At 36.6% G+C, this 115,343-nt stretch carries 111 protein-coding genes and 2 riboswitches (1 of these 113 only partly in view); of the genes, 15 read left to right on the top strand and 96 right to left on the bottom strand.

The window, feature by feature from the left end; all coding sequences use genetic code 11:
* The 16 genes from MT489_RS09395 to MT489_RS09320 form a co-directional block, all read right to left on the bottom strand.
* Positions 1-300 carry the 5' portion of a phage holin family protein gene (locus MT489_RS09395; protein ID WP_244681285.1) on the bottom strand. Its footprint begins 57 nt before the window's first position, so the window shows 300 of its 357 coding nt (coding positions 1-300); it begins with the start codon at positions 298-300; its stop codon lies off the left edge, out of view.
* A gap of 20 nt (positions 301-320) precedes the next feature.
* The gene (locus MT489_RS09390; RefSeq protein WP_244681284.1) at positions 321-1,487 is read right to left on the bottom strand and encodes a DUF4097 family beta strand repeat-containing protein; all 1,167 of its coding nucleotides are present in this window, start codon (positions 1,485-1,487) and stop codon (positions 321-323) included.
* Positions 1,488-1,731: 244 nt separating this feature from the next.
* Positions 1,732-4,617: an excinuclease ABC subunit UvrA gene (gene uvrA, locus MT489_RS09385; protein WP_244681283.1), complete on the bottom strand. Its 2,886-nt coding sequence runs from the start codon at positions 4,615-4,617 to the stop codon at positions 1,732-1,734.
* Between the two features lie 7 nt (positions 4,618-4,624).
* On the bottom strand, positions 4,625-6,604 hold the full coding sequence (gene uvrB / locus MT489_RS09380) for an excinuclease ABC subunit UvrB (RefSeq protein WP_244681282.1): 1,980 nt from the start codon (positions 6,602-6,604) through the stop codon (positions 4,625-4,627).
* Between the two features lie 297 nt (positions 6,605-6,901).
* Positions 6,902-7,138, bottom strand: a complete 237-nt coding sequence (locus MT489_RS09375; protein WP_244681318.1) for a DUF2164 family protein — start codon at positions 7,136-7,138, stop codon at positions 6,902-6,904.
* 141 nt (positions 7,139-7,279) lie between these two features.
* Complete coding sequence (locus MT489_RS09370; protein ID WP_244681281.1) at positions 7,280-7,519, bottom strand: CsbA family protein; 240 nt, start codon at positions 7,517-7,519, stop codon at positions 7,280-7,282.
* 587 nt (positions 7,520-8,106) lie between these two features.
* Positions 8,107-9,312, bottom strand: coding sequence for an MFS transporter (locus MT489_RS09365; RefSeq protein ID WP_244681280.1), 1,206 nt, complete (start codon positions 9,310-9,312; stop codon positions 8,107-8,109).
* Positions 9,309-9,710 carry a MarR family winged helix-turn-helix transcriptional regulator gene (locus MT489_RS09360; RefSeq protein WP_244681279.1) on the bottom strand — a complete coding sequence of 134 codons (402 nt, stop codon included), beginning with the start codon at positions 9,708-9,710 and terminating at the stop codon, positions 9,309-9,311. The genes MT489_RS09365 and MT489_RS09360 overlap by 4 nt, the downstream gene beginning before the upstream one ends.
* A 237-nt stretch (positions 9,711-9,947) precedes the next feature.
* Positions 9,948-10,604, bottom strand: a complete 657-nt coding sequence (phoU, locus tag MT489_RS09355) for a phosphate signaling complex protein PhoU (RefSeq protein WP_244681278.1) — start codon at positions 10,602-10,604, stop codon at positions 9,948-9,950.
* Between the two features lie 30 nt (positions 10,605-10,634).
* Positions 10,635-11,420: a phosphate ABC transporter ATP-binding protein PstB gene (gene pstB, locus MT489_RS09350; RefSeq protein ID WP_244681277.1), complete on the bottom strand. Its 786-nt coding sequence runs from the start codon at positions 11,418-11,420 to the stop codon at positions 10,635-10,637.
* A 14-nt stretch (positions 11,421-11,434) separates the two neighbouring features.
* A complete protein-coding gene (gene pstB / locus MT489_RS09345) occupies positions 11,435-12,223 on the bottom strand; it encodes a phosphate ABC transporter ATP-binding protein PstB (RefSeq protein WP_244681317.1) in 789 nt (262 codons plus the stop codon).
* A 102-nt stretch (positions 12,224-12,325) separates the two neighbouring features.
* The gene (gene pstA, locus MT489_RS09340) at positions 12,326-13,210 is read right to left on the bottom strand and encodes a phosphate ABC transporter permease PstA (protein WP_244681276.1); all 885 of its coding nucleotides are present in this window, start codon (positions 13,208-13,210) and stop codon (positions 12,326-12,328) included.
* Entirely contained in the window at positions 13,207-14,139 is a 933-nt protein-coding gene (pstC, locus tag MT489_RS09335; protein ID WP_280518560.1) for a phosphate ABC transporter permease subunit PstC, read from the bottom strand. The genes pstA and pstC overlap by 4 nt, the downstream gene beginning before the upstream one ends.
* A 144-nt stretch (positions 14,140-14,283) precedes the next feature.
* A complete protein-coding gene (locus tag MT489_RS09330; protein WP_244681275.1) occupies positions 14,284-15,213 on the bottom strand; it encodes a phosphate ABC transporter substrate-binding protein in 930 nt (309 codons plus the stop codon).
* 161 nt (positions 15,214-15,374) lie between these two features.
* Positions 15,375-17,156 (bottom strand): two-component system histidine kinase PnpS, encoded by a 1,782-nt coding sequence (pnpS, locus tag MT489_RS09325; RefSeq protein WP_244681274.1) that lies wholly within the window; start codon positions 17,154-17,156, stop codon positions 15,375-15,377.
* Between the two features lies 1 nt (position 17,157).
* On the bottom strand, positions 17,158-17,856 hold the full coding sequence (locus MT489_RS09320) for a response regulator transcription factor (protein ID WP_244681273.1): 699 nt from the start codon (positions 17,854-17,856) through the stop codon (positions 17,158-17,160).
* A 493-nt stretch (positions 17,857-18,349) separates the two neighbouring features.
* On the opposite strand from MT489_RS09320, the gene MT489_RS09315 reads away from it, so the two are divergent.
* On the top strand, positions 18,350-18,592 hold the full coding sequence (locus tag MT489_RS09315) for a ferredoxin family protein (RefSeq protein WP_244681272.1): 243 nt from the start codon (positions 18,350-18,352) through the stop codon (positions 18,590-18,592).
* Between the two features lie 188 nt (positions 18,593-18,780).
* Here the strand turns inward: MT489_RS09315 and MT489_RS09310 are convergent, their stop codons facing one another.
* The 3 genes from MT489_RS09310 to MT489_RS09300 form a co-directional block, all read right to left on the bottom strand.
* Complete coding sequence (locus MT489_RS09310; RefSeq protein ID WP_244681271.1) at positions 18,781-21,198, bottom strand: heavy metal translocating P-type ATPase; 2,418 nt, start codon at positions 21,196-21,198, stop codon at positions 18,781-18,783.
* 72 nt (positions 21,199-21,270) lie between these two features.
* The gene (gene copZ / locus MT489_RS09305; RefSeq protein ID WP_244681270.1) at positions 21,271-21,480 is read right to left on the bottom strand and encodes a copper chaperone CopZ; all 210 of its coding nucleotides are present in this window, start codon (positions 21,478-21,480) and stop codon (positions 21,271-21,273) included.
* Between the two features lie 15 nt (positions 21,481-21,495).
* Positions 21,496-21,837, bottom strand: coding sequence for a metal-sensitive transcriptional regulator (locus MT489_RS09300; protein ID WP_244681269.1), 342 nt, complete (start codon positions 21,835-21,837; stop codon positions 21,496-21,498).
* A gap of 153 nt (positions 21,838-21,990) precedes the next feature.
* Here MT489_RS09300 and MT489_RS09295 point away from each other — a divergent pair, with 153 nt between their 5' ends.
* Positions 21,991-22,209, top strand: coding sequence for a hypothetical protein (locus tag MT489_RS09295; protein WP_244681268.1), 219 nt, complete (start codon positions 21,991-21,993; stop codon positions 22,207-22,209).
* A gap of 58 nt (positions 22,210-22,267) precedes the next feature.
* On the opposite strand, the gene MT489_RS09290 is transcribed toward MT489_RS09295, so the two are convergent.
* Entirely contained in the window at positions 22,268-22,711 is a 444-nt protein-coding gene (locus MT489_RS09290; protein ID WP_244681267.1) for a disulfide oxidoreductase, read from the bottom strand.
* Position 22,712: 1 nt separating this feature from the next.
* On the bottom strand, positions 22,713-23,375 hold the full coding sequence (locus MT489_RS09285) for a DsbA family protein (RefSeq protein WP_244681266.1): 663 nt from the start codon (positions 23,373-23,375) through the stop codon (positions 22,713-22,715).
* Positions 23,376-23,596: 221 nt separating this feature from the next.
* Here MT489_RS09285 and MT489_RS09280 point away from each other — a divergent pair, with 221 nt between their 5' ends.
* The 3 genes from MT489_RS09280 to MT489_RS09270 are packed head-to-tail and all read left to right on the top strand — an operon-like array spanning position 23,597 to position 27,316.
* Positions 23,597-25,111, top strand: a complete 1,515-nt coding sequence (locus MT489_RS09280) for a spore germination protein (protein WP_244681265.1) — start codon at positions 23,597-23,599, stop codon at positions 25,109-25,111.
* Entirely contained in the window at positions 25,101-26,195 is a 1,095-nt protein-coding gene (locus MT489_RS09275) for a GerAB/ArcD/ProY family transporter (RefSeq protein ID WP_244681264.1), read from the top strand. Before MT489_RS09280 ends, MT489_RS09275 begins: the two co-directional genes overlap by 11 nt.
* Complete coding sequence (locus tag MT489_RS09270) at positions 26,192-27,316, top strand: Ger(x)C family spore germination protein (protein ID WP_244681263.1); 1,125 nt, start codon at positions 26,192-26,194, stop codon at positions 27,314-27,316. The genes MT489_RS09275 and MT489_RS09270 overlap by 4 nt, the downstream gene beginning before the upstream one ends.
* A 569-nt stretch (positions 27,317-27,885) precedes the next feature.
* On the opposite strand, the gene MT489_RS09265 is transcribed toward MT489_RS09270, so the two are convergent.
* Both MT489_RS09265 and MT489_RS09260 read right to left on the bottom strand, forming a co-directional pair.
* Positions 27,886-28,395, bottom strand: a complete 510-nt coding sequence (locus MT489_RS09265) for a hypothetical protein (protein WP_244681262.1) — start codon at positions 28,393-28,395, stop codon at positions 27,886-27,888.
* A 23-nt stretch (positions 28,396-28,418) separates the two neighbouring features.
* Positions 28,419-28,919 (bottom strand): hypothetical protein, encoded by a 501-nt coding sequence (locus MT489_RS09260; RefSeq protein WP_244681261.1) that lies wholly within the window; start codon positions 28,917-28,919, stop codon positions 28,419-28,421.
* 347 nt (positions 28,920-29,266) lie between these two features.
* Here MT489_RS09260 and MT489_RS09255 point away from each other — a divergent pair, with 347 nt between their 5' ends.
* On the top strand, positions 29,267-30,697 hold the full coding sequence (locus MT489_RS09255) for a PQQ-dependent sugar dehydrogenase (RefSeq protein WP_244681260.1): 1,431 nt from the start codon (positions 29,267-29,269) through the stop codon (positions 30,695-30,697).
* 381 nt (positions 30,698-31,078) lie between these two features.
* Here MT489_RS09255 and MT489_RS09250 read toward each other — a convergent pair whose 3' ends face one another.
* Positions 31,079-31,792, bottom strand: a complete 714-nt coding sequence (locus tag MT489_RS09250) for an ankyrin repeat domain-containing protein (protein WP_244681259.1) — start codon at positions 31,790-31,792, stop codon at positions 31,079-31,081.
* A 61-nt stretch (positions 31,793-31,853) separates the two neighbouring features.
* Positions 31,854-32,738: a cation diffusion facilitator family transporter gene (locus MT489_RS09245; RefSeq protein WP_244681258.1), complete on the bottom strand. Its 885-nt coding sequence runs from the start codon at positions 32,736-32,738 to the stop codon at positions 31,854-31,856.
* 439 nt (positions 32,739-33,177) lie between these two features.
* Between MT489_RS09245 and MT489_RS09240 the strand changes: the two genes are divergently transcribed.
* Positions 33,178-33,360: a YjcZ family sporulation protein gene (locus tag MT489_RS09240; RefSeq protein ID WP_280518568.1), complete on the top strand. Its 183-nt coding sequence runs from the start codon at positions 33,178-33,180 to the stop codon at positions 33,358-33,360.
* Between the two features lie 20 nt (positions 33,361-33,380).
* On the opposite strand, the gene MT489_RS09235 is transcribed toward MT489_RS09240, so the two are convergent.
* Positions 33,381-34,574 (bottom strand): PDZ domain-containing protein, encoded by a 1,194-nt coding sequence (locus tag MT489_RS09235; protein WP_244681257.1) that lies wholly within the window; start codon positions 34,572-34,574, stop codon positions 33,381-33,383.
* 146 nt (positions 34,575-34,720) lie between these two features.
* Positions 34,721-36,172: a S41 family peptidase gene (locus MT489_RS09230; RefSeq protein ID WP_244681256.1), complete on the bottom strand. Its 1,452-nt coding sequence runs from the start codon at positions 36,170-36,172 to the stop codon at positions 34,721-34,723.
* A 376-nt stretch (positions 36,173-36,548) separates the two neighbouring features.
* On the opposite strand from MT489_RS09230, the gene MT489_RS09225 reads away from it, so the two are divergent.
* Positions 36,549-38,789 (top strand): outer membrane protein assembly factor BamB family protein, encoded by a 2,241-nt coding sequence (locus MT489_RS09225; protein WP_244681255.1) that lies wholly within the window; start codon positions 36,549-36,551, stop codon positions 38,787-38,789.
* Between the two features lie 471 nt (positions 38,790-39,260).
* Here MT489_RS09225 and MT489_RS09220 read toward each other — a convergent pair whose 3' ends face one another.
* The 9 genes from MT489_RS09220 to MT489_RS09180 all read right to left on the bottom strand — a co-directional run bounded on the left by MT489_RS09220 (position 39,261) and on the right by MT489_RS09180 (position 49,194).
* Positions 39,261-40,559: an O-acetylhomoserine aminocarboxypropyltransferase/cysteine synthase family protein gene (locus MT489_RS09220; protein ID WP_244681254.1), complete on the bottom strand. Its 1,299-nt coding sequence runs from the start codon at positions 40,557-40,559 to the stop codon at positions 39,261-39,263.
* A gap of 227 nt (positions 40,560-40,786) precedes the next feature.
* A riboswitch (SAM riboswitch) is annotated at positions 40,787-40,900 on the bottom strand.
* A 100-nt stretch (positions 40,901-41,000) separates the two neighbouring features.
* A complete protein-coding gene (locus MT489_RS09215; protein WP_244681253.1) occupies positions 41,001-41,606 on the bottom strand; it encodes a redoxin domain-containing protein in 606 nt (201 codons plus the stop codon).
* Complete coding sequence (locus tag MT489_RS09210; protein ID WP_244681252.1) at positions 41,599-42,213, bottom strand: hypothetical protein; 615 nt, start codon at positions 42,211-42,213, stop codon at positions 41,599-41,601. Before MT489_RS09210 ends, MT489_RS09215 begins: the two co-directional genes overlap by 8 nt.
* A gap of 182 nt (positions 42,214-42,395) precedes the next feature.
* Complete coding sequence (gene cls, locus MT489_RS09205; RefSeq protein ID WP_244681251.1) at positions 42,396-43,850, bottom strand: cardiolipin synthase; 1,455 nt, start codon at positions 43,848-43,850, stop codon at positions 42,396-42,398.
* A gap of 518 nt (positions 43,851-44,368) precedes the next feature.
* Complete coding sequence (locus MT489_RS09200) at positions 44,369-45,712, bottom strand: murein hydrolase activator EnvC family protein (protein ID WP_244681250.1); 1,344 nt, start codon at positions 45,710-45,712, stop codon at positions 44,369-44,371.
* A gap of 70 nt (positions 45,713-45,782) precedes the next feature.
* Positions 45,783-46,670: a permease-like cell division protein FtsX gene (gene ftsX, locus MT489_RS09195; protein ID WP_244681249.1), complete on the bottom strand. Its 888-nt coding sequence runs from the start codon at positions 46,668-46,670 to the stop codon at positions 45,783-45,785.
* Positions 46,660-47,346 (bottom strand): cell division ATP-binding protein FtsE, encoded by a 687-nt coding sequence (gene ftsE, locus MT489_RS09190; protein ID WP_244681248.1) that lies wholly within the window; start codon positions 47,344-47,346, stop codon positions 46,660-46,662. The genes ftsX and ftsE overlap by 11 nt, the downstream gene beginning before the upstream one ends.
* Before the next feature lie 388 nt (positions 47,347-47,734).
* Positions 47,735-48,517 (bottom strand): hypothetical protein, encoded by a 783-nt coding sequence (locus MT489_RS09185; protein WP_244681247.1) that lies wholly within the window; start codon positions 48,515-48,517, stop codon positions 47,735-47,737.
* A 197-nt stretch (positions 48,518-48,714) separates the two neighbouring features.
* Entirely contained in the window at positions 48,715-49,194 is a 480-nt protein-coding gene (locus MT489_RS09180; protein ID WP_244681246.1) for an Hsp20/alpha crystallin family protein, read from the bottom strand.
* Positions 49,195-49,266: 72 nt separating this feature from the next.
* On the opposite strand from MT489_RS09180, the gene MT489_RS09175 reads away from it, so the two are divergent.
* Positions 49,267-49,527 carry a hypothetical protein gene (locus MT489_RS09175; protein ID WP_244681245.1) on the top strand — a complete coding sequence of 87 codons (261 nt, stop codon included), beginning with the start codon at positions 49,267-49,269 and terminating at the stop codon, positions 49,525-49,527.
* Positions 49,528-49,742: 215 nt separating this feature from the next.
* Here MT489_RS09175 and cccB read toward each other — a convergent pair whose 3' ends face one another.
* The 14 genes from cccB to MT489_RS09105 all read right to left on the bottom strand — a co-directional run bounded on the left by cccB (position 49,743) and on the right by MT489_RS09105 (position 65,349).
* Positions 49,743-50,084 (bottom strand): cytochrome c551, encoded by a 342-nt coding sequence (cccB, locus tag MT489_RS09170; RefSeq protein ID WP_244681244.1) that lies wholly within the window; start codon positions 50,082-50,084, stop codon positions 49,743-49,745.
* A gap of 619 nt (positions 50,085-50,703) precedes the next feature.
* The gene (locus tag MT489_RS09165) at positions 50,704-51,573 is read right to left on the bottom strand and encodes a nuclease-related domain-containing protein (RefSeq protein ID WP_244681243.1); all 870 of its coding nucleotides are present in this window, start codon (positions 51,571-51,573) and stop codon (positions 50,704-50,706) included.
* 336 nt (positions 51,574-51,909) lie between these two features.
* Positions 51,910-53,008 (bottom strand): peptide chain release factor 2 gene (gene prfB, locus MT489_RS09160; RefSeq protein WP_370876416.1). Its coding sequence is split into 2 segments (ribosomal slippage): positions 51,910-52,935 and positions 52,937-53,008, totalling 1,098 coding nucleotides; the frame shifts between segments, so codons are not numbered across the junction.
* 151 nt (positions 53,009-53,159) lie between these two features.
* A complete protein-coding gene (gene secA, locus MT489_RS09155; protein WP_244681241.1) occupies positions 53,160-55,673 on the bottom strand; it encodes a preprotein translocase subunit SecA in 2,514 nt (837 codons plus the stop codon).
* A gap of 171 nt (positions 55,674-55,844) precedes the next feature.
* Positions 55,845-56,378: a chromate transporter gene (locus MT489_RS09150; protein ID WP_244681240.1), complete on the bottom strand. Its 534-nt coding sequence runs from the start codon at positions 56,376-56,378 to the stop codon at positions 55,845-55,847.
* Positions 56,375-56,941 (bottom strand): chromate transporter, encoded by a 567-nt coding sequence (locus MT489_RS09145; RefSeq protein WP_244681239.1) that lies wholly within the window; start codon positions 56,939-56,941, stop codon positions 56,375-56,377. The genes MT489_RS09150 and MT489_RS09145 overlap by 4 nt, the downstream gene beginning before the upstream one ends.
* Before the next feature lie 179 nt (positions 56,942-57,120).
* Positions 57,121-58,734 carry a gamma-glutamyltransferase gene (gene ggt, locus MT489_RS09140; RefSeq protein WP_244681238.1) on the bottom strand — a complete coding sequence of 538 codons (1,614 nt, stop codon included), beginning with the start codon at positions 58,732-58,734 and terminating at the stop codon, positions 57,121-57,123.
* Between the two features lie 123 nt (positions 58,735-58,857).
* A complete protein-coding gene (gene ggt, locus MT489_RS09135) occupies positions 58,858-60,468 on the bottom strand; it encodes a gamma-glutamyltransferase (protein WP_244681237.1) in 1,611 nt (536 codons plus the stop codon).
* Between the two features lie 181 nt (positions 60,469-60,649).
* Complete coding sequence (gene hpf, locus MT489_RS09130; protein WP_244681236.1) at positions 60,650-61,204, bottom strand: ribosome hibernation-promoting factor, HPF/YfiA family; 555 nt, start codon at positions 61,202-61,204, stop codon at positions 60,650-60,652.
* A 111-nt stretch (positions 61,205-61,315) separates the two neighbouring features.
* Positions 61,316-61,663, bottom strand: coding sequence for a flagellar protein FliT (fliT, locus tag MT489_RS09125; protein WP_244681235.1), 348 nt, complete (start codon positions 61,661-61,663; stop codon positions 61,316-61,318).
* A complete protein-coding gene (fliS, locus tag MT489_RS09120) occupies positions 61,663-62,067 on the bottom strand; it encodes a flagellar export chaperone FliS (RefSeq protein WP_244681234.1) in 405 nt (134 codons plus the stop codon). Before fliS (MT489_RS09120) ends, fliT begins: the two co-directional genes overlap by 1 nt.
* Positions 62,068-62,126: 59 nt before the next feature.
* Positions 62,127-64,214: a flagellar filament capping protein FliD gene (gene fliD, locus MT489_RS09115; RefSeq protein ID WP_244681233.1), complete on the bottom strand. Its 2,088-nt coding sequence runs from the start codon at positions 64,212-64,214 to the stop codon at positions 62,127-62,129.
* A 78-nt stretch (positions 64,215-64,292) separates the two neighbouring features.
* Positions 64,293-64,658 carry a flagellar protein FlaG gene (gene flaG / locus MT489_RS09110; RefSeq protein ID WP_244681232.1) on the bottom strand — a complete coding sequence of 122 codons (366 nt, stop codon included), beginning with the start codon at positions 64,656-64,658 and terminating at the stop codon, positions 64,293-64,295.
* 67 nt (positions 64,659-64,725) lie between these two features.
* Positions 64,726-65,349, bottom strand: a complete 624-nt coding sequence (locus tag MT489_RS09105; protein ID WP_244681231.1) for a hypothetical protein — start codon at positions 65,347-65,349, stop codon at positions 64,726-64,728.
* Between the two features lie 299 nt (positions 65,350-65,648).
* Between MT489_RS09105 and MT489_RS09100 the strand changes: the two genes are divergently transcribed.
* Positions 65,649-65,819, top strand: a complete 171-nt coding sequence (locus MT489_RS09100; RefSeq protein WP_244681230.1) for a hypothetical protein — start codon at positions 65,649-65,651, stop codon at positions 65,817-65,819.
* 331 nt (positions 65,820-66,150) lie between these two features.
* On the opposite strand, the gene MT489_RS09095 is transcribed toward MT489_RS09100, so the two are convergent.
* Both MT489_RS09095 and MT489_RS09090 read right to left on the bottom strand, forming a co-directional pair.
* A complete protein-coding gene (locus tag MT489_RS09095) occupies positions 66,151-68,268 on the bottom strand; it encodes a sensor domain-containing phosphodiesterase (RefSeq protein ID WP_244681229.1) in 2,118 nt (705 codons plus the stop codon).
* 138 nt (positions 68,269-68,406) lie between these two features.
* The gene (locus MT489_RS09090) at positions 68,407-68,931 is read right to left on the bottom strand and encodes a DoxX family protein (protein ID WP_244681228.1); all 525 of its coding nucleotides are present in this window, start codon (positions 68,929-68,931) and stop codon (positions 68,407-68,409) included.
* Positions 68,932-69,327: 396 nt separating this feature from the next.
* Between MT489_RS09090 and MT489_RS09085 the strand changes: the two genes are divergently transcribed.
* Both MT489_RS09085 and MT489_RS09080 read left to right on the top strand, forming a co-directional pair.
* Positions 69,328-70,320, top strand: a complete 993-nt coding sequence (locus MT489_RS09085; protein ID WP_244681227.1) for a Gfo/Idh/MocA family protein — start codon at positions 69,328-69,330, stop codon at positions 70,318-70,320.
* A 15-nt stretch (positions 70,321-70,335) separates the two neighbouring features.
* The gene (locus MT489_RS09080) at positions 70,336-71,268 is read left to right on the top strand and encodes an aldo/keto reductase (RefSeq protein WP_244681226.1); all 933 of its coding nucleotides are present in this window, start codon (positions 70,336-70,338) and stop codon (positions 71,266-71,268) included.
* A gap of 173 nt (positions 71,269-71,441) precedes the next feature.
* Here the strand turns inward: MT489_RS09080 and MT489_RS09075 are convergent, their stop codons facing one another.
* Positions 71,442-72,194 (bottom strand): hypothetical protein, encoded by a 753-nt coding sequence (locus MT489_RS09075; protein ID WP_244681225.1) that lies wholly within the window; start codon positions 72,192-72,194, stop codon positions 71,442-71,444.
* A 168-nt stretch (positions 72,195-72,362) separates the two neighbouring features.
* Positions 72,363-72,464: riboswitch (cyclic di-GMP riboswitch) on the top strand.
* A gap of 100 nt (positions 72,465-72,564) precedes the next feature.
* Between MT489_RS09075 and MT489_RS09070 the strand changes: the two genes are divergently transcribed.
* Both MT489_RS09070 and MT489_RS09065 read left to right on the top strand, forming a co-directional pair.
* The gene (locus MT489_RS09070) at positions 72,565-73,026 is read left to right on the top strand and encodes a chemotaxis protein CheX (protein ID WP_244681224.1); all 462 of its coding nucleotides are present in this window, start codon (positions 72,565-72,567) and stop codon (positions 73,024-73,026) included.
* 125 nt (positions 73,027-73,151) lie between these two features.
* The gene (locus MT489_RS09065; protein WP_244681223.1) at positions 73,152-73,628 is read left to right on the top strand and encodes an NUDIX hydrolase; all 477 of its coding nucleotides are present in this window, start codon (positions 73,152-73,154) and stop codon (positions 73,626-73,628) included.
* Positions 73,629-73,929: 301 nt separating this feature from the next.
* Here the strand turns inward: MT489_RS09065 and MT489_RS09060 are convergent, their stop codons facing one another.
* The 38 genes from MT489_RS09060 to MT489_RS08875 all read right to left on the bottom strand — a co-directional run bounded on the left by MT489_RS09060 (position 73,930) and on the right by MT489_RS08875 (position 108,207).
* Positions 73,930-74,385 (bottom strand): DUF2269 family protein, encoded by a 456-nt coding sequence (locus MT489_RS09060; protein ID WP_244681222.1) that lies wholly within the window; start codon positions 74,383-74,385, stop codon positions 73,930-73,932.
* Between the two features lie 38 nt (positions 74,386-74,423).
* Complete coding sequence (locus MT489_RS09055) at positions 74,424-74,816, bottom strand: globin domain-containing protein (protein WP_370876417.1); 393 nt, start codon at positions 74,814-74,816, stop codon at positions 74,424-74,426.
* A 355-nt stretch (positions 74,817-75,171) separates the two neighbouring features.
* Positions 75,172-76,269, bottom strand: a complete 1,098-nt coding sequence (locus MT489_RS09050; protein ID WP_244681220.1) for a DUF2920 family protein — start codon at positions 76,267-76,269, stop codon at positions 75,172-75,174.
* 119 nt (positions 76,270-76,388) lie between these two features.
* Positions 76,389-77,213 (bottom strand): SDR family oxidoreductase, encoded by an 825-nt coding sequence (locus tag MT489_RS09045; RefSeq protein ID WP_244681219.1) that lies wholly within the window; start codon positions 77,211-77,213, stop codon positions 76,389-76,391.
* Positions 77,210-77,914 (bottom strand): acylneuraminate cytidylyltransferase family protein, encoded by a 705-nt coding sequence (locus MT489_RS09040; protein WP_244681218.1) that lies wholly within the window; start codon positions 77,912-77,914, stop codon positions 77,210-77,212. The genes MT489_RS09045 and MT489_RS09040 overlap by 4 nt, the downstream gene beginning before the upstream one ends.
* Positions 77,907-78,827 (bottom strand): Gfo/Idh/MocA family protein, encoded by a 921-nt coding sequence (locus tag MT489_RS09035; RefSeq protein WP_244681217.1) that lies wholly within the window; start codon positions 78,825-78,827, stop codon positions 77,907-77,909. The genes MT489_RS09040 and MT489_RS09035 overlap by 8 nt, the downstream gene beginning before the upstream one ends.
* Complete coding sequence (locus MT489_RS09030) at positions 78,824-79,888, bottom strand: nucleotidyltransferase family protein (protein ID WP_244681314.1); 1,065 nt, start codon at positions 79,886-79,888, stop codon at positions 78,824-78,826. The genes MT489_RS09035 and MT489_RS09030 overlap by 4 nt, the downstream gene beginning before the upstream one ends.
* Before the next feature lie 8 nt (positions 79,889-79,896).
* Entirely contained in the window at positions 79,897-81,006 is a 1,110-nt protein-coding gene (locus MT489_RS09025) for an N-acetyl sugar amidotransferase (RefSeq protein WP_244681216.1), read from the bottom strand.
* A 27-nt stretch (positions 81,007-81,033) separates the two neighbouring features.
* Complete coding sequence (locus MT489_RS09020) at positions 81,034-81,636, bottom strand: acetyltransferase (RefSeq protein ID WP_244681215.1); 603 nt, start codon at positions 81,634-81,636, stop codon at positions 81,034-81,036.
* On the bottom strand, positions 81,626-82,702 hold the full coding sequence (gene neuB / locus MT489_RS09015) for an N-acetylneuraminate synthase (protein WP_244681214.1): 1,077 nt from the start codon (positions 82,700-82,702) through the stop codon (positions 81,626-81,628). The genes MT489_RS09020 and neuB overlap by 11 nt, the downstream gene beginning before the upstream one ends.
* The gene (gene neuC, locus MT489_RS09010; RefSeq protein ID WP_244681213.1) at positions 82,699-83,829 is read right to left on the bottom strand and encodes a UDP-N-acetylglucosamine 2-epimerase; all 1,131 of its coding nucleotides are present in this window, start codon (positions 83,827-83,829) and stop codon (positions 82,699-82,701) included. The genes neuB and neuC overlap by 4 nt, the downstream gene beginning before the upstream one ends.
* A 6-nt stretch (positions 83,830-83,835) precedes the next feature.
* Positions 83,836-84,996 carry a LegC family aminotransferase gene (locus MT489_RS09005; protein WP_244681212.1) on the bottom strand — a complete coding sequence of 387 codons (1,161 nt, stop codon included), beginning with the start codon at positions 84,994-84,996 and terminating at the stop codon, positions 83,836-83,838.
* Entirely contained in the window at positions 84,993-85,991 is a 999-nt protein-coding gene (locus MT489_RS09000; RefSeq protein ID WP_244681211.1) for an NAD-dependent 4,6-dehydratase LegB, read from the bottom strand. The genes MT489_RS09005 and MT489_RS09000 overlap by 4 nt, the downstream gene beginning before the upstream one ends.
* Positions 85,984-87,867, bottom strand: coding sequence for a motility associated factor glycosyltransferase family protein (locus tag MT489_RS08995; RefSeq protein WP_244681210.1), 1,884 nt, complete (start codon positions 87,865-87,867; stop codon positions 85,984-85,986). Before MT489_RS08995 ends, MT489_RS09000 begins: the two co-directional genes overlap by 8 nt.
* On the bottom strand, positions 87,854-88,456 hold the full coding sequence (locus MT489_RS08990) for a hypothetical protein (protein WP_244681209.1): 603 nt from the start codon (positions 88,454-88,456) through the stop codon (positions 87,854-87,856). The genes MT489_RS08995 and MT489_RS08990 overlap by 14 nt, the downstream gene beginning before the upstream one ends.
* 614 nt (positions 88,457-89,070) lie before the next feature.
* Positions 89,071-89,976 carry a flagellin Hag gene (gene hag, locus MT489_RS08985; RefSeq protein ID WP_244681208.1) on the bottom strand — a complete coding sequence of 302 codons (906 nt, stop codon included), beginning with the start codon at positions 89,974-89,976 and terminating at the stop codon, positions 89,071-89,073.
* Positions 89,977-90,093: 117 nt separating this feature from the next.
* On the bottom strand, positions 90,094-90,228 hold the full coding sequence (locus tag MT489_RS08980) for a flagellin (protein ID WP_370876418.1): 135 nt from the start codon (positions 90,226-90,228) through the stop codon (positions 90,094-90,096).
* Positions 90,229-90,550: 322 nt separating this feature from the next.
* The gene (locus MT489_RS08975) at positions 90,551-91,339 is read right to left on the bottom strand and encodes a flagellin N-terminal helical domain-containing protein (RefSeq protein WP_244681207.1); all 789 of its coding nucleotides are present in this window, start codon (positions 91,337-91,339) and stop codon (positions 90,551-90,553) included.
* Positions 91,340-91,451: 112 nt separating this feature from the next.
* Positions 91,452-92,288, bottom strand: a complete 837-nt coding sequence (locus MT489_RS08970; protein ID WP_244681206.1) for a flagellin N-terminal helical domain-containing protein — start codon at positions 92,286-92,288, stop codon at positions 91,452-91,454.
* A 199-nt stretch (positions 92,289-92,487) separates the two neighbouring features.
* Positions 92,488-92,727 (bottom strand): carbon storage regulator CsrA, encoded by a 240-nt coding sequence (csrA, locus tag MT489_RS08965; RefSeq protein ID WP_244681205.1) that lies wholly within the window; start codon positions 92,725-92,727, stop codon positions 92,488-92,490.
* 4 nt (positions 92,728-92,731) lie between these two features.
* Positions 92,732-93,169, bottom strand: coding sequence for a flagellar assembly protein FliW (fliW, locus tag MT489_RS08960; protein ID WP_244681204.1), 438 nt, complete (start codon positions 93,167-93,169; stop codon positions 92,732-92,734).
* A gap of 19 nt (positions 93,170-93,188) precedes the next feature.
* On the bottom strand, positions 93,189-93,749 hold the full coding sequence (locus tag MT489_RS08955; RefSeq protein WP_244681203.1) for a DUF6470 family protein: 561 nt from the start codon (positions 93,747-93,749) through the stop codon (positions 93,189-93,191).
* A 235-nt stretch (positions 93,750-93,984) separates the two neighbouring features.
* A complete protein-coding gene (gene flgL, locus MT489_RS08950; RefSeq protein WP_244681202.1) occupies positions 93,985-94,869 on the bottom strand; it encodes a flagellar hook-associated protein FlgL in 885 nt (294 codons plus the stop codon).
* Positions 94,870-94,880: 11 nt separating this feature from the next.
* Positions 94,881-96,356 carry a flagellar hook-associated protein FlgK gene (flgK, locus tag MT489_RS08945; protein WP_244681201.1) on the bottom strand — a complete coding sequence of 492 codons (1,476 nt, stop codon included), beginning with the start codon at positions 96,354-96,356 and terminating at the stop codon, positions 94,881-94,883.
* A gap of 17 nt (positions 96,357-96,373) precedes the next feature.
* The gene (locus MT489_RS08940; protein WP_244681200.1) at positions 96,374-96,859 is read right to left on the bottom strand and encodes a flagellar protein FlgN; all 486 of its coding nucleotides are present in this window, start codon (positions 96,857-96,859) and stop codon (positions 96,374-96,376) included.
* A 19-nt stretch (positions 96,860-96,878) separates the two neighbouring features.
* Positions 96,879-97,316, bottom strand: a complete 438-nt coding sequence (locus tag MT489_RS08935; RefSeq protein ID WP_244681199.1) for a YaaR family protein — start codon at positions 97,314-97,316, stop codon at positions 96,879-96,881.
* Between the two features lie 268 nt (positions 97,317-97,584).
* Positions 97,585-98,400, bottom strand: coding sequence for a flagellin N-terminal helical domain-containing protein (locus tag MT489_RS08930; RefSeq protein WP_244681198.1), 816 nt, complete (start codon positions 98,398-98,400; stop codon positions 97,585-97,587).
* Positions 98,401-98,421: 21 nt separating this feature from the next.
* Complete coding sequence (gene fliS, locus MT489_RS08925) at positions 98,422-98,850, bottom strand: flagellar export chaperone FliS (protein WP_244681197.1); 429 nt, start codon at positions 98,848-98,850, stop codon at positions 98,422-98,424.
* A gap of 46 nt (positions 98,851-98,896) precedes the next feature.
* Positions 98,897-99,193 carry an EscU/YscU/HrcU family type III secretion system export apparatus switch protein gene (locus tag MT489_RS08920; protein ID WP_244681196.1) on the bottom strand — a complete coding sequence of 99 codons (297 nt, stop codon included), beginning with the start codon at positions 99,191-99,193 and terminating at the stop codon, positions 98,897-98,899.
* A complete protein-coding gene (locus tag MT489_RS08915; RefSeq protein ID WP_244681195.1) occupies positions 99,190-101,193 on the bottom strand; it encodes a hypothetical protein in 2,004 nt (667 codons plus the stop codon). The genes MT489_RS08920 and MT489_RS08915 overlap by 4 nt, the downstream gene beginning before the upstream one ends.
* A 253-nt stretch (positions 101,194-101,446) precedes the next feature.
* Positions 101,447-101,704 carry a flagellar biosynthesis anti-sigma factor FlgM gene (flgM, locus tag MT489_RS08910; protein WP_244681194.1) on the bottom strand — a complete coding sequence of 86 codons (258 nt, stop codon included), beginning with the start codon at positions 101,702-101,704 and terminating at the stop codon, positions 101,447-101,449.
* 125 nt (positions 101,705-101,829) lie between these two features.
* Complete coding sequence (locus MT489_RS08905; protein WP_244681193.1) at positions 101,830-102,234, bottom strand: TIGR03826 family flagellar region protein; 405 nt, start codon at positions 102,232-102,234, stop codon at positions 101,830-101,832.
* Positions 102,235-102,294: 60 nt separating this feature from the next.
* Positions 102,295-103,005: a ComFC family protein gene (locus MT489_RS08900; protein ID WP_244681192.1), complete on the bottom strand. Its 711-nt coding sequence runs from the start codon at positions 103,003-103,005 to the stop codon at positions 102,295-102,297.
* Positions 103,002-104,156: an ATP-dependent helicase ComFA gene (locus MT489_RS08895; RefSeq protein WP_307416135.1), complete on the bottom strand. Its 1,155-nt coding sequence runs from the start codon at positions 104,154-104,156 to the stop codon at positions 103,002-103,004. Before MT489_RS08895 ends, MT489_RS08900 begins: the two co-directional genes overlap by 4 nt.
* 372 nt (positions 104,157-104,528) lie before the next feature.
* The gene (locus MT489_RS08890; protein ID WP_244681190.1) at positions 104,529-105,371 is read right to left on the bottom strand and encodes a DegV family protein; all 843 of its coding nucleotides are present in this window, start codon (positions 105,369-105,371) and stop codon (positions 104,529-104,531) included.
* Between the two features lie 193 nt (positions 105,372-105,564).
* Positions 105,565-106,107, bottom strand: a complete 543-nt coding sequence (locus MT489_RS08885; protein ID WP_244681189.1) for a transposase — start codon at positions 106,105-106,107, stop codon at positions 105,565-105,567.
* A 212-nt stretch (positions 106,108-106,319) separates the two neighbouring features.
* A complete protein-coding gene (locus MT489_RS08880; RefSeq protein WP_244681188.1) occupies positions 106,320-107,000 on the bottom strand; it encodes a response regulator in 681 nt (226 codons plus the stop codon).
* A 64-nt stretch (positions 107,001-107,064) separates the two neighbouring features.
* The gene (locus MT489_RS08875) at positions 107,065-108,207 is read right to left on the bottom strand and encodes a sensor histidine kinase (protein WP_244681187.1); all 1,143 of its coding nucleotides are present in this window, start codon (positions 108,205-108,207) and stop codon (positions 107,065-107,067) included.
* A 287-nt stretch (positions 108,208-108,494) separates the two neighbouring features.
* On the opposite strand from MT489_RS08875, the gene MT489_RS08870 reads away from it, so the two are divergent.
* Entirely contained in the window at positions 108,495-109,136 is a 642-nt protein-coding gene (locus tag MT489_RS08870) for a YigZ family protein (RefSeq protein WP_244681186.1), read from the top strand.
* Between the two features lie 87 nt (positions 109,137-109,223).
* Here the strand turns inward: MT489_RS08870 and MT489_RS08865 are convergent, their stop codons facing one another.
* The 5 genes from MT489_RS08865 to MT489_RS08845 all read right to left on the bottom strand — a co-directional run bounded on the left by MT489_RS08865 (position 109,224) and on the right by MT489_RS08845 (position 115,293).
* Entirely contained in the window at positions 109,224-110,042 is an 819-nt protein-coding gene (locus MT489_RS08865) for a carbohydrate ABC transporter permease (protein ID WP_244681185.1), read from the bottom strand.
* A gap of 21 nt (positions 110,043-110,063) precedes the next feature.
* The gene (locus MT489_RS08860; protein ID WP_244681184.1) at positions 110,064-111,011 is read right to left on the bottom strand and encodes a carbohydrate ABC transporter permease; all 948 of its coding nucleotides are present in this window, start codon (positions 111,009-111,011) and stop codon (positions 110,064-110,066) included.
* 373 nt (positions 111,012-111,384) lie between these two features.
* Positions 111,385-112,641 carry an ABC transporter substrate-binding protein gene (locus MT489_RS08855; protein ID WP_244681183.1) on the bottom strand — a complete coding sequence of 419 codons (1,257 nt, stop codon included), beginning with the start codon at positions 112,639-112,641 and terminating at the stop codon, positions 111,385-111,387.
* 277 nt (positions 112,642-112,918) lie between these two features.
* Positions 112,919-114,340: a glycoside hydrolase family 32 protein gene (locus MT489_RS08850; protein ID WP_244681182.1), complete on the bottom strand. Its 1,422-nt coding sequence runs from the start codon at positions 114,338-114,340 to the stop codon at positions 112,919-112,921.
* 77 nt (positions 114,341-114,417) lie between these two features.
* Positions 114,418-115,293, bottom strand: a complete 876-nt coding sequence (locus tag MT489_RS08845; RefSeq protein ID WP_244681181.1) for an ROK family protein — start codon at positions 115,291-115,293, stop codon at positions 114,418-114,420.
* Between the last annotated feature and the right edge of the window lie 50 nt (positions 115,294-115,343).

Genomic DNA, 115,343 nt, shown 5'->3' with positions numbered 1-115,343 from the left:
CATAATGATCGCAATCAGTAATGCTAGCCCGAAACCTGATATATCAAATTTACTTCCCATGATGGCATCTGTTATTAACAACGTGCATGCATTAATGACAAACAAAAATAATCCAAGAGAAAGAATGGTAACAGGTAAAGTAAGGATGACAAGAAGCGGTCTTACAAGCATATTAATAAAATACAGAACGATACTAGCCCCTACAGCCGCTCCAAAACTTGATACTTGAAAGCCCTCAAAATATCCAGCAAATGCAATAAATAATAGGGCATTAATCAGTATACCAATAATCCATTTCATCTATATCCCCACTCTCTCAATCAGACGACCGTTGTTTTCGCCTCTCCTATATTGACAGACCCAGTTTTCGTATCTGCAAGCACATGAATAACATGATCGTCTGTACCAGTCCTTTTAAATTTCACTTGTTTCTGTATGATTTCTTTCTTTTCATGCATAACATCGATGCCATCTAAATCAAGCTTATAGTTTCCTAAATTTGAACGAACATCGCCATCTACAGTTGAATTGCCAGGCACAATCAACTTAATATTGCCTGTAACTGCCTTAGCTTCAAATTTATTAGTATTATTTTCTGTAAGTGTACATGCAATATTACCATTAAAGGATTGGAGATCGACATTTTCAAATTGACCTATCGCTTCGATTGCTCCATTTACAGTTTCAGCTTCCAATTGTAAAGCGTTTGAATTTGAAAGTTTGATCTGTCCGTTTACCGTATCAATATCAAGCTTTTCTCCTTCAATATTAGTAAGTTCGATCTTGCCATTCGTTGTTTTTACTGTTAAGTATTTGGCTTCTAACTCTTCACTTGTCAGTCCACCATTAAAAATTCGAACGGAAATCTTTTTATAATGTTTTTTCGGAATGTATACCACTGTTTCTACTCTCATCCATTTCGATTGAGTAGCAAAAATAAGCATTTCGTTTTCAACTGTAAATACTGTGTTTTCAATGAAATAATTTCTTGCATCTTCTCTGTCTTCAGACCGATAAACTTTGGCTTGACATTCGATACGAATCTCAGATTGATCCCAGCTTACAAGTCTAACTGGCCCATTCGCTACATCTACTTCAATTCTTTCAATTCCCGTATCAGCTTGTTGAAACGTATGAGGAACATCCACAGATTGATTAAATTGAAAATCAAAATGTTTTATTTTGTTTAAGGCGTTATTCACAAAATCAAAGATTTTCTCTCCAGCACTTTCTAACTGGGTATAAAATGAATCTTCCTTATTTGTTTTTTCTTGCTCTTGTTTTTCAGAAGATTGAGATTCACTAAAGTCCTCATCATATGTTTTTTCTGATTGCTGGGGCTGGGGTGTCGTTTTTACTTGCTCTGTTTCGCTAACTGAAGCATTATTTCCGCCGTCTTCTAGCGCTTCTAGCAGGATAATAGCTTCTTGGGCAGATAATTTTCCTTTTTGCACCAATTCAAGTATTTTTTTTCTTTCCTGATTCATTTTCGACTTCCTCCTTATCCGTTATAAAAGGTAATACGATTACGAAACAGCTTTAGTTTCACTTAATTGGTACTTGGTTTCCACTAATTAAATCCTGCTTTAAATTGCCGCTTCAGAGTCGCTTTTGGGCATTTGGGAGCTTCACGCAATAAACGCCGCTTGCGAGGTCTCCCAACCCCTTTTTATATGCCTCCAGCTTCCCCAATTTGATAAAAGAACTTAGAATTTCTTCTGAATTATAATGTTAATGTTTAGCAACGAGTTCTTCTACTTGTTCTTGCTCGGCGATTCTTTTTTTCATACGCTCTCTATCACGTTCTAGGATTGGTTTTAAATACCTTCCTGTATATGACTCGGAACTCTCAGCCACCTTCTCAGGTGTTCCTTTTGCGATAATCGTTCCACCTTTATCCCCGCCTTCAGGTCCAAGATCCACGATATAATCTGCTGTCTTAATGACATCAAGATTGTGTTCAATAACAAGCACTGTATCTCCATTATCAACAAGTCTTTGCAATACTGTAAGCAACCTTGCAATATCATCAACGTGGAGCCCCGTGGTTGGTTCGTCCAATATATATAATGAACGTCCATTTGAACGACGATGCAATTCAGATGCAAGCTTAACTCGTTGCGCTTCTCCACCTGATAATGTTGTAGCCGGCTGTCCAAGCTTCATGTATCCAAGACCTACATCTACGATTGTTTGCAATTTTCGGCTGATTTTTGGAATATTTTCAAAAAATTCAAGTCCATTTTCAATCGTCATATCGAGGACTTCTGCAATATTTTTCCCTTTATATTTTACTTCCAGCGTTTCTCTGTTATACCTTTTTCCATGACAAACTTCACATGGTACATACACATCTGGTAAAAAGTGCATCTCAATTTTAATGATTCCGTCTCCTCGGCATGCTTCACAACGACCACCTTTTACATTAAAACTAAAACGCCCTTTTTTATAACCACGGACTTTTGCTTCATTAGTCGATGCATATACATCACGAATATCATCAAAAACGCCAGTATAAGTTGCAGGGTTTGATCTTGGTGTACGTCCGATTGGTGATTGATCAATATCGATAACCTTCTCTAACTCTTCAATGCCTTTAATTTCCTTATGAGCTCCAGGCTTTGCCTTTGCTTTATGAAGCTTCTGGGCAAGACTTTTATGAAGGATTTCATTGATTAACGTACTTTTTCCTGATCCAGACACTCCAGTAACTGCAATAAAAAGTCCTAAAGGAAATTTAGCATTTACGTTTTTCAAGTTGTTTTCTTTTGCACCTTTGATTTCTAGATATCTTCCATTCGGTTTCCTTCGTTCAGTAGGTAGTGGAATGAACTTTTCACCTGATAAATATTGCCCAGTAAGGGATGCCTTGTTATTCGCTACTTCATCAGGAGTACCTGCAGCGACAATTTCTCCCCCATGGACGCCAGCTCCTGGCCCAATATCAATCAAATAATCTGCAGCTAGCATCGTATCCTCATCATGTTCGACTACAATAAGTGTATTGCCGATATCTCGCATATTTTGCAATGTACTAATGAGTCGATCATTATCCCTTTGATGCAAGCCTATTGATGGTTCATCCAATATATATAGAACACCTGTTAATCTTGAACCAATCTGAGTTGCTAATCTTATTCGCTGTGCCTCACCACCTGATAAGGTTCCGGCTGCGCGGCTTAGCGTTAAATAATCTAATCCGACATTCACTAGAAATCCTAAGCGTTCTTCAATTTCTCTTAAAATAAGTTTGGCAATTTGCATTTCTTTCTCTGATAAAGTCAATCTAGAAAAGAATTGATCTGCTTCGACAACAGAAAGTCCTGTGATTTCACTAATATGGCGCCCCTCAATTTTAACTGCCAGACTTTCTTCTTTTAATCTATGACCTTTACATCGCGGACATGGCTGCTGTGCCATATATTTTTCCATTTGTTCACGAATATAATCAGAGCTTGTTTCGTGAAAACGACGCTCAACGTTACGGATTACTCCTTCAAACCTAATATTCGTTTCACGAACTTGACCGAAATCATTTTCGTATCGGAATTTTATTTGATCACCAGTTCCGTAAAGAATTTTCTGCATATCTTCTTTTGGCAAATCTTGTACTGGAATATCCATTTTAATTCTATGATGCTTACAAATAGCGGCCAATAGCTGCGGATAATATTGTGAACTGATTGGAGTCCATGGGGCAATAGCATCCTCATTCAACGAACGTGACCAGTCTGGGATAATTAGATCAGGATCCACTTCAAGTTTTGACCCTAGACCATCACAATCTGGACATGCACCGAATGGACTGTTAAAAGAGAACATTCTAGGTTCTAATTTCTCTATCGAAAAACCACATTCCGGGCAGGCATGATTTTCACTAAAAAGTAATTCTTCTTCTCCCATCACATCAATAATTACTTTTCCTTCTCCCAGACCAAGTGCTGTTTCCAATGAATCTGCAAGTCTCGTTTCAACGCCTGCTTTTACAACAATACGATCGATGATAACTTCAATAGAATGCTTTTTATTTTTTTCAAGTGCAATATCATCACCTAGATCATATACTTCCCCATCAACTCTTACGCGAACAAAACCTTGCTTTTTAATATCCTCAAACACTTTCGCATGGGTTCCCTTTCTGCCTGAAACGATAGGGGCGAGTACTTGGAGCTTTGTTCGCTCCGGATAAATCATTATTCGATCAACCATTTGTTCAATCGTTTGCGATGTAATTTCAATCCCATGAACTGGACAAATTGGTCTCCCTACTCGAGCATAGAGCAAACGCAAATAATCATATATTTCGGTAACAGTACCTACTGTGGACCTTGGGTTCCTGCTCGTTGTTTTTTGATCAATTGAAATAGCAGGTGAAAGACCTTCAATGGCATCTACATCAGGTTTATCCATTTGACCAAGGAATTGACGAGCATAAGCAGATAAAGACTCTACATATCTCCTTTGTCCCTCGGCATAGATCGTGTCAAAGGCAAGGGAAGATTTGCCTGAACCTGATAAGCCAGTTAATACAACAAGTTTATCTCTTGGAATAGTGACATTAATATTTTTTAAGTTATGGGCTCTTGCCCCCTGCACGATTATTTTATCTTGTGCCATTATATGTTCATCCTTCCGCTTTTAACTCCAAGATAGCATCACGCAGCTCAGCTGCACGTTCAAAATCAAGCGCTTTTGCTGCTTCTTTCATTTCCTTTTCCATCGTAATCAATAGCTTTTCTTTTTCTTTTTTCGTGTACTTTTTCGTTTTTACAGCTGCTGCATATTCTTCGGTATCCTCTGCAGCAACCGTTGCTCTAATAACATCTCGTATACCTTTTTGAATTGTCATTGGTGTAATGCCGTATTTTTTATTGTGAGCTTCCTGTACTGCACGACGGCGCTTCGTTTCCGTAATGGCTTTTTCCATCGAATCTGTCATTTTATCGGCATACATGATGACATGTCCGTTAGCGTTACGAGCTGCACGTCCTATTGTTTGTATAAGCGAACGTTCTGAACGAAGGAACCCTTCTTTATCTGCATCAAGAATAGCGACGAGAGAAACTTCAGGAATATCTAAACCCTCTCTTAATAAGTTAATTCCTACAAGGACATCATACGTACCCATTCTTAATTCACGAATAATCTCAATTCGTTCAAGTGTTTTTATTTCAGAATGTAAATATTGAACTTTTACCCCTATTTCTTTTAAATAATCTGTTAAATCTTCGGACATTTTTTTAGTAAGGGTCGTAATGAGTACCCTCTCATTACGTGCTACACGTTCATTTATTTCTCCTAGTAGGTCGTCTATTTGGCCTTCGATTGGTCTAACATCAATATTCGGATCAAGTAAGCCTGTCGGACGAATAATTTGCTCAACCATTTTAGGAGTATGTTCAAGTTCATATGGACCTGGAGTCGCCGAAACAAATATAGCTTGATGAACATGTTTCTCGAACTCTTCAAATTTAAGTGGTCTGTTATCTAAAGCCGAGGGTAATCGAAATCCATGATCGACAAGTACTTGTTTTCTTGCCTGGTCCCCATTATACATTCCACGAATTTGCGGAAGCGTCACGTGAGACTCATCGATAATAATTTGAAAATCGTCCGGAAAATAGTCTAGTAATGTGTAAGGAGTCGCTCCTGCTGGTCTGAGAGTTAAATGACGGGAATAGTTTTCAATTCCCGAACAGAAGCCCATTTCTCTCATCATTTCTAGGTCATAGCGTGTTCGTTGTTCAAGTCTTTGAGCCTCTAAAAGTTTATCGTTCGCACGCATAATCGCAAGCTGTTCTTCCAATTCTTTTTCAATATTTTCAATCGCGATTGATAATTTTTCTTCTCCTGTAACAAAGTGAGAAGCAGGGAAAATAGCTGAATGTTCACGATCACCAATGATTTCCCCAGTAAGAGCATCTACTTCCCTTATACGATCAATTTCATCTCCGAAAAATTCAACGCGGATACAATGTTCATCTCGAGACACTGGGAAAATCTCTACAACATCACCACGTACTCGAAATGTCCCGCGCTGAAAGTCAATATCATTACGAGCATACTGGATATCAACAAGCTTGCGTAAAAGTTGATTTCTTTCAATCTCCATTCCAGTTCTTAATGAGAGAACATGCTCCCTATATTCTTCAGGCGAACCGAGACCGTAAATACATGATACACTGGCGATGATGACTACATCTCTGCGTTCGAATAATGAAGATGTTGCCGAGTGTCTAAGCTTATCAATTTCATCATTAATACTCGCATCTTTTTCAATATACGTATCTGTTTGTGGCACGTACGCCTCGGGCTGATAATAATCATAATAACTGACGAAATATTCGACAGCGTTGTTCGGAAAAAAATCTTTAAACTCACTGTATAATTGACCTGCAAGTGTTTTATTATGTGCAATAACAAGGGTTGGCTTGTTAATTTCTTGGATGACATTGGAGACCGTAAATGTTTTCCCAGTACCTGTTGCTCCGAGCAATGTCTGATACTTTTTCCCACTCCGAAGACCTGCGACAAGGCTTTTAATAGCCTGCGGCTGATCGCCAGCAGGCTCATATTTCGAAACAATTTCAAATTGATTTTTCAAAATGGCGGCCCCCTACTCTCACTTTTAATCTGAAGACTCTGTTAAAACTCAGATTTTTTCCACTCCGACACTAACATTCAGCGGGTGGTACTTAGCTCTTACTGCACTTCCTCTTTCATAAAAAGAATCGTGTCTTCTACCCCAATTTACTTTGTGGAAAAATCACCGAGTAAGCTTTATCCGAAAACATATAACTACCATTATTGACAACATTTATATGCAATTAATCATGTATTATATTTTACCACAACCTATATTGTAAAAACCAGCAAAAAGCGAACATATATTTGGTTTATATTACAATTGTTTTTCGAGGGCATATAGGTCTTCTTCAAGAGTTTGCATTCTTTGTTCCGCTATTTCACGTGCATCTCGGATAGCCGCGTTATAAAATACAGGTCCAAGTCGATCTTTTATAAATTCAAAACACGTTTCAGCGGCAATCTCACCGATTTCTTCACCGCGTTCCTCCCAAAAATAGTTTTGAATTTCTCGAATCATTTCCCGCTTTTTTTCTGCTGTCAATCTAGGCATTAACATATTAATCGCTCCTTAAAATTATTTTAATATTGATATGCGACCTAGTCGTTCTAATTAATATGGACGAAAACTTTACAAAATGAAAAATGGAGTCAGGCATCCATCGTTGAAACGATGTGGATGACTTACTCCGTATTACGTTGATGTATTATTTTTCTTTTTACTTTTCAATTGATTGGTAGCATACAGGCCTACTGTCAGCGAGGCTGCTTCTATTACAATTAACCACCATGTCTGAATATACCCTTTATACGCCGATACAATAATTAATGCAATCGTTAGGAGAAAACCAACTGTCCGGCTATACGTCACTCTAGTAAAAAAAATCATAAGTAGTACAGGTAAGAAAATGGCAGATATTATTTTATCAATCATAAAAAAACACCTCACATCGAGCTATATGTTCAGTTTTTCTTAAACAATAGTAAAAAGCAAGGATTTTTTTATAAAAAGAGAGATTTTTTTCTAATTTTTGCATTCTCCTATTAATAAAAAGACAATAGATTAAACTTTTTCAGAAAGAATCAAAATTCATAGGAATAAGATTGACATGGTTTACGTTAAATTGCAAAAGAAAGCGTATCACTTGTCAAGAATATGCTATAAATTATTTGAGAATTTACTTTGCTTGAACAAATCTACCACGAATAACTTTGGATATTAGCAAAAAAGCTACAAATAACCATGGATCGTTGCTGAGATCACTTAGTTTCATACCTTTCAGCTACGAATACGCTTGAATCGTGGCTGAAATCACTTGGTTTCTTACCTTTCTGCTACGAATACGCGTGGATCTTGGCTGGAATCACTTGATTTCTTACCTTTCTACTACGAAATCGCGTGGATCGTTGCTGAAATCACTTAACTCATATATTACTGTAGGATTATCCATTATTAACTAACTACTTAATTTTTTGTCAATTAAACGTGTGATTAAGCTCGATCTAATTTTTTCACAACAGTTACATATCCTTAGCTGAAACAGTATTATGCACCAAGGATTTTTTCTTTTCTGCAACTAAATATAACACTAATATAATCAAAACAATAAGTCCCGATAACACATACACATTTTGATAACCAAAATGTACTGCAATTAATCCTAGAATGTAGGAACCGGCTGCAATTCCAATATCGAAAAGTGTAAAGAAGGTTGCTGTAGCGTATCCACTTCTTTCCGGACTGGTTGCCTGTACAGAAAGAGTTTGTAGACTTGGAACAAGTGCTCCATATCCGAAGCCAATTAAAATACCTGATAGTAAAAATAAATAAGATGAGTTTATAAAGGCTAATAGAATTAGTCCTCCACAAAAACTTATGAAACCAGGTATAATTACAAATTTTGGTCCTTTTTCATCAAACCATCTACCTGTATACGGTCGAGTCAATAACATCGCAGACGCATAAACCAAATAAAAAACAGTTGCCAAATGCAACATGTGTTTTTGCTGAGCATATATCGACAAAAATGATAAGACACTAGCATAAGAGAAAGAAATTAGACTGCTTAGCAGAGCAATAGGAACGGATTTTTTTTCGAATAAGTCATGAATGGAAAAAGCTCTTTTTGAGGATATACTTTTTTCAAACTTTTTATCTGATTGAATGGTTAAAGATAGAGAAGTACCAACAACCATTAACAAACTCATAACGATAAATAGTGCATTAAATGAAAAGGTTTGAACAATTAAAAGTGAAAGAATAGGTCCAAGAACAACTGCTAAATTGGTGGACATTGTAAAATAGCCTAATCCAGCTCCACGTCTAGACATTGGCACATTATCTGCCGCTAAAGATCCACCTGCTGTTGTAGCAATGCTAAACCAAATACCCTGTATAAAACGCAAAAGTAATAATCCAGAAAATGGTTTAACAACAGCATACAATATCGTACAAATTAAATATAATACTAAACTGATCCATAACATTTTTCTTTTCCCATAAATATCTAGTATTTTACCTGTAAAAGGTCTGACTACTATTGCAGATAAAAGAAATATCGTCATTAATAGTCCGGCATCTTTATCTGTCCTGTTTAAGCTTTCAAGCGCATATAGTGGCAAGGTTGTGACTAAACCATAAAACACACTAAAAACGGATAAATTGGTACAGAATAAACTAATAAATGTTTTTGTCCAAATTGGTTCTCTTTTTTCCAAAGATGTCATCCTTTCTTCATTTTCTTAAGTAACATGATTAGTTGACTTTGCTCTTCTTCAGATAGATGTTGTAAAAATTGACTTTCGAAATTTATAACAGCTTCTTCAATCGCCTTAAACTTTTTTTTAGCATCATCTGATAAACTCACCATCTTCTCTCTGCGATCCTCACCAAACTTTTCAGTTAACCATCCTAACTCAATTAACCTTTGGACCGTCCTTGATATAGTCGGTGCCTCCACATTTAAATATTTCCATATTTGCGTCAGCGTCATTTCTCCGTTTTGCTGAACAATATATAAAACACTCCATTGAGCAGCAAATAAATCAAATTCCTTTACCGTGTTATTCAATTCTTTACTTAAATTACGAGTCTTTTGGAAAATTTCATGGAACAATGGATTCACTATTTTCACCTCATTTTATTTACCTAGGTAAGTATTAATTATAATTTATTAATAAACATTTGTAAACTTCAAGACAGTATTTTCGCTTAAATGATTGGAGTGAAACCCTTACTCCACAGGCGAATCAAGCATCTGATGGTTCCCCCTCCATCCATGTAAAGTCACACCAAAAGCGAAAATCAAACTACATTAATAAAAAAAGAATAGACTTTCAGACAATGCTGAAAGTCCAACTAGTTAATTTAATTCAACCATTTTACCTTGAGACATATAAACAATCCACTCACAAATGTTTGTAGCGTAGTCACCGATTCTTTCTAAATATTGAGCTGCTAGAAGCAAATGGGTCCCTTGATGAATTAAATTCTTGTCTTTCCCCATTAAATCAATTAGGTCAGTAAAAACTTTATTAAAATATTCATCAATTACGTCATCCTGTTTTGCAATTTCCACTGCTGCCTCGTGATCCATTTTAATGTAAGCACTCAATGAGTCACGAACGATTTTCTGAACAAGCTCGCCCATTTTTGGAATATCGATCAACGGCTTGGCATATTTTTCATCTTTTAGACTAATCGTTGTTTGTGCAAAGCTAACTGCATGATCTGCCATTCGCTCCAAGTCGGTTGCAACCTTTAGCGTTGTAGCAATTCTGCGTAAATCGCTTCCTACTGGCTGCTGTAATGCTATTAATGAAAAGCATGTTTTCTCAATTCCAATCTCTGCTTCATTAATGGCCTTATCACCGTCTAAAACTGATTTTGCCAAATCTACATCTTTTTCGAGAAGAGACTTTACAGCTTTATATACCGCTTCTTCAACCATCATTCCCATCGTCAGCAGTTCTTGGTGAAGCTCATTTAATTTTTCTCCAAACTGACTTCTAATTGCCATCATTAATCCCACCTAATTTTAAGTTTTTCATTAACCAAAACGGCCAGATATATAATCTTCTGTCTGTTTCATTTTTGGATTTGTGAAAATGGTATTCGTGTCGGCAAACTCGACCACTTCTCCATTAAGGAAAAAGGCCGTTTCATCTGAAACACGTGCCGCCTGCTGCATGTTGTGGGTGACTATGATGATTGTATACTCTTTTTTCAATTCCAAAATTAATTGTTCTAGTTTCGCTGTTGAAATTGGATCTAGCGCGGATGTAGGTTCATCCATTAAAATGATTTCCGGCTTCACAGCAAGCACTCTCGCCAATACAAGCCGCTGCTGCTGTCCCCCAGACAAACCAGTGGCAATTTTCCCTAGATTATCTTTTACTTCATCCCAAAGGGCCGCTGCCTTTAAACTGGATTCTACAATTTCGTCCAACTTTTTCTTGTTTTTTTGCCCATGTATGCGTGGGCCGTAAGCGATATTGTCATAAATAGACATAGGGAAAGGATTAGCCTGTTGAAAAACCATGCCGATTCGTTTGCGCAAATCCACTGTATCTATTTGAGGTGAAGTGATATCCATATCACCGATTAATATTTTCCCTTCTGTTCGCGTTCCTGGAATTAAATCGTTCATCCTATTCAGTGTGCGAAGAAAAGTGGACTTTCCACATCCCGACGGTCCAATTAAAGCTGTTACTTGATTTTGTTTTAAATCAAGATTGATATTTTTCAATGCATGAACTTTGCTGTAGTAAAATTGGAGCTGCTCAGTCCGGATAACGGTTTTCTCATTTCTTGCCTTCAATAGTGTCACTGCCATATTAATCCCACCTTTTATCCAAAATTCCCTGAGATGTAATGTTCGGTTTGCTCATTGTAGGGGTTTGTAAAAATTTGCTCGGTTTCTCCGTATTCAATAACTTCTCCCATATAGAAAAATGCAGTGTTATCCGAAATACGTGCCGCCTGTTGCATATTGTGGGTGACGATAATAATCGAATAATCCTTTTTCAGTTCACCAATTAATTCTTCAATTTTTCCAGTTGAAACGGGATCAAGTGCAGAAGCCGGTTCGTCAAGAAGCAGCACGTCAGGATTCATCGCTAGCGCTCTGGCAATGCATAGGCGCTGTTGCTGACCACCAGATAAGGCAAGTGCAGATTGATGAAGCTTATCTTTTACTTCGTCCCATAAAGCAGCTTTCCGTAAACTATCTTCCACAATTTCATCAAGCTTGTTTTTATTTTTTATTCCGTGATGAGCCGGACCATAAGCAACATTTCGATAAATTGATTTAGCAAATGGATTCGGTCTTTGGAAAACCATTCCTATTTGCTTTCTTACTTCGAATACATTTGCCATTGGTGAGTTAATATCTACACCTTTATATATAATACTTCCTTCTATTCTGCAGTTTTCTATTTCATCATTCATTCGATTTAAGCTGCGCAAATACGTGGACTTCCCGCAGCCAGATGGTCCGATAAGAGCAGTCACGCCGTTTTTCGGAAAAGATAAAGAGATGTTTTTGATTGCCTCTTTCTTTCCATAGTAGACATATAATCCTTCCGTCTCCATCGCAAACTCTTTCCCTTGATTTGAAACTGATTTTAACTGTGCCATGCGCTTAGAGTTATTACTTTTTTTATACATCATTGTTTGGGTGGCCATTTAGTTGCCTCCTTTTATACAAGCTTATTTCCAATCGATTCTTACTTTTCTTTATTATGAGGAAGTCATTTTTTTATAAACAAGACCGCCAATCAAACGAGCTCCAAAATTAAAAATTAATATAGCAAGCAAAAGAAGAGCAGCTGCGCCATCTGAAACTGCTTCAATATCAGGAATGATTCCTTCTCCGTTTATTTTCCAAATATGAACAGCTAACGTTTCCGCTGGTCTCATTGGATTAAGAGGAGATGTGGGGGATAACGGGTTCCAATTCGAAAAGTCTAAATTAGGTGTACTCATTCCAGCAGTATATATTAAAGCTGCAGCTTCACCGAACACTCTTCCGGAAGCCAAGATAACCCCAGTTATTATTCCTGGCAGAGCTGCTGGTAAAATAATCGTCGTCATTGTTTCCCAGCGTGAGACGCCAAGTGCAAGTCCTGCCTCTCTTTGCTGTCTTGGAATATTGTTAATAGATTCCTCTACTACGCGCACCATAAGTGGCAAATTAAAAACCGTCAAAGCAAGTGAACCTGATAGAATTGAGAATCCCCACCCCATATAGATAACGAAAAACAAAAAGCCGAACAAACCGACAACAATGGATGGAAGTGAAGATAAAACTTCAATCATTGTTCGAATAAAATCAGTGAACGCGTTCTTTTTTGCGTATTCTGCCATATAAATTCCAGCACCAAGTGAGAGGGGTATTGTAATTATCATTGTGAGCACAAGTAAATAAAATGAATTAAACAACTGTGGGCCTACCCCACCGCCGGGTTTAAATATTTGCGGAGGAGAGGTTATGAAATGCCAGCTCAGCTTTGGTAAACCATGATAAAGAACATACCCTAAAAGACTTGCAAGAACGAGAACAATAATAAATGCAATCAAATAAAATACAATTGTAGCTATACGGTCTGCAAGCTTTGCATTCATGCCTCTTTTCTCCCCTTTCCAATCATTCTTACTGCAATAATAAAGATTAACGACATAATTAACAGTACGAGTGCCAGTGACCATAGGGCATTATTTTCCGCTTGCCCCATGACGGTGTAACCCATACCCATTGTCAAAATACTTGTTAATGTTGAAGCGGGCTCAAATAGGGAAGTAGGAATAACAGAAGAGTTTCCGATTACCATTTGGACCGCAAGTGCTTCACCAAAGGCACGTGCCATACCAAAAATAACAGCTGTTAGTAAGCCGGGACGTGCCGTTTTCAACACTACACGAAAAATAGTCTGCCAACGAGTTGCACCAAGAGCAAGTGAAGCTTCACGCAGCTGCCTTGGTACCCCTCTAATCGCATCAGCGGATAAGCTTGTAATAGTAGGCAAAATCATGATTGAAAGCACAATCGTACCGGCTGCAATACCGAACCCACTCCCAGTAATATGGTTTCTAATGAAGGGAACTACAACGGACAAGCCGATAAATCCATATACAACTGACGGAATTCCGACAAGCAGTTCAATAACAGGCTGCAAAATTTTCTTTCCAAATTTTGGTGAAATTTCTGTCATAAAGACAGCTGCCCCAATGGCCACTGGTGCACAAATTGCAGCAGATAAAAAGGTCACTGCAAAGGAACCAAAGATAAAAGGCAGAGCTCCGATAATTGGTTTACCTAATTCGTTCTTTACTCCAGGATTCCATTTTAGACCTGTTAAAAACTCGATCACACTGCCTTTATTAATATAGAAGGTGGATAAACCTTTAGACGAAACGAGAAAGAGAATAGCAAATGCTATTCCGATAGTTAGGCCGACCGCTGCTAGTGTCAGCATTTTACCGGTTCGCTCAATTCTAACTTTTTTATTGGGTTTCAATAATTGAGCAGAGTTATATTCTGCAAATTTCTCCAAAGTGGCAGCTCCTTTCCAAAATTCCTATTATCGGACAAAAGAAGTCAAGGGAGGTCACTTATGATTTTTTCAAGTAACCACCCTTACTTTTCATATATAGTTCTGTAAATCTTATCTATGGTTATCAAGCTTGATTTTTAAGTCTTATTTAACGTTTCCTTCTGGATCGCGTTCGACTTTCATTCCACTTACTGGAAGGAAGTCCATTTCTTTAAGCAATGTAGTTTGAACTTCATCTGATAGCATGTAGTCGATGAATGCTTTCGTTAAACCTGTTGCTTCACCATTTGTATACATATGTTGGTAAGCCCAGATTTTCCAAGTATCTGTTTCAACGTTTTCTTGAGTAGGCTCATTACCATCGACAGAAAGTGCTAGGATGGAATCATCGAAATAAGAGAATGCTAGATAGCTAATTGCACCAGGTGTTTCACTTACCATTTTTCTGACTGTACCGGAAGATTCTTGTTCTAGTGCTTCAATAGGTTCTGCTCCTTTAAGGCCGAACTTCTCAAATGTAGCACGTGTTCCAGATCCTTTAGGACGGTTAATAACTTGAATATTTTGGTCTTTTCCACCAACTTCTTTCCAGTTGGTAACTTTTCCTGTAAAGATATCAATTAACTGATCTTGAGTAAGATCTTTAACGCCAACCTCTGGATGAGCAACAGGTCCCATTCCTACGACAGCGACTTTATGGTCAACGATTTTATCAGCTGGAATTCCTTCTTTTTCTTCAGCGAAAACGTCAGAGTTACCAATATCAACTGCACCTTCACTTACTTTACTTAAGCCTGTACCACTTCCGCCGCCTTGTACATTAATAACTGCACCAGGATTTTCAGATGCAAATTGTTGAGCAGCTGCTTCTACTAATTGTTGCATTGCACTGGAACCTACTGCTGTGATAGATCCAGTTAACTTTTCTTCTTTATTATCATTTTCAGCAGGAGCTGGTGTTTCATTGTTCCCTTGTTTTGATGTATTTGTTTCTGGTTGCGTGTTGCCGCATCCTGCCAAAGCCATTGTAAACATAAGTACTAAGGCGAAAATTGCGAATACATTCTTCTTCATGAGAATACCCACCTTTGTTTTTTTTGTAATCTACTATCTGCCTTGCAAATATAATATAATCCTTCATGATTAAGCTGGTATGAACTGATTGTTAAGATTGTGTAAAGTTAGTATTTAACTTTGTAAATAAAAAAATGCATCCTTGAAAAAGGATGCATTACTTATATTTCGTTATATTGTTTTTTTGGAAGTGAAACAATAAAAGTTGTGCCCACTCCTTCAACACTTTTAACATCTATTTTTCCATTATGTGAATCGACTAAATGCTTAACGATGGCAAGCCCTAACCCTGTTCCCCCAGAACTGCGTGATCGTGCCTTTTCTACTCGATAAAAACGTTCAAAAATTCTTGGTAGTTCTTTTTGAGCAATTCCGATTCCAGTATCGGAAATAATAAGGTTTACTTCCTTATCCTGTTCTTCAATACTAACAGATATTTCCCCACCATCTGGGGTATAGGCAATCGCATTTGACAGTAAATTTAAAGCAATCTGCTGAATCCGATCTTTCTCGCCTTCAATCCAAATATCCTTTTTTTCCGGAAGAATAAGATGCAAATTCTTTTTTACCGCTCCTTCTTTTATCGTTTGAGCAGTACTTAAAACAGCTTCTGTGACATTTACATTTTCAATCGTTAATGGAATACCGTGGTGTTCGATACTTGATAAATAGAGAATATCTTTAATAAGTCTATGCAACCGATCACTTTCTTTATAAATAATCGTTAAAAAGTTTCGGCACAACTCTTCATCTTCCATTGCTCCATCAAGCAATGTTTCGGCAAATCCTTTTAAAGATGTAATAGGTGTCTTTAATTCATGAGAAACGTTAGCGACGAAATCACTGCGCATCTTTTCTAGTCTGCGAATGTCTGTTACATCATGAAGAACCGCAATTATCCCATTTACTTCACCATTTTCACGTACATAAGGGGCTAAATGTGCATCTACGATTTTTTCTTTAGGATAATAAAAATGTACTTCATTCCGTATCTCATTACCTGTTTTTAAACATTGATCAATCAAATTACTAAGTTCTTTACTTCTCCCTACTTCAGTATGATGCTTGTTTGTAAATGTACTTGGGTCTTCTCCAAGCATTTGCCCCATAGCACGATTTGCTAATAATATACGTCCTTCTATATTGACTAGCAAAACTCCACTCATCATATTTGTTAGAACACCTGTTAGTCGCTGTTCATTTTCATGGAGCTTATCCATTTGGTTTTTTAAACTTGAAGCAAGAACATTAATCGCATTAGCTAATTGACCAAGCTCCCCTTTAGATTTCATTTTTACACGTGCTGTATAATCTTTTTCTTTTAGTTTTTCAGACACACTAATCATTTCTTCGATTGGTCCTGAAATGCCTTTTGCTAGTCTCATCCCTATAAGGCCAGTCAATAGAAATGCTGCAAATAATACAAGAGCAAGACTAATCCATAGATTTCTTATGGCATGCTCTATATTTTGCATTGAGAGAGAAACCCTCATGACTCCAGCAGTTTTATCATTTTCAATTATCGGTATTGTCACATACATCATACTATAGCCTAAAGTATCACTGTATCTAATCGATAGACCCGATTTTAAATGCTCTTTAAGAACTTGCTTTACTTCAGGGCGATTAGCGTGATTTTCCATTTCAGCTGGATTATCTTTTGTGTCCGCTAAAACAACTCCATTTTTAGCAATAATGGTTAAGCGGGATTGAATGGATGAAGATAATGTCATCACTTTATTTTGTAAATCTTCTGCTTGCAGTCCTGTCTTATCCATTTCCACTGCATTTAACACTAAATGCGCGGTTTGACCTAATTGTTTTTCTTTTAATTCGTAGTATGTATTTTTCATCATTTCCGCTAAAAAAAAGCCAGAAACGAGAAGTAGTAGGGACATTAGTAATAAAAATGAAAACGTAATGCGAACCCATAATTTATGCATCTTATGGTTTCTCCAATTTATAACCGAATCCACGAATTGTTTTTATATAGACTGGCTGCTTCGTGTCTGTTTCAATTTTTTCACGTAAATGACTAACGTGGACATCAACAATTCGAGAATCCCCAGCAAAATCATAATTCCATACAGCATCTAAAAGTTGATGTCGACTCAAAACTTTACCTTGATTGTTCGCAAGATATAATAAAAGTTCAAATTCCTTAGGCGTAAGTTCCAGCTTTGTACCAGAAAGAGCTGCTTCATATTTTTCTGGAAAAATAGTAAGCTCTCCAATTTCAATGACCTCATCTTTCACGACCTCTTCAGGAATTTCATTCATATTCGTTCTTCGCAAAATGGCTTTTACTCTAGCAATCACTTCTCTCGGGCTAAAAGGTTTCGTCAAATAATCATCTGCTCCGAGTTCAAGGCCAAGAACCTTATCAAATTCATCATCTTTTGCTGTCAACATAAAAATAGGTGTTTTTACTTTTTCTTGTCTTAATGTTTTACAAACATCCATTCCATCCATTCCCGGCAGCATCAAATCAAGAATAATTAAATCCGGCTTTTCTGCCATAGCCATATCGAGGCCAGTTTTTCCATCTTCAGCTGTAATTACAGAGAACCCTGCCTTCTCCAAATTAAAACGCAATAGCGTCACAATCGAAGGCTCATCATCGACAACAAGTACTTTATCCACCGTCTAACCTCCTTTATTTTTTCGGGGGATAGCCTCTCCATTCTAGTTTTAATGTACGGTTTTCGAGAAGACCTGTCAATCTTCATCAAATTGACATTGTTTTTCGTATGATTCGATATTAGTGTGGAAAAATCCATGTACCGGGGTGCTAGTGTATTATTCGTTGCAGTAAAATTCAATCCTCGGGATTTCTGCTACGATTCAGTCGTATTCTTAATCGAAATGGGAAGAATTCACAATTAAATTGGGAGTTTCATACATTTCTTGCAGTTTCCATATCTAATTGAAATTTTTATGGATTACCTCACGAGTTATTGAAGAATCCATGATTTTCTCCTACAATTGAAAAAGAGCAATAATTTTGCTATTATTAGGATTGGATTGAACTAATAATTTATTTTTAGTTCTTTATCTAGAACCTATGCGAGAGAAAGATTTCTCTGTTGTTTTGGAGAAACTATCATAAAGATTTCAATATAAAGGTGGTTTTTTTATGTCATACGTTATTACTTCACCATGTCTAGGTGAAAAGTTTGGCGAATGTGTGGAAGTTTGTCCTGTCGATTGTATTCTTGAAGGAGAAGATATGTATTTTATCGATCCTGATCTTTGTATCGACTGTGGAGCTTGTCAGGCTGTTTGCCCAGTTGAAGCGATATATCATGAGGAAGATTTACTTCCAGAAGATGAAATTTTCATTCAAAAAGCGAAAGAATTCTTCGCGAATGCAGAGTAATTTCACATATTAAAAAGACAAGGCTGAGATATTTTCTATCTACACCTTGTCTTTTTATTAGGCTCTTTTCTTAAAAATAAATTGGAATTTAAACGGAGTCATTCCGCCTAAAGTCACCTTTTAGTGGTAAAAGCCGGCTTTTAGGCTTTTGCAAAAACAACAAACTTTACGAAAACAGCCTTTTATTATTATAATTTTACCCTCTGTAATCTTAATGCATTCAGAACAACGGAAACTGAACTGAATGCCATTGCAGCACCTGCCAACCAAGGTGCGAGGAAACCCATTGCCGCAATTGGAATCCCTAATGTATTATAGGCAAAAGCCCAAAATAGATTTTGTTTAATATTACGGATCGTTTTGTGGCTCATAAAAATCGAATCAGCAATACTGTTTAAGTCACCGCGAATGAGAGTGATATCAGCGGCTTCCATCGCTACGTCCGTTCCCGTTCCAATCGCCATCCCAATATCAGCCGTTGCTAGTGCTGGAGCATCATTAATTCCATCCCCAACCATCGCGACCTTTTTCCCAGCTTGTTGAAGTTTTTTTACTTCCTCCGCTTTTCCTTCAGGCAGCACTTCAGCAATGACATTTCCGATGCCGGCTTCTTTGGCGATTGCATGAGCTGTCCGCTCATTATCCCCTGTCATCATGATAACTTCAATATTCATTTCGTTTAAGCGCTCGATTGCTTCTCTCGAGGTTTCCTTAATTGTGTCTGCTACTGCAACAATCCCTGCAAATTGACCATCAATAGCTGCAATCATAGCAGTTTTTCCTTCATTTTCGTATTTTTCCATTTTAACAATAGCTGCTTCAATCTCGATATTATTGTCCTTCATAAGACGTCTAGTACCGATAAGAATTTCTTTACCATCGACAACTGCCTTAATTCCAAACCCTGGAATTGCTTCAAAGGATAAAGGTTGTTTTAAAAGAATCCTTTTCTTTTTTATTCCTTCAACAATCGCTTGGGCTAAAGGATGTTCCGATTGCTGTTCAGCGGAGGCAATGTATGATAAAAATTCAGTCTCGTTCAGATGAGTAGAAATATTTGTTAAAATTGGAGTTCCGTTTGTAACTGTCCCTGTTTTGTCTAAAATAACTGTATCAATTTTATGAGTGGATTCTAAATGTTCGCCGCCCTTAAATAAAATCCCATATTCAGCCGCTCTTCCCGATCCTGCCATTATCGAAGTCGGAGTAGCAAGACCAAGAGCACAAGGACAGGCAATAACTAATACGGCAATCATATTTTCTAAAGCTTCGGCAAAGTTTCCAGGTGCCACTCTCGTAAACCAAATGATAAACGTTAATATCGCAATCCCCACTACAATTGGGACAAAAATCCCCGAAATATGGTCTGCTAATCGTTGAATCGGTGCTTTTGACCCTTGTGCTTCTTCAACGACTTTAATGATCTGTGCAAGAGCCGTTTCCTTCCCTACCTTTGTTGCCTGCATTTTAATAAAACCATTCTTATTAATTGTTGCACCGATCACGGAATCCCCAGCACCTTTATCAACTGGAACGCTTTCCCCTGTTATCATCGATTCATCTAAAGCTGACTCACCTTCGATAATTATACCGTCTACCGGTACTTTTTCTCCCGGTTTAACGAGTAAAATATCACCTTCCACTACTTCTTCGAGCGGAATATTTAGAATGACATCTTGTCGCACGACTGTTGCTGTCTTTGCTTGAAGCCCCATTAACTTTTTAATCGCTTGAGAAGATCTTCCCTTTGCCTTTGCCTCAAAAAGCTTCCCAAGAATAATTAGTGTGATCAGAACGGCACTCGTTTCAAAATATAAATCTACTGAGTGAGCACCCGTACCAATTGAGCGAATTACTAAAAATGCACTGTAAAAATATGCTGCTGATGTACCAAGAACAACAAGCACATCCATATTAGCACTTTGATTTCGCAGGGCTTTAAAGGCACCAACATAAAATTGCTTTCCAACGTAAAATTGGATTGGTGACGCTAAAGCCATTTGAACCCACGGATTCATTAATATTTTTGGTACGTAAATAAAAGATGTAAAACTAAAGTGTGAGACCATTGTCCACAGAAGAGGTAGAGAAAGTATTAAGGATAAAATGAATTTTCTTTCCTGCCTTTTAATTTCTCTTTCACGATAATCCATTGTTTCCTTATCATTATCATCATTTTTTACAACCGCTCCATATCCCAATGCTTCGACTCGATCAATTATATCCTTTGTTGATTGGGCTGAAGGATTAAATTCAACCGTTGCTTTTTCAAGTGCAAGATTAACATTTGCTTGGACGACACCAGGCATTTTATTCAATCCTTTTTCAATTCTTGTTGAGCAAGCCGCACAAGTCATTCCCGTAATCACAAATTCTGCTTTTTCAGTGATAACATCATAGCCTAGGTCTTGAACTTTTTTCTGAATATCTTCAAACGATATTTTCTCTTTATCATATTGAACGGTAGCTTTTTCTAAAGCAAGATTCACATTTGCATCCTGCATTCCATCAAGCTTCTTCAATCCTTTTTCGATTCGATTAGAGCAAGCGGCACAAGTCATACCGGTAATTTGAAATTGGTCTTCTGAAACATTCGCATTCTTCATTCCCAAAACTCCTTATACCTATACGGGGTATATTTTTAATAAAAAGAAAGCGTGCATTGAAGAGCACGTTCCTTACGCTTTTACATCATAACCTTGATCATCGATTGTTTCCTTAATTTGTTCTACACTTACTTGTTGATTGTTAAATTCTACATCAACAGTTCCAGTTTCAAGATTTACTTTTACATCAGAAACACCTTGAAGTTTTCCAACGCTACCTTCAACCGCTTTTACACAATGACCACAAGACATTCCTTCAACTTGCAACGTAATTTTTTCCATACGAATCAGCTCCTATTATTTCTTCATTAGTTTTTGTATTGTTATAAGAAATTCGTCTAAGACTTCCGTATCTCCTTCTTGGATTCTTTCGACGACACAATTTTTCATATGACCTTCAAGTAAAATTTTTGCTACACTGTTTAACGCTGCTTGAGTAGCAGAAATTTGCGTAATGACATCATCACAATAAGTATCATTTTCAATTAATCGTTTTATACCCCTAATTTGCCCTTCTACTCGGTTAAGTCTCGTTACTAAATTTTTTTTAACTTCTTCAGAATGATGACTTTTCCGTTCAACTTTTGATTCACAGCAAGGCTCATCAGAAAGCTGTTGAGGGTCTAAATTATGCGCCATTCAAATGCCTCCTTTCCTACATAATAACATACCCCTATACGGTATGCAAATAGTTAAATTATAAAAAAATTGAACTTCACAAAACGCCTATACACATATGTCACTTTTGAATAAGATAAATCGAATATTATTGTTACAGCTAGGAGGGTAGAGATGTCTAACGAAAGAAAACCAAAAGAAATTCATGTTGAAAATTTAATCATCCATGCTCAGAATGTTGAGGTTGTTGAAGAACGACATAATCGGGAAAGAGGTAGAAATAGAGAAGCATCGCCTGCAAGGGATCCGTGGGGATTCTTCTGGGGAAGACCGATGGAGACGCCACAAGAATCGTCACAAGAACAGGCAGTTGAAACAGATAAAGAAAATTAATATGACATGTGAAATTATAGAAACGGAAAGTGATATATCACTTTCCGTTGTTATTTTTCTATCTATGTGAACGCTCATGTCTAAACATGAGGATCATAAATATGCTTATTAAAGTAAATGCTATTAACGCTAAAAATGGAATCGTGATAAAGCCAAACCAGTTGATATATTGAACATTACAAGGCACCCCTTGGACACATGGCTTGATTGATTCAAAACCAGGGACTTTTTGAACTAAATAATGATATAGAGAGATGGTACCTCCAATAAGAGAGACCGGTAAAATATATCTTTTTATATTTATATCATTATAAAAAGCTGCAATACCAAGTATGATAGTTAGAGGATACATAAATATTCTTTGAATCCAACAAAGTTCACAAGGGATATAAAGTCTGATTTCACTAAAATATAAACTTCCAAGTGTAGCCACCATTGATACAATCCAAGCAAAATATAGGGCCAGCTGTTGAAAAGAAAAGGATGATTTGGATTTATTCATATTATTTTTTCAAACCTTTTTCAATTTGTGCTGCAATTGCTTCATAATCAAAAGGATCATCTAACATAACACCATTGATAACGAGGGTAGGTGTATATTTAACATTTACATCTTTCACTAGCTTATCATCAATCATGACTTGGTCGAACATACCTTTCTCTTCTATATCTTTTTTGAATTCATTAAAGTTGATATTTGGAGCATAGGCTTTTGCAATCTCTACTAACATGTCTGTTGTTACCCATACATCATCATGGTTTTGATTGGAAGGTTGTGCATCATAAATTCCTTTATGGAAAGCCCAAAAGTTTTCCGGATCTTGTTTAAAAACAGATTCTGATGCAAGTGCTGCAAGGACTGATTCATTTCCGTGAAAAAGAACATTAATATATGTGAGCTTAGCCTTTCCAGTATCGATATAATCTTTTTGAAGCTGTGGAAAAACTCTTTCTCCCCATGCTTTACATGACGGACATTTATAATCTCCAAACTCTACAATTGTAACAGGTGCATCCTCATTCCCCATTGTTGGTTGGTTTTCTAGATTTTTAAGACTAACCTTTTCTTGGCTCTCATTTTTTCCTTTATTGTTAAAAACCAATACAAGTGCCACAATGATGGCAAAAATGACAACTGTAAATAAAACAATTTTTTTATTATTCATTCAGCATCTCTCCGCATAATGACTTTAATGTCAATAATCGTATCATACCCCATAACGGTATGTAAAATAATTGCAATCCTCATTTGTACTAATTTTTATACGCTGTAAAAAAATTGACAAATTTAACGATTGGCTTTAAAAAGCTTTTGCATAGGAAAGAAATTTATGACAAATACTTTAAATAATACCATTATTTTAAATGAGATGAGTTGAGAAAGGACATGTCTTTTTTCAAAAATAAAAGTGTAAGTACAGTAAAAAATAACTTCAAAAAAGATATACTTATTTTTCCAACCATTGAGGAAAATCTTCATTACATTTCGAAAGCTCTATACGATACGAATGACATAAAAACAAGGAAAATAAATTTTCATGGTATTCCAGGTATGATTGTCTATTTGGAGACGATGGTGAATTCTGAAGAACTTCAACGTAGTGTTCTAATGCCCCTTTCTCAAGTAAATACGATACAAACGATCGACGAAATCATCACAAGTCCTGATTTTACGAAAACAAACCAAATAAATATCGCAGTTACCTCACTTCTCTCAGGTAATAGTGTACTTTTTCTCCAAAATGGGCCCGAGTTTTATATATTTAAAACCTTACAAACCCACCTGCGTTCTCCGGAGGAACCGGATAATGAGAAAGTGGTGCGAGGATCTCATGAAGGGTTTGTCGGTATACTTAATATAAATTTAAATTTAATTAGATCACGTATTCAAAATCGCCAATTAAAAATCGAATACTATGAGCTAGGTTGGGAGTCGAACACACGTGTAGCTATCGTTTATATGGAAGAGATTGCAAATCGAGAGATAGTCAAAGAGATAAAAAAAAGAGTTACTTCTATCTCCTCTGATATGATTTTTAGTCCGGGCTATATTGAGGAATTTATTGAAGATAAACCATTCTCTCCTTTTCAACAAATTTTATATACGGAAAGACCTGATCGTGTTGAAGCCCATTTAATGGAGGGGAGGGTTGCAATATTTTCTGAAGGGACCTCTGACGTTTCTATCATGCCTGTCACTTTTTTTGCGTTCTTCCAAACCCCTGATGATTTTAATATTAGATTTTTTTCTGGTTCATTATTTAGACTTTTAAGGATATTTAGCTTTTGGGGAGCGCTCACACTTCCTTCGATTTATATTGCTATAGTCAGTTTTCATTTTGAAATTATTCCTAACGACGTTATTACCGTAGTGAAAGGCTCTATTGAAAATATTCCTTTTCCCCCTTTCATAGAAGCCCTCATTATGGCCTTCACGATTGAATTGATTAGAGAAGCTGGAATAAGGCTTCCTACGCCTATTGGACAAACAATTGGTATCGTAGGCGGGTTGATTATTGGAGAAGCAGTGGTAAATGCAGGACTTGTATCCAATACCATGGTTATTGTTATTGCGTTAACTGCGATTATGTCATTCACTATTCCTTCATACGAGATGAGTAATACTGTCCGCATATTAACATTTCCACTAATGCTCGCCTCAGCAACACTTGGATTTGTTGGTATTGTTTTTTGTTTAATGATTATCTTAATCCATTTATGTAAATTAGAATCTTTAGGTACACCGTATCTTGCACCATTTGCTCCATTGAAGATTCCAAATTTAAAAGACTCAATTGTCCGTTTTCCGATATGGATGTTAAATAAACGTCCGGGGAATATTAACCCTCAAAAAATCAAAAAACAAAATCCATCAAGGGAATGGGATAAAGATGAAAAGTAAGCAGCATATTTCCCCATTTCAACTAATTCTAGTATTAATTCATGCTCAAATTGGAGTAGGAATTGTATCTCTGCCTTATGACATGTTCAATAAATCTAATGGAGACAGTTGGATTTCCGTTTTAATAACAGGTGTAATCTTGCAAGTAATGATTTTATTGATTTGGATTTTAATGAGCAGGTTTCCAAACAAAAATTTTTTCGAGATGCTGCAAACCTTGTTTGGAAAATTTTTCGGAAAATTTATTACGATATTATATAGCGGTTATTTTAATTTCGTTGCAGGAATGGTTTTGGCAAAATACGGATATGCAATAAAAGTTTGGATGCTGCCATTAACACCTAAATGGCTATTGTTGGTACTTATGATTGTTACGGCCATTTATATTGTAAAAGAAAATCTACGAATCTTAACGAGATTCTTTCTTCTGGCATCTTTTACTTTAATTGTGTTTATTGCTTTGTCAGCATATTCATTAAAATTTTCAAACATAACATACATTCTTCCGATTGGAAGTCATGGTATACAAAAAATCATAAATGGAATTAGCGCAGGATTTCCTTCATTTCAAGGATTTGAATTATTAATGCTATTATTTCCATTCGTGAGAGCTGATCGAAAAAGTGTGTTAAAAGCGGCAACGATTGCGAATGTCTTTGTTACTATTTTTTACACTTTTATTGTTCTTACATGCTTACTCTTTTTTAATCCTAGAGAATTAAAACTTGTTCCAGAGCCTGTTTTATATTTAATCAAATCGTTTTCATTTAAAATCATTGAAAGACCGGATTTAATATTCACATCTATGTGGATTGTTTTAGTAGCAACAACATTGATGAGTTTATTATTTGTTTCTTCCATTGGCCTTTCTTTTGTTATGAATACAAAAAGTCATAAATATTTTGCTTATATTACTGCATTTGCTTGTTTCCTAATTGCACTTATCCCACAAGGTAAATTTGAAATTGAAGCTTTAGGCAAAATCAATCATAAACTCGTTGTCTTTTTCGCATTCGTGTTTCCCATAATTTTCCTGTTAATCTCCATTATTTTTAAAAAGAAAGAACGGAGTGACAGCAAATGAAATATCGCTTTCCTCTTATTTGGATGATAATATTTACAAGTATTCTTGCCGGTTGTTGGGATCAGCGTCTTTTGAAGGATAACAGTTTAATATTGGCTATCGGCTATGACCAATTGGATGGAAAAATTATGACAACGATTTCTCATCCGATATCTTCTCAAGGAGGGCCAAATCAGAGTTCTCCTCCAAGAGAAAATGAACTTTTATCCTCATCAGGAGATACAGCAAGAGATGCTGAAGTCCATATGGAGCGAAAAGTTCCCGAGAAATTTGATATGTCAAAAGTAAAAGTCATCTTACTAGGTAAAGAGTTGGCTTCACATGGTATTTTCTCGATTCTAGATTCCACATACCGAGATTTAAGAGGCCCGTTGAACGCGAAGATTGCCATCATTAAACAAAACGCCAAGGATGGGCTTTCCTTAAATGTACGTGAGTCCATGACGATAAGTGATTATTACTCTGAGTTACTTCATACTTCCGAACAAGGTGGAATAACGAAAAATGAAAATGTCCAGAGCATATTCCCAATCATTTTATCTGAAGGTAAAGATTTTGTAGTTCCATATATGACAATAGAGAAGAAAGAAAATAAAGCGAAAATCATTGGATTAGCAATGTTTGATGATGATAAATTTTCAGGAACTTTAGGATTAAAGGAATCGAGCATGTTTTTAATTCTATCGGATAGCAAGAAGAAAAACTTGCCGTTAAATTTTAAAGTTAGTAATAAATACAAAAAAGAAGATAAAAACTATGTAAGCATTCAAGTGCTTAAGATTAAAAGAAAAATTAAAATCGATGACACAGGTGGAAACATAAAAGCAAAAGTGATTGTAGATGTAAAATTATCTGTCGAGGAATATCCTCAAGACAATTTATTTGACAAAAAGAAAATGAAACAGCTAAATAATAACGTGCAGAAAAAGCTGAATACGCTCGCCGAGAGCACAATAAAGAAAATGCAAACAGCAAATTGTGATGCGCTTGGTATTGGTCAAAAAGTAAAGGCTTATCACTATAAAACATGGAAAACACTCGACTGGAAAAAAACGTATCCAGAAATCCCGATAGAAGTAGAATTTACTTCAGAATTCATCCAGCATGGAATTATTAATTAAACGATTTTCCAATTTTAAAAAATCCTAATTCCAAAAGAGCAATTAGTTTTGCACTTTGAATCAGGATTTTTATTATCTCTAAAAATCACTTAATGACCAAAGAAAAAAGTCAATAATAATTCGCTTTAAGTCAACATCAAACCAAGTTTCTATAGTCAGTAATAACAATAGATATAAGCCAAACAGACTTCTAATTTTATTGCAAACGAATAATATATAAGCAGAAAACAATTAGGAATGACTAGTCTTGAAGAGAATATTCATCCCTAAAGATCTTTTCGAATAAAAAAAATAATCAATAATCCTGAAATTTCCCCGGACGGGAAGAATATCGGGTATGTAGAGACAAGGTTGGATCAATTTACAAATACATATTTCAGCCGAATCTCGATGTTCCAACCTTTGGAAAGACCGAACGGCGTCTATTAACTTCTTGCGCAAGACTTGATTATACTCCCCGATGGTCACCAGACGGCAGATGACTTGATTTTGTAATCTACACCGGAGAGGTCGAATTGCTCACTCAATAAATAGCTGGCCATTTGCAAAATACTAAACAATTGTTGCTCCTACAAAGGTAAAGTCATATCCTGGATGACATTATCTTGAATTTCCTTAAAGCTATCTTTTCCAAACACCATGTGAGCTTTTTCCTTTAGTTCATTTATTATTTCATCGCTCTCCTTTAATGTCTCTCTTATCATTTGTATCAATCGAAGAGCATTTGGTCCACTGACGCCTTTAGCTACTCGTTCAAGAAGGACTTTCGCATCAACGGAAAATTTAGGTGCAAAGCTAAGACACATAACCATATTAAGCTGCAGCGCTTTACTATATTCTTTTGTAAATGCACGGCGAACACCTCCGCGAACACCTGCATAACCATATGAAATCTCAGACACCGCTCGATAAAAAAGAATCATTCCATCCGCATGACTAGATTCTCTGTGTAACCGGAGTTCACTTACTAAGGATGTTAGACGCTTGACTAAATCATGTGCTAATTCCATTGTTTTCCACCAATCTAATAAACGACGCTGCTCCTCTTCACTTAATGTTATCGGTAGTGCATCAGGCATTACTTCTCCTCCTTAATTATGTCCTACAATCGTGGAATTGCTTGTATGTTTTCGATTCGCGAGCGTATAGAGTCCCATTCAGTTCCAAACAAAGCTCGACCTAGTTTTATTGCTTCATTGATACTCTGTGCAATTTGATGATTTAAATAGCGGCTTTGCTCTACCAGATGGTAAATATCAGGGCTTGCTTTTTTTGCAGCAAGTTCAAAATTGGGACTCAACTGTTTTACACTAATTCTCAGTGTATCAAGGTCGAACACAAGTAATTCCTTTACAAGTGTTATAGATTCACCGTTACGAATCCGATTTATCGTTCCTTGAACTGCATCGAATCCATAGCCAATATCAGCTACAGATGCATGATATGGGTTTAGTCCAGCTGCAGTTCTCATAGAAGGAATAGCCCTAAAACCTGTTGTAATAGAGCAAACTACTTCTTTTGCGGCCATCCCTTTTTCTAATGCAGCATAGATGGCATCAAGATACGCTGTTTGCTGGTTGTAGCTCACTCCTGAATAGTTCATATAATCGCCCCCTAAAAATATTGGCAATGCAAGGGTAAGTGTCACTACTTCTTATTATGTATATAAGTTAACACTACAAAGTGAACCTCACCCACCAATTTATTTCTATATCATTTTCTCGTGAACTATTTTAATTCGGATAAAAAAATTTGAACAACAACGGTAAAAATATTGTAAATCATTCTCTTTAAGAACTGATTCAATTACCTATAACTCTAGGAGTAACTAATATGCCAACCTCATATAAAAAAATGAAGAGGGCAAGTTACCCTCTTATGATAAAAATAAATCCGAATTAATCTTGATAAGAATCCTAACTTATAAAAAAAGAAGGAGTGTATTATAAATTGATAAAAGTTAAGGTTAATTTACGGCCACTGGTAAGGAAGATAAATTTACCTACTGTTTTGAAAACAGCTGCACTTCCGGGTGACTCAGTTGAAAGATTATTTATTGCAACCCAGGTAGGAGAGATTTTTTACTTAGGAAACTCAAGTTTAAAGACTTTTTTAGATATTCGCCCACGAATTATTAAACTGGGTACTTTTGAACCAGGTGTTTCTAGAGGTGGATATGATGAACGAGGGTTGATTGGACTAGCGTTTCATCCTCAATTTTATTATAACGGTCTATTTTATCTTCATTATTCAGTAGCTGGAACACAAGGTCCGAGCGCTCTTCCTGAACAATTTAAACCTAACCCTTGTGATCCCAAATCTTTAAGCCTAAAGTGGCTAAATAGAGAGACTCTATATGATCATATCGATACAATTGAAGAATGGGTATTACATTCAAGTGGTCAACCACAAAAAAGACGTACACTCCTGAACTTAAGAAGACCTTTTTTTAATCATAATGGGGTTAATAGTTTAAACTTTTCACCTGAAACTGGAAAACTCATTTTAACAACCGGAGATGGTGGAGCAGGCTATGACCCGTTTAATTTAAGCCAAGATAATATGGAAATAGCCGGTAAAATAATTGAAATTGACATAGCAAAGGATACATTTATCTATAATCCACCAGTAGTTACGCGTTTTAATGAACTTCCAGCACCTATTCAGGAAACGCTTACGGTAATTGCTAAAGGGGTTCGTAATATACCAGGCATTTCATTTCAAAGATTTTATAATCAGTATATTAAATACGTGGGAAATGTCGGACAGGATTTAGTAGAGTCTATTTATTCATTCATTCACTATAATCCAATACCAGTAACTCAGCTTGTTCAAGCTTCTTCAATGAAATCTGAACTTAACCAAGAAGAATTTATTAACTTTGGATGGCGAGGATGGGAGGGCCCTTTTCCTACTTCTACTATAAAGAAATGCCCTACAAATCAGGCTTTAGATGAGAAAACAATTGCATATTACGATGAAGCAATAAAAACTTCAGTGAGGCGGCTTCAACCTTTAACTAGTTATTTTCACAAAGATCCTAGACCAAATAAGTTTGGAGGAACTGCACTTACAGGAGTGCAAGCCTATATGGGGAATGGAATTCGGGATTTAACAGGAAGCGTGGTATTTACCGATCTTGCCCGAGATAAAGAATCTCACTCTCCGGTTCAAGGGGTTTTAGCTTATAGTCGGGTAAGAGCAGATAATAAACTAAGTGATTTTAGTATTATTGAAACCAATTATAATTTTGGGTCTCAATCATCTTATTATGTTAGTTTGGGAACCAATATGGATCAAACCATATTATATTTAGGGGTTTATAGCTCTATGAAAGTGACTGATTTTAACCAAGGTACTATTTTCGAAGTTACTCCATAATTCATTACAAAACAACTTCCAGATAAATATCTACATGTGTGCGAATATGAGTAGCTACTGATTCAGAAAAAAACAAAAAACTTTTCCGCAAGCTCTGTTTTGTTGTTTTCAGGAAGTCTACATTTAAGTTTTGTTTAAATGCCAATTTTTCAACAAAGGATGGAAGAAGTTTTTGACAGGATATTATTCTTATCCGAAACAATCTTATTCTTTTATAAGTAGATTGCAAACTTTAGTCCCTGTTCCATTAATGAGATTATCATTAACCTGGAACCCTATTTCTAACTGAGCATTCTTTATCCCAGTAGGAAAATGACATTTTTGAAAATATAGATCTTTAGTGATTAGTATAGCCCTTATTTTCTCTAACCACGGGATTATTTATTTTGCTCCTGCCTGTAACAGGATTTCCTCAATTGCCTTAAAACCTTTATCTTGGGCATGCTGCAAAGGAGTCACATTATCCCTGTCAGGTATGTTTACGTCAGCGCCGTGCTCTATCAGTAATTTAACTGTTTGTTGTTGTTTTTCGTTTCCGTTATTTAAAATTATTGCTTCTAATAAAGCTGTCCACCCCAAATTATTAACATGGTTAACTTCTATATCTGACCGAGTAAGAAGTTCTATGATTACATCTATATAGCCGTGTTCAGACGCTGGAATTAATGCTGTTCCCCCATACCGATTGGTAATGGATGGGTCTGCACCAGCGTCAATTGTAAGTTTAAGAATGTCAATATATCCCTCCGCACCTGCATATAAAAAAGGATTATTTTTCATGTTGTCTTGAATATTAACATCCGCGCCAGCCTCAATGAGAACTTTTGATGTCTCTAAGTCATTGTTATACACTGCAATCATTATAGGAGTTCGTCCTTGTGAGTCCTGAATATTAATATTAACACCTTCCTTAAGCAGTTTTCTAACTCTATCAGTCTTTTTACCTTCTGTTGCATGTAACAGCTGTTCACTTTTCTCTTCTCTCACGACTTGTTCCTCCTTTTTTTCTTCCTTTAAACTTCGCATATCATTTAAAACACATCCTTGAAGCAATAGGGAAGAACTCAAGAATCCTGATATTATCCATTTCCACATATGGGTATCCCCCATTTAGTCTGTTACTCCCGGTTTCTTTTCAAAGGTTTATATATTTCGGTTAGTCTTCATTTTTAATATTTATTAGACGTTCGTTTTCTGGCTCTGTATGTATTAATACTTGCGCATCAGGAAATTCAAGAACGATATCTTGTTCAATCTTATCACATAACTCATGAGCTTTTTCAATGCTATAGCCTGATGGAACTACAAGGTGAAAATCAATCCATTCACTAGGCCCAGAGCGTCTTGTACGAAAATCATGGAATTCGATAAACTCATTTTTATAAGTGCGAATAATTTTTACTATCAATTCTTCTTCTTCAAGCGATAAACTTGCATCTAATAATGGCGGAAAGGATTCCTTCATTAATTTATTTGCCTCAAAAATAATATATATAGCTAATGCAATCCCTATGATAGGATCTAAAAAGTGCCATCCAGTAATACTTACAAGTAATAAACTGATTGCCACACCAAGTGAAGTGAAAACATCTGTCATTAAGTGGAGAGCATTAGATTTCATTGCCATTGATTTTGTTTTTTCTGCCGTTTTACTAATTGTTTTTGAAACGATGAAGTTTACTAAAGCACCAAAAAGCATAACTAGAATTCCTAAGAATGGTAATTTTACTGGTTCAGGATTGACGAGTTTATGAACACATTCGTAAATGATCCATATCCCTGCTATAAATATCAACAAAGTCTCAATTGTTCCAGAAAGATTTTCTACTTTGCCATGCCCATATCGGTGACTTTTGTCAGCTGGTTTGTTTGAAATTCTAACGGAGAAAAAAGCGATCAGTGAAGCTACCAAATCTAATGACGAATGAATAGCTTCTGATAATACTGCTACTGAACCTGTAAATATCCCTACAATTACTTTTAAAATAACTATTACAGAATTACTTATGACTGATAGAAATGCTACTTTTGCCGAGTTCATATGAAATACCTCTATATTTTTTTATTTGGTACCATGCTAACAAATAAAAGTCGATTGGGTCTACAGCAACCTTTTTAGGAAGCTCTATAAAAATGTATCAATGTAAATATTGTTGCATAAAGCCAATTTCAATAGGAAATATATACTTTATTTAGAAAACCTTCATGGTCTACCAAAAAAATATCCTAACACTAAGTCTATCCATTTTCTACTTTTCCAACTTGAACATTAATGAGATGATTATGTTTTTTTCAAATAACAAAGGGAATCTCTTTTATCTATAAGAACATCATTTGCTTTATTGTTGTATTTATTATTTTTTTGTCATTATAGAAACTACTTTTGGAGGGACCTGTTACTTCATAGTAATTCATCTATACATATAGGGTTTTAGGAAAGAAACTCATAAGTATTTAAGGGGGAAAAGTCGAAGTCCTGGCTGTACGGTGATTATGATGGTTATAGCTCAGAGTACTCACGTGAAGGTATATCTTTTGCATTAATCGTAGTCCTGTTCGTTTTATTAATTATTCGTAGGAGTTTCTTTAGTAGGCTATTAATGCGAAATCAAAAAGGGGCAGATTATTTTCTGCCCCCCTTTACTATAACTAATGTTTTATGAAATTCTTAGAAAACATTACATTAAACTGCTTTTCCTTGTTTAGGCATGTCTCTTTTTTCTATAAACAAAATACCTAGTTCATGATGCTCCCCTTCATATAGGGCACGTTGCACAAGACGTTTCTCACCATTTTTATCAAAAACTTCAAGCTTACAATAGGCACGATTTTTTAACAACGCTTCATATAGATCCTGTTTATTATGTACCATTATATTATTGCAAGTATGGATAATATCTCCCGTTTTTAATCCCATTTTATCTGCAGGGGATTCTGGGAGTACATCGAGCACCATAATGCCACTATTTCTTGGTGTGAAATAGTATAATGCTAATCCTTCACGAACTCTATGTTGATGGGCAAGAAATAACCTTCCAAGTATTGCTAAAATGGAAGCAATTGCTGGGATAATGTCTGGCATTAAAAAACTTACAGAACTGATGGCAGTAATGACTACACCAAGGATAAGAACTTGCTTTCCTAACCTTTTTATAACATTTCCTGGTAGAGTCGTTTGAATCTGTTGTTGAAAACCCATTAAAAATGGAACTAATATTAATGAATAACTTTCCGTTCCCCAATTTATTACTGGCCACCATTCAAATGGCGCACTAATTGGTCCAACTGGCAGAAAAAGAAAGATTGGCAATAGCCACAATCTCTTCGTCTGGATAGCTCCGACCGTCAATCCTCTTCTACTTGTTCTTAGTTTAGGAGAAATATCCTTTAGACCATTCTTTAACATGAGTATTCCTTCAGTAATTGTAAGGGTACCAAGTAAAATAGCGGCTCCTATAAAAAAGCTGGAATCTATCATGGAATTTTTAATAAAGGGTATTTGAAAACTAAAATAATTGGCCGCAATTACAAGTAATAAAGCAAGTCCAATCGTCAGAGTTGGAGATAATAGTCTAGCATTACCAACCAAACCTAATAATAATGTCACGATGGCAATAACCGCAATAATAGGAACTGGAATAGTCAAACCTAGGGAAACGAACAATAGTGATAATATTAATCCCGAAACAATCCCGGCTGGAAGTAAATATCGTAATTCATGAAAAAGGCTGTTTACCCTCACATGAAAATCTCGACGCTCCCTCTTTACTCTTAAATATCCTGCAGTTAAAGCAAGTAAAATTGAAAAATATAAGATCGGATGAAGAAACAAACGACCAATTCCCTTTGCGATTTCAAGCAACCATATTTCCGCCATACTGTCACATCCTTTTTTTCGGAAAGATACTTATCTCCTATTCTATCAGAACTTTCAGGGAAAAAGGAAAAAAAATAGTAAAGAATAAAGGGTAAAAAAAATAATCTCCAACTTGGGAAATTCCCATTGTTGGAGATTGTAATCTATCAACGAAAAGTTTTTAAGGCAACTTGTAATTGAAGGTCATTTTTTTCGTTTTGAATCGCGCTAATAATTTTTTCCTGTAATTCCATTGCCGTTTTTTCATCGATACGCCCAGTTACTGGAATTTGATTTATTGATTGAAAAGCCTTAACCGCTCTTTCAGTTTGCACGTCAAAATATCCATCTTGTCTCCCAGGTCCATATCCTAAAGCTACCAGCATTTCTTGAGCAATTGTTACATTTTCGTTGTTCATGTCAAGCGCTAACGCTTCTTCTAACTGTAAAGAATGAACATGAAAATAAGCCGGTTGCTCGACATCTATAGTAGGTTTTATTCCTTTTCCGTGAATCCAATTTCCATTAGGGGTTATCCATTTAAACATCGTCAACTTAATGTTACTATGGTCATCTAAAGGCACCGCCTGTTGGACGGTTCCTTTTCCAAAAGTTTTCTTACCAACTAATGAATAGTTTTCGATTTCATTCAATGCTGCAGCCAATATTTCTGATGCAGATGCACTTCCTTCATCTATTAGGACGGTAATTGGATATGGCTTTTTCTCCTTAAGAGCTGTGGAATATGGAATTCTTTTTCCTGAACGTTCTTCAATTTGTACATATGGCTTCTTATCTGTCACTAGTTGGAACAAAATATCTTCTACGCTTGAGAGCATCCCACCAGGGTTACCACGTACATCAATGATAAGCCCGGATAAATTTTGTTCTTCTAACTTACGCAACTCTGTTGAAAAATCTTTTGCTGTACCTTGTGAGAAGGAAGTAATTTGAATATACCCTATATTTTTCTCGGAGCTTTTTTTCATATCTGAAAAAACAGTTAAAACAGGAACTTTATCTCTCTTAATATCAACAACAAGCGGTTTCGAGAGTCCGCTTCGAATGATTTCAAGTTTTACAATTGTACCTTTTTCTCCACGAATTTTTTTCGATGCTTCGTAAACATCAAGACCTTCAACGCTTTCTCCATCAATGCTGATGATTCGATCTCTTGCCTTTAATCCAGCTTTTTCTGCAGGGGAATTTTTGATAGGTGAAATAATGATTAGCTTCCCTTCTTGAATCGCAATCTGCGCTCCAATTCCGTCAAAAGAAGAATCTAAGCTATCATTAAATCTTTCCGATGCTTCTTCATCCATATAAACAGAGTATGGATCTTGCAAAGTTCCTACCATTCCTTGAATAGCCCCTTGTATAAGTCGGTTTTCACTAACATCTTCTACATACGATTTTCGTATTAATTCTAATGCATCTGCGACCTTGTCTAGACCAGGATTACTTTCTTTTTCCATTGCAACCTCATGTTCTGATTCTACTTTTTCCTTGCTAAAGTCTATCGTTCCCGGCGGCAATATCCATAATAAAGAAGCATATGTACCTCCCGCGCCCAATAATAAGGAGCAGATTGAAATGATAACTAACCACTTGTTCTTCATGCTTTTCCTCCTCTGCCGCTCATGAAATGTCACTACATTTTCAAGAGTTTTTCCATACATCCTATGCAGCATGAGGACAAGTTATGTGAAGAAACATTGCTTCTAATTTTATTTAGAAAAATATATGGGGCTTGCAAGTTTCGGAAAGCAATATGTTCGGAGTTGAAAAAGGTCTGAACTTTTACTTATAAAGAGAATAGAATTTTGTTGTAAGAGCTTGGATTTTTATCACCCACGATCGTGCTAATTACGTATGGATGAACTAAAACATTCAATATTAAATTTCCTCTCTATGATTTTTATCACTTTTTTAGATATTTTATTTACATAAAAGGGTAGAGAACAGTTAACAACATTAGAAAGGAGCAACAAATAAATGAAAAAGTATTTTTGGAATCTTTTCGCTGTTTTATTGCTTGTGTTTGTCGCAAGTTGTACGCCACAAGACAAGAGCAGCAACAAAAATGAGGCAAACTCTGACCAGGGCAATGCTAAGCAAGAAAGTATTCAGGAAAAAAGTACAGCTAACAAGACTGATAACAAATCAGACGGAGCAAACACCGGCTCTTTTCAGCATATCGATTACAAGGCAAAAACGGCACCAAAGTTTTCCGCCGATGAACTTAAAAGAAATCCTGAAGGAGATTGGCTTACCAATGGTGGCGATCTTTCTAATAGCCGCTATTCACCCCTCGATTCCATCAATACTTCCAATGTAAAGAATTTAAAAGCCGAATGGGTAACAAGTCTAGGCTCAGGCTTTGAGTTTAAATATTCTGGAGAAGCTACCCCGATCGTTTATGATGGGGTGATGTTCACCATAACAGGTGCAAACCACGTCCAAGCACTCGACGCCAAAACAGGAAAAATAATTTGGGAATACAATGCAAAACTTCCCGATGAACTGGATACCGTCTGTTGTGGATGGACAAGCCGCGGGGTTGCACTTGGGGATGGAAAGGTCTTTGTTGGATTATTAGACGCAAGATTAATCGCCCTCGATCAAAAAACCGGTAACCTCGTATGGGAAACAAGAGTAGACGAATGGGAAAAGGGCTATACGATTACGAGTGCTCCTCTTTACTATGATGGGAAAGTTTATACGGGAGTTGCTGGTGGTGAATATGGAATTAGAGGATATATGGCTGCTTATGATTCCGGATTCGGCAGGGAAATTTGGAGAAAGTATACATTACCATCCCCTGGCGAAAAAGGTAGCGAAACATGGCCCGAAAATACTGAAGACATACTGAGAGGCGGTGCTCCTGTATGGCAAACACCTGCCGTTGATCCAGAATTGAACATGATTTATTTTTCTACCGGAAATACTTCTCCGGATTTGGACGGCAGTAACCGGGAAGGAGATAATTTATTTGCCAACTCCGTTATGGCCCTTGATGCCAACACTGGGGAGTATAAATGGCACTTCCAGGAAGTCCACCACGATATATGGGACTTAGATCCTGCGAACCCTGTTGTTTTATTTGATGTGGAAATGAAGGGAAAAATGAGAAAAGGAATTGTTCAAGCTGGAAAAACAGGTTGGCTTTATATTTTAGACCGGACTAATGGGGAACCGCTGGTTGGCATTGAAGAAAAGCCGGTGCCACAAAATGAAAAACAAAAAACTTCCCCAACCCAACCAATCCCAATCGGAGATGCCTTTGTACCACAAACGGTAACCGATGAAGATGTGAAACGCGATCTCCCAAAAGAATTTAAAGGAGAAATCGGAAGTATTTTTACTCCTTTCTGGGACAAGCCAGTTACACTAAAACCTTCACCCCAAGGGGGAGCAAACTGGCCGCCATCCTCCTATAATCCGAACACCGAGTATTTCTACGTGTTGGGAAATGACAATTACTTTGCCTATGCCCATTATGGCGAAGAAGATGAAAATAAATTCAAGGAAGGCAAGGAGTATATAGGAAGCGTCTGGCAACCAGTGGAAAAGTCACCAAGCAGAGGAACTGTAACCGCCATGGATATTAAAACGAATAAAATCGTCTGGCAGAAAAAATGGGATGCAATTGCCTACAGCGGCATCTTGACTACAAAAGGAAATCTTCTTTTTACCGGTCACAATGACGGACGAATCATTGCCTATGACGCGACTAATGGCGATGAGATATGGGACTTTAAAATGGATGCTGGAGCTAATGCCCCACCCATTACTTACGAAATTGATGGCAAGCAATACATCTCCATCTACGCTGCAGGGAATACATTGGCAGGATCCAAGCACGGAGATAAAATCTATACATTCTCATTGGAAGGTCAATACGGTTCTTTGGATGATATTCCGAAAGATCATATTAATACATCACCTGTAAAACATAAAGCAGCCAAAAATGAAAAAGACCAAAAAGGCCCAGATAAAAAAGTTGCTGCAAATGACGGAAAAACCATTTATAAAAACAACTGTCTCGCCTGCCATGGTGCAGAGGGAGCAGGAGGTCACAACGGACCAAACTTACAAGAAACAGATATGGATTTGGATGCAGTTATAAATCAAGTTAATAAAGGGAGCGGCTCCATGCCTCCATTTGATCAAACATTATCTAAAGATGAAATTCATTCAGTTGCTGAATATGTCAAAAGCCTTAGCAAAAAATAATAAATGAAATAAGGGTAATCGTCTTACACTCCAGGGCGATTACCCTTTACTTTTAAAAGCGATTCCCTTCCGTCCATATGTGTGTAGTCTTAAAGATATTTTTTATTTTCATAAAAATACTTTTCTTTAAATAGCTGTGGTTCAAATTTTCTATCATTTTATACATTGAATGTACATGAGATAAGATAAACCGTAATAGGCGAACGATTGCTTAGAAGTTTTATAGATTTACTTTTTTTACTTTGTACGTCCGATGAACAACCATGAAATTGACAACTTGATGGGGATAGGTAAAATAACTCGATTGGTTACCTTGCCTACCTTGTTTTCGACAAGAGGCACCAATACGAAAACTCCTATTAATATACTGATTTATTCGACTCCATCATTCTTCGTACATACACGAATTATACGGAAAGTATAAAACGCAAAGAACTGAGGAACTTGGTCCTCAGTTCTTTTTACATTCATTTATTTTACAGAAGTAGCCTCTACTGCTTTTGCAATGGCTTGTTCAAGATCACCAGTGATGTCTTCGATCGCTTCTAGACCAACTGCCAAGCGGATTAATTCTTCTGTCACGCCAGTTAATTTTAATTCTTCGGCACTTAGCTGCTGATGAGTAGTAGAAGCTGGGTGGATGATTAATGATTTTGCATCACCAACGTTCGCAACGTGTGAGAACAACTTCACGTTATCAATTGTCGCTCTTCCTGCTTCACGCCCGCCTTTAATACCGAATACTATTATTGCTCCCGCTCCTTTAGGGAAGTACTTTTTCGAAAGTTCATAAGATGGATGGTCTTCCAATCCTGGATAAGATACCCACTCTACTGCATCGTGTTCTTGTAAGTATTTCGCTACAGCTTTTGTATTTTCAACATGTTTCTGCATACGAAGATGTAATGTTTCCAATCCTTGTAGGAAAACAAAAGCATTATCAGGGCTTAAGCAAGGTCCGAAATCACGAAGTAATTGAACTCTTAGCTTAGTCGCAAATGCCGCTCCCGGTACATCGATTCCAAATCGGATTCCATGATACGTATGATCTGGTTCAATAAAATCAGGGAATTTTTCGTTATTCCAGTCAAACTTACCGCTATCTACTACAACTCCACCGATGGCAGTTCCGTGTCCGCCAATCCACTTAGTAGCAGAATGAACAACAATATCTGCGCCAAACTCAATTGGTCTGCTTAATACAGGGGTAGCAAAAGTACTATCAACAATTAGCGGAATTCCGTTTTCATGAGCAATATTTGCAACAGCTTCTACATCAAGAATATGAAGACTTGGATTACCAATTACTTCACCGAAAAGAGCTTTTGTTTTTGGAGTTATAGCTTTTCTAAAATTCTCAGGATCTTTCGGGTCAACAAATTTCACATTAATTCCATACTTCGGAAGTGAAACAGCAAATAAATTAAAAGTACCGCCGTAAAGATCAGTAGCAGCAACAATTTCATCGCCTGCACGAGCGATATTTAAAATCGAAAATGCAATTGCAGCCATTCCGGAAGATAAAGCAACTGCAGCAGTTCCACCTTCAAGTTCTGCAACACGTTTTTCAAATACATCTACTGTCGGGTTCATAATACGGGAATAAATATTTCCTGCAACTTCTAAGCCAAATAATTTTTGAGCGTGCTCTGTATTTTCAAAAACATAAGAAGTTGTTCTATAAACTGGAACTGCACGTGCACCCGTTTGATCAGGCACCTGTCCTCCATGAAGCAATACCGTTTCTTGTTTGTAATTTTCTTGACTCATTGTTCCATCCTCCTAAAATATGTGTTTGTTGATTTGAATACTCACCTTTAATGGTAAAGCAAAATGTTCCCGCTACCTTCAAACAAGCAAATGTCCTTGACGCAAAAAGTAGCTTATTGACTTTTTACGTTGCGGGTTTTCGACCTAGAATCGTTGGCACCTGGAGATAGACACTAAAAAACTAAAAACCCTCTTCAATAAGAAGAGGGCTTATAATCAGTTTCCTCCCCTTATCTACCAGATCACAATGGATCCGTAGGAATTAGCACCTTTTCAGATATCATCATCTGAAGGTTGCCGGGCATCGCAGGGCCTATTCCCTCCGCCGCTCTTGATAAGAGTGATATTAATATTCATTTTTAAATTTTCTTTAAACTCTTGAAAACTAGTATATATGAAGGATATTCAATAAGTCAATACATTTTTTACAGATAATTTAAATCACTTTAAATCTTTTACCAACTTTTCCATCATTTCTTCATCCATAGGTCCTAATATCTTCTTTTGAATAACTCCATTTGTCGCAATCAAATAACTCGTTGGAATCGGAATAATCCTATACTTTTCGGCAACATCCCCATCTTCATCCAACGGAACGTGAAAAGTAAGCCCATATTCTTCGATGAATTTTTTGACCTTTTCTGGTCCATTCCCGCCCTTTTCATTAGCAGTCAAATTAACTGCGATGATTTCTACATTCAATTCTTTAGCATTTTTCTTATAAAAGTTTTCCATATGTGGCATTTCTGCTCTACAGGGAGGACACCATGTTGCCCAAAAATTCAAAATGACCTTTTTTCCATTAAAATCGGATAATCTAATCTTTTCGCCATCAAGTGTCATGAGTTCAAAATCAGGTGGGATATCCCCTTCGGTCAATCCTTCATTTAACGCTTCTACACCTTCTATTTCATCTGACGAATTAATATAATATTTTTCTTGTTCCGCTATATCATCTTTCTTGGCTCGTGCATCTTGAATAATGTTCACAATTAATATACCTGCAAGCAAAGCAACTAGCGTTAAGCCAAAGATTTTTTTAGTCACTTTCTGTCCTCCTTATTTTTGCTAGTATGCTTAATATCATTGCGATTATAACATAAATAGCTATAGGCAACGTAAGTAATTGATTTTGCAAAGAATAAATGAGGGCTAAGATCCCAATGTATAAAACCATGATTTGAAGTTGCCAAGTTAATTGTTTTTCCTTTAAAAGAGAAAATGTGACGACAACTATTCCTATCAATAGATGAACAACTACCCACATTGTCGATACGTCTATTAAGTATGCAGAAGCAACCTCATATATAACTATGAAGAAAAGCCAAGCTTGAATAAATTCCTCTATCTTGGCCACATTTTTTTTCACATAAAAATATGTATACAAGATGGCTGCAGCTACACCGATCCATAGGCCTTTGATTCCACCGTTAAAGTATAATATAGCGAGTGGATTAGATAGAATCATTTTAAATTGAAAAAGAATTACACTTAACTTCCACGTCAATATAAAAATAAAAACTACATTCCCATACCAGTTAGCGGTGTCTTTTCGTTTACGAAGCGATAAAAACAACCCTGTCAGGAAAAAGGCTAATAATATTGAAACCCAGGATGCGGGAAAAGATAACGTCCCAATTGTATACCAAGACAAATCATATCAACTCACTTCTACACTATCTAAAATTAAGGCTCTTTTCTTATAAATTGTTGCTATTTTTTAAGAGAATACTTGTAAAACTTTACGAGAAAAGAGCTGCAAACATCTAGCTCACCTTTAAGGGAGAAAACTTAGATATAGGCTTTTACAAAACTTACGAAGACAGCCGAACTTAATTATAGAATTGGAGAAAGTAGACGTGAGAGAGATTCTTTGAATCGAATTAATAGCGATCGATTATGATATTCTTCTAATGTCAGCTCTCGTGAATCCTTCATATCGTCTTTGTAAATATTAACGAGTTCCCTCACTAAAACTTCATCATATAAAAAAGCATTTACTTCAAAATTTAAGCGGAAGCTTCGAACATCGATATTCGCAGTACCGACTGTTGCAAGTTTCCCATCGGCTACCATTGTTTTAGCATGAATAAACCCTTTTTCATATATATACACTTTTGCGCCTGTCTTTAATAATTCACCAACGTTGGACAAAGTTGCCCAGTAGACGAAGGCGTGATCAGGTTTATTAGGAATCATCAAGCGAACATCTACTCCGGAAAGAGCAGCAATTTTTATAGCATCAAGCACACTTGCATCAGGGATAAAATATGGTGTTTGAATATAAATATATTTTTTCGCAGACGTTATCAATTTTAAAATCCCATATTTAATCTGTTCCCACTCAGAATCCGGTCCACTTGAAACTATTTGTACATCCGTATCTCCAATTGCCTCAAGTTCAGGAAAAAGTCGATCCTCATAACTTATTTTTGTAGAAGAGGCTTGATTCCAATCTAAAATGAACCGGGTTTGCATCGCATATACGGCTTTACCAGAAATCTTTAAATGGGTGTCGCGCCAGTACCCAAATCGTTTATTTAATCCTAAATACTCATCTCCGATATTGAAGCCGCCAATATAGCCAATTTCCCCATCAATAATTGCAAGTTTCCTGTGGTTACGATAATTAACTTGCAAATTCAAATGCGGCAAAATAGCCGGGAAAAATGCACTTACTTTCCCGCCAGCTTCAATTAATGGCCCGAAAAACTTCCTTGGTAGTAGCCTTGAGCCCATCGCATCATATAAAACTTTTACCTCAACTCCCTCATTCGCCTTCTTCGTGAGGGTAGCCAATAGTTCTTTTCCTAGCCTATCATTACGAATAATATAGTAAACAAGATGAATATGATCGTTAGCAGCTTTTATATCACTTAACAATGATCGAAATTTATTTTCGCCGTCAGTAAAAATTTCAACATGATTGTCTTGTGTGAGTACGGATCTGTCATTAACTAGTAACATATAAATTAAATCCTGATATTGAGAATTTCGATTATCGTTAAATATAAACTCCCCTTTTTGCAACAATTCTATTTGATATTTCGTTATCTCCATAATCCCGATCTTGTTAGTGTCTTTCCATTCAAAAATTTTCTTTCGACTTAAATTTTGTCCAAAAATCAAATACAAAACGAAACCTGCTACCGGAACAAAAAATAATACTAGCAACCAAGCCCATGTCGCCCCAGCATCTCGTCTTTCCAAAAATACGACAAAACCAGCCAAAACAATATTTAAAAGAAGGAAAAGACTTAACAAAGCCGCCATGATAGACGTAATTGTCATAAATAGCCCCTCTATCCCATAATATAAATCTAATGTCAATTTCCTATATTTTAGCATAATTACCAATTTGAAAGTACTATATGAAACTTTAGATAACGAGAATAACTAAAGGAGTGCAGTCTTAGAAGACAAGCAAATATCCTAATACGCAAAAAGCCGCTCTTTGTTTCTTATGTAGAGAGTGAACTGATGGTCCTGGAAAAGTATTAGTTTAAAAATAAAAACTAAATAAATATATGTTGAACTTAGAAGTAGAATTGTCTGTTAAGCGAAGTATGGGTCGACAGGCTGTAGCTCTCGGCGACTATGAAATAAGGATGTGTTGGCTTTACACGACGTTCCCATTTGCCTTCTGAAGAGGTATAAGAAATACGGTTGTCTTTGACAGCAAATGATAAATTCTCAAAGGAAAAAAGCTAGGCGGAAATTACCATCTTAAAGATAACATTACTTTTGCAACTTATATTCTCTTAATTCAATATAAAAACCGCACCCTATTGGATGCGGTTATCTATTAATTAAAAACTTACATATCTACGTGGGTCAACAGCATTTGATTTAGCCATATTCCAAAGTCCTACATGTAGTTCAAAATGAAGATGCTGACCATATGAATGCCCGGTATTCCCCATTACACCTAATTGCTGGCCTTTAGATACAACTTGTCCTTCGCTGACACTTCTGCTTCTCATATGAGCATATACAGTCTCATAGGTTTGTCCATTTAAATGATGAACAACAAAAACTACATTACCATAACTTGAAGAATTATACGATCTACTTACAACCCCATCTGCTGCGGCAACAATTGGAACTGGTCCTGACGCTGCAATATCAACTCCAGCATGCATGGCTCCCCAACGGCCTCCGAAACCTGAAGAAACGTATCCTACCGCTGGCCTAGAAAATAGTCCTGAGGATACAGGCGGCTTTGCAACTTGGTTAGATTCGACCCCATTACTTACTTGTCCACTTGTACCGCCATTATTTTTAGCAGCTTCAGCAGCTGCTGCTTCTCTAGCCTTGCGTTCCTCTTCAGCTTTTCTTGCAGCTTCGGCAGCTTTACGCTTTTCTTCTGCAATTCTATCTTTTTCTAGTTTAATAGCCTTTTGAAGAGCAACTTCTTGAGCTTTCAATAATTCCGCTTCTTCTTCCAAAGACATTTTTTCACTTTCAAGATGCTTCTTCTGAGCAGCTAATTCCTTATTTAATTGAGCTTTTTTAGCATTTTGATTTTTCAAATCTGCTTTCAGACTTTCTAATTCTTTCAGCATTTCATTTAAACTAGCAAGCTCTTTTTCTACTTTTTCCTGATTCTCTTCAAGCTTTGCTTGATCAGCTTTTTGCTCTTCAATAATTTGCTTATCAGCACTTACTAGAGTTGATATAACAGAAATCCGATCTATAAAGTCACCGAAACTCTCAGCACCTAGAATAACATCAATAAATTTAACTGACCCACCATTCTGTTGAATGTTTCTGGCACGTTCAAGAAGCAGGTCATTTCTTTTTTGAATACGTGTCTTAAGATCGATAATTTCTTTCTTTAGCTTCTCTATCTCTGCTTTCGTATCTTCTATTTGCTTTTGCTTTTCCGTAATTTTCCGATCAGTATCAGTTATCTCTCTTTCAAGCTGTTTCATCTCAGCTTCTAATTGACTTTGGCGATCACTAATATCTGAAATTTTATGATCCTTTTCATCTATCGACTTATTAATATCTGAACGTTTATTTATTACATTTGATTGCTCTTGTTGTAAATCGTTTAATGTCGCGGCAGATGCACCATGGGCACTTGTCAAAATTCCGCCAAATCCTAATGTTACCGCCAATGTCATTGAGAGTATCGAACGTCTTTTCAAAAATAGTTCCCCTTTCTCCCTCTTGCAATTCACCCTTATTTAATAGAGCTTCTGTACAATGATAATAGTTTCACACTTTCAAGAATCGTCTTACGGAGATGAAACTGCCCCAGCCGCCAATAATAACTCCAATTAAAAGCATAATCAGGCTAACTTCATACACGAATGGTGTATATTCGAGTGGTTGAACCACTTGTCTTGGAATTCTCATTTCCATAAAGTCATAAGCATAATAATAACCTGAAGCAACAATACCAATTGGTATGATGGAACCTAAAATTCCTAGCCAAATTCCCTCAAAAAGGAATGGCCAGCGAATAAACCAGTTAGTTGCCCCTACTAATTTCATAATTTCAATTTCACGACGTCTTGCAAAAATAGTAATTTTAATCGTATTTGAAATAAGGAACATAGCTGTGAACAACAAGCCAATAATGAGGACTAAACCGATGTTTCGACTCGTTTTTAATACTTTAAACAACTTCTCAACTTTCTTTTCACCGTACTCTGCAGAGTGGACAAATTCCATTTTGCGAATTTGCTCTGCAACAATAGGAGTATCCGTAGGCTTCTTTGTTTTTACAATAAATACATCGTGAAGAGGATTATCCTGTTTCTCAATAAAGTTCCATTCTTTCCCCATTGTTTTGATTAAATGCTTCAACTCGTCTTCTTTGGAAGAGTACTTTATAGATTCAACCAAATCCAATTTTTCGATTTTTTGCTTCAAATTTTCTTGATCTTTTTTTGATGCAGTTAAATCAATATGGGTTCTTATTTCAACATCTTTTTCAAGATCAGAAGCAAATTTATTCATATTCATCAAAATGACGAAGAAAACCCCAACTAAAAGTAATGTAACGGTAACAGCACTTACTGAGGCAAACGTCATCCAGCCATTTCGACGTAGACTTTTGAAGCTTTCTCTAAGATGTCGTCTGAGGGTTCTAGCTTTCATATCCGTAATCCCCCCGCTGTTCATCGCGGACTATTCTTCCGCTTTCAATCGCTATAACTCTATGTTTAATTGTGTTTACAATCTCTTTATTATGAGTGGCCATAATAATCGTAGTGCCCTTCATGTTGATTTCTTTTAAAAGACTCATAATCTCCCATGAAGTATCGGGATCTAAGTTACCTGTAGGCTCGTCCGCAATAACGAGTTTTGGATTATTGACGATTGATCTCGCAATTGAGACGCGTTGCTGCTCTCCACCAGAAAGTTCTGTTGGAAGCATACGAACTTTGTGCTTTAATCCAACCATTGTCAAAACGTCCATAACTCTTTTTCTAATATCTTTAGGACGTTGTTCTATAACTTCAAGGGCAAAGGCAACATTTTCAAAAACCGTAAGTGTTGGCAGAAGCCTAAAGTCCTGAAATACAACACCAATATTTCTACGCAAAAAAGGGACATGTCGATTTTTTATTCTCGTTAAATCGATCCCATTTACGATTATTTTTCCCGATGTAGGTTTTTCTTCCCTGTACATCATCTTGATAAAGGTAGATTTTCCCGCACCGCTTGGGCCAACGACATATATAAATTCACCTTGGTTAATGCGGATGTTCAATCCATTAGCGGCAACTATGCCATTCGAATATCTTTTCACTACATCCTGCATTTCAATCATACTATCACCCGGTTCCTAACCATCTTTTCCAATAGACAAATTGTCCTAAATATGGAAATTGTCGAAATGAAAAAAAAGGTGGTTTTTTTGTTGTTCTTCTGTTTTCTCGCTATATATCTTATGTATGCGAAAAAAGCTGATGCGTTCTGTCGCTTGCTGGCGAAAAATGAACCCAAACCTATTATAACATCAGATATTAATATGTTAAGGGATAAATATATTACAGTTTCATTTCATTTTTGTCGATTTCCTCCTTAACATTACCATTTTTATAGTTTTTTAGTATTAGGAATAAAATCCTGAGTATAAAATAAAGATATTTTTGTTGATTTTAGCTAACAAAGCCAAAATAAAAAGCAAAACATGAATACTGTTTTCATGCTTTGCTCTAATCGTCTTCATCTACTACTTCTATCGGAATTTCTGTGAAAGTTTCATTGTCATGTATAAATTGGTCCGTACTAGATGATTCTTCTCCCTTATTTGGACTTGAAGACTCATCCTCTCCAAAACCAAATTCCTTTTTCATCCCTTTAAATTCTTTCATATCCTCTTTTATTTGTTCCGATAGTTCTTTTGGCATCACTTCCCTGCCGTATGTGGCACCTATGTTTAAAGCACCACTTAAATCTTTTATACCTAATTGCGCAAAGTTATTATTTTGTTCATACCTATCTAAGTAAAATTTATCAATATTAATTTCTTTAATAACCATTGGTTGCTGTTGAGTCTTCTCTTCATTTGTTTTCGTTTCCTCCTCCTGCAATCGAGAAAGCTGAACTTCAATTGCGTCGATTCGGTTAGTGAGTTCTATGTGTGATTGTTGAATCTGCAGAACATTTATTTCTAGTTCTCGGATCTGTTTGTCCATTTGTTCGACTGCTTGAATAAAAGGGGATATTTTTTTTATAACTGATCTTTCCAAATGTAGAGCATCTTCACGATGATTGCTTTTGGGCTTTTCCTTCCGAACTGTTTTTTTCTCTGGAACTTTTTGAGGAGGTTTATCTTTTAAATTTAACAGAGGAGTAATTTCTTCCTCAAACGCCAAGATTCTTTTTACATGCACTTCTAGTGCGTTGAATCTCTTCTGTTTTTTCTCTAGTTCGGCTATTTTTTCTAATATCATTTCATGATTTTGTTTTTGGTTAAATAATCCTTTTATTGGCATTTGTAATCCTCACAATTTATATTTTTTACTAAAGAATTGAGGAACTATATACATTCTGTAAGCATTACGATACTGTTTGTTTGCATTTACAACGGCGGCAGATATTGTTCTAAAAAAAATGGGAGAACTATCTGATAGACGGTTTTGGAGAATTTAGCGGTGACGGAGGAAAGGTCTAGATTGGCAGGATACAAAAGTTAGTCGATGGCCACCCTTTCTTCTTGAAAATATTTTCGGTTGTATGTCAATGTTAGGAGCCCGTTATGAAGCTTGGCCCTAATTTGATTGGAATATGTAGGTTCGGGCAATTCAATAATTCTTTGAAACTGCCCCTCTTTTCTTTCTTGTAGGACCGCGTGCCCAAAAATCAGGGGGGTTGATGTTCCTTTTAATAAAAGCCTGTTTCCCGAAACAGAAATATGAAGATTTTCTTTTTCATAACCTGCTAGTTCTGCAACTATGGTAACTTCCGTGTCCGTCATATATATATCAATTTTCGGAAATGTTGTTGAGCTTTGTGGTTGATGATTTTCCGCTGTAGAAGGGCCCCCATTCGTATCCATCGTATCATTCATAAATTGAGCAAAGGAGGATTGATTCATCATATTACTCCAAAAGTCACCCGACTGGTATTTTTGAGCTAGTTCCATCCATTGCTTTAATTTATCGAAATCCATGGGTTATCCCTCCTTTTTAGGTTCATAATATCAAGTATTTTGAATATAGTTCGTTATAGGGGGTGGACTCCGTTGTCTAGTGCTATTAACATTAATATTTATGTAATTAAAATTAATTCCTTTGAAAATGCATCTGCAGTAAATATCGGACAGAACCTATTGGCCGATTGGAATAACTATGACAAAAAGACTCAAGGATTTGGGCAAAATTTAGGAGATGACTGTGGGTTTATAGGAACTAAAAGCGCCGTTGATGATCGAGACCTAATTGATAGTCCTGCATCTTTTCAGAAAATTCCTTTTCCACCAATAGGAGGTGGAAATATTTTGTAGTTTTAATTTTTTTATAAATTTATCACGGTTGATATAGAGAGCAAAACCTTGATGGATTGGGTGGGGTTTGAAAATGTGCCTTTAAAATGGATACGAATTCGGTTAAGTTAAGAAGTTTGATTTTATATGATTCTTTGATCATAGAAATACCAGGTAGACTATTTGAAATAAAAAATTCACCAAAAAAGGATGCATATGCGGCATCCTTTTTCATCTTATTTTTTCTCTGATAACCAAGTTGCCACTTTATCAGCGTCATCGCCACTAATAAGGTTGCCTGGCATACCCGGTCTACCTTCTTTAATCACTGTTAAAATTTCATCTTTTGAGAGCTCAGAACCAATATGAGCCAATTCCGGTCCATTTCTGCCTTCGAGATTCTCTCCATGACATGAAATACAATTTTTCTTTACAATTGCTTCCGCGTCGTTTGTTGCAGTTGTTCCACCTGCATTATTATTATTATTGTTGTTATTCGCGTTATTTCCGCCACCACAAGCTGCTAGCCCAAGAGCCAATGTAATTCCCATAAACAATCCAATTATTTTTTTCTTCAATGTACATACTCCTTTCCATGTCTGGCGTAATTTTAGTATACCAACAATACAATTATTTAAAACTAAACAGCCTCCATACAAACCTACCCACAATTGGAAAAGTTTACAGCAAACCCTTATGTAGTATAGCTTTTCCTCATTTGTTGCTAATATGTGAAAAGTAGTGTGAATTACATAATAATTATTAACAAGTAATTCTATATATGATATAGTTTGCCACCAACAAGATAATACGAATAAGCTGTGTCCGATATAACATTGTGACAAATCCTTGAGTTTTGCCAAGATTTAGGGCAATGCGCGGCACTATTGAGTACATTTCCTTGAGTTATGCCATGATTTAGGACAATACGCGGCACTATTGAGTACATTTCCTTGAGTTTTGCCGGGATTTAGGACAATGCGCGGCACTATTGAAATATTTCTCTGAGTTATGCCGTGATTTAGAACAATGCGCGGCACTATGGGTTACATTTCCTTGAGTTATGCCGTGATTTAGGACAATGCCTAGCACTATTGAAATATTTCACTCAGTTATGCCGTGATAAGAGGCGGTGGTCGGCAAAGATTTAATGTGTGTGTAATTTCATTACGGAGAAAGAGTCACTCGGCGAATCCTTTAGGTTGTTCTTTCATAGTAAGACGCTTTCCCATTCCCTTTAATAGCATAATGTTTTAATAATACCCTACGAATTGTGTCTTCTGATCGTATCCCATTACACCAATCAAAAATAATACTTGTTGTTATTTTTTGATTAGGAAAAATTTCTATAGTCCCACAATTTTTACATGTTAAAACTCTTCTTTTGCTCTCCAAATTAAACGAAGAACAATTAGCGCAGATTACTCCTTTACGCAGTTTGTCATAACTATATTTGGGTAAGTTTGAATATGAAGATTTAATTTTATGCAGAGAAGCAATTTTCTTAGCCAGCCTCATATGATATCCATTAACTTTGGATGAGAGTTGATCAAGCTTAGTGAAAAATCGATTTAATTGGTTTGGAAAAATAATAGGTAGATTTCGGATGGTGTTATATATGTGGAAGTCGGGATTAACGTAGATGATGTAAGACTCTATGGGGATGTTGTTTCCTAGCTCTTGAAGCAATCTCCTGAATAAAGACTCGGATCTTTCTAACTGATTTACTGGATTCTGAATAGGTGTTCCATTGATGTAATACCATTTGCCATCTTCTATGTAATAATCACCTTCATGATTTTTAATCTCGAATAGCAATATGAGCTTTTGAGCAATAATTATTGAATCAATTTGGAAGTTTGTATTATTGCTTTCTAACTGTAAATCATCGAGAACCAGCCATTCTTTCGATAATCGATTCACTCTTTCATCAAACAGTAACTCACCTTCGTAACCTTTTTCAAGCCTGGCTAATTGATCTGCTTCCTCAGTGGATAAAGTTTTCCTACTCTTTAATATCCTAAAAGCTTTTAACTCATCACTTTCAACTCTCGATTTGATATTCATTTTTCACATCCTCTCACGTAATTATCCTTATTGTAGCAATTGCAGCTCAAGAACAAAAGAGCAAGCACCTGTTCAGCGAGGTACTAACTTTTTAGGGTTCTTTCGAAATCAAGGAAACACGGTGAACCGATGTTGACTTACGCAAACAGAAACCGAAAGTTTGCGTGACCAGACGAGAACTACCTTTTTAAAAGTTATCAACAAGGTTCTTATCAAGAATTTCTTAGACAACAAAACCCTACGGGACAGCTTAATCTAGGGGACTTACCAACGTAAAGGGTTCGGATGAGCCCCAATAAAAAAAGCAACCGAACAAAGTACGGCTGCTTTCACTCATTATATTCTTGAACGTAAATACGCATTAATAAAAATATCAATATCTCCGTCTGTTACTGCTTGAACGTTTCCAACCTCAGTATTTGTTCGATGGTCTTTTACCATAGAATATGGGTGGAACACATAAGAACGAATTTGGCTTCCCCAACCAATTTCTTTTTGAGCTCCACGGATTTCAGCAAGTTGTTTTTCTTTTTGTTCCAATTCAAGCTGATATAATTTGGCCTTTAACATATTCATTGCTTTTTCACGGTTTTTAATTTGCGATCTTTCATTTTGACATGTCACGACAGTACCCGTTGGAATATGAGTAATTCGAACAGCGGAATCTGTTGTATTGACGTGCTGACCACCTGCTCCACTTGAACGGTACGTATCAATTTTTAGATCTTCTGTACGAATATCAATCTCAATGTCATCTGTAAATTCAGGCATTACTTCACATGAAACAAAAGACGTATGTCTGCGGCCCGATGAATCGAAAGGTGAAATACGAACGAGACGATGAACACCTTTTTCAGCTTTTAAATAACCGTAAGCATTGTGGCCCTTAATTAATAACGTTACGCTTTTAATCCCAGCTTCGTCACCAGGTAAATAATCGAGCGTTTCTACTTTAAAGCCTTTTTTCTCTGCCCAGCGTGTATACATACGAAGAAGGATAGAGCCCCAATCTTGAGATTCCGTACCACCTGCCCCTGGATGAAGCTCTAGAATGGCATTATTTTTATCATAAGGCTCACTTAATAGAAGTTGCAACTCAAAATCGTTTAAACGACCGACAAGTTCTCTCAACTCGGATTCGAGCTCTTTCTCTAACTCTGCATCATTTTCTTCTTTCACTAGTTCATGAGTAAGTTCCAGATTTTCTTGCGTTTCGAGCAATTCCTTATATTCACCCACAAGATCTTTTAGGCTATTTGCCTCGTTTATCACCGTTTGTGCAGCTTGCTGATCATCCCAGAATCCGGGCTCCAGCATTCTTTCATCAAGTTCGGCAATTCGTGTCTCTTTTTCGTCTAAGTCAAAGAGACCCCCTAAAGTCGGCCAAGCGTGAAGCCGTTTTTTCAAGTTCCGATCTTACTTCAAATAATTCCATTTCCAACACCTCAAATATGGGATTTCTTGCTGTTCAAGTCATGAGCACATATACTTTGCTCATTTATAAATCAAATCTACAAAATGTATGCCCGTCAAAACATCGTCTTAGTCAACGGGCATACATTTATTTATTTTAGATTAGGAGTGACCTATGCTAATCTTCCATGACAATTCTTATATTTTTTCCCGCTTCCACATGGGCACGGTGAATTACGGCCAATACTTTCTTCTTTACGGATTGGTTTTCTTTTTACCTCTCCGCCTTCTTCTTTCGGATTAACAGCTTGCCCTTTTGCAACTTCCTCACGCTGTAAGTTATTGCGAATTTCTGCTTTCATAACATATTTTGCAGTATCTTCTTCAATGGCAGTAACCATACTTTCAAACATAGCAAAACCTTCAGCTTGGTATTCTCTTAGTGGGTCAATTTGACCGTAAGCGCGTAAATGAATACCTTGTCTTAGTTGCTCCATTGCGTCAATATGGTCAATCCATTTTGAATCAACGGAACGAAGTAAAATAACTTTTTCGAACTCACGCATTTGCTCTGGAGTTAAATATTCTTCTTTTTGATCATAGCGAATTTTTACTTTCTCAAAAATTAAATTAACCATTTCTTCCGGATCTTTACGCTTTAAATCATCGGCAGTTAGATCGCCTTCAGGAAGTAAATTCGCATTCACATAATCGATTATTCCTTGTAAGTTCCATTGCTCTTCTTCCTCATTTGAAGGAGTATGAATAGAGACCACTCTTTCAATAACAGAAACAATCATTTTCTCAATTATGTCACGTAAATTTTCTGATTCCATTACATCATTACGTTGTTGATAAATGATTTCACGCTGTTGACGTAAAACATCATCGTATTGTAGAAGCTGCTTACGTGCGTCAAAGTTATTACCCTCTACACGTTTTTGCGCGGATTCTACTGCTTTTGAAACCATTCTGCTTTGAATCGGTTGGGAGTCGTCCATTCCAAGTCTTTGCATCATGTTTTTCATATTATCTGATCCAAAGCGTCTCATTAATTCGTCTTCCATAGACAAATAAAATTGCGTAATACCTGGATCACCTTGACGACCAGAACGTCCCCTCAACTGATTATCAATCCGTCGAGATTCATGACGTTCAGTCCCGATAACCGCTAAACCGCCTAGTTCTTTTACACCTTCACCAAGCTTAATATCGGTACCACGACCTGCCATATTCGTAGCAATCGTTACAGCACCCGGTTGCCCAGCTTCCACAATTATTTCAGCTTCACGACCATGGTTTTTAGCATTTAATACATTATGCTTTATACCCTTTTTTTGTAAAAGTGAAGAAATAAGCTCTGACGTTTCAATTGCTACAGTACCTACTAAAACAGGTTGACCTTTGCTGTTGCGCTCAGCTATATCTTCAACTACTGCACGGAATTTACCATCCATTGATGAATAAATTAAATCTGGACGATCATCCCTTGCAATAGGTTGGTTCGTTGGAATCGCAATAACTCGCATATTATAAATGTTGCGGAATTCTTCTTCTTCAGTTTTAGCAGTTCCCGTCATACCGGCAAGCTTTTCGTACATACGGAAATAGTTTTGGAATGTGATTGTCGCCATCGTCATGGATTCGTTCTGAATCTCAACGCCTTCTTTAGCTTCAATTGCTTGATGAAGACCATCACTGAAACGGCGGCCTTTCATAAGACGTCCAGTAAACTGGTCAACGATAACGATTTCGCCATCTTGCACTACATAATCTACATCTAAATGCATACTTGCATGTGCTTTTAAAGCTTGGTTAAGATGGTGATTCAATGTCACATGAGAAATATCGAATAGGTTATCGATTTTAAAGGCGCGTTCAGCTTTATTAATTCCCTCTTCCGTTAGTTGAACCCCTTTTGTTTTTTCATCATACGTAAAATCCTCGTCTTTTTTCAACATGTTGACGAAGGAATTGGCTTGGATATACAATTGTGTTGATTTTTGAGCTGTCCCCGAAATAATTAATGGAGTTCTCGCTTCATCAATTAAAATGGAGTCGACTTCGTCAATGACCGCGTAGTGCAAAGGCCTTTGTACTTTTTGCTCTGTATAAAGCACCATATTATCACGTAGATAGTCAAAACCAAACTCATTATTAGTACCATACGTAATATCTGCTGCGTATGCTTCTTGTTTTTCTTCCTTTGACATGCTATTTAAATTGAGTCCAACAGTCAAACCTAAAAACTGATATAACTCTCCCATTTCTGTCGCGTCACGATTAGCTAAGTATTCGTTGACTGTAACGACGTGAACGCCTTTACCAGTAAGCGCGTTTAAATAAACAGGCATCGTGGCCGTGAGTGTTTTACCTTCACCAGTTTTCATCTCAGAGATATTTCCTTCGTGAAGTGCGGCTCCCCCCATAAGTTGGACGGGATAAGGATAGAGACCTAGAACTCGTCTGGCACCTTCACGAACAACCGCAAATGCTTCAACTAAAAGACTATCAAGAGACTCGCCTTTTTGATATCTTTCTTTAAATTCTTCAGTTTTTGCTCGCAATTCGTCGTCCGTTTTTCTTTCTATCTCTGACTCTAATGCTTGAATGTTTTCAGCAATCTTTTCCAAGCGTTTAATTTCACGCGTATTTGGATCAAATAATTTATTTAAAAAAGCCACCATATATAGAACGCTCCCTTACATATAAAATTCGGGCGAAATAAACAGTAAAATTGAGGATACGTTATACAGATTTAGCCCAAAATAACTACTTCTGCCTTATAATCTTATCACTATCGGCTTTTCATGACAACAAGCGACCTACTAGTGAATATATTGGCATGATACAACTATTTATAGGAAAATCGCTCCGTAGACAAGCGCCCCAGCAATAACGTAGGCAGGATGAATTTTCCACTTTTCTAGTAGGAAAAGACTCGCTATCCCAATTATTATGGTATGGATATAGCCCGCACCTTCGACCGAAATTGAATTAACGAAAAAACTTACTGTCATAATCCCAAGCAAAACGGCAATTGCAGGTCTTACAAGCTGTGTCATTTTTTTCACTTGGGGAGAATGCTTATATTTTAGTAAAATGCTAAGCAACGTAATCATCATAATCATAGAAGGAGCAACTGTTGCAAAAAGAGCTACCGCAGCTCCCAACACTCCAGCTTGTTGGAACCCTATATATCCAGCCATTTTGGTTGCAATCGGGCCAGGCAAGGCATTTCCAAGAGCAAGCATTTCACTAAATTCGTGAACCGTTAGCCAGCCATACCTATCTACCACTTCATTTTCAATTAAAGGAATGGAAGACGGACCGCCCCCATAGCCAAGAATACCAGGAATAAAGAATGCAAGGAAAATTTGCCAATAAATCATGATTGGCCTCCTTTAACTTGCTTTTCCTTCTTTTTACTTCCTAAAACAAAAGCCGTAATTAGAAGAACAGCAATCAATATTCCTGGATGTATATTCAGAAATTCTAAAGCAAGGACACTAACCAAAACGAGCAAAATTGCCCAAAGCCATCCAAGGGATTTCTTTGATTTTACGACGAAATCCCACGCTAAAACTCCGAGCATCACACCAGCTACTGGCAATACAGCCTTAGACATACCTGCCACCCAAGGTTTATCTTTATGCGCTGCTAGAAGCGTTAAAAATAAAATCATCAGAACTACAGTCGGTATCGCGGTTGCAAATAAGGCATTCATCATTCCCCAGAAGCCACCGACTCTCCAGCCGATGTATCCTGCCATCTTCGTATTAATCGGTCCTGGCAGGGCATTTGCCAAAGCCAAAACATCTGAAAACTCTTCATCATTCATCCATTTAAACGTGAGAACTACTTCTCTATGAACGAGAGGAATGGCTGACGGCCCTCCCCCAAATCCAAGCATACCCGACCGAAAAAAAGCTATAAAAATATCTTTTTGTTTCATTAAGTAAAACCGCCTTTACTTGAAGCACTTCGTTGAATAGGAATATTGGAAAAAAGAATAATAGGATTCTATTACGGACAAGCCTACCCTATTGTTGATTCTATTCCCTGTTTAAAAAGTTCAATTCCTCTATAAGAATAACCTATTTTCTGATAAAAGTTCCAATTTCCGTTTAGATTCTACCAAGCTGCAATCGAACCATCAGTCCTTGATTCCGTTCCGCCCATTAATACTCCTGTTTCGCTGTTGCGCCAAATGGCTTGACCACGTCCAAAGCTTCCTCCATCTACAGCTAATTGGACTTGATGACCTTTTCTGGCAAGTGCCTGTGCAATATGTAGTGGGAAATTCGGTTCGAGCAACACTTTTTTTCCTTCTGTCCATTGCCAGCGAGGTGCATCGAGAGCTGCTTGCGGATTTAAATGAAAATCAATTGTATTTGAAACTACTTGGAAATGGCCTTGTGGCTGCATGTAGCCTCCCATCACTCCAAATGGTCCAACAGCCTCGCCGTCTTTCGTTAAAAATCCAGGAATAATGGTGTTGTAGCATCTTTTCCCAGGTTGCAAAGCATTCGGTTGACTTTCATCTAATGAAAAATCATGTCCGCGATTTTGTAACGCAATTCCTGTATCTGGAACTACAATACCTGACCCAAATCCCATATAGTTACTTTGAATGAAAGAAACCATATTGCCATCACTGTCAGCCGTTGCCAAGTATACCGTTCCACCTTTTGGCAGATCAATTGCAGTAGGCTCTAAAGCTTCATCACCAATTTCTTGCCTGCGTCTATCCGCATACTCTTCAGATAGAAGGTGTTCAACACTAATAGGCATATGTACTGGCTCTGTTATAAACGTCTTTCCATCCATAAACGCTAGCTTCATTGCTTCTATTTGCTTATGATACGTTTCAACACTTTCTTTTTCTGTAAAAGTAAAGCCTTTTGCAATATTAAGAGCCATGAGAGTGATAATCCCTTGTCCATTAGGAGGGATTTCCCATACATCATAACCTCGATAATTCACTGAAACAGGTTCAACCCATTCTGCTTGAAAAGAAGCTAAATCATCCTTAGAAAGAAACCCTCCATGCTTTTCTACGAAAGATGTTATCTTCTCTGCAAGTTCACCTTTGTAAAAACTCTCAGCATTCGTTTCTGCGATCGATCGTAAAGTTGCCGCATGGCCTGGTGAACGCCATAGTTCACCGATTTCTGGGGCTCGCCCATTTGGTGCAAACGTTTCAAACCATGGTTTAAATTCCTCTTTAGTCGAAAACAATTCCAAAAATCGATTGTACGCTAGCTTCCAGTACTTTCCCAAAACTGGCGTTAATGGAAAGCCTTCTTCAGCATATTGTATAGCTGGTTGTAATGTTTCCTTCAATGATAAATTTCCAAACTTTTTAGAAAGCTCAGCCCAAGCCGATGGAACTCCAGGTACTGTAATAGGGATAACTCCATGGACAGGCATTTTTTGAATCCCTAATTCTTTTAGTTTTTCAATGCTAATCGATTTTGGAGAAGGACCGCTAGCATTTAATCCGTGAAGCTTCCCTTTTGTCCACACGAGTGCAAAAGCATCTCCGCCGATTCCATTTGAAGTAGGCTCAACGACCGTAAGTGCAGCTGCAGTTGCAATCGCAGCATCAATTGCGTTTCCACCTTTTTTCAAAATATCCAAACCAGCTTGAGCTGCTAATGGCTGTGATGTCGCAACCATACCGTTTTTTGCAAATACGGTAGTTCGTTGTGATGTATATGGTTGATATAAATGATCTAATTTCATGCTTTTGACAGCCTTCTTTCTAAATAATTGACATAAAGTTAATTTTACTATGGAAGTAAGCATTAGAAAAGGCAATAAGGATAAAAGCATTTACCTTTATCCTTATTTATGAAAATATTCATTTTACCAAACTGCTATGCTGCCGTCAGCCCTAGGTTCCGTTCCACCAGACAATATCCCAGTTTCTGGGTCCCTGCATATAATTTGTCCTCTCCCGAACATTCCAGAATCGACTGCACGCTGGACAATATGCCCTTTTCGAACTAAGGCTTTGGCAATGTGATCAGGAAATTGCGGTTCTACTTCGATGATTTTTTCTTTTATCCATCGCCATCTAGGTGCATCCAGTGCTGCTTGGGGATTTAAGATAAAATCTACTAAGTTCATGACAACTTGTACATGGGCTTGTGGTTGAATCATTCCACACATCACCCCAAATGGTCCAACGGGTTCATTTTCCTTCGTAATAAATCCCGGGATTATTGTATGAAGTGTTTTCTTCCCGCCTTCTAGTGCATTGTGATGATTTGGATCTAAAGAAAAACCACTACCTCTATTTTGTAAGCAGATTCCTGTCCCTGGAACAACAACGCCCGAACCGAAGTCTCCTGCGTGACTTTGAATAAAGGAAACCATATTGCCTTCTTGGTCAGCAGTAGCTAGGTAAACCGTACCACCAGGGACTGGTTCTCCCGCTTCAGGAAGGATTGCTTTATCATTTATTAGAGCACGCCTGACAGCCGCGTATTGTTCAGAAAGTAATTCTTCCTCAGTTACCTTCATTTTTTTCCGATCAGTAATATATTTTAGGCCATCCACATACGCCAATTTTACTGCCTCAATTTGCTTATGATACGTTTCAACAGAATCCTTTGAATCGTAATCAAAGTCCTTTAGCATCTGTAGTGCCATTAATGCAACAATCCCTTGTCCATTTGGAGGGATCTCCCAAATATCATAACCCTTATAATTCACACTTATCGGCTGTACCCATTCAGGTTCATAAGCTGCAAGATCTTCCTTAGTTAAAAAACCATTGTATTTCGCCACACATTCGGCGATTTTTTCAGCAAGTTCACCGCGATAAAAGGCTTCTCCATCTGTTTCAGCGATAGCTTGCAAAGTGCGGGCATGGTCTGGAGACTTCCAAATCTCGCCTATTTCAGGTGCCCTACCATTAGGAGCATACACATTGAACCATTCTTGGTATTCTTCGCCTTTAAACTGTTCGGTATATTCATGAAAACGGATATCCCAAAACTTCCCGATTTCTGATGATACCGGAAAACCTTCGCGAGCGTATTCTATAGCAGGCTTTAACACTTCAGTTAAAGGAAGCTTCCCAAAGCGTTTGGACAACGCAACCCATGAAGCTGGTGTCCCTGGAACGGTAATAGGTAATACTCCAATCCCAGGCATATATTCATGCCCCATTGCTTTTACCTTTTCAATCGAAATGTTTTTTGGCGCTGGCCCACTTGCATTTAGACCATGCAGTTCATCCTTTGTCCACACAAGTACAAAGGAATCGCCGCCAATACTTGTAGAGTTCGGCTCAACAACCGTTAAGCAGGCAGCCGTCGCGATTGCCGCATCGATCGCATTTCCCCCTTGCTGCATAACTCTAAGACCAGCTTGAGCTGCCAGTGGTTGAGTTGTTGCTACCATCCCTTTCTGTCCATGAACCGTCATTCTTTGCGAAGAGTAAGGATAATATTGATGATCTGTCTTCATATACAATTCTCCCTAGTTTTAAATTTTTTCTTTTTTATACCCCTTTTTCATAAAAGCGTTGGTGCAAAAGTTACGAAAGCACTTACAATAATTCTAATTTATTGAATTATATATTTCTACTAAAATTTTTCATACATAAAAACACGCAGTCAATATAACTGCGTGCTTTTTCAAATTAAATTTAGTTTGTTTCAATTAATCCATATTTACCGTCTTTTCTACGATATACAATGTTTGTTCCATCTGTTTCTGCATCTGTGTAGATGAAGAAGCTATGTCCCAGCATGTTCATTTGAAGAACTGCTTCTTCGCTATCCATTGGTTTTAAATCAAAGCGCTTTGTGCGGACGATGGTCATTTCATCATCATCCTCTTCAAAAGCTGCAGCTCCGTTAACATTTGTATTGAAAAATTCAATACCATTTCCTTTTTCACGGAATTTACGATTTACTTTTGTTTTATGTTTACGAATTTGTCTTTCAAGCTTATCAACAATTAGGTCAATCGCAGCGTACATATCGTTATTTACTTCTTCTGCACGAAGCGTCAATTGTGGAATCGGGATTGTAATTTCAACTTTAGATCTTTTATCAGGATTCACCTTTAAGTTTACATGTACATTTGCTTCAGGAGTTTCATTAAAGTAACGCTCTAGTTTTCCAACTTTCTTTTCTACATGATCACGAATTGCTTCAGTGACCTCGATGTTTTCACCACGAATTTGGAATTTCAGCATATATAACTCCTCCTTTTATAATGCTATGTATATATATTTCTATACAAAACTTAAAAATCCTTCCTGTTTCCTATAAATATTTTGTCGAAAACGTGAAATTTGACACTTTTTTTATTTTCTTTTATCGTAAAACATTCCATCCAGTTGTTCAGTTGCCGAATAAGGATTAGCATATCGTTCTGCAGATATCTTTCTTTGTTCTAACCCATTGATATCCTTTTGAATATCCAGTTGTACTTTTTTTAAGTAGTTCGTCATTTCCTTATCCAATAGGAGCAGTTTATTCCCAGCTAGTTTTTCTTCAAAAGAAACCGGCTTTTTTATCTTGGACAGCCATTCAGCACGCTGATCTAACAATTGCTCAATCTTCTCAATTACTTCGTCGCGATTCGTGGGATTTGACTTAGATATTGTTATGATATTTTCTGTTATTTCCACGCATTTTTCGACAGCGTTCATTAAACTCCGTTGCCCCCAACTGCATGTTGCATCTGGCGATTCATTTGAATAGCCTGCTTCCAAGTATCACGGAATTCGGTTATAAGTTCTTCAACTTCCTTCAGTTTTTCCAAGTCATTATGAATATTCACTTCAATAAGCCGACGATTTGCATAGTCATAAAGGGACATCATATTTTTAGAAATTTCCATATCCATATTTAAAGTCACCATTAACTCCGAAATAATATTTTGAGCCTTTTGGATATTCGTATTTTTCACTTCAATGTCCTTTGATTCAATAGCAACTCTCGCCAAATTGATAAATTTCAAACAACCATTGTAAAGCATCAGTGTAAGCTCACCAGGTGATGCAGTCGTAACAGCATTTGTACGATAAGCTTGGTATGGATTAGCGCTTGCCATTTCATTCACTCCTTAATGTTAAGGACTTTTCCCTATTACTATTATCTCATAAACCAGTATTAAGAGCCCGAAAATTGCTGCCATAAATAATTAGATTGTTCATTAGCACGTTGAATTGCTTTTTCCATGGCAGTAAATTGACGCCAATAGCGATCCTCAGTTAATTTCAATTTTTGTTCAAAACGAGTGATTCCTTTATCCACATTGTCAAGCTCGCGACCAATCGTAAACTGCTGATTTGTAGAAGTGGCACGTCCCGCTTTTTCCTGCAACTTTTTCATCGTTGCATCAACCGTGTCATATAGTTTATGCACGACTCCTCGATCAGATGTGCTTCCATCTCCACGGAATAAGTTTTCAACAGATTGTGGATCTTTCTCAAGCGCCTCTTTTAGCTTAGCTTCATCGATTTCAAGCTTTCCACCTTCCAAATAATTAGCGGTGGTTTTAATGCCGATACTCGCAAGCTGTTTAAATAGGCCATTCGTTTCGATCACGCTGGACATATCCAATCTCATACTGGATAAAACACTAGAAAGAACTGAATCACCTTTTAAAAGACCACTTCTAGCCATCTCTTCCCATTTTTCTTGTTGCTTATCGGATAATTCTTCTTTCTCATCATCCGTTAAAGGCTTATAACTACGGTATCGATTCTCATTTAACTTACCATTAATATCAGCAATTAATTCATTATATTGCGTGACAAATGCTTTTATATTTTCAAATACTTGGTTAGTGTCGTTGCCGATGGAAATAGAAATCGGTTGGACAGTATCTTTAAGAAATGTTTGTTTAAGTGTAAACGTGACGCCGCTCATTTCGAAGGTGTTGGAGTTTCTTTGTGTATCCAGACCGTTAATGGTAAAAATGGCGTTTTGTCCATCGGTGTAATCACTGTTTGAAAACCCTAAAACATTTTCAATAAATTGTCCACTAACAATTATGTCCTGCTCACTCTCACCACCAAATTTCCCTGTTTCTTTTCTTGTTAAAGTCACTTTATCGGAAAATGAATCATAAAACATTGTAACGCCTGCAGTGGACTCATTAACTTTACGAATGACACTATTTAGAGTGTCATTTTCATTTATAAAGATCTTTTCATTTACTTCTCCTTTAGAAGTTTGGGTCTTAATATCGAATGATGCGTAATTTTGCGTATACGATATTTTAACGTTTGAACCTTGAGGAACCCCAATGATCGGAGTACCTTCTTCATCATTTTTAAAAACATTCTCCGTTTCATTAAAATGAATTGCACCCGTAGAAGGAATTATTTTTCCGAGATTTTGACCAGTGGTTTTATCTTTAAGGTAAAACAAACCATCAGCGTTTTGAACCGGGTCTCCAATAACTAAGTTAAATGTAGTGATACCGTCATCTAACGTTATATTTACTTCTAAATCTTCTTTATTTACTGGTCTTCCAAGATTAATCACATTTAATGGTACATCATCTGCTACATCGATGTTTTGTGTTTTTTTGTCTAAAACATAATCTACCTTGACAACACTATCTTTAGTTAAAGGTGTGCCAAACGTTAATGTACCATCATTGCCGATAGAGACTTGTCCTGCACTAGGGTTTGCCGAGGATACAACTTCAAGAGTTTTACCATTAACCTTAATATTCGCACCTGGTTTAATATTACCACCAAATAAATCAAGCTTTACCTCTTGGCCAGCCTCTTTAATATTAAACGTTTTTGTTTCTACAACACCTTGTTGCCAGACAATATTATTAGCAAAAGCCCCTTGCTGACTTACAAGACTCCTAGTTGAATCTATTTTATTCGTATCACTCGAAACTTTATTTTTCGTTACCTTTATAGCAGCACTCGCCAACTGCTTAACCTCAGAAATCGAATACGATGCCTGCGAAGCACCACTCGTTACAGTAGCCGAAACAAACGTATCATTCGAGGATGTCACGGTTCGCGCACGGTAATTCGGTGTCAGTTTCAAATTGGCTAACTTGTCCCTAAATGACAACAATTTTGTGTTCAAAGTACGGTAGTCGTCGCGTTGCCATTCGAGTGTTTGCTTTTTTTGTTTTAGTTTATCTAGTGGCATGCGTTCTGCGCGCATTAGATCTTTGACCATTTTGTCGATGTCCATGCCACTTGCAAGACCTGCAATTCTCATATATAAACCTCCATTTCAAAACATAACGCCGGAGTTTTTAGTAAAAAACCGAGGTGTCAGACCGGCTACTTATACTCGCTAAATTTTTTTATCAACCATTAATCCCAAGTACTCAGTCATGGCCGCAAAAATATCTAACATTCTTTTGGCTGGTATTTCTTTTACTACTTCTTGAGTTGCTTCATCTACAATGGTTACGTAATATTCATTCAACTTATCGTGATATTGAAATTTCAAATGGGTGTTAGGTGAAGCTTTCAAAAAGTCATTCATGCTGCTTACTACTTTTTCTAATTGATCAATTGAATTTAAATTAGGTGAAGTTTTTACTTTTTCTACATCTTGTGACTGCTCTTGAGACACATTAACTCCTTCAGCCCTGTTTGATACAGGTTCTTTAATTGAAAGATTTACCGATAAACCTCCTCCAACCTGTCCTACCATTGCTTTCTCCCCTTCGTACCAGTTTCAAGATAATCTAGTTTTTATATCGGCAATCTTTACCATTTGTTTAAGTGAATACTCTATTATTGTGTTTATAAATCATGTACTTTTGCATTCCTTTAGCATTGTCAAGGGCTGTCCCGGCACAGATAACAGCTTTTTCCAATTCCCCCCTCTTCAATTCCAATTCTGCCTTCAGTGCATATTTCATCCATGTAGTTTCAATTTTCTCTACGTATTCCTCCGCTTTTTCAAAATTCCCCTCGTCAATTAATACAATGCCTTCATAATAATATTGAAATGGAAGTGGTTTTATCTCGTTAATGTACTTTTTCATTTCTAAGACATCTTTGTTATATAAGGAATATATTGTTTTAAAAATGGCTTGGTGTTGAGTTTTTTTGTACCTTTTTAAAATTTTTTCAAGTGATTCCGAAACGACCATATCCTCTTCATTGGCTATACCATAATAAAAAGCAATCAATGGTTGGTTAAGATTATTTTTCATAAATCGCTCTATGTTTTTAATATTCTTCGAAAAATACATGTAGTAGACCTTTGGTGCCAGAATAATTAAAAACAGGAGCACAAACGTTAATGCAAATACATATGGCATTGGAATATGGTGTGATGATAGTAATCCTATTAATACAAAGGCAATAATTAATGAAAGAAAAAATGTTTTTTTCAAATTAATCCCTACTTTTCTAAAAAATTATGTTTTATCTAAAGAGAATCGGGAATATGATTAATACAACTCCATATATCACTTTTCCATTAAAGGAGTGGTTCTTATGAAGTACAATGTTGATGGTCCTAAAGTGGCACATGGAGTGGAGACCCCCTAAAGGGTCAGGGAGACTGGTGATAACGCCAGTCTCTTTCTTTTTTATAGACAAGTGCTCATTTAGTTGTCCATATTGCTCCAAACTTCCATTCTCCATATATGATTGAGTCAAGCTTACCCAATATATAAATAGGAGGATCCACGTGAATCATTACAATCAGATAGATTATGCACACTTACCTATGGAATATTATCATCAACATATTCCAATGGAGCAATATGATAAAAGAATTTTGGGTCGCCCATTTGGATGGGGAAAATCATTTGGATTTGGCTTGCCTAGATTCGGATTCGGAAACCCTTTTTTCATTTAACATGTAAAAACAACATTGCCACTCGTTTGAGGCTAGTCTTACGAAATATTAGGCTTGCCTCTTCGACATTTCCCGGGAAATGTCGAGTCTTCGTTTATTCCGTGGGAAATAGGGAATAAGAAGATATGAGAAATCTACTTAAAAGGAGAATGCCAATTATGAAAAACAAAGCTATATTTACAACACTTGCACTTGGCGCTGCTTATTTACTAAGGAATGAAAAGTCCCGAAATAAACTCATGAATCAATTTAAAAACATGAGTTCAAAAAACAAGTAGATTTCCCTAACAAAAATGCCCCTTATATTAAAGGGGCTTTTTGTATTTTATTTCTAATGAAGCGGGATTCTTCCTTGTTCATGACTCGTTAGCCAAGAATCAAGTTCTGTGATAGGCATTGGTTTCGAAAAATAAAAACCTTGCAATTGCGGGCAACCCAATTTTTTCAGAGTTCGCCATTGCTCAATTGTTTCAACACCCTCGCTGACAACATTTAAATTTAATAATTTCGCAAGGTCTATAATCGTTTTAGCAATCCCTTTACTCACTTCATTATTTGCAATATCGCGTATAAATTGACGATCTATTTTAATCTCCTGTATTGGGAAATGTTGTAAGTAATGAAATGCTGAAAAACCTGTTCCAAAATCATCAATGCTTACTGAAAAACCAAGATTTTGCAATTCGGCAATTCTATTTTTTACTCTCTCAAAGTCCTCCATTGCAACATTCTCTGTGATTTCGATGACGAATTGACAAGGATTAACTTCATATTTATCGAGACATTCTTTCAAAAACTGATTCAATCTTGAATGTAAGAAGTGTCTAGGTGAAATATTGATGGATAATGTGTAATTGTTTTCTCCGCATTCCTTCCACTTTTCAAGTTGCTTAAAGGCATTTTCAATTACCCATTCATCAATAGCCATAATAAGGCCAGTTGATTCAGCAAGCTCGATAAAATTAAGTGGTGGTATGAGCCCTTTTTCAGGGTGATTCCAGCGGATTAGTGCTTCAAATCCAATAATTTCACCTGTAAAACTATTTATTTTTGGCTGGTAATAAAGTTCAAATTCATTTAAATCGAGCCCTTTTCGCAAGTTCATTTCGGCAAGTAGATCATCTTCTATCATGTTTATCATATCTTCTGTGAACCTTGCCTGAACAGATCTTGCATATTTTTTCTTAGCAGTGTTGAGAGCAACTTGTGCCATTTGAATACATTTATTAGCATCTTGTCCGTGATCAGGGTAAATGCTAACTCCATAGCTATGCGTCACATATACGTCCTGCCCTTGAATGAACATTGGAGCATGCAGGTTTTTGGCAATTTCCTCCATGCTCACACATTTAACCTCACCGTCTGAACTTGCCGGTAAAAATAGTGCAAAATGACCGAACCCAATACGTGAAACTAGTCCTTTTGATTGGATGGATTCTTGAAGGCGCCTTGCTGTTGTCAATATCACTTCATCGCCGCTACTATATCCAAGAACATCTTGAATACTGTTAAACTGGTCAAGTTGCAAATATACCATTAACCTCTTTTCACCAGGTTTCAATTCATTCATCATTGTATCCACTTGTTCGAGAAACGCATGATGATTAGAAAGACCGGTCAACGGATCAATATATGCAAGTTCAAGCATTTTACCTTCTTCTTCAATCCAATTTATCCGCTCAAAGATAAAGCTAACCATATCTGCAAGCATTCCCGCAATTGTTTGATCTAACTCAGACCAAGATTTAGTCGAAAATGATTCACAGCAAAGTACTCCACCGATACCTTTACTTAAAATCAATGGAACATCCAGCAATGATTTAACGCCACCCATTTGTTGGAAATATCCATTGTTCAAATCTGCAACACGTGAATCTGTTTCAGTATCTGTAACTGCCAGTGATCTATTTTTTACAATTTCTTTAAAATATCTCGGCATTTTCATTGATTCCAGCTCTACGCCTAGTAAATGTCTATGAGATTTTCTATCATATAAGTTGCGGCAAGTTAAAATTGTTTGGTCCTCATTAAATATCCAAATGCCGACTCGATCACAATTAATTAATAATGAAATGGTTTCACATAATTCACGAAGCATTGATTGGATTTCCGCTTTAGAAATCGTTTTAGCTTTAGCTAAATCAAATAGTCGTTGTTGTTGATCCCTTAATGTTTTTTCCATTTCAACTGCTTCAAATAATCCTTTTTCGATATGAGGCAAAATAATATAGAGGATTTCGTTATTGGAAAGAGAACTAGATGATACATCGAATAGCCGATCTCCAATGAATAGTTCAGTCTCTTTCACACTGCCACTTTTCATTTTTAATAACTTAGATGTAATGGTCGATTGATACTGCTCAAAAATGTTATTTCGATCGTGAACGAGCGAAAATGATTGATTTTCTCTATTAAAAAGCAGTATACAGGGAGCATGATGCCATACCATTTTAACACGTCCTTGTGTTATAAATTAAAAATACTCGTATTCTATGTATCGGCAGAATAATGAAGATTTGTAGCAATAAATGTATTTTTTTTCATAAAAAAGAATCGCTTCCTATTGAAAGCGATCCTTTTTCAGCCACTATGCATTTTGTCCTACGTGTAGGTCCGGAGTTTTCTTCATTCTATTATCTTTACGTTGTTGCATTGCTTTTTTGACAGCTGGGATTAAGAATCGGTCAACTCCATAATATGTTGCGCCTTTCCAAGCTATGAGTAGAACGAATGCTGCTAGTAATAATGTTGGATTTGTCGCTATAGTTCCTGCCCAGAGGAAGTTAAGATTCATGATTCCTGCTGCGACAAGTGCTGGGACTGTTAATGCTCCAATAATTAATCCAATACCGACTAGCACTTCACCCCATGCTACTAAGAAGTTAAAGAGAGTTACATTTGGTAGAGCGACATTTTCTAGAAACGTTGCGTACCAAGCTTGAACGATTGGTGCTTCTCCGCCTGCTTTTGCTATTGCTCCGTGTATGAATCCAGTTGCATCAAAACCTCCAAATGCTTTGTGCCAACCTGCCTGCAACCATTGTACCCCGAGCCATATTCTTAATACCGCCCAAAGGATACCGATGACTCTTTCATCTAATACCTTTTTCATTTTACTCACTCCATTTTTTTGATAAAGAGCATTTGTGAAAAATTTCACATTATTGTTTAAAAAAATTTATAAGTGCTTGATCTGTTATGATGTTAGTTTGTGAATTATTTCACTATCTCTTTTCACTTATAATATACTATGGTTTCATCCTTTTTGCAACAGACATTTCCTATATTTCAATATTTTGACATAATTGGATACCCAGATTAATTTATATAAGAAAAACGAGTAAAAGAAAAGCCAAATCATTAAAATTACACTTCAACCAGTCGAAAGCGATATAGAGAAGCAAGCATTTTTCAGACTTTAAAAAAAATATGGAAAACGATGTCAAAATGAATGGCGATAGGACTTGTTTATGCTATACTACTTCTTAAAAGGAGGCGATGGAGTTAAATGTCAGACAAGAAAGTTCGCTGGGGTATTATGAGTACAGCAAGTATAGGAAAACGTTCTGTCATTCCTGGAATTCAAGAGTCAGAACGAAATGAAGTTGTAGCAGTAGCAAGTAGATCTTTAGAAAGTGCTCAAGCTTTTGCGAATGAGTTGGGGATAGGAAAGGCATACGGAAGCTACGAGGAATTACTTAACGATCCTGAAATCGATGCCGTTTATATCCCACTACCGAATCACTTACATAAGGAATGGACAATCAGAGCTGCAGAAGCAGGAAAACATATTTTATGTGAAAAGCCGATTGCTTTAGATGAGCATGAAGCGAAAGAAATGGTAGAAGCATGTGAAAAAGCTGGCGTCGTCCTTGCCGAAGCTTTCATGTATCGCCACCAAAAAAGATATGAAGATATTAAACAACGGATTAAAAATCGAGAAATCGGTGAAATACGTGGAATTCATGGAGTTTTTACATTTAATAATGCCGGTGACTACACCAATATCCGTTATACGAAAGAATGGGGAGGCGGATCCATTTACGATGTTGGATGCTACCCTATCAGCGCCGCGCGTTTAATTTTAGAGGAGGAACCGCAGGCTGTTACGACACACGCTTTATTCTCGCCGGAACATGGAAATGTAGATATGATGGCATCTGGATTAATGGAGTTTTCCAATGGAGTTGCGTTGACATTTGATTGTGCCATGTGGGCAGAATTTCGTAATGAACTCGAAATCCTAGGAACAGATGGAAGAATTGTTTTAAAAGCTGCGTTCCTCGGTGACCAATCTTACGAAATCATTAAGGGTGGACAAACAGAAACCGTTCCTGACGATAATATCAATTCTTATAAATTGCAGGCTGATAGTTTTGCAGAAAGTGTACTTGATGGGAAACCAGTAAAATTCCCATTTGAGGATATCCTTAAAAATATGAGAGCAGTAAAAGCAGCTTTAGAGTCAGCAGAAAAAAGAGAAAGAATCATTTTAAATTAAAGGGGTTGAACGTAAATGAAAAGTATTCGCGTAAAAGGTGTAGATAAAGATATTTCTAGTTTAGTAATGGGTTCTGATTATTTTACACCAGAAAAAATGGACCTTGTAACAGAGGTATTAAACAATTACATGGAAATCGGTGGAAATACGATTGACACTGCCTACATTTATTATGGAGGTAAAAGTGAAGAAGCAATCGGTATTTGGATGGAAGAAAATAAGCGTCGTGATGATGTCATCATTTTAACAAAAGGTGCTCATCCAAATCACGAAGGACCACGTGTCAGCAAAAAAGCGATTGACGAAGAATTAAAAATCAGCTTAGAAAGACTTCGTACTGACTATGTTGAATTGTATGCTCTACATCGCGATAACCCAGAAGTGCCAGTGGGCGAAATTTTGGAAACGTTAAACGCTCATGTAGAAGCTGGTCGCATTGGAGCTTTTGGTGGATCTAACTGGTCAATCGAAAGACTTCAAGAAGCAAATGACTATGCAGCTAAGAACGGACTTGTGGGCTTTTCATTCAGCAGCCCGAACCTAAGTCTTGCAAAAGCGCAAGAACCATATTGGGCTGGATGTGTTTCTGTAGATGATCCTATGTTAGCTTGGCATGAAGGAAATAATATGCCACTTTTCTCATGGTCATCACAAGCTCGCGGATTCTTCACTGGAAGATTCACTCCAGAAGATCGCTCCAATGAAGATCTAGTTCGCGTATTTTATAACGACGACAACTGGGAGCGTTACCGCCGTGCTGAACAGCTTGCTAAGGAAAAAGGCGTGGAAACAATCCAAATCAGCTTAGCTTATGTATTGAACCAAAGCTTCCCAGCTGCTGCCATCATTGGACCACAAAACAAACAAGAAATGGTATCCTGCCGTCAAGCTGCAGATATTAGGTTGACAGAAGACGAAATTAAATGGCTTGATCTTCGTACTAGATAATAAAGTAGCAGAAGCGCATGTCGAGTCCATGATGAGAAAAAATGATGAGCCATAAAAGCAAATCATTGTTAACTATCATTGGAAGGGATGTAAAAATCCACTATTCAATATGCGTTAAAGCTATACAATGACAAAGACCCGGTGAGAATATTCTCGCCGGGTTATCAATATCTTCATTTTATTGAAAGTTTCCATTCCACTTTCATTGTACTCCATTCACCATTTTCGAAATATGAAAGAACTTCAATCGTTCCAATTCCGTCAGCATGATAAGCTCCACTCACTTGCCGATAACTTTTTAAACCATACCCAGCCTTCCCTTTTATCTTCACAATTTGAAAAAACGCAATTGGATCTATCATTAATTCAGCAGGTTCATTTAACATGCCTTTTTTTTGGTAAAGACCTAGCCGGATGTAATCCTCACTACGATTCGAAAGATTTAATTGAATTGGATTTGGAATCCCCGGGACTGTCATAAACGCCTTGAAGTTATTTTGAAAAGAACTTTCAACTGGTAATGGCTCAGGTAAGGGTAATTCACGAAGAGTTCCTTCTTTTATTGTATGTAAAGCGAAATTATAGAGTCCCCCACTTCCCCCTGTTGCGCTTGAATAAAGAATGTCATCAGCACCATCATGATTCAAATCAACAAATTCAAGTTTAGGTTCAAATCCACCTTCATAAAGGATTTGGATTTTCCGAATACCTTTCCCCTCTATTTCAGCACAAACTTCTTGGTAGTAATCTTTATTATCTTTTAGTGGATTTCCATACACTGTTATTTTTTCAGGAATGCCATCACCCGTCACATCATGATGATATTCCAAAATGGTTTTCGGTTTTTTTGCAGCAAAAACTGGAGAGATATGAGAAAAAGAGAACAATAAGGCCATGGCAACAATCATTAGACTATATCTTTTCATTAAATCATCTCCAAAAGGTTTGGTGTTTTATCTATTTTTCACGTTCCAATCAGAATTATGTAATGAGACAAGGATAAGTTTCAGATTGTTAAATCTTGCATAAATTGTAGAATTTTGTTGAAAAATGGTATATACTTAAGTACCGAACACAAAGTCACATATCATCCATATAGAAAAAGGCAAACTATTTGAAAAGATAGGACGCAAAGCTAAGGGTCTAAAGTTGAATAGGGTAAAAGCCCTATTAACTATGATCGCCTGGTTACCAAATGTTGTTTTCTTATATTAATGACTTGATAAGCTTAATATAAGTATCTTTTTGGCTATTCTTTTTGAAGAATAGCTTATTTTTTTAAGGAGAGTGTCTCAATTGTCGATATCCATAGAACAAAGAAATAAAACGGTTAGAGACCTGCTTAATGGAACTTTCACATCATTTAAAAATGTAATTCCAATTCAGCATGAAACTAAAAAACCTCAGTTATTAGGAAAGTCCTTGCACCTTCAATACGGAGTTCTAATTGGAATTACAGGAGATATTAAAGGAAATATCATATTATCTTCTAATCCAGGCGTTTTTGGATCCATCGGAGAAGTTATGTTTGGGATGTCGTTAGAAGGAGATATGCTGGCATCATTCAGTGGCGAACTCGGGAATATGATTGCTGGCTCCCTCTCAACTATTATTGTGGAAAATGGACTTAAAACTGATATCACGTCTCCAACAATAATGGAAGGAAATACGACACTATCCGGTTATGATAAGGCAATTCAGTTAACAATTGTTTTAGAAGAAATTGGGGAAATGGATATTTATTTATTAATAGATTGAAGATAAAGCTGTCATCGTGACAGCTTTTTTTATTTAGAATCTTGGGATTTTAAACTAACGCATATTAATTACAATGACAGAATTATTTTAAATGGCATAATAGTTATAAAAGGATGGTGATTTTTATGGGGTATGTAGAAGATTTACGTAAATTAATTGGAACAAGGCCAGTGATTTTAGTCGGTTCAGTCGTGATTGTCATAAACGAGAGTAATAAAGTGTTGTTACAGCAGCGCAGTTATCCATACGGTGTGTGGGGATTGCCCGGTGGACTAATGGAATTGACTGAATCAACGGAGGACTGTGCAAGAAGAGAAGTGTTCGAAGAAACTGGATTGGTCATCGGGGATTTAGAACTACTTTCAGTTTCTTCAGGGCCGCAAAACTTTATAAAAGCACAGAATGGTGACGAATTTTATGTCGTCACGATAACATATATCACAAGAGAGATTTTAGAAGGAGGCCTAAAGGTCGATGGTGCCGAATCTTTAAGTCTTGATTATTTTGACTTAAACAATCTCCCTGAAAACATGGTTGGAGGTCACCGGAAAGCAATCGATAAATATGTTAATACAATATCTGAAAACCTTGATTCCAGGTGACACCGAACTAATTTGCGGATTTATGCGTCTGCAGCAGGATTTTTAACTTGTACTCAAATTCTTTTCAGATTGGTCATTCTATTAGACATTTGATGCGTTTTATTAAATGTTCTCAATACTTTTTTTTTGACGTATGAAGGGTCCTTTTAGATGTTTGAATACCAGTATTAGTCATTTTCTAATTCTATTAGCGGCTTCACGATTTCTATTACTCTTTTTGAAGCTTTTATTATTCGATTTACAAATTCTTGGCTCATCGGTTCATTCGGATTATTATACACTTCACAGTATTAACAGCTTACTAAAAAGGCTTCAAAATCATTAACGCAATTATGACTAAAAAGATAAAGCTTGCGATATGTTCATAGAATAAAAGTTTCTTTCCTTCACGTTTATACTCTTCAGGAATCTCATCACCTTCATGGGCTTTAATTTTTGCTTTAAGTGGTTTGGATATCGGTGATAAAACGATTGGTCCCATAGCAAGAGCGAGTAAAAAGAGTATTAGACTAGTAATATACCATCCTTGACGAAATAAGCTTGTGTTAATTGTACCCATTAACACCCCAGAAACTAGTAATAACGTTCCGCCAATCATAACAAAAATATGGATTCGGTTTTTTATTTTATACGCGAGCTTTAGCTCAGTAATCGTATTTGCTGATTTACCAATTTGACTTAATATAAAGCCGGGACCCATTCCTAAAATTGCAGAAAAGATATGTATAAAAACTAATATTTTATAAAATGTAGCCACTTATGTTCCCTCGTTTCATGTTGAAGAGGATGACTTTTTCAATCATCCTCTTCGGAATTAACCATAATTCCAGCAACTTGAGTGAGTCTGCTAAAAAACATCTCTCCGGCAGGATGATTACTTAGCCCCACTTCATCAAATGCTTCCCTCATACAACGAAGCCAACTATTTGCTCGGCTTGGCGTAATTTTAAAGGGAAGATGTCTGTATCTCATCGCAGGTGGTCCGTATTCCATACTGTAAAGCGCTGGGCCTCCTAGAAACTGTGTCAAAAACTTCCTTTGTTTTTCCATAATAATATGCATATCCCCTTCAAAAAGAGGGCTAATATTTGGATCATCGTATACCCGAGGGTAGAATGCATTGACTAATTCTTCTATTTTATCTTCACCGATTTCCTCAAAGAGCGATTGTAATCGAGGTTCCTTCACTATCATACCTCCCAATGTATCTTTCTTTCATTATATAGTATAAATCAAAAATAATGATGTGATATACATCACAGTGAAGGAAGTGATGTAAGTTTCTAATTCGATGCTATTTCTTTTTACTGTTGGCACTGCCTCTCCTCTGCTTCTTGTTTCATTTGTTTCTTAATCATTCTCTGTCTTCTTTTACCGCCCAGTTCACTTCCATATACAGGGTGGTCATTCTTTTTAGTTAATACTTCTTTTCATTGGCCTGTCACTCTTCGGTATGTAGCTGCATTGACGAAATGCTCGTGCAGGCTACTCTCTAGGGAAAACATTACACATACAATTAAAGATTCGTGAAGAATTATTCACTTTACACAGACTTAACCGTTAATAATGGTAATCCTTCTTCATATTGTACAGTATAACAATTTTTCTTAGTCTGGTAACTTACAGGTTTAGGATGAATAATTTCCCTAATATCAAACTCTCTATTCTTCATGACATAATCAAACATTTTTAAAAAGTCAGCATCAAGTCCGTGATCTGTCGATTTGAAAATTTCACCATCTACTGATGGGGTAGATATTTCATGAAATGAACAATGGTTAATAAATTTACAAAATTGCTTCTTATCTATATGACTTATTAAATTATCCGTTGTACCATGAAAGGACTCAATGATACATGAGTTCTCAAATTTCTTATATATTACAGCTAAATCTAAAATATCTGCATCATATTCTAGCTTACGCACCAAATAATCGAACTCCGTTTGTAAAGTCATATTACCAATTTTAGAAAATAATAATCTCGATGAATGTAAATATACTGGCTGCAACCATGCCGAGTTATCTATCAAAAGAGAAAACAGGTGTGGAGCCATTGCATTACATAGATAACATAAATAGGCTCCATGTGAATGCCCATACGCTATTATTTTATTCATGTTAAATGTTAAACCATTGTCCTTTAAAATATTTATTACATAATAAATAGCTGTGAGATGGTCCATAGCCTGCATTAGACCCATATCATTAAAATTGTCTACTGTCTCATTTAATATTTCCTTTAAAGATAAATTAATTGGGTACTTACTACCAATCTCAATAAATTCTCTTCCATTAAATCCATCTTTAAAGATATTTTCTATCTCAGAACTTGAGAAGATTCCTGATAGTTCATCTCTAGAAAAGTTCATTTGTACCGAATTGCTTCCCTGCATAAATTCCTGTCCAAAATAATCACATTGAACTACGACTAAATTATATTGATCAGCAAAGTTCTTTCTCATTTTTTTATATACGTTTGAACTTGCATTACCTCCAAATCCAGGTATCAATAATAAAATTCCTGTTTCTTCGTTAACACCTTGATCTGGTTCTGAGAAATATATATTAAATTTTCTTAATCCATCCCCACCATAGATATTTGGATGAGATGGCCAATGAAGTTTGTAGTCTTTAGACATAAATGCGACTCCTTAATTTAATATATCGCAAGTTTTTTATATTAGTACTTATCCTTCTTCTAAGTACTGGAATCACTTATTATTGAATATTTACCTTGTTATTTTAGAAGAAACCTATCTCACCAAGCATTTAACCCACCATCGATTATTATATTCTGTCCCGTTACATAACTTGAAGCATCTGAAGCAAGATAGATTAGTGCACCAACCATCTCCTCTGGCTGAGCCATACGTCCAAGAGGGACACGATTTCTATAATTATTTTTAAAGGTATCATTCTGTCCACTTTCAACTCCACCAGGTGTAATTGCATTTACCCTGATTTTATCCTTGGCCCAATAAGTTGCTAAATATTTTGTAAGACCAATTACTCCAGCTTTAGAAGCGGAATATATTGCAGGTGTATTGATTTGACGTCCTAAATAATTAGATCCCTCATATATACGTTGATCTGGAGCCATCACTCCATATATAGAAGATGTTTGAATGATTGACCCACCAGTTCCTTGCTCCTTAATTACTTGTCCAACATGTTTAGCAACTAAAAACATGCCATCTAAATTGATGCCCATAATTTCTTTCCATTGATCAAGCTCAAATTCTTCAAAATCAGCAAAAAACTTATCTAAATTATTTGATTTTCCAGCAGCATTATTATGAAGAACATCTATCGTTCCAAATTCCTTTTTTACATTTTGAACCATTGTAATTACTGATTCCTCAGAGGATACATCACATTGAAAGGCTACTGCGTGGGTCATATAATTTTCTTCAATAAATAATGCCGTTTTTTGAGCTTTTTGAAGGTTAATATCTACAACAGCAACATTTGCACCGGCATCTGCCAAACCAGTACAAAAATGATGTCCTAAAATCCCTGCCCCACCAGTCACAATAGCTGTTTTCCCTTCTAATCTAAAATTGTCAAAATATGATTTCTTCATACTAATTCTCCTCTTTTTTTAGCAAGAAAAGAAACAAATTCAAAATCTAACTCTGAATCAATATCAATGGAACGTTCTTCTGGCATCTCATATAGTATTGTATTTGATTGGAAAACAGAAGTAGATTTCAATAATGATTCTCTTCGCCATATATATATAGAAGCATTCATATCATAACTTTTTGGTGCATCTTGACGTCGGACAATACCTTTTTCTAAAGGCTTTGAAAGGGAAACATAACTATCTATAACTTCCACAAGATTAAAATAGGGACTTCTTCGAGCTGGAGCACCAGTTATTAAATTAGTAGCATCTTTATTCCCCTCGAACTGTGTAAGGCTTTGAACAATATCTTCAATTGATCTAAGTGGGGATGTAGCATCTAAATCTACCACTATGTCAAATTTTCTATCTAACTTTTCTTCAGAAACTTTAACACAATGCTGTATGACGGGTAATTTAGCTGCCTGATCTGTCGCTAATTCTTTAGGTCTTTCAATTAACAAGTCTGCCCCATATTCCTTAGCAATAGCTAAAATGTCATTACTATCACTACTTACAGCAATAACTTCAAACATACTACTCTTTTTTGCTTGAATAATACTATGTGCAATTAATGGAATATCTAATAAATCTCTAATATTTTTATTTTTCACACCTTTTGATCCGCCCCTAGCACAAATTGTACATATTCTATTCATTTGTGATCCACACTTTCTCCATTGAACTTTTTTCTGCTGCTTCAATCATTTTTGTGGTTTTCATTCCTGCTTCGAATGTACATAGGAATTCAGTCTGATTATTCAATATTGAAGCATGCTGTAAAATATACGTTGTATCTCTCTCAACATCAAAGTTGTATATTTTGTCATTTACCTGAAGGGTATTAGTAATAAAATCAGCCTTATAGGTTTCGTCTAAAGTATTTATAATAACGAAACGCTGCGTTATATGATCCAAATAATTCATCTGAAGAGAAATAAGAGGGACCCGTTTAGTTTTATAAATAATTGCATAATTATCATCAGAATCAATTGATAAATTACTAAACTTTCCACCTAATGCTACTAGGCTATTCCATTCTCCAAATAAAAATTGTAAAAAGTCTAACTCGTGACTAAGATCTCGAATAACTCCACCGCCAAAGTCTAATTTCGCTGAATATGACTTTGTGTAATCCATTCCCGGTCTCCAATGGGGTAAATACTGTCCCACATATGCTTGAACTGCTATAACTTCTTTATTTTTTATCTTTTCATATAGCATTTTAATAAGTGGATGTTGTCGCAAATTATAACCAACAAATAAGTTTGAAAAGTTGAAATTTCTTTCGTTCGCAAATGAAAATAAAGGTTTCTCTACTAGTATTTTATTGTTATATCCATTGCGTTCAAGTTCTGCAAGCGTATCTTCATGTTTATGTGTTTCATTTGCAATTACTATATAGTCAGGATTTTCTTTTTGTAATGCCTTGTCAATATTATGGTATAAGTGAGGGTGCTTAATATTCCTTTTTGAGACTACTGCTACGTGATGTCCCAATTCACTTAATATTCGCGCATGCCGCTGACCAATAGATCCATATCCAATTACTACACAACAGAATCGAATCATTTGCTCTCATCCTCAGTAAAATATTGATTAAACTCAACATTAGCCTTTTCATAATCTCCGAGTTGTCCAATGTCAAGCCAATATTCCCTTAATGGAAAAGCAGTAACAGTTTTCTCTTCTGAAATTAACTTTCTATAGAGTTCTGGCATATCAAGATATTCATTATATGGTATATGAGAAATTATATCGGGGTTAAGAACATAGATCCCTGCATTAACAAAACTTTTATGAACTGGTTTTTCTTCAATTGAAAGGAGACGATAATTATCGGTTTTAATGACTCCATATGGTATTTGATATTCATAATCACGAACACACATCGTGGCTAATGAATTTGTTTCATTATGAAAATCTAGCAGTTGTTCAAAGTTAATTTTAGTTAACAGATCACCATTCATCACAAAAAAGGGGGCCTTTGGTTTCTCTGTTAGGAGTGATAGTGCCCCTGCCGTTCCAAGTCTTTTCTTTTCCTCTAAATAGGTAATATTCACTCCAAGGTGTTGTCCATCTTGAAAGTAATCTTGAATAATTTCCTTTTTATAATTTACTGGTATTATAAAGTTTACAAATCCAAAGTTTTTACAGTTTTCGATAATTATTTCTAATATTGGTTTGTCTCCCACTTTTAACATAGGTTTTGGGGTATTATTTGTTAACGGGCGAAGTCTAGTTCCAAGGCCACCCGCCATTAAAATCACATGATTTTCTTTTTGTAAGGCTTGTAATTGTCGATCAGAAAACAAGACTACCTCAACCCTTTTTTTTCTATCAACAATCGGAAGCTGCTTCAGTGCAGTTCTTTCCATAAATGATCTATAATGCGATAGTCTTTTACCAGAATAAAGAAATATTGGTTTTTTATTCATAACTTCTTGAATTGGTGTGCTAAGCTGAAGTCCTTTTATTAATCCTCTACGTATATCACCGTCAGTAACCGTTCCAAGTAAACACATTTCATCATCAACTACGACAGCAAATTGAAGAGAAGATGATTCAATAATCCTCATTGTATGGAGAATAGAATTATTTTTTTTTACTAATACATTTTTCCAATTGACCATCTTAAAACTCACTTCCAAATGGGATTTTTTAATTCCCACTCTCCAAATTGATTTTTGTAAAATAACTCTTTATTGTATAACTTATCAATAATGCTATAGAAATCCGTATGGGAATACCCTAAAAAGTCAATAAATGATTGTACAGATTTTTGATCAACTTTATGATCATGTTTTTTTACAAGTTGGATTCCTTCTTCTCTAGTAATCAGCGCATACCGAATAAATTTTGAAGCATAATCAGTTGCTGAGGCATGTCCAAATTTAGGATATTTTAACCAAGGGTGAATTAGATAAGCAGGTGTTTCAACTTGGTCAAAGTTTTCAAATGTATGTTCTCGCTCCCATTCATGTGATAAATCCTTAAAACCATTTTTTCTTGCAAAAACATAATTGGCATAACTATTCCACCTAGTAAAGTAACTTAAGTAAATTGGTTCTAATTTGGAAATGTCGTCTCCACTTGGTGGGGTGCAAAAAATTAAATCTTTTAGTGATATATTTTCATCAATTAATTCATTATAATCAATCTCTGATGCAACCCCATTATTAATTTGTTCTTTTGCTGAGTATGTTTCGGTACGATCGGTACCACCATATTCATAACTGATATTTTCTCCATAAACAATTAGCGGAATATTAAACTTATTTGCAATATGAAGTGGATAGGTATAAATTAAACGATCAATAAACCACGTTGGTTTTCCATATTTTTCAAAGGTTTTTCGCATAATATATTTTTGTGCCTTTAAATTAGGTTTCAATGCAATGATATGGCATCCGAATCTTTCTGATATATTCTTAATATTATGTTTTCCAGCTTCTGTCATTTCAAAATTATCTTCAACAGTTACTAGCAATGGATTCATACCTAACACTTCTTTAAAGAAATAAACTTGGAAGTGACTATCTTTTCCACCACTAACAGCAATTATGCAATCAAATTCAGAATCGTCTTTTCTTCGATATTTATCACATAATGTTTGCAATTCTTGAAACCTTGCATTCCAATTGATTTTATTTTTTTGTTCTTCTGCCCTGCATGCTTGGCACACTCCTTCTTCATCAAAATAAATACCTGGTCTTGTATTTGGCATTACACATCTTACACAATACTTCATCTTTTATATTCCTCCGAACTAGATAATTTATATTTTAGAATGGTCTGGCACATGTTGCTTTACAAGTACTCCAGCTCTTACCATTACGTGGCTTCCGATCTGGATATTTTGAATAATTATAGATCCAGCACCAATGTGTGATAATTCGCCCACCTTTACACCTCCAGATAATATGGCTCCTGGCGCAATATGGCTGTGTTTTCCAATATAAGAGTCATGATCTATACTGGAAGATGTATTTATAATTGTGTTATCGGAAATATTCACAAAAGATTGAATGACAGATCCTGCCATTACGTGGACTCCTTCTCCTAGAATTGCACTTGGAGAAATAATAGAACTTTCATGAATAACTGTAGCAAAATTAAACCCTTTCTCTTTAAATTCCTTAAATTTAATTGCCCTAATTTCCGTTACATTTACTGATCCAATTCCTAGGATAAGTTCAATTTCTTCACAGTCATATGTATTAATAATTTCATCTGATCCAAGGTAACTAATGCCAAATCGGTTTCCCTGTTTTTCCGGTGCGGTAAAACCAATAATTGTTCTATTTTGTTGAATCAAAATTTCAGTTAGAACTCCTGCATGTCCACCATTTCCTATAATAATAACCGGTCTATTCGTCAATCAGCTCATCCTCTTCATAACTTTTTGAGGCAGTAGTTCCTAATAGCTCCCACCACTTAGAAGGAGCTAAACCATTTCCAGGACGCTTTATTGTTAAATTGTCACTTGTAAATATATCTCCAACTTGAATCTCTCTTGATGCTACAAGACTTTTTCTAGCTGCAATTCGATTCTTTTCCTCATTTGCTGTTGGTTTCTTTTCACAATTTCCTAGTGTAGCTTCAACAATTCTTATACCATTCACCATTTCTATTAGTTCAGCTGGTTCTAGAGATGCTTGATGGTCTGGTCCTGGCAGCATTCGATTGATTGTAAAGTGCTTCTCTATGACTTTTGCCCCTTTACCTACTGCTGCTATTGGAACATATATACCTTTTGAGTGATCCGACAATCCAATCTCTACTTGTAATTCCCTTTTCAAATGGTCCATAGCCTGTAAATTGACATCTTTATAAGGGGTTGGATACTCTGTCGTACAATGAAGAATGGTTACATATCGCTTCAAGCATTTTTTGGCCTCATCTGTTGCGTAAAAGCTACGCACAGATTCTAGCTCAACTTTCTTGTTTGGAAATGCCAAACCGTAAGCAATAAAGGATAAAGCTTCAAAAATATCTTCCATATTTGCCATTCCCGTTGATAAGATAATCGGCTTGCGTTTAGTAGCTATATAATGAATGAACGGAGAGTTAGTTAGTTCTCCAGATGGAATTTTCACTGTATTCATCCCTAATGTTTCCACCAAAAAATCGACACTTTCAAACTCAAAAGGTGTCGATAAAAATTCTATCTTTTTTTCATCACAATATGCTTTTAACCGCAAGAATTCATTATAGTTAAGCTCTAGTTTTTTCAGCATTTCAAATTGTGATGTCTCTTCGCCAATATTTTCAATCTGGTATGCAGCTTGCTGTGCTTTCTTCGTTACTAGATTTTCTGCTTTAAATGTTTGAAACTTTACTGCATCTGCCCCTGCCTTTACCGCAACATCTATTAATTCAAATGCCAAATCTAAAGACCCATTATGATTTACGCCCGCTTCAGCAATGATATATGTTTTATTCATAAGTCATAAAACTCCTTTTGAACTCGATACGATTTAACTTTTTTTATTATATCAATGATTTTTTTAGACGAATTTCCTACACCAAAGATTTTTTCGTAACTTCCACTAAATAAGAGAGCATTATGAATTGCATTTATTATTGCTGTCTCGTTCAACTCCGCATCAAAAACTGATGACGGTTTCTGTCTTCCTGCTTGTCTATTTCCACAATTGACAGTAGGCGTCTCCAAGTAAGGTACTTCAATTAGTCCACTTGATGAATTTCCGATAACTACTTTTGCATGTTTAACAGCACTGAGATAGCGTAATTGTCCAAGAGAGTCATATAAATATGCGTTTTGATGATTTGTAACAAATTGTTCTATAGCATCATTTATATATCTACCACCATTATCAGCATTCGATTTTGTGAAAATTAAGTTGTAATTTTCAAACTTAGCTAACGCCAACAAAAGCTTATCTATTCCTTTATTTGAACCATTGGTTTCCGGGTGTTGGGTAATTAGAAAGTAAGGTTTATTTTCTATAATTCCTAAGTCAGAAAGTAATTTTCCTTTCGAAAATAACTTTAATTTTAAAATATTTTCTATACCTAACGCCCCAACATTCCATACCCGATCTGGACTTTCTCCTAATTGTATAACCCTATTACGATATTCCTCAGTACTTGTAAAGTGCCAAGTCGCCATTTTTGTAATTGCATGTCTGATTGAATCATCGTATGCACCGAATGTCAGCTCCCCACCATGAATGTGAGCAATCGGGATATTTTCAACAAGTGCTGTTTGAGCAATAGCAAGCATTTCAAATCTATCACCTAGTATAATCACTAAATCTGGTGATAGCTTATTAATGACACCCGCAAATTCGATAACAGCAAGACCCATAGATTTAGCAACACCAACTGCAGAATCTGAAGACAGCAGTATTTCTATCTTTTCATTTATTACAAATCCATCTTCTTCTATTTCCTTATAAGTCAATCCAAATTCTGGAGACAAATGCATTCCTGTAACTACTAACTGCAATTCAAGTTCTTCATCTTTTTGAATTTCTTTCATTAACCAATAAAGTAACCCATATTCCGCTCGTGTCCCCGTCACAACGCAAATTCTTTTTTTTTTCATATGCAATTAACCTCCTATCGGTGGAGTAGATGGGAGATTTATTATCATGTTATCTATTTTGTTTGTCGTAGTAAGATCACCTTTAGGACAATAGGCGTAAGGAGATAATTCGTCCAATGGTTTCCACATAGGACGTGCCAAAATTCCTTCACTGTTCAATGTTTCCAATATTTCATCACGTTTATATTTTGGGGAGGCGATGATTAGCGTCTGGAGCCAATAATTACTTTTAGCAAAGATTGGTTCGTTATATACATTCATCCCTTCAACTTGTTCAAATAACTTCATATAACTATTTGTTAACTGCCTTTTCGATGCTAAAAAAGAATCAAGTTTTTCCAACTGCGCACACCCTAAAGCAGCATTAATATTCGGCATTCGGTAATTAAATCCAATTTCATCATGAACATATTCCCAACGATGCGGTACTTTTGCTGTTGTTGTAATATGTTTAGCGTAGTCGGCTAATTTTTCATCATTTGTTAAAATTGCCCCTCCGCCACCAGTGGTCATAATTTTATTGCCATTAAAGCTAAGTGCACCAGCTATGCCAAAACAACCCGTATGCTTACCCTTGTAAAATGAACCAAGGGATTCAGCAGCATCTTCAACAAGCATTAGATTATATTTACCACATAATTCTATAAGTGGATCCAAATCAACGGGATGACCAAATGTATGCATTGGTACAACAGCACGTATAATTCTGCTTGTCTTCTTATTTACTAGTTGACCATTCCTCATTTCGCCAATTTCTTGAATGTAATCTTCCAATTTCACTGGGTCTAAGCCTAGTGTTTCTTCCGATACATCAACAAAATGAGGAATAGCTTGTAAATAAGTTGCTGCATTTGCTGTAGCAACAAAAGTGAGTGCAGGCATAAATACTTCATCATTTGTTTGAACCCCTGCTACTTTCAATGCTATATGAAGTGCGGCAGTACCATTAACTACTGCAACCGCTCGTTTTACACCAGTATATTCGGCTAGTTTTTCTTCAAAGTCATCTACATATTTCCCAACAGAAGAGACCCACCCTGTGCGTATGCAGTCCGTTACATATTCTATTTCGGTTTCACCAAATGTTGGTTCATGTAAAGGAACAACGTCTTTATTATTATAGATTTCCTTTATCTCTTGTACTATTTGCGTCCATTGGGTATTCATATGTTATACACATCTACCTTGTAGTTAGATAAATTATTTGGATTCGTAAACCATTCTACTGTCTCTTTCATCCCTTGTTTAAATCCCTCAAGTCCTCCGTATGCTGGCTCCCATCCTAGAATATCTTTTGCCTTTTTATTATCAGCCCATAAACGTTCTACTTCACTTTTTTCTGGACGTATTCTAATCTCATCTGTTTCAATCTCAATGTTTACTCCCATTACTTCTGCAATTAATTTAGCCGTTTCACCTATCGAGACTTCAAAATTACTACCAATATTAACGACTTCACCTAGAGCTTTATCGCTGTCCATCATTTGAATAAAACCATTTACAGTATCCTTGACGAAATTAAAGTCACGCGTAGGACTTAAAGCACCTAACTTTATTTTTCTTTTTCCCGATGCTAGCTGAGTAATAATTGTCGGGATGACAGCACGGGCCGACTGCCGTGGACCATATGTATTAAAAGGGCGAATAATAGAGACAGGTGTTTCAAATGAACGATAAAATGATAGAGCCATTTGATCTGCTCCAATTTTTGATGCGGAATAGGGTGACTGTCCTTGCACAGGATGATTTTCATCTATTGGCACATATTGTGCTGTGCCGTATACTTCGCTAGTTGAAGTATGAACTACTCTAGTTACATCTAATTCACGCGCTGCTTGAAGAACATTCAAGGTTCCTTTAATATTAGTATCAACATATGTGTCAGGTGAATGGTATGAATAAGGTATTGCAATAAGAGAAGCTAGATGTAGTACTTTATTACACCCTTTCATCGCTTCTTTCACTCCATGAGGATCACGAATATCTCCTGAAAATACATCTAGTTCATTTTTCAACTCTAATGAAAGAGAGTCTAACCATCCCCAGGAATTAAACGAGTTGTAAAATACAAATGGACGTACATTATAGCCTCGAAGTATTAGCTCTTCTGTTAAATGTGATCCTATGAAACCATCTGCACCTGTAATAAGAACTTTACTCATCCTTTTCACCTATCTTTAAAGTTGATATCCACTCATCCACACGATCTTTCATTTCTTCAAATTGCTGAGTGGCAAATTCATAATGAGTCTCACATTCAAATAAAAATGGCCCAAAAGCATTTAACACTGACTGACCTTTTATTAAAAGGTTATTTTCATACTTAATTTTTTTACTTTTTTCTGAGAGTAATTCAGTTTGAACTCTCATCATTGGCTCGATCATAGCCTTATAAAATTGGTTGTTTTTCATCTTACCAAATTCTTTATCGAACTTTACAAACGTATATTCTAGTTGATTCGTTCTTTGCATTTGAATATTACCTTCAATAACTTTCAATTCATATAATGTGCTGCCAACCAAACGTTTACATTGTTCCATGCTATATTTCATTTTAACTAATTGGTTTTTAACATATTTTAAGTCGTATGAATTCTCCGCTTGAAGCCAATCGAAATTCACAACATTCGATTTCAGCTTATATAAAATTACTTTATCTAGTGGAATAAATGTTGTGCCATCAATTTTTGCTCCTCCTTTAGTAGTATTAATAACCTCAATATCATTTGAAGCTTGAATATACAGTTCCAACTGGGCACGCATTCGATTAAAATCTTCATTTGTTTTTATTTCATTTCCATTAACATCTTTAATGCTCAATAAATTCCCTAATTCTGATTCATCCAATTCATTGGAAACAAAATCATATTTTATTCCTTCTGCATAAAGTTGGTCATTTTGATAAGCTAAGTTTTGCCCAACAAGGATAATCTGCTTACTACCGAGTTGGTTCAATAATTGAAATGTAACAACTGCAATTGATGGTGCGTCAAGAACAACTTTCACTTGATTAGCATTTGAAATAAAATGTCCTGTAATTGTATCTTGGCTGGTAATCATGTGAAACATTGGACCAGGGTAGTTTTCTATTGTTTCATAACCAACCGAACTACCAAAAATTAGTGGTATCTCAGTAATATTTCTATCTTTAACTTTTTGGATTACTACTTGATTAAGATGAGTAGGATCATAAGTACATGCTGCATCTGGAAAAATCCCGTGCTCAATTAAAGCATTAATAGCAGATCCTACCGAGAAAATATAGGCAAGTCCATTATCTTTAATATATCTTAGATTTTCAAACTCCTCTGATAAGGATGGCCCCGCCGCAACAATAATGGCCGGTTTTCCCTCAAACGCCTTTTTATCTACATCATAAAGAATATTGGGTGTTCTTAAAATTGTCGGGAAGTTTTTAATCGAATTAATTGTCCACCTTTTTTGAAACGATGCATTTGTAGCAATACTGCTTCTTCTATCTTTTAAATTATTCTTGAATGTTTCTAGAAGAGAATGCACTTCTTTTTGATATAGTTTTTCATAAACTGGTAAAGTGAAAAACAATATGTTCTTCCCGTAGGTCTGAATAATCTTTTCCACTTCATGCTTAACCGCATCTTCAGGCATAGAAGTAAATATATTTCCAATATTCCCATATAATTTTCTCATATCCTGTATTGAAAAAAAGTGATAAAGCACTTCTAAATTCGGTTCATAAATTGATATCTTTATGTCTGGATATACTTCACTGAATTGTTTAATGTGATACCCAAGACCTGCTCCAATAAAAAGAACATGATCATACGATTCGATATCTTGTAGCTGATCGATTAGACGTTTTGCTTCTGCAATAGGATCGTATTTACTATGAACATACTGCATTTTCCCTTCAACATTGATCTTAAGCGTGAAGACTTCTTTTCTTGATGTTTCAACGGTAACCTTTTGTTCATCTAATTGTTCTTCAATTTCGTTCATCTTATTTAACAATGGACGATTTTGGAGCCTTAAATAGTTACGATTATTAATTAAGATCATGACGATAACCCTCTGTATCAATTGTTAATTGGATTTCACTTCCTAGTGATTCAATAATTGAAAGAATCTCATATTTAATTAAATCGGCAATTAACACACTGTCACTATTCTCAATAGCTTCTTCCATATTTTTTAATTCTAAATCGAAATTACTGTTAATTTCTAGATAATTCACCCAATTTTTTGGTTTCTCTTTTGTCGTATCAATCGTTTGTATCACCTGGTTTAACCACTGGATCCCTTCTAATAATTGGGCAAACTTATGCCAGCTTTCAGATGTCGGATTTTGATAAAATTCATCTGAAAGTGAATCTATTTCTGGTTTTGCTCTTCTGATGTATTCTTCAGCAGATAATAAAAGATCATTAATAAACTCCTTGACTGTTTTTGCAACAATTTCTAGTTCTCTGATTTCATTTAAATAGTCCTGTAAGTATTGTTCAGGATCATCTAATACTTCTTTATCATCTATTATAAGATGGCTGAAATAGTAATTATCATCTAATAATTGATTAATTGTATTTATTATAACTTCTACTGTTGGTTGTGTATCAAACTGTATAACTTCTTCTTTGAAAATAAGCTTCATAAAGCGGATTCCTCCGTCAATTTATTATAAATATAGATAAAGTGTAACATAGTCATTTATTATATCGACAAATTTCGCGAGTTTTTTAGAGGTCTATTAAGAGGATGTTACCAAGTGGTGTTTGAAATAATTAACCCTGCTATAATAAAACAACCGATTATTGAGGATTACTCATTGATTGGGCATGATTAAGAAATGGAAATCTTACAATTTGTGTTTATAAATAACTTAATCTTTTCAATTTTTTCGCATCAATTTCTGACTATAAATGAACATAGATTACTAACGTAGTATTTCATTAAAACGCAAGTATAAACTTCAATTGATCTTAGTGTAAATGGGTGATTTACGATTTACTCATTATACAATTAAATTTGGATAAGATAATATCCATCAAGTATATACTTGGCAGAGAAATAATTATATTTTATCTTTATAGTTAATCATTCATATTTTAATAAGGAGTTGACTTGTTAAAATTAATCTGATTAAAATTTAGTACAGAAGAATAATATTCTATAATCATTGTTTTATTTTATCATTGCACAAAATGCTGAATTAATGTTTTTTTATTAATAAAACACGGCCAATACTTTGGCCGTGTTTATTAATAATTATCGAAGTAATTGCAATACACCTTGAGGAGCTTGATTTGCTTGAGCAAGCATTGCCTGCGATGCTTGTGCAAGAATTGAATTCTTCGTTTGTTCCATCATTTCTTTCGCCATATCAACGTCTCTAATTCGGGATTCTGCTGCCGTTAGATTTTCTGATGCAGTTCCTAAGTTATTGATTGTATGCTCTAAACGATTTTGCATTGCACCAAGTCTGGAACGTTCTGAAGAAACATTATCAATTGCAGTTTGTATAGTTGAAATGGCAGAATTAGCACCTGCTTGAGTAGAAATGTTAATTCCTTTATCAGTAATAGCTTGGGTGGTAACTGCACCAGCTCCATCATATACAACTTTTGCATTTGTTCCACTTCCCGATACAGCAACACCTAATGAAACAGCATCCATAGCCTTAATGTTTAGTTGTACATTTTGACCATTATTTGCACCTATATGAAATTTCGCTACAGAACCACTAGTATCATCAAAAGAACCATCAATTAATTTCTTTGTATTAAACTCAGTATTATTTGCAATACGTGTAATTTCTGATGCTAGTTGATCAACTTCCTTTTGAAGTTCATCACGATCCGTGTTTGTATTTGTGTCATTCGCAGACTGAACCGCAAGTTCTCTCATACGTTGAAGGATGGAATGTGTTTCATTTAATGCACCTTCGGCTGTTTGAATTAACGAAATTCCGTCCTGGGCATTTCGTGAAGCTTGATCAAGACCTTTTACTTGAGCACGCATTTTTTCAGAGATTGCTAAACCAGCTGCATCATCTCCTGCACGGTTGATGCGAAGACCTGAAGCTAATTTCTCCATTGATTTAGATTGAGCATTTGTAGCAGCACCTAGTTGGCGATGTGTGTTCAATGCCGCAATATTATGATTGATAATCATTTATTTATCCTCCTTGAATATATGATTTACTTCCTTGTAAATCGTTATAATTTATTTATACAAACTAGAGAGACATCCCTAGTTTGTATAAAGTAAGATTCTTATTTTCAAAACCTTTTAACGAAGTAATTGTAATACTCCTTGAGGTGCTTGATTTGCTTGGGCAAGCATTGCTTGCGAAGCTTGAGCAAGAATAGAATTCTTGGTTTGTTCCATCATTTCTTTCGCCATCGTGCGAACATTTGCTTTCACAAATGACTAGACTATCTCTTCACCCTCTAGCATTCTAGTAGGGGTCGGGCACTTCGGATTCACAATGCTGATGGACATTGTTTCACCTATGGATTTCATCATCATAGCTTATGCTTTAGATGGTCTATCCTAGTCGTTGAACCTTCTCCACTCTTTCGAGACAGGAGCTTGGCTGCTGATTGCCTAATCTTTCTTCTTTTCAACCCTTCACGTCTGCTGTTTCCAGCTCCGTTGTGGGGAAGAAAGCTCTCAAGGGTTTCCAGCAATTCACCCGATTATAATCACTAACCGTTTCCAGTCAGGACGACTGTACCTGTACCGTTTAGGCGGCTTCAGTATAATCTACGTCGCGAATACGTGATTCTGCGGCTGTTAGGTTTTCTGAAGATGTGTTTAGGTTATTAATTGTGTGTTCCAAACGATTTTGGTAAGCACCTAATTTAGAACGTTCTGCAGAAACCATTTCAATTGCGTTATTAATTACTGTAATTGCAGCATCAGCTTTGCCTTGTTTAAGAATACCTGAATTTGCCGTTAAATCAGTTTCCTTTAACGTGCTTAGCGCAGTTCCACTACTGATATTTCCAGATGTTCCTACAGTTCCTATCCCTGATGTTGTCATTATATTTAATTTCAATTCTATATTTTGACCGGAGTTTGCACCAATATGAAATTTCAATCCATTTGTGTCAAAAGTGCCGCTCATAAGTGTCTTTGTGTTAAACTGAGTTGTCTCAGCAATACGGTCAATTTCATCGATAAGCTCATTTAATTCTTTTTGAAGCTCCCCACGATCAGTATCTGTATTTGTATCATTTGCAGATTGTACTGCAAGCTCCCTCATACGTTGCAGAATTGAATGTGTTTCATTTAATGCTCCTTCAGCTGTTTGAATTAAAGAAATACCATCTTGAGCATTTTTTGAAGCCATATCTAGACCTTTAACTTGGGCACGCATTTTCTCAGAAATCGCTAACCCTGCTGCATCGTCACCGGCACGGTTGATACGAAGTCCTGAAGATAGTTTTTCCATTGATTTTGATTGTGCATTTGAAGCCGCACCTAATTGACGATGTGTATTTAGTGCTGCTATATTGTGATTAATAATCATATGTTTTCCTCCTTGAATTTTTGATTTACTTCCTTGTAAATCAATTTTGCTAAAATCCAGTATATTTTGGGATTATCTATTTAGAAAACCTCAAATTGAGTTTCTAATTAAATTAGCGAAGTAATTGTAATACCCCTTGTGGTGCTTGATTTGCTTGTGCAAGCATTGCCTGAGATGCTTGAGCAAGAATAGAATTTTTTGTTTGTTCCATCATTTCTTTCGCCATATCCACATCTCTAATACGTGATTCTGCAGCTGTTAGATTTTCAGAAGATGTGTTTAAGTTGTTAATTGTGTGTTCTAGGCGATTCTGCATAGCTCCAAGTTTTGAGCGTTCAGCGGACACTTTATCAATGGCTGTTTGGATTACCGTAATATTATTATTTGCATCAGATTGACCACTAATTGAAATTCCACTTACACTTAAACCAGATGCTTTCATACTTTCTATTTCTAATGTAACCTTTTGTCCAGAGTTTGCGCCAACGTGAAATACTAGAGCACCACTACTATTAGCATTACCACTTGTTCTTGTACCATCTAAAAGATTTTTCGTGTTAAATTGGGTAGTATCAGCGATACGATCTATTTCTTCGATTAACTGAGTTAATTCTTTTTGTAACTCCCCACGATCTGTATCTGTGTTCGTATCATTCGCAGATTGCACGGCTAATTCACGCATACGTTGTAAAATTGAATGTGTTTCATTCAATGCACCTTCTGCTGTTTGAATTAAAGAAATTCCGTCCTGTGCATTTTTAGATGCCATGTCAAGCCCTTTAACTTGTGCACGCATTTTTTCAGAAATAGCAAGACCTGCTGCATCATCACCAGCACGGTTGATACGAAGTCCTGAAGCCAGTTTCTCCATCGATTTTGATTGTGCATTAGAAGCAGCACCCAATTGGCGATGGGTATTCAATGCGGCAATATTATGATTGATAATCATATGTTTTTCCTCCTTGAATTTGCGATTCACATCCATGTGAATCGTGCTTAGTTTATTACGAATTTAAGGGTCGGCGCCGCCCCTTAAATTCGCTTCACTAATAATATCGTCATGGTTACAGAATGTTTAATAGTTTTTGCGCATTCTTTTACATTTTTCGTGGAAATAGAAAAACTGCCAAAAAGTTATAATTGGCAGTTCAACGATTATTTTTATTCTTTTTTACCTTCGCTAATATTCCAAACAAATCGCTTACCTCTTCAGATGCTGAGGCATTCTCACTTTGGATATCCAGCCATATTTCTTTCCTATGGATTTCGACATTTTTCGGTGCGTTGATACCTATTTTAACTTGGTCACCTTTAATAGAAGCAATGGTGATTTCGATGTCGTCGCCAATTTGGATAGATTCGCCTTTTTTTCTTGTCAGTACGAGCACCTTGTCACCCCTTTACCAATTGCCCGAAAAGCGGGTGTTTTGTTTGATAGTTTTCGTTGTTTAAAATAACTTGTTTAGCAGAATTTGTTTTTATATTTACAATGATAGGTGCTTGCAGGTTCGCTGTGCTTTTTTCAAAAGGATCATGTACAGTCAAAATCACAAATGTACTTACGTCAGCATCACTTTTTATTTCCAACTGCTCTACTGTATTTTCATCCAGTACAAAGTCATATTTTTCAAAGAAACTGTACGGATCTGCGATAACAAATGCCAGCCCAACTGTTTCAACAGATTGCATTATCGAAACTGAACTCATATCAGGCAATGGCAGTAATGTAAACTTCTTTTCGTCAGGGAATCCAGGGATGCCTTTTTCAAATGTTAAAATATCATTCTCATGGATTTCGACTTCGCCGTGGTATTTAGTTTGTATGTACATAGGCTTCACGCTCCACATTTTATTTTACAAAGTCTATTTTAAGGCTATTTTGTTGTCTCATATAGATATTTACATCACCTGGTGTATACGAAATGATTGGTTTTCTTACATTTGCATCAATTACCGGTTTTCTCGGTTGGAATTGGATATTCGTTTTACCAGGTTCATAATGAATTTTAACAGAAAAAGGTGAAGGTACCCAAGTAATATTCGTGTCAATAGGTGGAGGATTCGCTTTTTGCTTTGCCTGCTCAACGAGTACGTCACGTCCTGAATGAATATCAAGCATTTCGTCTCCTTCTCTGGCAACTCTAGAGATTCCTTCTAAAAGTTTCTGCTTGCCACGTTCTGCATTTTCTTTCACACGTTGAAAGATACCCTTTATATCCATATCTTCCCATGCTTTCGATTGATCAATCGTTAGGCGGCCAGGGATGGTACGCATTTTCATATCAGCAAGTGGCTGTTCAATATGCAGGTTAGCGTCAGGTTGCTGAATTGATTGCCTAGCAGGTACCGTCTCCATTCCGTTTTTCGCAAACTGGGATTCTATTCTAATTTGTGGGATTTGCACGTTCACCAAGCCCCTTCTCCTAAATGTAAAGGGATGTCCTAACAAAGAGAGCATCCCTTCTATCTTATCTTAAGGCTGTTTGATTAAAGTTTGTTCTCTTGTAAAGGCCCCAAAGCCGGCTTTTACACCTATTTAGAAAGTTTAACGGTTCTTATGATGTTTCCACTTATTCATTTTTTGAACAGAAAGCATTTATTGCCGTAAACATTCATAATAATAAGCAACAATGTGAGAAAAGATCTTATCTTAAAAAGTCCATTAATGTTGGTTGAATGATTCTAGCACCTACTGACATGGCTGCCGTATGTACTGCTTCTTGTTGTTTAAATTCCATAACTACCTTTTCAAAATCGATATCCTCGTTATCGGACATGATTCTTTTTGCGATAATTTCCTGGTTATCAATTCTTTCTTCCATGAATTCTAGTCGATTTGTGCGTGCACCTAGCTCCGATCGTGCTGAGAGCATTTTATCCGCACTGGCATCAATTTTATCTAAAAATCCACCGATAACTTGTGTATCACCTTGACCGAGTGCATTTTCAAGATCGTCCAACATCGAGAAAATACTATTGCCTTGATTTTCTGAACCAAACACATTTTCTCCAAGCATATTGACTGGAACAAAGATGCCTTTAGCTAGTTCAAATTCAACATTTTTCGAATTAAATGATACATTCCCATTACTATCTACAGGGGGAGTTAATGTATCTGTTCCGTTAAAAATATATTTATCCCCGACTTTAGAATTGGCAATCGATTTGATATGAGATTTTAACTGTGCAACTTCTTCCTTAATGGCATCCAGTTGGCCACCGTCGTATGTTTCATTACTCGCTTGAACGGTAAGTTCACGAATACGTTCCAACACTTTACTTGCTTCGCCAATAGCAGAATCGGTCGTTTCCACCCAGTTATGAGCTTCTGTAAAATTGCGCTTAAACTGTTCGACTTCAAGGACGTTCATTCGGTAGAACATCCCTTTCATCGCAACAACAGGATCATCAGACGGACGGGAGATTTTTTTCTGAGTCTGCACTTGTGTAAATAGTTTATCAAGACGACCATAACTTTGATTTATGTTAGTCATGACATTTTTAGCTATCATTCCATTAGTAACGCGCATCATTACACCCCTTATCTACCTACGATTCCCATGCCGTTTATGATTTTTTCCAGCATTTCGTCTACGACTGAAATCATTCTTGCAGAAGCTGCATAGGCATGTTGGAACTGAATTAAGTTGGAGAATTCTTCGTCAAGTGACACTTCACTGATTGATTTTCGATTATTTTCAACTGAATTAAGAAGAACCCCTGTATTGTAATAGAGACGATTCGCTTGTTGCCCTTTTACAGCCATTTTTCCTATAAGTCCTTCATAAAATGATTGCAAAGTGCCTGACGGAATTTCTAGAGTTAAAGGTTGCCCTCCAATGGTTACAGTTGAATTGGAAATAACAATATCTTTTACTTTCCCTAATTCCAACGCATTTTGTCCGTTCCCTTTTTCATTTGCTACAGAAGAAGCTGCTACTTGCAAAGGAAGTGTAATTGAAACATGAATTGAACTAGCTGCCCCTTTATAAGAGCTTGTGTCAGTGAAAGAGAAGAAATCTACTCCTTCATCTCCAACTAAATCAAATCCCTGCTTATGGACAGCGTTAAAAACTTGAGCGAATGAATAGGCATATTTATCAAGTTCATCAAGAAATTCAGGATATAAACCAGATCCGTCTGCCTCGTTTCCATATGCATAGATAAGTGCAGCTAGTTTGCCTTTTCCTTCTGGAAGAGAAAGACCGTCAATATCTATTAATTCTGTTGTTTCATTACCTTGGACAAGATTTACTTTTTGGCCTTTACCATCCACAATAAAGATATTACGTCCACCTTCAGCAATTGCTAATGAGTTGCCACCGTAATGAATGTCAGTTGCTTCAATTGGAACTAGCTTTGAAAGTTGATCGATTAATCGATCTCTTTCATCATATAAATCATTCGGCAAATAACCATGAGGCTCAACCTCACTAATTTGCTTATTTATAGAAGCAATTTGAGTAGCAAGATTATTGATTTCCCGTACTGTCGCATCTAATTCTTTTTTCGTGTCATTACGAAGTGTCGTTAAGGAACGGGATAAGTATTGAAACGTCTCCACCACAGCAGTTCCACGTTGAATGACAACTCTTCTCGCTCCTTCGTTCTCAGGATTTGTACTTAAATCCTGTAACGATTGCCAAAATTGAGCCATTGCTTTTGATAATCCGTTATCACTCGGTTCATTCATCACGTCTTCAATTTTTGAAATTGACTGAGCAAGAGATTCATAAAACCCAAATTGATTGTTTTCACCACGAAATTGTTCATCAACTAATCTATCGCGAATTCGTTGAATTGTTCCGTCTTTCACCCCTGTCCCTAATTGTCCAGGTATTTGCGGACGGTTCAACGAGGCTGCAGGATATGGTGTCGTTTGTTCAAAGTTAACTCGTTGGCGGGTATAACCAGGTGTGTTTGCATTAGAGATATTATGGCCAGTTACGTATATCGCACTTTGTTGTGTATACATACCGCGCTTCGCTGTTTCTAGCCCCATAAATGTTGAACGCATTGCCTGTCCTCCTTTATCTATGCTTTCGAATCAAATACAGATCGACCTGTATTTGTATTTTCATTTAATTCATTTTGTGTTTTTGTATAGTTCGGCAACTCCGGTTCAGGTGCTAGCAAATCAAGATTTAAGTTAATAAATTGCAATGAATATTGGAGTAGTTGCTGATTCAGTGCATTCGTCTCTTGCAACTCCGATATTACAGTAGTTAGCTTTCCTTGTAGTTCGGAAAGCTTTTCTTTGCTGGGGGCTTTGAGTTGCTGAATAATTTGCGAGATTGTCGTTGCTTTATCGCCATTTGTTAAAATAGCTGTTGCTTGCTGTCTTTTGTTTTCTGTAATTTGGATAGAAGTGGCGAGCTTCTGTTCTTCACGTAGCAACTTGTCCAAACTTTTTATGTCATTTGTTTTAATGGCTTCTGTTTTTTCCAATGCTGCTTTATGTAGTTCTAGGTGTAAGCTAAGCAGCTTTTCCATCGATTCTATGAGTAGCTGGACCGACATGGTATGAGGTCCCTCCTCTTTATGTGTAAATATTGATAAGCAGTCCTTGAATTTCACCGACAAGGCTAAGAATTTGAAGTCCTTTTTCTTCTTTGTCAAGGACAGTATTTGCCAAATCTATTAGCTTTTTGTCTACTTCTTTTACGATTTTGTACACTTTTGTACGGCCGCGCCAATCGAGACCACGCTGTTCTTCTAGCTGAAGTCCATTTTTCACGGCATCTTCCATAAAAGATTTGACGAGCTGTTTATATTTTTTAAAATCTTCTATTGTTTGCGATTTAGCAAGTTTCTGGCCTTGCGCTTCGATATCCTGACGAAGCTTTGTCATTCTTTCATAGACAATATTTTCTCGTCCTTTTGCCATTACTTCTGAAAATCTTACAGATTCCGTTGCTTGCTGTTCTTTCTTCTGCACACTATTGATTCCTGTTTTTTCGACCCTGCGCACTTCCATGAAGATCACTCCGGATTTTGATTCTTGTTTTACAACCAATAATGATAGTTTACTATTGATTGTGGTTATGTTACTAGCAATATTAGATAGAGTACATCCAAGATAAGATTACTTATTACCGATTAAGGATAGATAAATTTAGTTTATGAGTTGTTTACTACCGAATATCATCCTGCTACAACTGCATTCGAATGGATTATTACCGATATTCAATTCTTTACTGTTGAAAGCCCAGCCCTCCATTTATGGAAGGCTGGAAAATAAACCATTATTGCAATAACTGTAAAATTCCTTGCGGCAACTGATTAGCTTGTGCCAACATTGCTTGTCCCGCTTGGTTCAATATATTATTTCGAGTAAAGTTCGTCATTTCAAGAGCCATGTCAAGGTCGCGAATACGTGATTCTGCAGCTGTTAAGTTTTCGTTAGCAGTTTGCAAATTTGTCACTGTATGTTCTAGACGGTTTTGGTAGGCTCCTAGTTTTGCACGTTGTTCGGAGACTTTGCCTATTGCTGTGTCTAAAGTACCGATAGCTGTACTAGCACCTGTCGATGTCGATACATTGACACTACTGATGCCTAAACTGCTAGCCGACATATTGCCTAATGCAACAGTAAGCGAATCTCCATTATTTGCACCAATTTGAAATACAAAACCGGCAGCATTCGTTCCGTCTAATAATTTTTTCTCATTAAATTGCGTTTTTTGGGCAATTCTATCCACTTCTTTTATTAGCTCATCAATTTCTAATTGTACGGACTGACGGTCTTTATCCTCCAACGTTCCATTCGATGCCTGAACACTCAGTTCACGCATTCTCTGTAGAATAGCATGAGTTTCGTTTAAGGCACCTTCTGCCGTTTGGATCAAAGATACTGCATCTAGTGCATTTCTCTCTGCCATTCCAAGTCCTCGAATTTGTGAACGCATTTTTTCAGAGATTGCTAGTCCTGCAGCATCGTCAGCAGCACGATTGATGCGAAGACCTGATGAAAGCTTTTCTAAGCTTTTTGAAGTGCTTCCCATTGTTTGGGATAGGTTTCTATATGCATTTAACGCTTGGATATTATGATTGATTCTCATATTTTTCTTCCCCTTCATCAATTAATCGCGTTTCGCCACCATGACGTTTTTTTCATATGCGCTCGTTTTTCGGAAGAGCTCGCGCTGTCCGTCTGTGTTTTCCGTATTCATCGCTTCATTCCAGGCACTGGCTAGCTGCTCTACAATGCTTAACACTTCCTGCAAGATCGGAATGTCTTTTTTCAAGTTGCCCATTATTACCTGGTTTGCCATATAGTTATAAAGCGTATCAAGTTGGTCAGCTATAATTCCTGCCTCGTAATTCAAGCCAACTCCAAGACGCTCTAAAATGTCGTTTACTTTTTGAAGCTTCGTATTCGCTTCTGGATAATTTTTTGTCTCTATGCATTCAATCGCTTCTTTTAGATGATCAATGCACACTTCGTATAGGAATGCAGTAAGTTGTTGTGGTGTCTTTTGATAGATTAATTCTTTTGTTAAAAAATCCATTATCCTGCCTCCGTTCATATTACATATCGGATATTTCGAGCATTTTTTAATAGTTTCTGTCCATTTCCTCAAGTAAAAGTAAAATTTCCGCAATAACAGAGTAAAGCTGTGGTGGAACATTGTCTCCAAGATCAATATCTAGCAAGTGTCCTACTAAACTGGCATCCTCTTGCATCGCAATACCATGTTCTTTCGCAAGAGCCATAATTTTTGTAGCAACGGCACCTGTTCCGTGTGCAACAACTTGAGGAGCACTGTCATTTGATTCATCGTAACGAATAACAGCCGCGGACGGTCCATTTTTCATTAGTCGATTTTTTTGATTAAAATACTCATGTCTCATACTGAAAAATCATACCCTCTTTCTGTAAAACTAGGGTTTTTACTCTGTTCTTTGCGTTCCTCTGTTTTTTCGGTAGGAGTCAACCTTGAAAATTGTATTGTACCGATTTTATAGCCGATATCCTCGAGCCTTCCTTTTGCTGTTTTTACTAAAGGTTCCATTTTATTTTGAAAATCGAGACGATCATTTTTTACCGTAACGGACAAAGTTTTGTCAATTGACGTCAGCTGAATACCGACATCTCCCATTCTCTTTGTTTCTAGTAAAAAGTATAAACTACAGTTTTCCCAATCAATCTTTTGTTTTGACTGATTGGATTTTAAAAATACTTTAACGTTCTCCAACTGGTCGCGAAGAATGATAGGAAGTGTGAATAACATCGTTTGTAGTCCAGAGTTATCGGTCTTGCTCATGAGCTGTTGTCCTGTAAGATTATTTAAAGCTTGCTCGACCCTTGGATTATTACCTTCAGCTTGAATCAATCTTAATAAACTATTTTTTAAAGATGCTTCTGCATCCGTACCTGATCCATCTCCGGAAACAAGGCGATGAGCAATATCTGAGTCATATGTTATTCCTAATCTTCTAATATACTCAAGCGCATGTCGTGCACCTGGTTCCTGTCTTAATGTTTGATAAGGCTCATTAAATGCCCGCAGGATTTCCTTTTCGAGTGGCTGCCTTTCTAAGTTTAACAACTCTTTTGAAACGAAATGCTTCACACGTTGGTCAGATGGTTGGAAAATCAATTTATCAACTGTATCCCTTACTTGATGAACGATCTCACTCGCTTTTGAAAACTCACCTTTTCCAAGAAGTTTTCGAGCTTCATGAAGCTGAGAACTTGCTTGCATTAGCTTTTTTTCCGTTCCCATATCGGTGTATAACATAAAGTCGCTTTTTAAAATTGCATTATCAAGCTGCTTAATAACTGCCTCAAGTGGCTGTCTTACTTGCACCGGTGCTTGTTTTATAAGATTTTCCGCCACTCGCAGCGTATTCGTAATATCTCGTTTGATATTTTTAAAATCTATAGCTGCTTGAGATAATTTCTTAGTGATAGTCGTAACGATCAAATCTCTAGATTGTACGGGAATTGTTGCTATAATTTCATTGCTTATTCTATAAGCAAATTCTGCTTCTTTTTCAGGTGGTTCATTTTCCACAAAATTTATTAAAGCTGTTGCCAGCTCCTGCCTTGCAGCTAACTCCCTGCCTGAAGCGTGCAGCTGCTCTGCCCTCTCTACTGCATGGTGGACTGTTTCCAGTAGTTCCTGCTTCCCTTTCATAAACTGCAAAACCATAGATAAGTTTGGAGAAGTCTTTACTTGTTTCAATGCTTCCTGGAGTGCGACTTGAAGCGCATTAGAAGAACCACTAACTTGAGTCTGTCCAGTTTGATGAAATTCTAGTGTAGCCTCACTTCTAAAAATAGAAGGATTTTGCACTTTAAATTCGGGGTCCATTTCCTTTACAAGTTCATTCAAAACTTCTCCAAGTGAACGCCCATGCAACGCTTCATGTACTGCTTTTATTTGCTGGGGAGTAAAATCAAGTTGCTTCTTAGCCATATTGATTATCGTTTCTAGTTTTTGTTCAGGTGTGCCAGGACCTTTTTCTATGTATGCTCTAATGTTTTTCAACGTCTCTCTACTAATCGGAATATGGTATTGGTTGAGCACCTGTATTGCTTGCCTTATATTTTCAGGCAATGGTAAACCTGCCGCTCCTTTATCAACTGAAGGAGCCGTTTGGGCTGCAACAGCTTTTACTATTGGAAGATTCTGCCCCATATCTGTTACTTGTAATGTTATTTTTCCAGCATCAGGCACATTCCCCTCAAACTTTACATGCATGTCCTGACCTTTAACTTGTACAATTGCTTCGTTATTTGGAAGTTTTTCCGTAACGGTTGCGGTATAAGTACCACCTTCTTTGAGGTTCACAGAAAGATCCGTTTGCGGAAAAACAGTCGCTTTCGTATCATTCTGAATTTGCATATTCTTAAACTCCTTTCAGAACGGGTGTAAAAAACAAGGGAATCTGCCCACCAATTCTGGGGCAGATTCCCTCATCATCGGATTCGTTTTTTCAAAACGGCAGCTTCAAATAGAGCCATTGCCTGGCCCTTTTTTTACCGCGTTTTATTAGCTGCTCATCCTTGAGCAATGCTCGAATCCGTTCGATTTATCGCTATTATTAGTTTTTTCGTTTATGGTTTCCTACATGTTATCAAATCAAGCTAGCACCATTTTATAATTTATAAAATTTTGCTATTCCCTCAGCAACTTCCTTTAGATCCACTTTATAGTTGCCGTTCTGCACTTGATTTTTCAATTCTGCCACGCGTAATTCACGTTCTTTTACAATAGACGGAAGCTTCTGCATTTCTTTTGCTTCAGCAGAGATTTCCACTTTATCTGTTTTAGGGGTTGCCGGCAGTTTCTCAGTTTTATTTAGTTGCTTTTGATATGGATTCGTTCCCACAGGTCTAAAAGGATTAATCTTCATATCGTCCCTCCTAACTTTACATCCAAGGACTGTATCAATTTTGCTTTAACTATGCTGTTATTGTCTTGTACTTTTATTATCGGTGGTCTTCAAAAAAAGTTTAACAGGATATTTTCACCAAATTTCTACCTTCTTCGATCTTGTGCATAATATATGGATTTATGCAATTGTTCAAGGCGTTCCTGTTCTTTGTCGAACATGTCTAGTTCTCCTTTGATGCCAGTTGTACATTCCTCGCAAAGTTTTCCTTCACGAATTATTTTCCCACAACGATCACAAGGATAACCTAAGTTAGGAAAATGTGCCGTATGTAAACGACCGCGTTTAACCCATTTATATAACAATTTTTCAGGTGCACCTGTTACTTCTGAAACTCTTTCTATTCTTGACGCTCTATTTTCTTGCTTTCGTAAAAAATTATATACTTTATCAAAAAGTGCCTCTTCTTCACGATAACATTTATCACATACGTCACGAACTGAATTTTTCATATAGAGCATGCCGCAGTTTGGGCAATTCAATAAATCCATTGAAAAATCTCTCCTTCATTCGCCGTTCTTATTATTTATATCGGCACAATGATTGTTTTTTTAACCTCGGGCAACAGTCAAAGATTGGACTTTTATAGCGCCAGCTTGTTTCAATATTTTTGCCGCTTGTCTGAGAGTTGAGCCCGTCGTATATATGTCATCAATAAGCAAAATATTTTTTCCTTGAATCATATTTGCCGGTTGTTTTAATTGGAATATTCGTTGTTGGGAAACTCGCTCTTCTCGAGATTTTTTTGACTGTTTTTCTGAGTGAGTCCGTAAGAGTATGTCCCATGTAACAAATCCTGTTTCACGGGCTAGTGCTTCTGACTGATTGAAGCCGCGTTCTTTTAGACGTTCATTACTAAGTGGGATAGCTACGAGGATATCATGTTCGAGGGATTTTAATTTGGCGGTTATTTCCGGGGAAAATATTTTGGCCAACTCATAGTCACCACGGAATTTGAACCGTGCAATGAGTTCTTTTAAAAAATGATTATAAACATAGATTGATTCGTTTTTATCCAGCGTCCCTTTCCATCTTGGGTCCTGCTCCCACCGAACACAATCTAAACATGTATGTTGTGTAACAAATTTAGAATCCAGTTCTTTTAATGGCCTCGAGCAAATTATACAAAGTTCCTCGTTGATTGGTTCAAGCTTTTCTCTACATTCTTGGCATAGCGGAGACTCTTTTTTTGGAAAAATGATTTTGATCCAATCCATATCATGCATTAACAGTGCATCACAGTAAAGGCAATAATTTGTCATACGTCGATCATCTCCTTTTTCAATGCTTCTTTATTCATTTGATCTATATGAATAAGTGCGCGGATCATCGCTTTCGTTCGCCCATGGTGAAAAAAAGTGATATTCCCAGTAGGAAACTCTGAACTGCGACCAACACGACCGGATATTTGAACAAGGGCGGCTTCCGTAAAAATATCATCTTCAGCGCCAACAACTGCCACGTCGATATTTGGGAATGTCACCCCACGTTCTAAAATTGTGGTTGTAAGTAATATTGGAATCTCTTTGCGCCTCATATTTTCAACTTTTTCTTTTCTGTTTGGGTCCTCTGCATGAACTGATACAATTTCAGGATGGAGTTTTTGAAAAAGCGGGAGAGCTATTTCCATTAGTTTAATATCGGGCAAAAAAACGAGCGCCTGCTTATCCGAGTCGATTCTTTTCTTTACCCAGGCTTCAACATTTTTGGGGATTCTTCCTTTTTCAAATCGTTTCTTCCAATCGCCGCACCATTTAAAATTGGGTACTGGCAATGGCTTTCGATGGTATCTAGCTGGAATCTTCACATGGTTCCGTTTTCCATATTTGCACTCTAATTGCCATTTTTCACTCGGGGTCGCGGTTAGAAAGATTCGAGCAGCTGATAGTTTTGTAGATTTTTCAACAGCCCATTGCAAGCTCTCATCAAAGGAATATGGAAATGCATCGACCTCGTCGACAATCATAACATCGAAGGCACTGTCAAAACGCATGAGTTGATGTGTTGTTGAAATCGTAAGCGGGGCATAAACATGGCGGTCGTCGGATCCACCATATAATGCTGCGACTTTTGTTTGTGGAAAAACTTTTTTAAAACGAGGGGCGAGCTCTAATACGACATCCGTTCTAGGTGTGGCTATGCAAACCCGTTGTCCTGAAAGCAAGGCTTGATCAATCGCTTCAAAAAGTACTTCTGTTTTTCCAGCACCGCAAACCGCCCAAATCAGGATATCGTTTTTTGTTTTTACAGCTTGGATAGCTGATTGTGAGGCAACTTTTTGACCTGGAGAAAGTTCTCCGTTCCAGGAAAGGTATGAGTGACGGAATATATTTGGAATTTTGGAAGAGGGTGAGTACTTTCGTTTGAATTTGTTATGCGGAATGTAGATTGAGGCTTTTGATTTGTGTCCCACAAGAGGTCCACACCAGCTGTATAAAGGAGTACATGAAGAAACTCGCCCCATCATTATGCATTTTCTGCAATAAAAACAGCCTTTTTCATTTTGACAAATAGCGCATGGGTAATTCGCAAACAGTCTTTGCGTAGAATTTGCACAACGATTACAACGCCATTTATTAATTTTTTTGACTATGCCAGGTTTGGTTTTCATTTTGCCCATGGAGATTTGCTTGTCCAGTTCTTTGAGAGGGAAAGGAATTTCAGAAGCAAGAAGGGAGCGTCCGGAGAGGAAGAGTTGGAGTTCTTCGGAGAAATTTTTCATCATATCACCTCGAGGATATTTAATTTTTCCTATAAAAACAGTGGGAAGGAAAACCACCCACTGTTATTTTTTCGTCCAGCAAAGCCCCATAGCACCTTCGCCAAGATGGGTGCCAATGACAGGGCCAAAATAGCTAATTGTAAAGTCGACATGAGGATAAAGCGCAGACAATTCTTTTTTCCAGCTAGCCGCTTCTTCAACACGATTGGCATGAATAATCGTTGCTTGGAGCGGTTGCCCTTTACGAGCATCTTCGTCAAGCAATTCTTCAATTCGCTTCATTGCTTTCTTACGCGTACGGATTTTTTCAAACGGTACAATGACTTTGTCTACAAAATGTAGGATAGGCTTAATGTTTAAAAGGCTGCCAATTAAAGCTTGCGCGCTCGAAAGCCTTCCGCCGCGCTGCAAATGAGAAAGATCATCTACCATAAAGTACGCTCTCATGGACGCTTTAAGATCATCCAAGCGAGCTAGTATTTCTTCCGGATTCTTACCATTTTGTGCCATTGTGGCGGCAGCTAGTACATAAAAACCTTGAGCCATACAGCTAATTTCCGAATCATACGGGTACACCTTGGCACCTTCTAGCATATCAGCCGCTGCCACCGCTCCTTGAAACGTCCCGCTAATCCCGCTAGATAGATGAATGCTAATAATAGCATCGTATTCCTTAGAGAGCTCATTGTACAATTCTTCAAACTCTCCAATAGGTGGCTGAGTCGTCGTTGGAAGCCTTTGCCCATTTCTAACTTCGTCGTAAAAGTCACTAGCAGAAATATCAATCTCTTCTCGATATGTTTCACCATTTATGACAACACTCAATGGAATCATATGTATATTCAAATTTTCTCTTATATGTTTCGGTATGTATGAAGTACTATCGGTTACAACTACCGTCTTCAATAATATCAACCTCACTGACTACCATATTTCTTCTCTTCATTCTATCCAATTAAACTACTTTTGAAAAGAGGCATTTCGTAGTGGGGGGACGGGTTCATTGGGGACGGGTTCATTGGGGACGGGCTGAAAACGCCTGTCCCCATCTGTGTCTACTGAAATGTGCTCAATAAAAAAATAATAAGTAGCTAGGAATTTAATAGTCTAGTTGTGCTTCAACATAATAGCGATAGTTTTTTATTGGATTGGAAGGATAAAATTGGAGAATCTTTTCTTTTGTAACTAGAGAATTCTTTTTTTCATTAATATACATTGGATAACTACTCCAAATGTAATCTCTTAGATCTATAACAATGTTTGCTTCAAGAGGATTTCGATGAATATACCGGCTTACGTAAAGAAAATGGGCTGCATCCTTAATTCTTTTACTAATATAACGCCCTTGAAAAACGTGGCCAACTAAGTTGTAACGATTATTGAAATATCTTGCATAGGAAGCATGTGTTGTGTGAATAATTTTTCCTGGAGGGATATGAGTGGTTTCGATAAGAAGATGTATGTGGTTATTCATTAAACAGTAGGAATGGAGATAAAAAGGATATTTTTTCTTAGCCTTCGCCAACATTTCTAAATAATAATATCTATCCTCATCATCGTAAAAAAGTGCCTCTTTTCGATTTCCTCTGCTCATAATATGCAAAGTATCACCTGGTATCCATTCCCTTCTTTTTCTAGCCATTGAATCATCCTTTCAAATTCTATTTCAAGATACTATGTTTACTTCGACAAAATATACTAAATTCCTTTTATTTTAGTATAATCTATGAAATTGCATCTTTTTTTGCATCTAGACCTGTCCCTTTTGAACCTGTCCCCATGGGGACTGTCCCCCCTAAAAGAAAAAAACCGTCCAAACATTGTTTGAACAGTTTCTTCCAAAAAAGCTTCTATTTAGCGAACTTCTACCCAACCATTTTTAATGGCTGTAACGACGGCTTGAGTACGGTCGTTAACGTTCATTTTTTGCAGGATGTTGCTGACGTGGTTTTTGACTGTCTTTTCACTGATGAAAAGGGCTTCGCCTATTCCACGGTTGCTTTTTCCGTCAGCGAGTAACTGCAGCACTTCACACTCTCTGCTAGTTAATAAATGGAGTGGGATTTGTACCTCAGGTTGTTGGTATCCGCTTCCGCTATTATTTTGATTTGCTAGTCTTCTATACTCACCAATTAGTTTATGAGTAACTTTAGGATGTATGTATGAACCACCGTCTGCTACAATTTTAACAGCTTCTATCAGCTCATCGGAGTCCATTTCTTTAAGCATGTAGCCTGAAGCTCCTGTTTTTAATGCATGTGTGACATAAGCTTCATCGTCATGAATAGATAGAATCATTGCTTTTGTTTCTGGATACGCCTCTAACAATTGGCGTGTTGCTTCGATGCCATTTGTCATCTTCATATTGATGTCTAGAAGCACTACATCTGGTGAATATTTTTGCACAAGTTCAACAGCATCGGAACCATCTTCACCTTCTGCTACTACTGTAAAGGATTTTTCGAACTCAAGGATACGCTTTACTCCTTCACGAAATAATTGATGATCATCAATAATTACGATTTTCGTTGACACTAATAATTCCCCCTCATGCCTCTATATTTAGCATATTTTCAATAGTTTTCAAAGCTTCATTGCATTAATCCAATAATGGAATTTGCATTTTAATGGCAGTTCCAGTAACAGGGCTGGAATCGATTGTAAGAACCCCTTCAAGAATTACAATTCGCTCCTTCATGCCAATTAAGCCAAACGAATCGTTTCTCTTTTCATCGGGATTGAATCCAATGCCATTGTCTTTAACAATAACAAATACACTATCATGTCTTCTTTCAAATTTCACTGTAATATTGCTAGCTTTTGAATGTTTTAGTGCATTTTGAACTGATTCCTGAATGAGTCGGAAAAGCGCAACCTCATATTTAGATGGAAGCCTCTTATCCTCACCAATATGGACAAAGTCCAATTTTACTACTTTGTTATATTCCTCAATGGTCGCTAAATACCTTTTTAAAGTGGGGATTAACCCTAAATCATCTAACACCATTGGGCGTAAATCATATATGATGCGACGAACTTCATATAGTGCCGCGCGAATCATTTCTTTTAAACTACGAATTTCAAGTAACGACTGTTCTGGTCCAAATTCTTTATGAACCTTTTCAGCCAAGTCGGACCTGATAAGAACATTAGCTAACAATTGTGCAGGACCATCATGGATTTCACGAGAAATACGTTTTCTTTCTTCTTCTTGTGCTTCAATAATCCGAAGTCCGAAGTCTTGCTTCATTTTTGCATCTTCCAAAACTTCGCCTATATCCTTTATATCACTAACAAGATAGTTTGAGATAATTGTAATTTGTGAGACGAGCGTTTCGGCACGATCAATTGTTTCTTGCAAACCTAGAAGTCTTCTTTCTAAATCATCTCTTCTAAGTCGCAATTGCTTTTCAAACTGATTATTGATTGTATGTCTCGTTTGCAAATCGTGGGCATTTTCGTACACTTCTCGAACTTCTTTTTCACTGTATGCACGAAAATTTTTACTAACCTCTGAAAGCCTTTTTCTCGCAAGTCTCGCTTTTATTTCGAGCTCATCACCCTCAGTAATTACATGTTTGACTTGCTCTTTTATCTCTTTCAATTCGGCTATTAAAGAATCATGTTCTTGTCGACACTGCTCACCGATTCGAAATATCTCGTCTTTACTTTTATCGACGGTTTCTATCATTTGTTCTACTATAAAATCTAAAGCTTTAATATCTAATTTTCTTAGTGCCATCTCTTTCCTCTGGGGATACCCCCCTTTGCGCATTAAATTAATTTTACATTAATTTGCATAATTCAACTATTTTTGAAGTCAATTTTCTATAAAAATAATTCTAAATTACCGGAATGTTTTCATATTAACTACTTGCGTATAGGGCTTTTAACCCAACCTACAGATAAAAAGACCTATGAAAAATCTCTTAAAAAGTTGATATGATTCTATTTCCTTATTATATCATGTATACTTTTGTTACACATTAAGTTTTTCTTACATTTACTTTGTGGAGAGGAGCGGGTACATTGCTTCCGCACTATTTTACTGTAAAAAAACAGGGCGAACATGAAATTATTATCCAAAAATCTCGATTCATTGCGCATGTAAGCCGTGTCGAAACAGAAGAAGCAGCTCAACAATTTATTCAGGAAATAAAAAAGAAACATTGGAATGCTAATCATAATTGCTCCGCATACCTAATTGGAGAGCACAATCAAATTCAAAAAGCGAATGACGACGGGGAACCTAGTGGAACAGCTGGAGTTCCAATCCTTGAAGTACTAAAAAAACGGGATTTAAAAGATACCGTCGTTGTTGTAACCAGGTATTTTGGTGGCATTAAACTTGGTGCCGGTGGTTTAATACGTGCATATGGAAAATCAACAACTGAAGGGCTTAACGCAGTTGGAGTGGTTGAACGAAAATTAATGACCAATATGCATGTCGAGGCAGACTATTCTTGGTTAGGAAAGCTTGAAAATGAACTAAGATCATCTGTTTATCACCTAAAAGAAATCCATTACTCCGATCAAGTTGAGATCGAAGTGTACGTTGATGATTCAGCAGTAAAAGATTTTAGTGAGTGGATCATCGACATGACGAATGGACAGGCCGAAATTCTTGAAGGTGAAAAATTATATCTTGAGGTGGATATGCCTCCTAGATAACAAGTTAACCCCCTGAAAGGTGATGACCCCAAAAGTTAGATTTTCACTCTAACTTTTGGGGTGCAGTACCAAACCAGGGGGTCTTTTTCAATCCTTCACAGCTCCTGCGGCAATTCCTGAAATAAATTGTCTGCTTACGAATAGGAACATGATGATCAATGGTAAGGTTGCCAACAATGTGCCCGCCATAACCATTCCGTAATCTGTTGTGTAAATACCATTCAATTGGGATAAAGTTAATTGCAATGTGTATCGTGCAGGGTCATTCAACACGATTAAGGGCCATAAATAATCATTCCATACTCCGATAAAAGAAAAAATCCCTAAGAACGCTAAAGCTGGTCGCAGTATGGGTAATCCAACATTCCAATATAACCGAAAGTGGCTGCATCCATCGAGTCTACCAGCATCTAACAAACTATCATTGATCGCTTCCTGAGAAAATTGCCTTACCCAGAAGATTCCGAAGGCATTCGCTAGACCAGGAACAATTAGCGCTTTATACGTTCCAACCCATCCTAATTTCGAAATAATAATATAGGACGGGATAAAGGAAAGCTGGGAAGGAATCATCATTGTTACGAGCAATGCTCCAAAAAGCCATGTTTTACCTGGGAACTGAAATTTTGCAAAAGTAAATCCAGCGAGGGAACAAAAAAACAATACACAAATGACTTGGACAACTGTAACAAACAATGTATTTAAAAATGCTTGGAAAAAATCTACATTGTTAAATACATTTGTAAGGTTCGTGATCAACTCTGAACCGAAAATAAGCTTAGGGGGAAACCTTAAAATATCACTCGTTTTATTGGTTGACATTACCGCAAGCCAGTAAAACGGAAAAATGGATATTCCAACCCCAATCAATAATAAAACATGTAATATTATTGACTTTATTCTCATAAAAATCCATCCTTTCTAGTCTTATCTGGCTCCAGCTTTATCAAAAATTTTCCAGTTAACTAATGAGAATAATGCAATGATGACGAACAACGCCCAAGATACGACAGCAGCGTATCCAAATTGATTGTCAACAAATCCTTGTTTGTACATATAAAGAGTAATTGTCATCCCAGCACCTCCTACACCACCGGAATTACCAAGCAATACTTGCGGCTCTGTAAATAATTGCATAGATCCGATTGTTGTCATCAGAATTGTAAAAAGGATAACCGGCCTTAATAGAGGAATCGTAATATGGAAAAATTGTTGTCTTGTATTGGCACCGTCAATTTTTGCCGCTTCATATAAGTCAGTAGGAATGGCTTGCAACCCAGCTAAATAAATGATGGCGTTGTATCCTGTCCATCTCCAAACGACCATCGAAGCGATAACTACTTTTACTAGGAAAGTAGAATCCAGCCATTTAACAGGCTCCAGGCCAATAACAGTTAATATATAATTCAATAACCCATACTGATTTCCAAAAATGGATTTAAAAATAATAGTAACAGCTACAATCGAGGTAACATTTGTAATGAAATATGCGGATCGATAGAAACCTTTGGCTTTGACAAATGGTGCATTTAGTAGAAAGGCAATGACCAATGCTCCACAAAGCATTGGAATCGTAGAAATAAACCAAATAATAAAGGTATTTCCAACTGCCTGCCAGAACATTGAATCGGATAATAAATACTTAAATTGGCGCAATCCGACAAACTCCATTTGCCCAATCCCGTCCCATTTCTGGAACGATAAATATAATGAAAATATAATAGGAAACAAACCAAAAATAATAAATAATATGTAAAAGGGCGATATAAATAAATATAGGGCCCTATTTTTGTATATTTCCTTCCAAAGGCTTGTCTTTGAAGTGATTTCAATTGAATTACTTACTGTTTCTTGTGGCTTTATTGGCTGTTCCATAACATCCTCTCCTTTTCAACATCTTTTCGTTGAAAAAACAGTCGCTTTAGTATGATAAGGAATCAGATGAGTTTCCCCGTCTGATTCCTTATTCTATTAGTGCGTGTTCAAAATGGAGGATAAAAAGGACCAGTCGGCTAAAGGCGCTGACGTTCTGTTAGCAACGTCGACTCTAGCACATCATGTGCTTCGGAAGTTCAAGGCGGCGGTTTCGAGCAACGGACTGCACAGGATTTGCTGACTTCTGTGTTGCCCACAGGACGTGGGCGATTTTAGCAGAAGACTCTTTTTCCTAATACATGAGTAGCGGAGAAACAAGCCAAACTAGAAGCATCGAAGTGTCATTTTTACCGGTCTTTTTTAATATCCTCTATTATCTATTAAGCTCTTTCTTTACTTTATCTAATACTTCGTTCCAAGCTTTATCAGGATCTTTATTTGATTTTGCAATATCTGTTAATGTCTCAGTATAAATAGAATTTACTCTCGAATAATCGACTCCAAAGTATCTAGGCTTTACATTTTTAGCTGATTCTGTAAATACTTTTGTCGTTTCTTGATTTCCGAAAAATTCTTCTGGATTGCTCATTTTCTCATCTTCAAAAATACTTGGAGTAGACGGGAATAAATCCATCGTCACATAAGATTGAAGTTGATTTTCAGGATTCATCATCCATTCGATTACTTTATATGCCTCTTCTGGATGCTTAGAGCTTTTTAATATCCCAATAAAAGATCCACCGTTGTTTCCATCTCCACCAGGAGCTCTAGCAATTCTCCATTTACCTGCAGTATCAGGTGCAGCATCCTTTAAAATGTTTTTCATCCAAACAGCACCAATAAACGATGCTACTTGACCATTATTCATACCTGCATTCCATTCTGTTTCATCATCAAGGTTAGCTGATAAACCTTTTTTATGAATAGTTATCGCTCTATCCCAAGATGCTTTAATATTACCTGAATCACCTATAAAATTATCTTTCTCATCAAAATATGCTTTGTCTCCTTGACTCAAGGATTGGGTATAAACCCTGTTTAACGTATCAAACATTTTTACGCCAGTAGCCGCCTGTAATTTCTCACCTGCAGTAATATAATCATCCCAAGTTGCTAGTTCCTTGGATACCTCTTCTGGATCCGTAGGTAAACCAGCTTCTGCAAATAGATCTTCACGATAAAATAACGCCGTAGGACCTGTGTCCATTGGTAGAGCAATTAGGTTCTTTTGATCTGGTGTTAATCCAAAGTTCCATTTCCACTCTAAGTAATCACCTTTTATCTTATCCGCACCATAGTCTAATAGATTTACAAACTTATCATGATTCGGAAGGAATTCAGTTACCCAGTCGTTTAAGCCGACAATATCAGGGGCACCTGTCCCAGTTGTTAAGGCTGTTTGCAGCTTTGTCTTGTATTCGCCGCCATCAATTTTTTGAGCGTTAATCTTAATATCCGGGAACTGCTCATTTACCTTTTTAATCAACTCATCATCAATTGATCGGTTCCAATACCATAATGTAAGTGTGACTTTTCCGTCTTTGTCACCAGACGATGACTTGCTGCAACCAACCATTGAAAGCACTAACATGATGATTGCCAAAAAACTAAATACTTTTCTCTTTGTCATACTTTTTGCACCCCGTTTTCTTTTTTTAAGTGTACCCCTAAAACTGGAAAGCGTTTGCACAAAGATGAGTAAAGATTCTAGCTGGAAAAACGATAATAGATATTTTATAAAATCATTATCGCCTTTTAAGAATCATAGAAAAGTTTGGATTATTTGTCAATTGAAATATCTGATACTTCCCAGTATTCAATTTAAACAAAATTATCACCTTATTCGACAAAAAAACGTCTATTAACCGCTCTGGTCATAAACGTCTCTCATAACCTTAAAATGATAATCACCAAATAGAATTAAGCTTGTATACCGAAACATTCTTTAAAGTTGCATTCCCGTCCTTAACAGAAACCTGAAGCGAAGTATAATCTTCATTCGGGAATAATATTTCAGTCATCACAGAACTTCCTCCATTTAAAAATATCTCTATGGAAGCACAATCTATTATAATTTCAAAGTCATAGATTTCTTGCAATGGCATTGTATCGACACTTGGAAATTCTTCCGAAAAAGAAACATTACCACTTTTTCGTCTATCAATATTTAACTCAGAGCTTTTACGATCGAAAAGTATTTCGACCTCATCCTTCTCTCCTATTAATGTGACTTTCAAAGAAGAGGTTTCACGATCAAATTCTTTTACTTCCCCTTTGATATGAAGCGGAATGCTAACATTCAAATTTTTTGCTATACCAGGTTGGACTGTCACTTTTTCATAATGAGCAATAGTTTCACCCAATAAACTTTTTAAATCAATAGGATTTTGAACAAGAATATACGTATTGTCTTGATTTCGCAAAGATAATTTTCTAGGGATTGACATCGCACTTCTAAATGGATCAGTCGGCACTTCATTTGCGTATTGCCAATTACTCATCCATCCTATCCAAATCGGTTCATCTATATTGCTCCAAGTAACAGCAGCATAGAAATCTCGTCCGAAATCTGCCCATTTAACCATCTTTTTATCATCCTCACAAGTGAAGCTTTCTCCATTAAAATCTCCTACAAAGTACTGAACAGCAGAGCCTCCATTCGGTCCTCCTGGGTTGACACTGACAATCAGTCCCCATTTCTTTTCATCGCATCCTTCAACTGATAGCTCTATTAAATCCGGACATTCCCACACGCCCCGGTGAGAACCATACTCTTCACCAAACGAAGATAGATAACTCCAGTCTAGGAGATTAGGAGAATGATAGAAACGAATATGATTGCCACATGCGAGAGACATTATCCATTTGTTCGACTTTTTATGCCAGAATACTTTCGGATCTCGAAAATCTTTTAACCCCGGGTTTGAAATAACAGGGTTTCCTTCATATTTTGTCCAAGTCCTTCCCCGATCATTTGAATAAGCAATACTCTGTTTTTCATTATCCTCGCCATGGTGAGTAAAAATCGCCACCATTACATCTTCATTCGAATTTTTTAATCCACTTGTATTATGTTTATCAACAACTGCACTTCCAGAAAATATTTGTCCTAAATCGTCAGGGTAAAGAGCGATCGGCAATTCTTCCCAATGTAACAGATCCGTACTTACTGCTTGTCCCCAATGCATCGGTCCCCATACTTTACTATGAGGGTGATGTTGAAAAAACAAATGATATTCGCCATCATGATAAACTAAGCCATTTGGGTCGTTCATCCACTTTTCTTTCGGACTAAAATGAAGCTGTGGCCTCCATTTTTCGCGATACATACTTTCCACTCCTTACTGATTTTAAAAAAAAACAGCACAATCTTCCGAGAGAGAAAATTATGCTGTGTTGTTCATTTTTATTCCTTTTCCAAAGCCCGCTTTGCTAGCATTAACGCACCGGTAATACCTGCATCGTCCCCTAGTGCAGGTGGGACAATATAGTCTTCGATATGTTCTGTGATTTGCGGTAGAGGAACATACCCATTTAATAATTCCTGAACTTGTTTACGGATGAGGGGGAAAATTTGCGCTTGCTTCATTACTCCCCCGCCCATAATGATTTTTTTAGGTGAAATAGTTAAAATGTATTGCATGAGTGCTTGGGCAAGATAGTAGGCTTCAATTTCCCATACTTCTTGTTTATTCTGAAGCTCATGTCCTTTTTGCCCCCAGCGTTTTTCAATCGCTGGACCTGCTGCCATTCCTTCTAAACAATCCTTATGATAAGGACAAAATCCTTCAAAAGTATCATCAGGATGTCTCTTTACTAAAACATGCCCCATTTCAGGATGAGATAGCCCTTGAAGCAAATTCCCTTGTACTACTGCTCCAGCCCCAATCCCTGTCCCAACTGTTATGTATAAACAACTATCAAAACCTTGAGCAGCCCCTTGCATCATTTCCCCAAGTGCGGCCACATTAACATCGGTATTAAACTCGATCGGTATGTGTAAAGCTTCTTTCATTGTTTTCAAAAAAGGATAATTTGTCCAACCTGGTTTTGGGGTTGATGTTATATTTCCGTATGTTGGACTATTTTGATCAATATCAACAGGACCAAAAGAACCAATTCCAAGCGCTTTCACTTTATGCCGCTTAAAAAAATCTATCACTTCTGGCATCGTTTGTTCCGGCGTTAACGTGTCGATTTTTATTCGTTCAATGATTGTTCCATCTTCTTTTCCGACCGCACAAACAAACTTCGTACCGCCAGCTTCAATTGCTCCGAGCATCAACTAACACTCCATCCTATATAATTCTTTTCCACTTTAGTCTATCATAT

The sequence above is a fragment of the Lederbergia wuyishanensis genome (assembly GCF_022900255.1).
GTDB lineage: Bacteria > Bacillota > Bacilli > Bacillales > Bacillaceae_C > Lederbergia > Lederbergia wuyishanensis.
This window is presented reverse-complemented; position numbering and strand designations above follow the sequence as displayed.

Excerpts from the sequence above, each read along its gene's own strand:
- MT489_RS09390 (WP_244681284.1), bottom strand. The coding sequence starts at position 1,487 with ATGAATCAGGAAAGAAAAAAAATACTTGAATTGGTGCAAAAAGGAAAA.
- uvrA (WP_244681283.1), bottom strand. The coding sequence starts at position 4,617 with ATGGCACAAGATAAAATAATCGTGCAGGGGGCAAGAGCCCATAACTTA.
- MT489_RS09375 (WP_244681318.1), bottom strand. The coding sequence starts at position 7,138 with ATGCCTAGATTGACAGCAGAAAAAAAGCGGGAAATGATTCGAGAAATT.
- MT489_RS09370 (WP_244681281.1), bottom strand. The coding sequence starts at position 7,519 with ATGATTGATAAAATAATATCTGCCATTTTCTTACCTGTACTACTTATG.
- MT489_RS09365 (WP_244681280.1), bottom strand. The coding sequence starts at position 9,312 with ATGACATCTTTGGAAAAAAGAGAACCAATTTGGACAAAAACATTTATT.
- phoU (WP_244681278.1), bottom strand. The coding sequence starts at position 10,604 with ATGGCAATTAGAAGTCAGTTTGGAGAAAAATTAAATGAGCTTCACCAA.
- pstB (WP_244681277.1), bottom strand. The coding sequence starts at position 11,420 with ATGGCAGTGACACTATTGAAGGCAAGAAATGAGAAAACCGTTATCCGG.
- pstB (WP_244681317.1), bottom strand. The coding sequence starts at position 12,223 with ATGGCACAGTTAAAATCAGTTTCAAATCAAGGGAAAGAGTTTGCGATG.
- pstA (WP_244681276.1), bottom strand. The coding sequence starts at position 13,210 with ATGAATGCAAAGCTTGCAGACCGTATAGCTACAATTGTATTTTATTTG.
- MT489_RS09330 (WP_244681275.1), bottom strand. The coding sequence starts at position 15,213 with ATGAAGAAGAATGTATTCGCAATTTTCGCCTTAGTACTTATGTTTACA.
- pnpS (WP_244681274.1), bottom strand. The coding sequence starts at position 17,156 with ATGCATAAATTATGGGTTCGCATTACGTTTTCATTTTTATTACTAATG.
- MT489_RS09315 (WP_244681272.1), top strand. The coding sequence starts at position 18,350 with ATGTCATACGTTATTACTTCACCATGTCTAGGTGAAAAGTTTGGCGAA.
- MT489_RS09310 (WP_244681271.1), bottom strand. The coding sequence starts at position 21,198 with ATGAAGAATGCGAATGTTTCAGAAGACCAATTTCAAATTACCGGTATG.
- copZ (WP_244681270.1), bottom strand. The coding sequence starts at position 21,480 with ATGGAAAAAATTACGTTGCAAGTTGAAGGAATGTCTTGTGGTCATTGT.
- MT489_RS09300 (WP_244681269.1), bottom strand. The coding sequence starts at position 21,837 with ATGGCGCATAATTTAGACCCTCAACAGCTTTCTGATGAGCCTTGCTGT.
- MT489_RS09295 (WP_244681268.1), top strand. The coding sequence starts at position 21,991 with ATGTCTAACGAAAGAAAACCAAAAGAAATTCATGTTGAAAATTTAATC.
- MT489_RS09290 (WP_244681267.1), bottom strand. The coding sequence starts at position 22,711 with ATGAATAAATCCAAATCATCCTTTTCTTTTCAACAGCTGGCCCTATAT.
- MT489_RS09285 (WP_244681266.1), bottom strand. The coding sequence starts at position 23,375 with ATGAATAATAAAAAAATTGTTTTATTTACAGTTGTCATTTTTGCCATC.
- MT489_RS09280 (WP_244681265.1), top strand. The coding sequence starts at position 23,597 with ATGTCTTTTTTCAAAAATAAAAGTGTAAGTACAGTAAAAAATAACTTC.
- MT489_RS09275 (WP_244681264.1), top strand. The coding sequence starts at position 25,101 with ATGAAAAGTAAGCAGCATATTTCCCCATTTCAACTAATTCTAGTATTA.
- MT489_RS09270 (WP_244681263.1), top strand. The coding sequence starts at position 26,192 with ATGAAATATCGCTTTCCTCTTATTTGGATGATAATATTTACAAGTATT.
- MT489_RS09265 (WP_244681262.1), bottom strand. The coding sequence starts at position 28,395 with ATGCCTGATGCACTACCGATAACATTAAGTGAAGAGGAGCAGCGTCGT.
- MT489_RS09260 (WP_244681261.1), bottom strand. The coding sequence starts at position 28,919 with ATGAACTATTCAGGAGTGAGCTACAACCAGCAAACAGCGTATCTTGAT.
- MT489_RS09250 (WP_244681259.1), bottom strand. The coding sequence starts at position 31,792 with ATGTGGAAATGGATAATATCAGGATTCTTGAGTTCTTCCCTATTGCTT.
- MT489_RS09245 (WP_244681258.1), bottom strand. The coding sequence starts at position 32,738 with ATGAACTCGGCAAAAGTAGCATTTCTATCAGTCATAAGTAATTCTGTA.
- MT489_RS09235 (WP_244681257.1), bottom strand. The coding sequence starts at position 34,574 with ATGGCGGAAATATGGTTGCTTGAAATCGCAAAGGGAATTGGTCGTTTG.
- MT489_RS09230 (WP_244681256.1), bottom strand. The coding sequence starts at position 36,172 with ATGAAGAACAAGTGGTTAGTTATCATTTCAATCTGCTCCTTATTATTG.
- MT489_RS09225 (WP_244681255.1), top strand. The coding sequence starts at position 36,549 with ATGAAAAAGTATTTTTGGAATCTTTTCGCTGTTTTATTGCTTGTGTTT.
- MT489_RS09220 (WP_244681254.1), bottom strand. The coding sequence starts at position 40,559 with ATGAGTCAAGAAAATTACAAACAAGAAACGGTATTGCTTCATGGAGGA.
- cls (WP_244681251.1), bottom strand. The coding sequence starts at position 43,850 with ATGACAATTACGTCTATCATGGCGGCTTTGTTAAGTCTTTTCCTTCTT.
- ftsX (WP_244681249.1), bottom strand. The coding sequence starts at position 46,670 with ATGAAAGCTAGAACCCTCAGACGACATCTTAGAGAAAGCTTCAAAAGT.
- ftsE (WP_244681248.1), bottom strand. The coding sequence starts at position 47,346 with ATGATTGAAATGCAGGATGTAGTGAAAAGATATTCGAATGGCATAGTT.
- MT489_RS09185 (WP_244681247.1), bottom strand. The coding sequence starts at position 48,517 with ATGCCAATAAAAGGATTATTTAACCAAAAACAAAATCATGAAATGATA.
- MT489_RS09180 (WP_244681246.1), bottom strand. The coding sequence starts at position 49,194 with ATGGATTTCGATAAATTAAAGCAATGGATGGAACTAGCTCAAAAATAC.
- MT489_RS09165 (WP_244681243.1), bottom strand. The coding sequence starts at position 51,573 with ATGAATATCAAATCGAGAGTTGAAAGTGATGAGTTAAAAGCTTTTAGG.
- secA (WP_244681241.1), bottom strand. The coding sequence starts at position 55,673 with ATGGTGGCTTTTTTAAATAAATTATTTGATCCAAATACGCGTGAAATT.
- MT489_RS09150 (WP_244681240.1), bottom strand. The coding sequence starts at position 56,378 with ATGATTTATTGGCAAATTTTCCTTGCATTCTTTATTCCTGGTATTCTT.
- MT489_RS09145 (WP_244681239.1), bottom strand. The coding sequence starts at position 56,941 with ATGAAACAAAAAGATATTTTTATAGCTTTTTTTCGGTCGGGTATGCTT.
- ggt (WP_244681238.1), bottom strand. The coding sequence starts at position 58,734 with ATGAAATTAGATCATTTATATCAACCATATACATCACAACGAACTACC.
- ggt (WP_244681237.1), bottom strand. The coding sequence starts at position 60,468 with ATGAAGACAGATCATCAATATTATCCTTACTCTTCGCAAAGAATGACG.
- hpf (WP_244681236.1), bottom strand. The coding sequence starts at position 61,204 with ATGCTGAAATTCCAAATTCGTGGTGAAAACATCGAGGTCACTGAAGCA.
- fliT (WP_244681235.1), bottom strand. The coding sequence starts at position 61,663 with ATGAACGCTGTCGAAAAATGCGTGGAAATAACAGAAAATATCATAACA.
- fliS (WP_244681234.1), bottom strand. The coding sequence starts at position 62,067 with ATGGCAAGCGCTAATCCATACCAAGCTTATCGTACAAATGCTGTTACG.
- fliD (WP_244681233.1), bottom strand. The coding sequence starts at position 64,214 with ATGAGAATTGCAGGTCTTGCAAGTGGCATGGACATCGACAAAATGGTC.
- flaG (WP_244681232.1), bottom strand. The coding sequence starts at position 64,658 with ATGGTAGGACAGGTTGGAGGAGGTTTATCGGTAAATCTTTCAATTAAA.
- MT489_RS09095 (WP_244681229.1), bottom strand. The coding sequence starts at position 68,268 with ATGGTATGGCATCATGCTCCCTGTATACTGCTTTTTAATAGAGAAAAT.
- MT489_RS09090 (WP_244681228.1), bottom strand. The coding sequence starts at position 68,931 with ATGAAAAAGGTATTAGATGAAAGAGTCATCGGTATCCTTTGGGCGGTA.
- MT489_RS09085 (WP_244681227.1), top strand. The coding sequence starts at position 69,328 with ATGTCAGACAAGAAAGTTCGCTGGGGTATTATGAGTACAGCAAGTATA.
- MT489_RS09080 (WP_244681226.1), top strand. The coding sequence starts at position 70,336 with ATGAAAAGTATTCGCGTAAAAGGTGTAGATAAAGATATTTCTAGTTTA.
- MT489_RS09075 (WP_244681225.1), bottom strand. The coding sequence starts at position 72,194 with ATGAAAAGATATAGTCTAATGATTGTTGCCATGGCCTTATTGTTCTCT.
- MT489_RS09065 (WP_244681223.1), top strand. The coding sequence starts at position 73,152 with ATGGGGTATGTAGAAGATTTACGTAAATTAATTGGAACAAGGCCAGTG.
- MT489_RS09050 (WP_244681220.1), bottom strand. The coding sequence starts at position 76,269 with ATGTCTAAAGACTACAAACTTCATTGGCCATCTCATCCAAATATCTAT.
- MT489_RS09045 (WP_244681219.1), bottom strand. The coding sequence starts at position 77,213 with ATGAAGAAATCATATTTTGACAATTTTAGATTAGAAGGGAAAACAGCT.
- MT489_RS09040 (WP_244681218.1), bottom strand. The coding sequence starts at position 77,914 with ATGAATAGAATATGTACAATTTGTGCTAGGGGCGGATCAAAAGGTGTG.
- MT489_RS09035 (WP_244681217.1), bottom strand. The coding sequence starts at position 78,827 with ATGATTCGATTCTGTTGTGTAGTAATTGGATATGGATCTATTGGTCAG.
- MT489_RS09030 (WP_244681314.1), bottom strand. The coding sequence starts at position 79,888 with ATGGTCAATTGGAAAAATGTATTAGTAAAAAAAAATAATTCTATTCTC.
- MT489_RS09025 (WP_244681216.1), bottom strand. The coding sequence starts at position 81,006 with ATGAAGTATTGTGTAAGATGTGTAATGCCAAATACAAGACCAGGTATT.
- neuB (WP_244681214.1), bottom strand. The coding sequence starts at position 82,702 with ATGAATAAAACATATATCATTGCTGAAGCGGGCGTAAATCATAATGGG.
- neuC (WP_244681213.1), bottom strand. The coding sequence starts at position 83,829 with ATGAAAAAAAAAAGAATTTGCGTTGTGACGGGGACACGAGCGGAATAT.
- MT489_RS09005 (WP_244681212.1), bottom strand. The coding sequence starts at position 84,996 with ATGAATACCCAATGGACGCAAATAGTACAAGAGATAAAGGAAATCTAT.
- MT489_RS09000 (WP_244681211.1), bottom strand. The coding sequence starts at position 85,991 with ATGAGTAAAGTTCTTATTACAGGTGCAGATGGTTTCATAGGATCACAT.
- MT489_RS08995 (WP_244681210.1), bottom strand. The coding sequence starts at position 87,867 with ATGATCTTAATTAATAATCGTAACTATTTAAGGCTCCAAAATCGTCCA.
- MT489_RS08990 (WP_244681209.1), bottom strand. The coding sequence starts at position 88,456 with ATGAAGCTTATTTTCAAAGAAGAAGTTATACAGTTTGATACACAACCA.
- hag (WP_244681208.1), bottom strand. The coding sequence starts at position 89,976 with ATGATTATCAATCATAATATTGCGGCATTGAACACACATCGCCAACTA.
- MT489_RS08975 (WP_244681207.1), bottom strand. The coding sequence starts at position 91,339 with ATGATTATTAATCACAATATAGCAGCACTAAATACACATCGTCAATTA.
- MT489_RS08970 (WP_244681206.1), bottom strand. The coding sequence starts at position 92,288 with ATGATTATCAATCATAATATTGCCGCATTGAATACCCATCGCCAATTG.
- fliW (WP_244681204.1), bottom strand. The coding sequence starts at position 93,169 with ATGTACATACAAACTAAATACCACGGCGAAGTCGAAATCCATGAGAAT.
- flgL (WP_244681202.1), bottom strand. The coding sequence starts at position 94,869 with ATGCGCGTTACTAATGGAATGATAGCTAAAAATGTCATGACTAACATA.
- flgK (WP_244681201.1), bottom strand. The coding sequence starts at position 96,356 with ATGCGTTCAACATTTATGGGGCTAGAAACAGCGAAGCGCGGTATGTAT.
- MT489_RS08940 (WP_244681200.1), bottom strand. The coding sequence starts at position 96,859 with ATGTCGGTCCAGCTACTCATAGAATCGATGGAAAAGCTGCTTAGCTTA.
- MT489_RS08935 (WP_244681199.1), bottom strand. The coding sequence starts at position 97,316 with ATGGAAGTGCGCAGGGTCGAAAAAACAGGAATCAATAGTGTGCAGAAG.
- MT489_RS08930 (WP_244681198.1), bottom strand. The coding sequence starts at position 98,400 with ATGAGAATCAATCATAATATCCAAGCGTTAAATGCATATAGAAACCTA.
- fliS (WP_244681197.1), bottom strand. The coding sequence starts at position 98,850 with ATGGATTTTTTAACAAAAGAATTAATCTATCAAAAGACACCACAACAA.
- MT489_RS08920 (WP_244681196.1), bottom strand. The coding sequence starts at position 99,193 with ATGAGACATGAGTATTTTAATCAAAAAAATCGACTAATGAAAAATGGA.
- MT489_RS08915 (WP_244681195.1), bottom strand. The coding sequence starts at position 101,193 with ATGCAAATTCAGAATGATACGAAAGCGACTGTTTTTCCGCAAACGGAT.
- flgM (WP_244681194.1), bottom strand. The coding sequence starts at position 101,704 with ATGAAGATTAATCCTTTTAGACCTGTGGGAACGAATCCATATCAAAAG.
- MT489_RS08905 (WP_244681193.1), bottom strand. The coding sequence starts at position 102,234 with ATGGATTTATTGAATTGCCCAAACTGCGGCATGCTCTATATGAAAAAT.
- MT489_RS08900 (WP_244681192.1), bottom strand. The coding sequence starts at position 103,005 with ATGACAAATTATTGCCTTTACTGTGATGCACTGTTAATGCATGATATG.
- MT489_RS08885 (WP_244681189.1), bottom strand. The coding sequence starts at position 106,107 with ATGGCTAGAAAAAGAAGGGAATGGATACCAGGTGATACTTTGCATATT.
- MT489_RS08875 (WP_244681187.1), bottom strand. The coding sequence starts at position 108,207 with ATGGCACTAAGAAAATTAGATATTAAAGCTTTAGATTTTATAGTAGAA.
- MT489_RS08865 (WP_244681185.1), bottom strand. The coding sequence starts at position 110,042 with ATGAGAATAAAGTCAATAATATTACATGTTTTATTATTGATTGGGGTT.
- MT489_RS08860 (WP_244681184.1), bottom strand. The coding sequence starts at position 111,011 with ATGGAACAGCCAATAAAGCCACAAGAAACAGTAAGTAATTCAATTGAA.
- MT489_RS08855 (WP_244681183.1), bottom strand. The coding sequence starts at position 112,641 with ATGACAAAGAGAAAAGTATTTAGTTTTTTGGCAATCATCATGTTAGTG.
- MT489_RS08850 (WP_244681182.1), bottom strand. The coding sequence starts at position 114,340 with ATGTATCGCGAAAAATGGAGGCCACAGCTTCATTTTAGTCCGAAAGAA.
- MT489_RS08845 (WP_244681181.1), bottom strand. The coding sequence starts at position 115,293 with ATGCTCGGAGCAATTGAAGCTGGCGGTACGAAGTTTGTTTGTGCGGTC.